Source organism: Hoeflea sp. EC-HK425 (assembly GCF_902498795.1).
In the GTDB taxonomy this organism is placed as follows: domain Bacteria; phylum Pseudomonadota; class Alphaproteobacteria; order Rhizobiales; family Rhizobiaceae; genus Hoeflea; species Hoeflea alexandrii.
This window is the reverse complement of the sequence record NZ_LR701572.1, coordinates 1-114,704: the sequence shown is the minus strand read 5'-3', so window position 1 is coordinate 114,704 and position 114,704 is coordinate 1. Positions and strand designations below refer to the sequence as shown.

Below are 114,704 nucleotides of genomic sequence, written 5' to 3'. Positions count from 1 at the left end.
ACCGCCGTGTCCACCTGCGGCGCCAATCCCGGAATGGTTTCCTGGTTCGTCAAGCAGGCGCTCGTCAACCTCGCCAATGATCTCGGCATCAAGTTCGACGAGCCCGGCCAGCATGATCGTGAGGCCTGGGCCAGGCTGATGAAGAAGGTCGGCGTCAAGGGCGTCCATATCGCCGAGCGCGACACCCAGCTGACCAAGCTGCCCAAGCCGCTCAACGTGTTCTGGAACACCTGGTCGGTGGAAGGCTTCATCTCGGAAGGACTTCAGCCGGCTGAACTCGGCTGGGGCACCCACGAGAACTGGATGCCGAAGAACGCCAAGAAGCACAAGAAGGGCTGCAAGGCGGCGATCTATCTCGAGCAGCCCGGCGCCAACACGAGGGTGAGAACCTGGTGCCCGACCCCCGGCCCGCAATATGGTTTTCTCGTCACCCACAACGAGTCGATCTCGATTGCTGACTATTTCACCGTCAGGAACAAGGACGGCGATGTCACCTACCGCCCGACCTGCCATTATGCCTACCATCCGGCCAATGATGCGGTGCTGTCGCTGCACGAGATGTTCGGCAACGGCGGCAACGCCCAGCCGGTCCTGCACGTGCTCGACGAGAACGAACTTGTCGAGGGCCTGGATGAACTGGGCGTGCTGCTCTACGGCCACGGCAAGAACGCCTACTGGTATGGCTCGCGCCTCTCGCTGGAAGAAACCCGCCGCCTCGCCCCCTACCAGAATGCCACCGGTTTGCAGGTAACATCCGCGGTGCTGGCCGGCATGGTCTGGGCACTCGAAAACCCGCAGGCCGGCATCGTCGAGGCGGATGAGGTCGACTACAAGCGCTGCCTTGAGGTTCAGTCGCCCTACCTGGGACCGGTGGAAGGCCACTACACCGACTGGACGCCGCTTGACGGTCGCCCGGGCCTGTTCCCGGAAGACATCGACAAGAACGATCCCTGGCAGTTCCGCAATGTGCTGGTGCACTGACACCACTCTAATCCCAGCTGTTCCGGCCGGCCGCAAGTCCGGCCGGCAAGTTGCTGCCTTGCTTTCAACACGCCGGCGCTGCATTCTTTCATAGATGGAATCATATTGATGACGGCTCGAGGGGAACACCGGATCATGAACCTGCATCGCATCATCGTCGTGGGCGCCCTTGCCGGGTTGCTCGCCGCCTGCCAGTCGGCCACCTATTCGCCGCGTCCCGTGGCGGTTCAGCCCCAGGGTATCGACGGCCAGTGGACCGATCCCAACGGCATCATCTCGAGCTTCTACAATGGCCGCTTCGAGACCCGCACGACCGACACCAATTCGCTGCTCGCGGAAGGTTCCTACCGCTACGTGTCGGACCAGATTGTCGAGATCGAATTGACCTCGCTCCTGCGTCAGACAACGTCGCGGGTCAATTGCGCGCTCGCCTCGCAGTCGCAGCTCAACTGCACCTCTTCGACAGGAGCCCAGTTCACACTGGTACGACGCGTCTAAGCAAGCACAGGCCTTTTTCATGACCAGCCATTTCGATGATCGCGAAACGCGCGCGCCGGACGTCCGTGAACAGGAAACCTTCGATGGGCTGAGGAAGCTGCTGACCGGCAGTCTCAAGCGGCTTCCGGCTCTTGCCTCATGGCTCGGCAACCCCGATCCCGCGAGCCTGGTCGATCGCGCCGCACTGGCAAGGCTTCCGGTCCTGCGCAAGCCCGACCTGATGCAGATGCAGGAAGCCAATCCCCCCTTTGGCGGTCTTGCCGATCCCGATGCGCTCAAGGGCAACCGCGTGTTCATGTCTCCCGGCCCGGTCTGGGAACCACAGGGCCTTGGTGTCGACCCGTGGGCCTCTGCCCGCGCCCTGTTTGCAGCCGGGTTTCGTTCGGGTGACCTGGTTCACAACAGCCTCGCCTATCACATGACCCCCGGCGGCTTCATTCTTGACGAAGGTGCACGGGCTTTGGGCTGCCTCGTGTTTCCCGCGGGCATCGGCAACACCGAAGCCCAACTTGACGCCGCTGTCCGGCTCAAGCCGTCGGGCTTCACCGGAACCCCTGATTATCTCAAGACCATTCTCGAGAAAGCCGACGAACTCGGCAGCGATCTGTCTTCAATCCGGCGCGCACTGGTGTCCGGCGGGGCATTGTTTCCGTCGCTGCGCCAGTATTACAGCGACCGAGGCGTTTCAGTGCTGCAGAGCTATGCGACCGCCGACCTCGGCGTGATCGCCTATGAGAGCGCGGACGCCAATGGCGCGCCGCATCCCGGCATGATCGTCAATGAGGACATGATCGTGGAAATCGTCCGGCCTGGTACCGGTGATCCCGTGCCCGAGGGCGAGGTCGGCGAACTCGTCGTCACCACCCTCAACCCAGGTTATCCGCTGGTCCGCTTCGGCACCGGTGACCTCTCGGCAATCTTGCCCGGAACATCGCCCTGCGGCCGCACCGGCCAGCGCATTCAGGGCTGGATGGGCCGCGCCGACCAGCGCACCAAGGTCAAGGGCATGTTCGTCGATCCCAAGCAGGTGGCCGAAATCCTCAAGGCACATCCCGAAATCTCCCGCGCCCGCCTCGTGGTCAGCCGCGCGGACGATACTGACGTGATGACCCTGCTGGTGGAGCCCGCAACTGGCGCCGCTCCTGCTGCGGACAAGATCGCGAAGACCCTGGCAGCCATCGCCAAGCTGCGCGGCACAGTGGAAATCGTGGCCCCGTCAAGTCTGCCAAACGACGGCAAGGTGATTGCCGACGAACGCGACTACTCGGCCTGAATCCAGCCAAATCTTCCGCACGGCAGCATCGGGCACTTGAAGTTCCAAGCCGATAGTGAAACCATCACTTCAAGCCTGCCGTGGGTAACCGCGAAGACGGTATTCTGGCACGCCTTGAGCTGCGAAACAGGGAGTTCTCAATGAACAGATTCATCAAGCACGCGTTGTTGTCGGTCTCGGCCCTCGGGTTGAGTTCAGGCGTGGCATTTGCCGATTACACGCTCAACATCCTGCACATCAACGATCTGCACTCACGCATCGAGTCGATCAACAGGTTCGATTCGACCTGCTCCTCCGAGGACGAGACGGAAGGCAAGTGCTTTGGCGGCATCGCCCGCGTCAAGACCAAGATCGACGAACGCCGCGACGCATTGACCGGCGAGGGCGCCAATGTGCTGGTGCTTGATGCCGGTGACCAGTTCCAGGGCTCGCTGTTCTACTCGACCTACAAGGGCAAGGCCGCGGCAGAATTCATGAACGGCATCGGCTTTGACGCCATGGCCGTCGGCAACCATGAGTTCGACGATGGCCCCGAAGGCCTGCGCGATTTCATCGACATGGTCGAGTTCCCGGTCATCTCCGGCAACACCATCAGCGGCGCCAATTCGGTGCTCGGTGACCGGATCAAGCCCTACATCATCAAGGAAATCGGCGGCGAGAAGATCGCGCTGCTCTCCGTGCTTGCTGCGGACACCGTTGAAACTTCCTCTCCCGGCCCCTCGGTTCTCATCCTCGATGAAATCGACTACCTGAAGGGCGCCGTTGCTCAGATCGAGGAAGAGGGCATCAACAAGATCGTGCTGGTGTCCCATGTGGGCCTCCCCAAGGATCAGCAGATTGCGGCGCAGGTCGACGGGATCGACGTCATCGTCGGCGGTCACAGCCACACGCTTCTGTCGAACACCGACGACGGCGCTGCCGGCCCCTACCCGACAATGGTCAACAATCCCTCGGGCGTCGCCGTACCGATCGTCCAGGCCTACGCCTATTCCAAGTATCTCGGCGAAGTGAAAGTGACCTTCGATGATACCGGCAAGGTCGTCACCGCCGAAGGCGATCCGCACCTGCTCGATGCCAGCGTCACTCCCGACGAGGCTTTCGCGGCACGCGTCAGCGAGCTCGGCGCCCCGATCGAAGAACTCAAGACCAAGGTGGTTTCCGCGTCCACTGCGGATATCGACGGAAGCCGCGATACCTGCCGCGCCGGCGAATGCGAAATGGGCAACCTCGTCACCGACGCCATGCTCGACCGCGTTGGCGATCAGGGCGTGACCATTGCCATCCAGAACGGCGGCGGCCTGCGTGCATCGATCGACACCGGCGAGATCACCATGGGTGAAGTGCTCACCGTGCTGCCCTTCCAGAACACCCTGGCGACCTTCGAGCTCAAGGGCTCCGACGTGGTCGCGGCACTCGAAAACGGCGTCGGCCAGGTCGAGGAAGGCGCCGGCCGCTTTCCCCAGGTCGCAGGCCTTCGCTATAGCTTCGACAAGACCGCCGAACCCGGTTCGCGCATCACCTCGGTCGAGGTCAAGCAGGGCGATGGTTTCGCGCCGATCGACCCGGAAGCCGTCTACATGGTGGCAACCAACAACTACATGCGTGGTGGTGGTGATGGTTACGCAGTGTTCAAGTCCGGCGGCATGAATGCCTATGACTACGGCCCGGGCCTTGAGCAGGTGGTTGCCGATTATCTGGCCAAGAACAATCCTTACACGCCATTCACCGAAGGCCGTGTGATGGCTGCTGCGGAAAAGCCGATGGAAGAAGCCGCGCCCGCAGCCGCGGAAGCTGCTCCTGCGGCTGAAGCAGTTACGATGCCCGAGCCCCTGCCCGGTTTCAAGGATCTGACCACTTCGGCGCCGATGATTTCCGAAGAAGCCGCGCCGAGCGAGGAAACGGCCGCTGAAACCGCCGCGATGCCCGGCAAGCAGCATGTCATCGCCGCCGGCGACACACTGTGGGATCTCGCGAGAACCTATTACGGCGACGCCACCATGTGGACCAAGATCGCCGAAGCCAATCCTTCGGCCACGGCCAAGGATCTGGTGGTTGGCGAGACCCTGTCGATCCCGGCCGAGTAGGCTTTTGTCCCGACCAAACAACAAGGGCCCGGATCTCCGGGCCCTTTTTATATGCTCAAAGATCAATATACGCCTGCCCGATGATTGATTTGTCGGCTTCCATCGCTATGTTCCGTCCCAACGATTGTGCACTGCCGAGAAAACAGAGAATTGGACGCGACCTTGAACACTCATGCGATTATGTCCGACGAGACCAGCCGGGCCATTGGCGAGCTTCCGGCGCAACACCCGCCGGTAAAAATCCAGAAGATTGGCGTTCTCATCGTCAACCTCGGCACGCCCGATGGCACCGACTTCACCTCGATGCGCCGTTATCTCAAGGAATTCCTCACCGACAGGCGCGTGATCGAATGGTCGCGCTTCCTCTGGTACCCGATCCTGTTCGGCATTGTTCTCAACACCCGCCCGGGCCGCGTCGGCAAGGCCTACGAGGAGATCTGGAACAAGGATCTCGATGAGAGCTATCTGAGAACCTACACGCGCAACCAGTCCGACAAGCTCGGCGCCGTCCTTGCCTCCCATCCTTCGGTCATGGTCGACTGGGCGATGCGTTACGGCCAGCCTTCCATCCCGGACAAGCTCAACGCGCTCAAGGATGCCGGCTGCGACCGCATCGTTTTGTTCCCGCTCTATCCGCAATATGCAGCGGCGACCACGGCGACGGTCAACGACAAGGCGTTCCAGGCCATGATGGACATGCGCTGGCAGCCGGCGCTCAGGACCGTGCCGCCCTATCACGACGATCCCGCCTATATCGAGGCGATCGCAAAGTCGATCGAGACCCATCTCGCGGGGCTCGATTGGGAACCGGAAATCGTGCTCGCCTCGTTCCACGGAATTCCGCAGTCCTACTTCCTCAAGGGTGACCCCTATCACTGCCAGTGCCTGAAGACGGCGCGGCTGGTGCGTGAACGGCTGGGCTGGTCCAAGGAGAAGCTGATGCCCACCTTCCAGTCCCGCTTCGGACCGGAAGAATGGCTGCAGCCCTACACCGACAAGACCGTCGAGAAGCTTGCCAAGGACGGTGTCAAGCGCATTGCCGTGATCAACCCTGGCTTCGTTTCCGATTGCCTTGAAACGCTCGAGGAAATCGCCGGCGAAGCAGGCGAGATCTTCCACGAGAACGGCGGCGAGCAGTTCACCCACATCCCATGTCTCAACGACAGCGATGGCGGCATGCAGGTGCTCGAAACCATCGTCCGCCGGGAGCTTCAGGGCTGGGTCTGAAGCCGGGTGCCTGTCGGCTGCCACGGTTCCGACGCGCAAACCGGCAGGCAAGATAATCGCCCTGGAAGATTGCAAGCCTTGACAAGACCCACTACCTGTTTTGGCGTGGCTGCAGCAACCGCCACGCCGGATCAGGGCAGAGGAGGTCTACGGGCATGTTGGGACTGGACATCACGGTCATCGTCGTCGTTGTCATTGCGATCCTGGTTCTGTTTTCAGGAATCAAGACCGTACCGCAGGGCTTTGCCTTCACCGTCGAGCGTTTCGGGCGTTACACAAGGACGCTGACGCCGGGCCTGAACATCATCGTTCCCTTCGTCGACCGCATCGGCCGCAAGATCAACATCATGGAGCAGGTGCTCGACATTCCCACCCAGGAAGTCATCACCCGCGACAACGCCTCCGTGTCCGCCGATGCCGTGTCCTTCTACCAGGTGCTCAACGCGGCGGAAGCGGCCTACCAGGTATCGGATCTCGAACAGGCGCTGCTCAACCTGACCATGACCAACATCCGCTCGGTGATGGGCTCCATGGATCTTGACGAGCTGTTGTCCAACCGCGACGCCATCAATGACCGCTTGCTGCGCGTCGTCGACCAGGCCGCCGCGCCCTGGGGCATCAAGATCACCCGCGTCGAGATCAAGGATATTGCGCCTCCGCTCGATCTGGTCGAGGCCATGGGCCGTCAGATGAAGGCCGAGCGTGAGAAACGCGCCGATGTGCTTGAAGCCGAAGGCTCGCGAAACGCGCAGATCCTGCGTGCCGAAGGCGCCAAGCAATCCGCCATTCTCGAGGCGGAAGGCCGGCGCGACGCAGCATTCCGGGATGCCGAAGCCCGTGAACGCCTGGCGGAAGCCGAAGCCAAGGCGACGCAGATGCTGTCGACCGCCATTGCCGAGGGCGATATCACCGCAATCAACTATTTCGTCGCGCAGAAATACACCGAAGCGCTGGGCCAGATTGCATCGGCACCCAACCAGAAGGTGATCCTGATGCCGCTGGAAGCCTCCTCGCTGATCGGCTCTCTGGGCGGGATCGGCGCGATCGCGCAGGAAGTGTTCGGCAAGGATGGCGGCGATGGCGCCACGCCGGTTGCAAGGCGCACGCCCGGCCAGCCGCCACGCCAGCCGCGCTCGACGACAACACCGGGATATCCTGCCGCTCCGCAGGGAGACCAGGAAACATGATCGCCAGCATCGTCGCCGAGCTCGGTCCGTGGAGCTGGTGGATCATCGGACTGGTCTTTCTCGGCCTCGAGATCCTGATCCCCGGTGTCTTCCTGCTCTGGGTCGGACTGGCGGCCATGGTGGTCGGCGTCCTGTCGTTCCCGCTCTGGGGCACCGCTTTCTGGGGGTGGCAGGTCCAGCTGGTCGTCTTTGCCGCCCTCGCCCTCGCTTTCGCCATGATCGGCCGCCGCATCTCCGCTTCCAGCGCGGAAAGCGATCAGCCCATGCTCAACCGCCGCGTCGAAGGACTGGTAGGCCGCACCGCAACACTGGAAGACCCGATTTCCGAAGGCAAGGGCCGGATCCGGCTCGATGACACGACCTGGATCGTTCAGGGCCCCGACTTGCCGGCCGGCACGCGGGTCCGCATCACCACGGCTCAGGCCGGCGGGCTTACTGTCGAACGGGCCTGATCAGGCGACGCCGATCCTCAACAGATCGTGGAAATGGACGATGCCGATCGGTGACAGGTTCTGGTCGGTCACCATCAACGCGCCAATCGAATTCTTGTTCAGAATCGCCATCGCGGTGCTGGCCAGCGCGGTCGGCGCGATCGTCTTGGGCTGGCTCGTCATGATCGCATCAATCGGCTGATCGACCAGGTTGCGGCCCAGATTGCGGGCCACATCGCCATCCGTGACGATGCCGATAAGGCGTCCGTCCGGCCCCGTTACCCCGACACAGCCGAACTTGCGCTGTGACAGCGTCATGATCGCCTCTGGCGCCGGTGTTCCCGACGGAACCAGCGGAACCGAATCGCCGATGTGCATGACATCGGCCACATGCGCCAGCGTCGCACCGAGTTTCCCGCCCGGATGGAACGTGTGAAAATCGCCCGCGGTAAATCCCTTGGCTTCGAGCAGGGCAACCGCAAGCGCATCGCCAAGCGCCAGTTGCATGAGTGTCGAGGTTGTGGGCGCAAGCCCGTGCGGACAGGCCTCCTGCTCGCGCGGCAGCAGCAGCACGATGTCCGCCTCCCGCCCGAGCGCGGAATCCGCGCCTGCCGTAAAGGCGATGAGCGGAATTCCGAAGCGGCGCGAATAGGCCAGAATGCCCTTCAACTCGGCACTTTCACCTGACCACGACAGCACGATGATTGCATCGTCCTTGGCAATCATGCCCAGGTCGCCGTGATTGGCTTCCGCGGGGTGGACGAAATGCGCCGGCGTCCCGGTGGAAGCCATTGTCGCCGCGATCTTCGCACCGATATGGCCGCTCTTGCCGACGCCGGTCACGATGACCCGTCCGGAGATCACTCCAAGGGTTTCGACCGCCCTGGCGAAAGCTTCAGCCAATCCGTTATCGAGCGAAACAGCAAGCGCCTCGAGCCCGGCTTTCTCGGTCTGGATGGTGCGAACGGCCGAGGCCAGGATCTCGGTGTTCGTAAAGTCTGGCAGGATCTTCTTCATCTGGCCCGAATACCCCTTAGCCGCTTGCGTGTCCATCAACCACATCAGTGATCAGCAAAGCTGCCGATCGAAACCTTGCGTTAACCACAAGTGTTTACGCTTTGACAAGATTTGGACAAGTCCGGAACCCGACACGCATGCGCAACCGCATCAAGACGGCACAAACTCGACTGGCGGTTGGTCGCAACGGCTTTCGGGTCAGCGTGTCGGCAATCTGTGTCCTGTCGGCACTCTCTCCGGCCGCATCGCAGACATTTGGAAATCAAGGTGCCTCGGAATCACCCTATCAGTTGCGCGGCACCACCGGCAGCAGCGTCACAGGTACGGCCAATGCGGCCTCGACGCTTTACGGGGCCCTCCCTGCGGCCCGCCCGACGGGCGCCATATCATCATCCGGGGTCGGCGATGCGGGGAGCCTGGGCGCAACCAGCGCACGGCCGACCGGCGCGGGCGGGTTTGACGCAAATGCATCGTCGGAAGATCTGACCGGATCCATCGGCTCTCCGACAGGTCTCAGCCAGGCCGATCAGGATTATGCTGCCAGCCTTGCCCGCCAGAACGAACGTGTGGGCACCATCGACGGCCTGCCACTGGATTCCTCGTCGGGTGCAGCCGAATTGCCGGGATTTGCCATCGGAACTCTGACCCTGCGCCCGACGCTCGACCAGCGCATCATCCGCGAAGCCGTGCGTTTCGGAACCTCGAAAACAAGCCGCACCTACAGCCAGACCAGCCTGTCCGGAACCCTTCAATCCGACTGGTCGCGTCATCAATTGAGCATCGACGGAACCGGAACCTGGCAGGAAAACATTTCCGGGACCGGCACCGAATCCCCGAGCGCCGACATCAACGCGCGGCTCGATCTCGATCTGGTCAACGACATCACGGCACGCCTCGGCGCAGGATACAGCTATTCTCAGGAAAGCCGCACAGACCCCAACGCCATATCAGGCGCGTCCACACAGTCCGGCATTCACGAATTGCGGGCCAGCATTGGCCTTCAGAAGAACCTTGGGCTTCTGCGCGGAACCACGGGGCTCGAAGTCACCCGCAGGATGTACGGAAACGCCACGCTGCCAGACGGCACCAGCATTTCCGCCGACGACCGCGACACGCTCGGGGCAAATCTGACCGGCCGCATCGGCTATGAACTGTCGCCAGCACTGGTGCCATTTCTGGAAGCATCGATCGGCCGGGAGAAGTACGACCAGCGAGTCGATTCAACCGGCGCCGAACGCTCTTCCAACACCTATGCCGTCCGCGCCGGGGCAGAAGTCGACCTAGGCGAAAAGCTTTCGGGCGAATTTGCCGCCGGCTATGTCTTCCGCACCCTGGACGATAACAATCTGGCGGATATCTCCGGCTTGAGTGCGAACGGGGAGCTCAACTGGTCCCCGGCACGTGGAACCGACGTCAATTTCGGGCTGGCCACCACCCTCGAATCGGCCACCATTGCCGGACAATCGGGCGCCATCGTCTATGAGCTTGATTCGACCCTGACCCAGCAGATCCGCAGCGACGTGGTCGCCCGGCTGGGCGCAACCGCGAGCTATCGCGACTACGACAGCGGAAGCGGCCGCTCCAACCAGCGCAGCTACGGCGCATCGGTCGGCCTGACCTGGAGCGTCAACCGCTATCTCGATCTGGAAGCCGACGCCAGCTACGAGCGGACCGAGGAACCTGGCGCGACCGATGAGGAAACCACCCGCATCGGGCTTGGTCTCAAGCTTCGGCGGTAGCAACTGGCGGGATCAATGAACCCCGCCTGCTCCCGACACCTCTTCCATGCTGCATTCAGACCCTTGAGATCAGGGCCTTCAACTCTGCGGCCACATCCGGCTTGATGTCTTCCCGGTCTAGCGCAAAGGCGACATTGGCCAGAATGAAGCCGGCCTTGGAGCCGCAGTCATAGGTTTCACCGCCAAATGTATAGGCCGAGAACGGCTGCTGGTCCGCCAGTTTCAGCATCGCATCCGTCACCTGGATTTCATTGCCGGCACCACGTTCCTGTTTCGACAGGATATCGAAGATCTCCGGCTGCAGGATGTAGCGCCCGTTGATGTAGAAGTTTGACGGCGCGGTGCCTTCAGCCGGCTTTTCCACCATCTCGGTGATGCGGAAGCCGCCGTCCAGCGTCTCGCCCTTGCCGACGATGCCGTACTTGTGCGCCAGCGCCGGATCGCATTCCGCGACCGCGACAATGTTGCCTCCGACCTTCTCGTAAAGGTCCACCATGCCGGACAGGCAGCCGACGCTGTCGCGCATCACCATGTCCGGGAGCAACAGGGCAAACGGTTCGTCCCCGACGATATCGCGGGCACACCAGACCGCGTGCCCCAGACCCAGCGGGGCCTGCTGCCGGGTAAAACTGGTGGCCCCCGCTGTCGGCAGCATGTCTTCCAAGGATTTCAACTCCACCGTCTTGCCGCGCGCCCGCAAGGTCTCTTCGAGCTCGGGCTGGATATCGAAATGGTCCTCGATGACGGATTTGTTGCGGCCGGTGACGAACACGAAGTGTTCGATGCCGGCAGCCATGGCCTCTTCGACAACATACTGAACCACTGGCTTGTCGACGACGGTCAGCATCTCCTTCGGCACGGCCTTGGTTGCGGGAAGAAACCGGGTCCCGAGGCCTGCAACTGGCAAGACGGCTTTTCTGACTTTACGTATTTTCGTCATCTATTTTCCTCATTCTTCATAAATGATCTTCCCGGTGCATCCCGGCGCTTGCTGGCCAATACGCACCATTTGTTAGGAAGAGGCAAACGCCGAGACCGGGGCATGCAACATGGTAAACGATTTGTTGACGGCTGGGGTGATAGGATCGTCAATCAGTCACCCGCAATTGCCCTAAACCACAGGATGCTTGGAATATGATCCGATCACCCAGGAAATTTGTTCGCGCCGCCAGCCTTTTCCTCCTTGCCGGTGTTTTTGCCCCGATGTCCGCAAAGGCCGATGCCGGCTTCCAGAAATGGGTCTCGGGCTTCTACAGCACCGCCGCCAAGGAAGGCATTTCGCGCTCGACCTACGAGACAGCATTTAGGGGCGTGACCGCTCCAGATCCAGTGGTGCTCGAAAAAGCTCGTTATCAGCCCGAATTCACCACCAAGGTCTGGGACTATCTCGATTCCCGTGTAAACCCCTATACCATTGCCAAGGGACGCGAGATGGGCGCCAAGCACGCCAGGACACTGTCTGCCCTTGAGCGCCATTTCGGGGTGGAGGCATCGGTTCTGCTGGCGATATGGTCGATGGAATCCAATTACGGGGAAATCCTTACCAAGACCGATCGTCTGCATTACGTGCCCCAGGCGCTTGCAACCCTCGCCTATGCCGATCGGAAGCGGGCAAAGTTCGCACGCCAACAGCTTGTTGCGGCCCTGAAGATCCTCCAGTCGGGGGACGTCACCACCAGGGAAATGACCGGGTCCTGGGCAGGCGCCATGGGTCACACCCAGTTCATTCCGACCAGCTATCTTGCCTACGCAATCGATGCAGACGGCAATGGACATCGCGACATCTGGAACTCGATCCCCGATGCGCTGGCCACGGCGGCAAACCTTCTCAAGAAGAACGGCTGGCGCACCGGCGAAACCTGGGGTTATGAGGCCATAGCTCCGCGTGGCGGCGCCAAGTACGATGGCCAGACCAAGACCCTGTCGCAATGGGCGGCCCTTGGTTTCGCGCGGCCCGGCGGCAAGGGTTTTCCGGTAGGCGACCGCCGTGCCGAACTCAAGATGCCAGGCGGTGCCAATGGCCCTGCCTTCCTGATGACGAAGAACTTCTTTGTCATCAAGCGCTACAACAATTCCGATTCTTACGCTCTCGGCGTGGGTGTTCTGGCTGACGAGATTGCCGGATTTGGCGGTGTTGACCAGCGCTGGCCACGGCCCGCGGGCACCCTCGATGTGAAGGAAAAGTTCGAGTTGCAGACCCGGCTCAAGCAACTGGGATATTATGACGGCGAAATCGACGGCAATTTCGGTTCCGGATCCCGCGCTGCCATAGCGGCGTTCCAGTCGAGGGCCGGGTTGACCGGCGAGGCGATTCCATCGCAGAAGATACTCGACGCGATCCGCCGCTACTGACGACCGGCGCGCGGCTTGAACCAACGGGGCAAACTGCCCAGCAGGAGATGATTTCCGCGTGTTCCACCGCCTGAACTTGTTGCGCAAGACAGTTGTTGTACTCGCTGCTGCGGTAACGGGTATGGCTGCGCTGCATCTGGTGGAACCTGCGGCAGCGCAGGAACGCGTTGAACGGAAATCCATTCTGCAGCTGCTGTTTGGCGGCGGAAACTCGAGCAAGTCCGAGGCTCCGCAGCCCGAGCGGACCAGCCGTGTCAAGAGATCCGAACCTCGCAGCGCGGCCCCTGCGCCAGAACCGGTCGTTGAAAAGCTCGAGAACGCCCGCAAGATCCTCCTCGTCGGGGACTTCCTCGCCGGCGGCACGGCGGACGGGCTGAGCGCGGCCTTTGCCCAGGCTCCGGGGGTGGTCGTGGTCGACCGCTCCAACGGCTCCTCCGGCCTGGTCCGCGACGACTATTATGATTGGCCCGGAGAGGCGCGCGGTATCGTGGAAGAGGTCCAGCCCTCGATCATCGTGGTGCAGCTCGGCTCCAACGACCGCCAGCAGATGCTGGTCAATGGCGAACGGGAAGCAGTCCGCTCCCCCAACTGGCTCGCCGAGTACGAACGGCGCACCCGCTCACTCATCGATGCATTGGGAGGCCGCAACACCCCGCTTTTGTGGATTGGTCTGCCGGCCTTCAAGTCACCTTCGATGAGCACAGACATGGTTGCGCTCAACAGCGTCTTCCGTGCCCAGATTGAAAAGGCAGGCGGCGAATTCATCGATATCTGGGACGGATTTGTCGATGAAGATGGCAAGTTCATCTTCACTGGATCCGACATCAACGGACAACAGGTCAGGCTTCGCGGATCAGATGGCATCAACGTGACTGCAGCCGGCCGCCGCAAGATCGCGTTTTATGCAGAGAAGTCGATCAGAAGACTGTTGGGCGATGCCGCAGCTGAAGGTGTCTCCTCGATCGATTCAGCCAGTTTTCCGGAGATCTTCATGCCTCCGGCACCCGGGGAGAACGCCGCGGCGGTGATGCGGACAATGCCGGTAGCCATGACCGATCCGGCACTCGACGGCGGTTCGGCACTGCTCGGTGAAATGCCCTCGACCACGGGGCTTGTACGTTCGCCCCGCGATCAACTGGTGCTCGACGGCACCCTGCCCGAACCGCCACAGGGGCGCGTCGACAACTTCGCCTGGCCGCGAACCGACCCCTGAGCGTTTCTCCGCAATCGCCTGCCCAGCTGCGGACCCCGCATGACGCCCGAATTCACAAAAGAACAGCGCCTGACGCTCTCACGCAAAGCGCCCGGACCGTCTCCGGCCGGGCGCTTCGTGGTATTCAGTGTTTGCGGGGTCAGCGCGGCAGGTCGGTGGCGCCCATCAGACTCAGATCGATTTCCCGCGCGGCCTGACGTCCCTCGCGGATAGCCCAGACCACCAGGCTCTGACCCCGGCGCACATCGCCTGCAGCCCAGAGCTTGTCGACGGAAGTCCGGTAGTCTTTCTCGTTGGCGGCAACGTTGGTCGAGCCGCGCCTGTCGGTGTCCATCGACAGGCGGTCGCCCAGATCGCTGACCACACCCGTGTCGAGAACTCCGCGGAAGCCAATCGCCACGAACACCAGGTCCGCCTTGATGACGAATTCGGTGCCCGCCACAGGCTTGCGCTTTTCATCCACCTGGCAGCATTTGACGCCGGCCAGGATGCCGTTCTCACCCACCAGCTCCAGCGTCCCGACCTGGAATTCGCGAACGGCGCCTTCTGCCTGTGAGGACGATGTGCGCATCTTCGTTGCCCAGTAGGGCCAGACAGCGAGCTTGTCTTCCTTCTCCGGCGGCTGAGGCCGGATGTCGAGCTGTGTAACCTTGACCGCGCCCTGGCGGAAGGCAGTGCCGACACAGTCGGACGCGGTATCGCCGCCGCCGATTACGACCACATGCTTGCCCCCGGCAAGCACCGGATCCGACGGCCAGCCGATATTGTCGATGCTCTCGCGCGCAACGCGCTTGTTCTGCTGCACCAGGTAAGGCATCGCATCATGCACGCCGACCAGGTCGGCACCCGGAATGCCCACATCACGCGGCTTCTCCGAACCGCCGGTGTATAGCACCGCGTCGTAGGTTCCGAGCAGCTCTTCCATGCTCTTGTCGACGCCGACATTGACGTTGCAGAAGAAGGTGACGCCCTCGCCTTCCATCTGCTCGATCCTGCGGTCGATGAAGTGCTTTTCCATCTTGAAGTCAGGAATGCCGTAGCGCAGCAGGCCGCCGGGGCGGCTTTCGCGCTCATAAACATGCACTTCGTGCCCGACGCGACCGAGCTGCTGCGCGGCAGCCATACCTGCAGGTCCAGATCCGATGATTGCCACCTTTTTGCCGGTCTTGGCCGTCACCGGCTGCGGCACGATGAAGCCCATCTCGTAGGCCTTGTCGGCAATCGCCTGTTCCACCGTCTTGATCGTGACCGGCGCGTCCTCGAGGTTGAGTGTGCAGGCTTCCTCGCAAGGCGCCGGGCAAATGCGGCCGGTGAATTCGGGGAAGTTGTTGGTCGAATGCAGGTTGCGGATCGCCTCTTCCCAGTTGTTGTTGTAGACCAGATCGTTCCAGTCGGGGATCTGGTTGTGCACCGGACACCCGGTCGGACCATGGCAATAGGGGATGCCGCAATCCATACAGCGCGCCGCCTGCTTCTGGACCTCCTGGTCGCTCATCCGGATGGTGAACTCGCGGAAATGGCGAATCCGGTCAGACGCCGGCTGATACTTCGCCGTCTGCCGGTCGATTTCGAGAAAACCCGTTACCTTACCCATAGTCTACTCCCTCACCGGATGACGACCGCAGTCCCCGATGCTGATACCATCAGCATCGAACCACTGGATCCGGTTGAAATATTTTCGTAGTCGAGATCGATGCCAATGACGGCATTCGCACCCAGTTTCCGCGCTTCGTCCTGCATCTCGTCAAGCGCGATTTCCCGTGCTTCGCGCAGTGCCTTCTCGTAGGCGCCCGAGCGTCCGCCTACAATGTCGCGAATGCCGGCGAAGATATCGCGGAAGATATTGGTGCCAAGAATGGCCTCGCCTGTGACGATGCCTCTGTACTCGGTGATCTCCCGGCCTTCGATCGTGTTTGTGGTTGATGTGATCATCGAACTCACTCCGCCGCCACGCCCATGCGCATCCGTTCCATGTCCTCAAGCGCGCGGCGATACTCGACCGGCATCACCTTGCGGAACTTGGGACGATAGTCCGCCCAGTTGTCGAGGATCTCCTTGGCGCGGGTCGACCCGGTGTAGTGCATGTGGTTGGAGATCAGCTGGAACAGCCGCTCCTCGTCATGCCGGGTCATGTCGCCCGAAACGTCCACCCGGCCCTTGTGTGCCAGATCGCCACCATGGTGATGCAGCTTCTCGAGGATATCGTCCTCCTCGGGAACCGGCTCGAGCTCGACCATCGCCATGTTGCAGCGGCTGGCAAAATCGCCGGCCTCGTCAAGCACATAGGCAACGCCGCCCGACATGCCGGCTGCAAAGTTGCGGCCGGTCTCACCGATCACGACCACCAGACCGCCGGTCATGTATTCGCAGCCATGGTCGCCCACGCCTTCGACCACCGCGATGGCGCCCGAGTTGCGCACGGCAAAGCGCTCGCCGGCAACGCCGCGGAAGTAGCACTCGCCCTCGATCGCACCGTAGAGCACGGTGTTGCCGACGATGATCGAGTTTTCCGCGGTGATCGATGAGTTCTCCGGCGGGCGTACGATGATGCAGCCGCCCGAAAGCCCCTTGCCGACATAGTCGTTGGCGTCGCCGGACAGATCGAAGGTCACACCATGAGCGAGGAAAGCACCGAAAGACTGTCCCGCGGTTCCCGAGAGCTTGACCGAGATGGTGTCCTCCGGAAGGCCCTTGTGGCCGTACCGCTTGGCAACTTCACCCGAGAGCATCGCACCGGCCGAACGGTCGACATTCTTGATATCAACGTCGAACTCGACCTTTTCCTTGTTTTCAAGCGCAGGCATTGCCTTCTCGATCAGTCTCCTGTCGAGAATATCCGCGATCGGGTGGTTCTGCCGTTCGGTCCAGTAGATCTTTTCCTTCGGCGCATCGGGCTTGTAGAAGATCCTGCTGAAATCGAGACCCTTGGCCTTCCAGTGTTCGATCATGCCATCCTTGGCCAGCAGTTCCGACTGGCCGATGATCTCGTCGAGATTGCGATAGCCCATCGCAGCCAGCCATTCGCGCACTTCTTCCGCGATGAAGAAGAAGTAGTTGACCACATGCTCGGGCGTGCCCTTGAAGCGCTTGCGCAGAACCGGATCCTGCGTCGCCACGCCCACCGGACAGGTGTTGAGATGGCACTTGCGCATCATGATGCAGCCCGCGGCAATCAGCGGAGCGGTGGAGAAGCCGAATTCATCGGCTCCGAGCAACGCGCCGACAATCACGTCGCGGCCGGTCTTGAGCCCGCCATCGACCTGCAGCGCGATGCGCGACCGCAGGCCGTTGAGCACCAGCGTCTGGTGGGTTTCGGCCAGGCCGATTTCCCAAGGGCTGCCGGCATGCTTGAGCGAGGTCAGCGGTGATGCGCCGGTGCCGCCGTCATAGCCGGAGATCGTGATGTGGTCGGCACGCGCCTTGGCCACACCGGCCGCAACCGTTCCGACGCCGACTTCCGATACCAGCTTGACCGAGATATCGGCCTCCGGGTTGACGTTCTTCAGATCGAAGATCAGCTGCGCCAGGTCCTCGATCGAATAGATGTCATGGTGCGGCGGCGGCGAAATCAGGCCGACGCCAGGTGTGGAATGCCGGGTCTTGGCAATCGTCGCATCGACCTTGTGGCCGGGCAACTGGCCGCCCTCGCCGGGCTTGGCGCCCTGTGCGACCTTGATCTGAATCATGTCGGCATTGACCAGGTATTCCGTGGTCACGCCGAACCGGCCCGAGGCCACCTGCTTGATCGCCGAGCGCTCCGGATTGCGGCCGCCGCCGTAAAGAGGCAGGTAGCGGTCCGGCTCCTCGCCGCCCTCGCCGGTGTTCGACTTGCCGCCGATCTGGTTCATCGCGATCGCCAGCGTCGTATGCGCTTCCCGGCTGATCGATCCGAACGACATGGCGCCGGTTGAAAACCGCTTGACGATATCCGCAGCGGGCTCGACTTCATCAAGAGGTACCGGATTGCGCCCTGCGGCCTCCGCCGTGCGGATATCGAACAGGCCGCGAATGGCGTTCATCCTGAGCGTCGAGCGGTTGACCATCTCGGCGAATTCCCGGTAGCGGTCCTGGGCATTGCCGCGCACGGCATGCTGCAGCGTGGCCACCGCATCGGGTGTCCATGCATGTTCCTCGCCACGTATCCGGTAGGCGTATTCTCCGCCCACTTCCAGCGAAGTGGCAAGCACCGGATCGTTGGAAAATGCCAGGCGGTGACGTTCGGCGGTCTCGGATGCGACTTCATCGAGCCCGACGCCTTCGATCGTGGTCGCGGTGCCGGTGAAATAGGTGTTGACGAAATCACTCGACAGCCCGATCGCGTCAAAGATCTGCGCGCCGCAATAGGACTGGTAGGTCGAAATCCCCATCTTCGACATCACCTTGAGGATGCCCTTGCCAATCGCCTTGATGTAGCGCGAGACAACCTCGTACTGGTCGACTTCCGGCGGAAACTCGCCGCGCTTGTGCATGTCGAGCAGAGTGTCGAACGCCAGATAGGGGTTGATCGCCTCGGCGCCATAGCCCGCCAGGCACGCAAAGTGATGCACTTCGCGCGGCTCGCCGGATTCCACCACCAGGCCCACGGACGTGCGCAGACCCTTGCGGATCAGGTGATGATGCACGGCTGCGGTCGCCAGCAGCGCCGGAATTGCGATCCGGTCCGGGCCGATCTGCCGATCCGACAGGATGATGATGTTGTAACCGCCGGTGACGGCTTCTTCTGCCCGGTCGCAAAGACGCTCCAGCGCCGCCTTCATGCCGTCCGAGCCCTTGTCGCTCGAATAGGTGAAGTCCAGCGTCTTGGTGTCGAAGCGGTCCTCGGTATGACCGATCGAGCGGATCTTCTCGAGATCGCCATTGGTCAGGATCGGCTGTCGCACCTCGAGCCGCTTCTTCTTTGCCGCACCCTTGTGGTCAAGGATGTTTGGCCGCGGCCCGATGAAGGAGACCAGGCTCATCACCAGCTCTTCGCGGATCGGGTCGATCGGCGGGTTGGTCACCTGGGCAAAGTTCTGCTTGAAATAGGTGTAGAGCAGCTTCGACTTCTGCGACATGGCGGAAATCGGCGTATCGGTGCCCATCGAGCCGATGGCTTCCTGCCCGGTGGTCGCCATCGGCGCCATCAGGATCTTGGTATCTTCCTGCGAATAACCGAAGGCCTGCTGACGGTCGAGCAGCGAAACATCCTTGCGCAGCGCCCGCGGTTCGACCGGCTTGAGGTCTTCCAGGATGAGCTGGGTGCGTTCCAGCCATTCCCGGTAGGGATCCTTGGCGGCCAGCCGCGACTTGACTTCCTCGTCGGAAATGATCCGGCCTTCTTCCATGTCGATCAGCAGCATCTTGCCGGGCTGCAACCGCCACTTCGCGACAATCGTGCTTTCATCAACCGGCAGCACCCCGGCCTCGGACGCCATGATCACCCGGTCATCGCTGGTGACGATATAGCGTGCGGGCCTGAGCCCGTTGCGGTCAAGCGTGGCGCCGATCTGGCGGCCATCAGTGAACGCGACGGCGGCAGGACCATCCCACGGCTCCATCAGCGCCGCGTGGTACTCGTAGAATGCCTTTCGCTCGGCGCTCATCAGCGAGTTGCCGGCCCACGCTTCCGGGATCAGCATCATTACCGCGTGGGCCATCGAATAGCCGCCGCGGATCAGGAATTCGAGCGCGTTGTCGAAGCAGGCCGTATCCGACTGCCCCTCGTAGGAGATCGGCCAGAGCTTGGAGATATCGTCGCCGAACAGCGGCGAGGACACCGACGCCTGCCGTGCCGCCATCCAGTTGACGTTGCCGCGCAGCGTGTTGATCTCGCCATTGTGCGCGACCATCCGGTAGGGATGGGCAAGTCTCCAGGACGGGAATGTGTTGGTTGAGAACCGCTGGTGCACCAGGGCAACCGCGGATTCAAAACGCGGGTCGCTCAGATCCTTGTAATAGGCACCGACCTGGTAGGCCAGAAACATGCCCTTGTAGACGATCGTCTGGGTCGAAAGCGAGACAAAGTAGAAGTCCTTGTCACCGTTTTCGGCTTCGTGGTGAACCCGGTTGGAAATCACCTTGCGGAGCACGAACAGCTGGCGTTCGAAGGACTGCTGATCCTCGACGCCCTCGCCGCGGCCGATGAAGACCTGGACATGCCGGGGTTCCGTCGCGGCGATTTCCGGTGCCTTCGACAAGGATGAATTGTCCACCGGCACCTCGCGGAAACCGATCAGGACCTGGCCTTCGGCGGCAACGACATCAGCGATGATCTTTTTGAAGTGATCGCGCTGGGTTTCGTCCTGTGGCATGAAGACGAAGCCGACCGCGTAGTCGCCGGGCGCGGGCAGGGTGAGGCCCTGCGCGGCGAGCTCCTCGCGAAACAGCCGGTCGGGAATCTGCACAAGCAGCCCCGCGCCGTCGCCCATCAGGGGATCGGCGCCGACAGCGCCGCGATGCGTCAGGTTTTCGAGCATGAACAGGCCATCACGCACGATCTGGTGCGACTTCTGACCCTTCATGTGCGCAACAAACCCGACGCCGCAGGCATCATGCTCGTTGCGCGGATCGTAAAGACCCTGTTTGGGCGGCAATCCAAAGGTATGCGCGGTGGCCGGCTTGGTTTCGGCACGAGCCTCACAAGCGGTAACGTCCGTCACAGATGGTAAAAGGTCTGCCATCTTCATTCCTCCTTCAAAGCCGCCGTGGCGGTTGATCCCGGCTCATCGTTCGCCCCCGCCGGGTGCGGCGACGCTTCACGTTCCGGATACTTTTATCGTCTGGCCTTGCGCGCCTGTAAGGCTTCACCCGGTGTGCGCGGGCGCGCGGCGTGGTTTTGTATCATGAAGGGGCAGTACGGTCACGTTCCACCGATGGATCGCAAATAGCGACTGCCACCGCCAGCCCCTTGCATCCGCCCTGGTCAATATCGGCCCTGACAGACACAAATAGGACAGCAAGGCTGTCCTATTTCGGATGTTCTATGACAGAATGCGGACCTCAGCGCAAGATAGAGACCTTAAAAAACCTTTGACAGACGACCGTAAATGACCTCTGCGACAAAATGCGCGCAACAATATTGCGCATCGAGGCCTTTTGCCGCCTTTTTGCTGTTGTCAGCACGGAATCAGTGGTGATCGACCTTCCCGGTGCCGGGAAGCCTGGCTGGCGCCGATCAACCGACTTCGGCTTACACGCCCTTTGAAAGCCGAAAAAATCATGCGATAGCCGCATCAATGAAAGCTACCGGAGTCCCCATCTCATGATCTTCACCTCGGACAACTGGGCTGGCGCCCACCCGGCCGTCGCAGCCTCGCTGACAGCCCATTCCAGCGGCTTTGCCCCCGCTTACGGTGCGAGCGATCTGGACCGCAAGGTCGAGAAGACATTCAACGAGGTGTTCGGGCAGGAAGTTGCGGTTTTCTTCGTGGGCACCGGAACCGCCGCCAATTCGCTGGCGCTGTCGGCGATCAACCTTCCCGGCGGCGTGTCGTTCTGCCACCGGGAAGCGCATGTCATCGCCGATGAGTGCGGCGCACCGGAATTCTTCAGCCATGGCTCGAGGCTCGTTCCCGTGGATGGGCCGGAGGGCAAGATGGATCCGGCAACGCTGGAAACGGAAATCGCCCGTTTCCCGGCCGGTTTCGTCCATGCCGGCCAGCCCATGGCCATCACCCTGACCCAGGCAACAGAAGCCGGAACCGTCTATACGCCGGACGAGATCCGCGCGATTTCAAGGATTGCCAAGGCCCACGGCCTGCCGCTGCACATGGATGGCGCCCGTTTTGCCAACGCGCTGGTGGCGCTCGACCTCACACCTGCACAGATGACATCTGAACTTGGCGTGGATATCGTTTCCTTTGGCGGCACCAAGAACGGTTGCTGGTGTGCCGAGGCGCTTGTCTTCCTCAATACTGATATGGCCAGACAGGCTCCCTTCATTCGCAAGCGGGCAGCCCACCTGTTTTCCAAGAGCCGGTTCATAGCCGCCCAGTTCGATGCCTATTTCGAAAATGGCCTCTGGCTCGAGACCGCCCGCCACGCCAATGCCATGTCTGCGCGTCTGCAGGCCGGGATTGGAAACTCCGACAATGCGCGACTAGCCTGGCAAAGCCCGGCCAATGAAACCTTTCCGATCGTCTCCAAGGCGCTCGCCGCCGACCTCGCCAAGAAAGGCGCGATGTTCTACGAATGGTCGGCGCCACGCTCCGCCGCCCACCTGGTCGGGCCCGGAGAAACCATGCTGCGCCTGGTGACCAGCTTCGCCACCACTCAGGATCACGTCGACCAGTTTGTCGACCTCTTGGGCTAAGCCCGGTCAAAGCCACGCAAAACCGCAAGTCGAAAGAATAGACAGCATCACGCCTGGCTCACGGCCAAGTGATGCCGGATAACGTGCGCTTGATTTCCAAGTGATGCGACAATTCGTCATGGTTCTCCTGCCGGACACGAAAAGTCCGGGAATGGTTTTGAAACATCCAAGGAGAACACCATGTCGCACAAAGCACTTATCGGCGCTTCCACTCTGGCCGGCGCAGTAGCGATGGCCATTTCGGGCGCAACTTTCCTCGCATCGACCCAGGGCGCAGCAGCCGCAACTGAGAAGTGCTATGGCGTTGCCATGGCCGGCAAGAATGACTGCGCAGCCGGCCCCGGCACCACTTGTGCAGGCACCTCGAAGGTCGACTTCCAGGGCAACGCCTGGAAAACCGTCGATGCAGGCACCTGCACCACGATGAGCGTTGAAGGCGGCCGCATGGGCTCGCTCGAGCCGCTCGACCGCGATCTTCCGGCCTGATCCGAAATCATCTGGAAAACGGGAAACACGAAATGACACAGTCCGCCCCCAAACCGCCGATTGTTGAAAACTCGCGTTTTCCGTCCGGCCCTCTCCCGCCTCGTGCGGGAGCGGGTCTGAAGACCGACCACGTCGATTCCATTCTCGCCGACGACTACAGGATAGGGTTTCTTGAAGTTCACGCGGAGAACTACATGGGCGAAGGCGGTCCCGCCCATCGCGCGCTTGCCGCGATCCGTAGCGAATTCCCGCTCTCCATTCACGGAGTAGGCCTCTCGATCGGGTCCGAAGAGGGCATCGACACGGCACATCTGGAACGCCTTGCCCGCGTCGTCGACCGCTACCAGCCCAGCATGGTCTCCGAACACTTGGCCTGGTCGAGCCATGATGCAGGCTATTTCAATGATCTCCTGCCGGTTCCCTACGACCGGCAGACGCTTGATCGTGTCGTCGCCCATATCAGCCAGATCCAGGACCGGCTCAGGCGCCCGATCCTGCTCGAAAACCCGTCCACCTACGTGGCCTTCGAGCAGTCGACGATGAGCGAGACCGATTTCATCCGCGAGATCGCCCAGAAATCCGGCTGCGGGCTGCTGCTCGACATCAACAATGTCTTTGTCTCCGCCACCAACCACGGCTGGAAGCCGATGAACTACCTGCGCGACTTCCCGCTGGAACTGGTGGAAGAAATCCACCTCGCCGGTCATGCCGAGGATGTCGACGACGAGGGTGATCTCATCCTGATCGACGCCCATGACCGCCCCGTTGCCGATGCAGTCTGGAAACTCTACGAGACTGTCATCTGTCAGGCCGGCGCCCTGCCGACGCTGATTGAATGGGACAATGATGTTCCCGAATGGCCGGTGCTGCGCCGCGAAGCCCGTCTCGCCGATGCCATTCTCGACCGGCTCGGACCGGCCTCGCTGCTCGGATCCCGTCATGCCGCGGAATGAACCAATGGTCGGCTCCGGCCAGCACGATTTCGGTGCGGCGCTTCTCGACCCTGACCTGCCGTTGCCCGAAGGCATTACCGGTCCGGACGGCAAGAAGGCCGCCAGACGTTTTGCCATTTACAGAAACAATGTCACCGTCAGCCTGATTGACGCCCTTGCAGGCATATTCCCCGCGCTCCAGCGTCTGGTCGGCGAGACGTTCTTTCGTGACATGGCCCGGCTGTACCTTGTCCAGGAGCCGCCGCGGTCTCCGGTCATTTTCGAGTATGGCGGCGGCTTTGCGGATTTTCTAAGCCAATTCGAGCCGCTCGCCGCGTATCCCTACCTGCCGGATGTGGCCCGGTTGGAACGGGCATGGCTTGATGCCTTTCATGCAGCCGACGCCGATCCACTGCACCCCGGCAGCCTCGGTGCCATTCCGCCCGAACGCCTGGCTGACACGACCTTCACCCCCCACCCGGCAACCCGGATCGTGCAGAGCCGGTTTGCAGCGGTCTCGATCTTCTCGGCAAGTCGCGAGGAGCGAACACTTGATGGGATCCGGCCAGCCAACGCCGAAGACGGGTTGATCACGCGACCGGCCTATTCCGTCGAGGTCCGCCAGCTGCCCGCAGGTGCCGCCGATTTCTTCCTGGCGCTGATTTCGGGCGCCACCCTCGGGGAGGCAGCTGATTCAACTATCGCGCGATATCCGGAGTTCGACCTTCCATCAGCCATTTCAGCCATGCTCGAGGCCGGCGTATTTTCCGCCTGTTGGTTCGGCGAGCCAAATTCGGAGGACCCTTCATGACATCGACAATCGACTTCCTTACCGGTCTCCATGCCCGTGTTTTTGCCGGGATTGAGCGTCTCGGCGACAGCTGGCTGCTTGGCCTGATCGCACGGTTCGCCTTCGCCGCGGTGTTGTGGAACTACTTCCTCCACTCGGCAAACACTAAGGTCGGAGACGGACTGCTGGGATTTTTCTCGATCTCGCCGGGTGCCTACTACCAGATCGCCCTGCCGGCGGTGGAAGCTGCCGGAGGCGATGTCAGCGCCGTTCCGTTCTTTCCCTGGGGCCTGCTAGTGGTCATGGGCACCTATGCGGAGTTCATCCTGCCGCTTCTCGTTGTCATCGGTCTGTTTTCACGCCTGGCCGCACTTGGCATGGTTGGCTTCATTGCGGTGCAGACATTCGTCGACATCACCGTGCATCAGATTGGCGCCGAAAGTATCGGAACCTTGTTTGACCGTTTTCCCGATGCCATCATTGCCGATCAGCGGCTTTTGTGGCTGGTGCCGCTTGCCGTCATCATCATCAAGGGCCCGGGACTGCTCTCCGTAGACGCATGGCTCAGCCGCGCACGCGGCGGCAAGCCACATTACGCTCCCGCGTAAACTCCAGCAGCCTGAATTGCTGCAGGCTGCAGACCGAAAAAATGGCGCTCAGTCTCCTGAGCGCCACGAAACCTGTTCCATCTGGGGGAATGGATCAGGCCTGTTTGGCTTCGATCTGCTTCGGGTTTCCGCCAGCATCCTTGCTGATTGCAATCCGCCTCGGCTTCATTGCCTCGGGGATTTCCCGCACCAGATCCACATGCAGCAGACCGTTGCGCAGCGATGCGCCGGTGACCTCGACATGATCGGCGAGCTGGAAGCGGCGCTCGAATGCGCGCTTGGCGATCCCGCGATACAGGAACTCCGTACCTTCGGACGAAGTGTCTTCGGCCTTCTCGCCCTTGACCGTCAGCACGTGTTCGCGTGCCTCGATCGAGATCTCGGTTTCATCGAAACCTGCAACCGCCATGGTGATGCGGTAGGTGGTTTCGCCGGTCCGCTCGATATTGTAGGGCGGATAGGATTGTGACTGGTCGGCGGGAGCAAGGCTGTCGAGCATCGTCAACAGCTTGTCGAAACCGACCGTCGAACGGTAGAGTGGTGAAAAATCAACGTGACGCATGGGTGTCCTCCTTCAGAGCGACTTGAGTTTGCGTTGTGGCCACTGGTCTGCCCCGCATTGGGCGGCATTCCGGCCAGCAGACCCGGTATCCGGCGCCTGCAGGACCAATGTGGGAACTCCGTTGAACCGGTTCAAGACCTTCCACCGAGCCCAATCCGCCACGACCCAGGCCGTGAACGCACAATGAACAGCCCGTTCGGCCCGCATTCAGTAGCGGATCGCTATCCTCGCCCCATCAGACACGCAAGGTCTGAACCGCCGGGAACATCCCGTCCCCTCTGTTCCGGGCATCTGGCCGGGGTTGTCCGCAGGGCCGCCCCGGCCTTTTTGCGTCTCGTGACCTTTTCCTTTTGACCAAACAGGGGCGAAGCACTAATCGAAAGCACCATGAGTGACGATACTCCCCTGCTGATTGAGACCGAAGGCAACCCGTTGCCCGGCAATCATGTCGCCGGCTGGTTCGAAGGATCCGGCGGCAAGAGGCTGCGCTATGCCATCTTCAAGTCCGACGTGCCTGTCGCGCGCGGCACGGTCGTTCTGCTGCAGGGACGCAATGAATGCATCGAAAAATACTATGAAACCATCCGGCATTTCACCGGCCGCGGTCTCTGGGTCGCAACCTTTGACTGGCGGGGCCAGGGACGGTCCGACCGACTGGTGAAAAATCCGCTGCGCGGGCATGTGCGCCGTTTCCGAGACTTTGAAGCGGACCTGTCGGGGTTTCTGGAATCCATCGTGCTGCCCGAAACACGGCTGCCTTTCTGCCTCGTCGCCCATTCCATGGGCGCGCTGGTCGCACTTTCCATGGCGCCGCAACTGTCGAACCGGATAGAGCGCATGGTCCTGACAGCTCCCTTCATTGAGCTGTCAAATCAGCCTCTGCCGACCTGGAGCCTGCGCATGATGACCAGGCTGATGCGCATGATCGGGTTGGGCTGGGTTGGTTCGGGCAGAGACAGCTTTCCAAGACCATTCGACGGCAATCCTCTCACGACCGATATCGAACGGTTTGCACGCAACCGGGCGCTCTACACCAGCCATCCCGAACTCAGGCTCGGTCCACCAAGCCTTGGCTGGATCAGCGAGATGCTCAACGCGATCGATCGCGTCACCAGGTTCGAGCATCTTGACCGGATCAAGGTCCCGACCTTGCTGATCGGTGCCGGCAATGACCGCATCGTTGCACCGCAGGCCATAGAAAACCTTGGCAACCGCTTCCGTGCCGGTCGGGCAATCGTGATCGATGGCGCCCGCCATGAGCTGCTGCAGGAAGCTGATCGCTACCGCATCCCGACCCTGGCTGCCATCGATGCCTTCATCCCGCCGGACCAGGCATCGGACGCACCGGCCGCCGTCAGTTCCGGTTGAGCAGGTCCAGAACCGTTTCATGCAGGGCGGCGGAACCGCTGGCCACGATCGTGCCGCCCATTTCCGGACGACCACCGCTCCAGGTCGTCATCACGCCGCCCGCCTCCTCGACCAGCGGGATCAGCCCGCCAACGTCATAGGCCTTGAGATCGGCTTCGACGACGAGATCGATGTAGCCGGACGCCACCATCGCATAGGCGTAGCAATCGCATCCGTACCGGGCCAATCGGACGCTGTCCTCGACCCGCTTGTAGCGCGGTTCATGCGCCTCGGAGAAGATCTTCGGCGAAGTCGTCATCATGATCGCCTGATCGAGGGGCACACCCTGCCGGGTGCTCAGCCGGGACGTCGTCCCGTTTCGCCTGACCATCGCCTCGCCCGGCCTGGCGATGAAGCGTTCCCCGGTGAAAGGCTGGTCCATCATCCCCATCACCGCCTTGCCCTTGTGATAAAGACCCACCAGTGTGCCCCAGACCGGCAGTCCGGAAATGAAGGCCCTTGTTCCATCGATCGGATCGATCACCCAGACATAGTCCCGGTCCAGTCCGACATCGCCATGCTCTTCGCCGAGTATCCCGTGATCGGGAAACCTCTCGGCGATGATCTGCCGGATCGCCTTTTCGGCGGCCCTGTCGGCTTCGGTGACCGGGTCGAACCCGGCCGCATGCTTGTTGTCGATCGCGACCGGCATCCGAAACCGGGGCAGCGTTTCCGCAGCAGCCGCTTCGGCAATGGCGTCAAGAACAGTGATGTCGGGAAGCATTGGATATTCCATGAAACGCAGAGGGTGTCTGGGCCCAAGGGCCCGCTTTGAAGGCACTCCTGGCCGGGCTTGACCGGAAATGCAAGTTCAGGCCGGAGTTCGGATGAGTTGTTTCGCACGCGCACAAAGAACAAGGCGCCAGCCATTGACATTTGTGCGTTGCAGCATTAGGCTTTTCTATACAGTCTCTGACTGTAAATGCCCTCCTTGGGCGTTTCCTCCCTAGATTTCACCGCGCCCACAAGCGCGGTTTTTTTTGACCCGTCTCGCCGGTCCGGGCAAGAGCCGAGGATGTCCCGGACCGCAACATGTGTTACTCCGCAGCCAACCGGTCTTCCGACAAGCCTTCTCGGACATGGTCCATCATCTGGCCGGCGAATTCTGTCAAATCGGCCTTGAGCACATCAAAGCCGGAGGTTTTCTCGAGCCTTGCCTCGTCAACATAAAGCCCCCGGTTCACTTCAATCTGCAGCGCATGCAACCCGCGTGAAGGCCGCCCGTAGTGCTCGGTGATGAAACCACCGGCATAGGGCTTGTTGCGCACCACGTGGTAGCCGAGCCCCGACAGGAACGACACCGCGGCGCGCGACAGGTCATGTGCCGCGCTCGCCCCGTAACGGTCGCCGATGATGATGTCGGGTCTGCGGCTGCCACCTGCCACACGGACACTGGCCGGCATCGAATGGCAGTCGATCAGGATCGCCTTGCCGAACTGGACATGAGTCTGCGCGATCATCCGGCGCAGGCTGGCGTGATAGGGGCGGTAGACCCGCTCGATGCGCGAAAGCCCCTCTTCCACGCTCAGCCGTCCCCGGTAGATATCCATGTTTTCCGCCACCAGGCGCGGAATTGTTCCCAGACCGCCGGCAACCCGCATCGACCCGATATTGGCAAACGGCGGCAGCGGGCCGTCGAACATCCGCGGATCGAGTTCATAGGGTTCGCGATTGACATCAAGCCAGGCGCGCGGGAATTGCGCCGCCAGCAAAGGCGCGCCCAGTTGAACTACCCCGGCAAACAACTCATCGACGAAATGATCTTCCGACCTCCGTATCGACAAGCGGTCAAGCCGCGATGACTGGACGAATGGTTCGGGGTAGATCCGGCCTGAATGCGGAGAATTGAACACGAAGGGTTCTGTCTGCTGCACGGGGCGATGTATCTCGAAGGGAGCGACCATTGTTGAACCCGCATCCGGCGTGCCGCCCGTGGCGGGCCTGTCGGCTTCCTGCATATCTGTCCCTTTGCCCCTGCAACTGCCCCGTTCACATTGCCAGTTGCCCCGACGGCTGTCCAGTCCGCCACAAACGCATCGCAAAATCGTCACGATTCACCTGATGTTTACTGGACTGCTCCATAGATGGACGAGATAGAGCTCGAAGAGCACGCTGACAGGTTTGGAAAAAGAATGACCCCGAAAATTCTCCTTGCGGAAGACGACAATGATATGCGCCGGTTCCTGGTCAAGGCTCTGGAAAAAGCCGGTTACGAGGTTCGTTCCTTTGACAATGGCGCCAGCGCCTATGACCGCCTGCGCGAAGAGCCCTTCTCGCTGCTCCTGACCGATATCGTCATGCCGGAAATGGACGGGATCGAACTGGCCCGCCGCGCCACCGAGCTCGATCCGGATCTCAAGGTCATGTTCATCACCGGCTTTGCCGCCGTTGCGCTGAACCCCGACTCGAAGGCGCCCAAGGACGCCAAGGTCCTGTCCAAGCCCTTCCACCTCCGCGACCTGGTCGACGAGGTCAACAAGATGATTCTCGCGGCCTGATCAAACAGCCCCGCCTGTCACACCCCTGCTGGCGAACCGGTCTTGAAACCCGGGCATGTCTGTCCGGGTTTTGCCGTTCCGGGCGGGATTGTCCGCCCCTCCGGCGGGCCTCTGCGCCGGTTCGGCAGACAGCCCGAAAAAACGCAATAATTGCGTATTGACGCCGCAGGGGTTTCTGTGGTGTATGCGGCCCATCGGATGGGCGTATAGCTCAGCGGGAGAGCACTACATTGACATTGTAGGGGTCACAGGTTCAATCCCTGTTACGCCCACCATTCGATCTCCACAAAATCATAGTGTTTCTGATTTCCGGAAATGCAAGGCCTGCTTCTCCTGCAGCCGCTCGCAATCAGCCTCGCGGGAACATGTTTCGTCCGTTTCCACCCGTTGGTTTGCCCCATCCACCGCCATTGGCGGTCGAAATCGTGATTTCATCGCCGGACTCGATCACAAGACCGCTGACAAAGGCGTAGTTTTCGCTTGATCCATCACTGCGTGTGACCGCAATCGCATTGGTGCCACCGTTTTCGCCGCCGTTCAGGCCCCAGACGGGAACCCGGTTGCGGCTGTAGCCGCCCGCAAGCACGGTGCGTCCGCGCGGCTTGTAGGAAACCGACAGGCCCTTGCCGCCGGCATGTTGACCATGTCCGTCAGCGCTTTCGTTGAGCCGCTTGTAGCCGACATCGATGCCGTAGCGGGTCTCGCAGATCTCGACCGGGCAGTTGAAGGTCTCGCCATGGCTGGCCGAATACATCGCGTCCAGCCCGTCACGCTCGGCTGTCGCGCCCCAGCCACCCATTTGCGGCTCGACCATGGTGAAACGGCGGCCGGTGTCGGGGTGGTCGCCCGCCAGAAGCGTTCCGCAGATCGAGGCGAAATGGCCGGCCGGCATCCGCTCGGGCAGCGCCCGCGCCATGCATTGCCATAGCATGTCGTAGAGCCGGATGCGGGTTTCGAAATAATAGCCATGCGGCGCGGTGCCGGTGGCATGGAAGATGGTGCCCTCCCGGGTGATCACCTTCAACGGCCTGAACGAACCCGCATTGGCCGCGAGCGTCGGATCCGACAGGGCCCGGAAGATCATCTGCGAGGAGATCACCGCCCCGTCGCGGCTGGTGTTGTAGGGTGCCGCCCGCTGGTCCGGATTGCCCGAAAGGTCCACCGTGAACGTGTCGTCGGTGATCCGGATCTCGGCCTGCCAGTGCGCGCCATCATCCTGTTCCTCCTCGATCCGAAAGGTGCCCTTCGGCAACAGCGCCAGGCCGGCGCGGGCGCGCCGCTCGCCCTCCTCGAACAGGTTTTCGAGCGCTGTCTTGAAAGTGTCGAGGCCATAGGTCTCCACCAGTTGCGCTACACGGGATGAAGCCCTGCGGCTGGCAGCCACCTGCGCCCAGAGATCGCCGCGCACGAAATCCGGCAAGCGCGAATTGGCCATGATGATGTCGAACACCGGCTGCAACAATTCGCCCCCGTCGAACAGGCGCACCGCCGGCAGCCGCAGGCCTTCCTGGAAGATCTCGCTCGCCGTGGTCGACATCGATCCCGGTGTCATGCCGCCGATATCGTTCCAGTGCGCGATCGAGGCCGTCCATGCGACGAGTTCACTTTTTGCAAACACCGGCATGGCGATCACCACGTCGTTGAGATGCGTCACCCCGCCATAGGACGGATCATTGGTGACGAAGAGATCGCCCTCGCGCACATTGCTTGCACCTTCGATTTCGAGGATGCGCTTGACCGCCTTGTCGAGCACGCCGACAAAGGTGGGAATGCCCGCGCCCGATGACACCAGTTCGCCCCGGGCGTCGGTGATGCCGGTGCCGACATCGAGCACCTCGTAGATGATCGGGCTCATCGCCGTCTTCTTCAGCACGGCAAACATCTCGTCCGCCGCCGCCGTCAGCCCGGCCTGGATCACGCTGAAGGTGATCGGATCATGCACGGGCCCTGTCATGCGGGAGCCACATGAAGATCGCGTGGAAGCGACGACAGGATCTCGGGGCCGTCGGCGCGCAGGATGACGATGTCCTCGAGCCGGAGGCCGAAGCGGCCGGGAAGATAGATCCCGGGCTCAATGGAGAACACCATCCCCTCGTCGAGCACGGACTGTGACGTCGATGTCAGATAAGGCGGCTCGTGCACCTCGATGCCCAACCCGTGGCCGAGCCTATGAACGAAATACTCGCCATAGCCGGCCCCGGCGATGACATTGCGCGCCGCCGCATCCACATCCATGGCCTTGACGCCCGGGCGTGCCGCAGCCAGTGCGGCTGAGACCGCGCGTTCGACAATGGCATGCACCTCGTCATAACCTTCCGGCGCGTGCCCGATGACCGCCATGCGGGTCATGTCGCTCGGGAACCCGTCCTTGCGGCCACCGATGTCGATGACCACGGCATCGCCGGCCTGGAGCTTGCGGTTGCCGGTGGCATGGTGCGGAAAAGCGCCGTTCGGGCCTGAACCGACGATGGTGAATTCCGGCTTTGCGCCATGCTTGCCGAACTCGGCACGGATGACGTCGGCAATCTCCAGCTCGCTGACACCCGGTTTCAGAGCTGCAAGGCCGGCCTGCATGGCGCGATCGTCGATAAGCGCGTTTTCCTTGAGCTTCGCATACTCGCCGGCATCCTTGCGCATGCGCAGCGCACCGACCGTATCGAGGGTAAAATCGTGACGGGCTCCGGGCAGTGCGCCCAACACCAGAAGCGCGAAGTCGGCGCGCATGGTTTCGTCAAGAACCACCTTGACGGCTCCCTTTGCTCCGATGCGGTTGAGCGCCTGCTTCAGCGCCGCATCCGGCCCGTTCTCGTCGGCCCATTCACAAAACGCGATGTCGGTCTCGGCCCGCGTGCCCTGCGCATTCAGCGCGGGCATCAGGAACACCTCATGCTCTCGGCCGATCATCAGCAGGCAGGGCCGTTCGTCGCCATGGGGGTGAAATCCCAGGAGCCAGTGCATATGCGCGCCGGGGCCCAGCACCACCAGATCAGTGCCGGTCTCGGCCATGGCTGCGCGCAGGTTTTTCAGTCGTATCGCTGTTTGGGTCATGCTCTTTTGTGCTCCCTTGTCAAGCTTCGACGCCGTAGACGGCTTTTGCCCGTTCGGGCGTGATCAGGCCATTGCGGATATCGGCCCGCACCTTTTCGGGGTCACGCCGCTTCGGATCACCCGAGCCGCCGCCATTGCCGGTGACGACGCGGATCACGTCATCCTTTTTTGTCTGCAGGCCGGAGACGAAGGCGTAGCGCTGCGGCTCGCCGTCGCTGGGCCGGTACTCGACATAGTTCGAGGAGCCCTCGTGGCCTCCGTCGACCGCCCAGGCCGGGAACTTCGAGCGCGTGTAGCCCGCCGTCAGGAAGCCATTGTCGGCACGGACGCGGTAGTCCATGACGATGCCGCGGCCGCCGGTGAACTCGCCCTCGCCGCCGGGTTCCATGTTGAGCTCCATCCGGTCGACATAGAGCCCGTTGCGCGCCTCGTTGATCTCAGCCGGGCAATTGTAGGTCTCTCCGTGGAACCCACAGAAGATGGCGCTGTTGCCGTCATGGCCCTGGCTTGCACCCCAGCCGCCGATCTGCGGCTCGATGATCGTGTACTGCCTGCCGGTGTCGGGATGGATGCCGCCGATGAAGGTGCCGCAGACCGAAGCGAAATGACCCGCGGCCAGCTTGCCGTCCATGTGCGGCGCAAGGCAGCGCCACATCAGGTCGTAAACCCTCAATTCGATCTCGTAATAGAAGCCGATCGGAGCAGGTTCCTTGGCATGAAAGACCGAGCCCTCACGGGTGAGAAGGGTGATGGGCCGGAACGAGCCACCATTGGCCGGCGAATAGGGGTCTGTCAGCGACTTGAAGATCATCTGCGCCGCCACCATCACGCCGTCGCGGCTGGTGTTGACCGGATTGGGCATCTGGTCCGGGTTGTCGCGAAGATCGACCTTGAACTCATCGTCCGAGATGGTGATCTTCACGTTGAAGATACGCCCGTCATCCTGCTCTTCGGAGAGTTCGAACGTGCCCCTGGGCAGATGCGCCAGTTCCGCCCGCGAAACCTTTTCGCCGTAATCCTGGAAATGCGTCATGGCGGCCTGAAAGGTGTCGCTGCTGTACTTCTCGGCGATCTCCTGCAGGCGCCTTGTGCCGATGCGCACGGAGGCTATCGCCGCCCAGACGTCGCCTTCGAGAACATCCGGCATGCGCGAATTGACCTTGATGATGTCGAACACCGGCTGGATCGGCTTGCCCTTCGAGATGATCTTGATCGCCGGAAGCCTGAGCCCCTCCTGGAAGATCTCCGTTGCATCACCGGTCAGCGACCCGGGGGCCATGCCGCCGACATCGGAATTGTGGGCAATGTTGGCAGTCCAGGCGATGATCTTGCCCTCGAAGAACACCGGCATGGCGACGACGATGTCGTTGAGGTGAGTGACCCCTCCATAATAGGGATCGTTGGTGGCAAAGACGTCGCCGGGCTCGATGTCACCGGGCTTGTCATACTTGGCGACCACCACCTTGACGGCCTTGTCGAGCACGCCGATGAAGGCCGGGATGCCCGCACCGGAACAGGCGATCTCGCCCTCGGCATCAAGGATGCCGGTGCCCATGTCGAGCACTTCGTAGATGATCGAGCTCATCGCGGTCTTCTTCATCGCCGCGAACATCTCGTCTGCTGCCGATTGCAGCGAATTCTGGATGATTTCCAGGGTGATCGGGTCATTCGTCGTCATGGCGTTTTCCCTTTTCAGTTCGCAAGCGTGATGATGACATTGCCGTAGCCGTCGATTGCCACCCGGTTGCCCGGATGCACGACAATCGTGGTTCCGGGATCCTCGATGATCGCAGGACCGGCGAATTCCATGCCGGGCTCGAGCTTCTCGCCGTCATAGATCTGCGCCAGATGGCGGCCCTCGGTGGCGTAGTCCACCTCACGCTCGCCCTTCCTTGCAGCACCCGCCTCAGTGGAACCGAGAGGCTTCTTCTCCATGGTCAGCTTGCCGACCTCCGCGGAGGCCACAAGGTGAATGCCGACCAGTTCGACGGGCGCGTCGAGACGGTAGGTGTATTCACGCTCATAGGTATCGTGGAACGAGGCCGCGATCTCCGCGATGCGTTCGGCGGTGACGTCGCCATCGCCCAGCAGCACCTCGGTCGTGTGTTCCTGATTCTGGTAGCGGAACTTGCCGAAACGCAGGAACTTGACCTTGGACGGGTCAACCCCTTCTGCCTCGAACTGGCTCTTCGCCAGCGCCTCGGTCTCTGTAAACAGCGCCTCGATGGAGGCTGCGCTGTCGGGCTTGAGGTCGGCGAGGCTGGTGACGAAGAAGTCGCGGCGCAGATCCGACATCATCATGCCCCAGGCCGAGAACACCGCGGCACCGGCGGGCACGACGACCTTCTTCACGCCCAGTTCCTGGGCCAGCGCCACGGCATGCATCGCACCGCCGCCGCCAAAGGCAACAAGGGTGAAATCGCGCGGATCGAACCCACGATTGAGCGAGACCAGCTTGAGCGCATTGACCATGTTGTTGTTGGCGATGCGGACGATGCCGCGCGCCGCCTCGTCGGTATCGACTCCGAGCTTCTCGCCGACGGCCCGGATCGATGCCTGGGCGGCCTCCATGTCGGCATCGACAGACCCGCCGCAGAAATAGTCCTTGTTGATGCGGCCGAGCCAGAGATTGGCATCGGTTGTGGTGGCCTCGGTACCGCCGCGGCCATAGGCCGCCGGCCCCGGGGCGGCGCCCGCCGATTGCGGGCCGACATGCAGCTTGGCGTAGTCATCGACCCAGGCGATGGAGCCGCCGCCATTGCCGATCTCGACCAGGTCGACCACCGGCACCATGATCGGATAGCCCGCCGAGGTACGGTCGCGCTCGATCCAGTAATCGGTCATGATCTTGACCTGGCCGTTCTCGATCAGCGAGCATTTCGCCGTGGTGCCGCCGATATCAAGCGCCAGCACATTGTCCTCGCCGATCATCTTGCCGAGTTCGGCCGCTCCCCAGAAGCCCGATGCCGGGCCGGATTCGACCATGGTGATCGGCACCCGCGCCACCGCGTCGAGCGAATCCACGCCGCAGTTGGACTGCATGATGTAGGGGCTGCCCTTGAAGCCGCGCGAGGTGAGACCCTCATCGAGCCGCTTGAGATACCGCGCCGCGACCGGCTGCACATAGGCTGACAGTACCGCCGTGTTGGTGCGCTCATACTCGCGCCATTCCCGGGTGATCTGGTGCGACGAGACGGTCGCGACTTCCGGCCACAACCGCTCGACTTCGGCCTGAACCGTCTTTTCATGCGCCGGATTGGCATAGGAATGCAGGAAGCAGATCGCTACCGCCTGAACGCCGTCAGCCTTGAAATCATTCAGGATCGCCGGAAGTCCGCTCATATCCAGCTTTTCGCGCTCGACACCCTTGTAGGTCATGCGTCCGGGCAGTTCGCGGCGCAGGTAACGTGGCACGAACGGCTGTGGCTTGCGGTAATGCAGGTTGAAGAAATCCGGGCGGTTGCCGCGGGCAATCTCCAACGTATCGCGGAAGCCCTCTGTGGTGATCAGTCCGACCTTGACGCCCTTGCGCTCGGTCAGCGCATTGATGACGACCGTCGTGCCATGGGCGAGGAAGTCGACGGTCGCAGGATCGACTCCGCCTTTCTCCAGCACATTGAGCACGCCCTTCTCGAAGTCCGGCGGCGTGGTGTCGGACTTTGCCGTGCGTATGGTGGACTTGCCGGTGGTCAGGTCGGTTTCAAAACAGACCAGGTCGGTGAAGGTGCCGCCGACATCGGTTGCAACGCGGATGGTCTTGTTTCCCATTAGAGCACACTCCTGGATGATATGGATTGGTTGAGCAGGAAGGCCGCCGCGCCGGGCAGCTTGAGAGCGTCGGAAGCTGCCACGCGCTCCGGCGTGTAATGGCCGGCCGCGTCGAGACAGTTGATCGTGCCAAACACCGCTCCGTTGACAATGATCGGCACATTGATCACCGATTGGCAGCCGAGCGATGAAATCAGTTCGTGGTCGGGAAAGACTTCGGCGATGGCGTCAATGTCATTGGCGACGAAGGTCTTGTGGCCATCGAGGACATGGTTTGTCCACCAGGTCTCGTTGACCGGCTTGGTGCCCAGTTCGGGATAGGCATCGGGCATGTTTGAAAAGATCCGCTGCGCACCACGCGTGCGGGCGTCGAATGTCATCAGGGTAAACAGCTTCACGCCAACGGTCTGCTGTGCAAACGCGCACAAGGCCTCGAATGTGGTCCGCGGCTGGTTGTCGGAAGACGCAAAGGCGTCGGCAAGATCATGCAATTGGTTCATTCCGTCGTTTCCTCCAGGCCCGCTGCCAGCGAACTGCGCAGCGCGGCTTCTTCAAGTGTCACCACAGGTACCGCGCTGATCAGACGGCGCGTGTAAGGGTGGGCAGGGTTTGCAAACAGGGTTTCGGTGTCTCCCAGTTCGACCATCCGCCCCTTTTCGAAGACGGCGATGCGCGTGGCGATGTTGCGCACCACGGACAGGTCATGGGTGATGAACACAAAGGTGAGATCGCGCGTTTCTCGCAACTGGTTGAGCAGCTTGAGGACCCGTGCCTGCACCAGGACGTCGAGCGCCGAAGTCGGTTCGTCCAGCACCACGATTTCGGACTGGCAGGCAAGCGCTCGTGCGATTGCCACACGCTGACGCTGACCGCCAGACAAGGCCGTCGGCGAACGTTTGGCAAAATCGGCGGGAAGCCCGACTTCTTCGAGAAGCGCGCCAACCAGGTCTGCCCGTTCGCTTTTTGCGCCTATATTGTGCACATCGAGCGCCAGACGCAGCGAAGCGCCGATCGAACGCTTCGGATTGAGCGAAGACAGCGGGTTCTGCTGCACCAGCTGGATGGCGCGGCGATGTTCGAGCTGGCGGCCTGCAGGCAGAACTGAACCATTCAGGCGGATCTCGCCGGATGTCGGCGGGTAAATGCCAAGGATCATGTTGGCGACAGTGCTCTTGCCGGAGCCGGATTCTCCGACGATTGCAAGACACTCGCCCCTGTTGACGGAAAACGAGATCGATTGCGCCGCATGGACCGCATCGGCTCCGGTTCCGAAGGTCTTGGAGACTGCATCGAGTTCGAGGATCGGACTGCTCATGCGCTGCCCTCCGCGTCATGGATTTCGAGCGGCGCGCCGAAATCGGGGGAATTCTCCTCGATATCGGGAATGCCGCCACCGGTCAGCCGAGGTACCGCCGCCATCAGCGCCCTTGTGTAGGGATGACGCGGGCCTTCGAAAACCGCGCGCGTCGGACCCTGCTCGACGATCCGGCCCTTGTAGATGACGTAGACCCGGTCGGCGAATTCACGGACCACGCCGAGATTGTGCGAGATGAACAGCACCGCGGTGTGGTGCTCTTCCACGAGCTTGCGCATCAGCTGAAGGGTCTGCGCCTGCACGGTCACGTCAAGCGCCGTTCCGGGTTCGTCGGCAATCAAGAGCGCCGGTTCGTTTGCAAGCGCCATGGCGATCATGACCCGCTGATTGAGCCCTCCGGACAACTGGAACGGAAACGCGTTGAGCACGCGTTCGGCGTCGCGGACCGAGACTTCCGCCAGAATGGCCGCGGCGCGTTCGAGCGCAGCATCCCGGGTTATGCTTGGATCGGCACGGCGCAGCACATCGTGGAACTGGTCGCCGATCCGGAACACTGGATTGAGCGAGGATGTCGGATCCTGGAAAATCATCGACATGGCCTTGCCGCGCAAAGCGTGCCGCTCGCGCTTGCTCAACTCGTCAAGCTCCCTGCCTTCGAAGAGGACGCTGCCGCTGATCCGCGCCGAACGCAGTTCCTGAAGCAACCCCAGCACGATGCGGGCGGTGACCGATTTGCCGGACCCGGATTCGCCGACCAGCGCCACGCGTTCGCCCGGTTCAACGGAAAGCGATATCCCGTGAAGCACCTCGGTGAAGCCGGTATAGCCCTTGAAGCCAAGCGTCAGGTTCCGGATATCGAGCGTCGGCGTACTCATTGCTCGGCTCCCAGAATGTCACGCAGCGCATCGCCGATCAGGTTGAAGCCGAAAACGGCAATCAGAATGGCGAGACCTGGGAAAATGGTTAGCCACCAGCTGTCGGGCAGATACTTGGCACCATCGGCCACCATCGAGCCCAGATCCGGCGTCGGCGGCTGGACGCCCAGCCCGAGGAAGGACAGTGACGAGGCGATCAGGATGACAAAGCCCATGTCCAGCGTCATCTTGGTGATAATCGCGGGCACGCAATTGGGCAGGATCTCGCGAAAGATGATGTGGGCCCTGGACGCACCTATCACTTCGGCGGCGAGCACATAGCCCTCTTCCTTCTCCCCGCGGGTGATGTTGTAGACAAGACGCGTGTACCAGGGCCACCACATGGCGGTCACGGCCAGCATGCCGTTGGCCAGCGTCGGCTGCAGCACGCCCATGATCGACATCGCCAGCACCAGCGGCGGCACGGACAGGAACACGTCGGTGAGCCGCATCAGCAGATACTCGGTCCAGCCGCCGAGATATCCGGCCACCAGGCCGATGGTGACGCCGATCGGAACGGCAATGGCCAGCACCACAATGCCCAGAATCAGGGAGATCCGGTAGGCGTAGAGGATACGGCTGAACATGTCGCGTCCGACAAGGTCGGTCCCGAAGATGTAGGGCCATTCGGGCGGCTTGTTGAAGTTGGCGAAATCCACCACCGCGCCACTGTGCTCGGGAAACGGCGCGATGAAATCGGCAAACACTGCGGAGAGGATCACCACCGAGACCAGGACAACGCCCAGCAGCGAGAGCGGATTGGCCAGAAGGATGGCAAGGGTGCGTTTCATGCCGGCCTCTGAGAGTAGCGAATGCGGGGATTGAGAAGTGCGATCAGCAGATCGACGATGATGTTGACCAGCAGGAAGGTGGCCGAGATGATCAGCACCGTGCCGACAATGGCGTTGAGATCCTTACGCAGGATCACCGCCACGCCGTAGCGCGACAGGCCCGGCCAGGCAAAGATCGCCTCGACCAGAAACGCGTTGCCGAGCATGGCCGCGAAATCGAGGCCGATGATTGTCAGCGACGGGATCAGCGACGGGCGGAACGCGTAGTGATTGGCAATTCGGCGCGCAGGAAAGCCGAAGGACTGCGCCATTTCGATATAGGGCTTGTCGTAGGTTTCCACCATGTTGGCGCGGGTCAGCCGCGCCGCCTGGCCGATACCCGACAGGGCCAGCGCGAATGCCGGCAGCACGATGTGCCAGGCGGCGTTGCCAAAGGCGCGAACGTCTCCCTGGAGCAACGTATCGATCAGAAGGAAACCGGTTACGGAGGAAATCGCATAGCTGTCGGAGATACGGCCGGCGATCGGAAACAGCGGCAGATAAAAGGCAAACAGCAGCATCAGGATCACCGCCCAGACAAAGCTTGGCGCCGACACCCCGAGCAGCGAGACCAGCCGGATCATGTTGTCCGCCGCCCGCCCGCGCCAGCGCGCCGACCAGATGCCGAGCGGCAAACCGATACCGACCATCATCAGACCGGCAACCAGCACAAGCTCCAGCGTCGCCGGCAGATAAAGCGCGATATCGGCTGTCACCGGCCGGTTGGTGTAGAGAGAAACACCGAGATCGCCCCGGGCAACGTCGGCGACGAAATGACCGTACTGGACGACGATATGATCGTTGAGATGCAGGGCAGCCCGCAAATCGGCGATCTGTTCGGCAGTTGCATTCGGTCCCAGCGCAATACGCGCAGGGTCGCCGGGAATGATCCGGGCTATGGCGAATATCAGCATGGACACGCCGATGAGGACAATCAGCGACGTTGCCAGCCGCTTCGCAAGAAGGCGGGCCAGGGGTATCATGGTCTTGTGCTCCATCAGGCCGGGAAAGCTTGCCGCCCAAGGTCACCTAGGGGCGAGCGCTCCCGGCCGTCCCGGGAGGGTCCTTAGTCAGCGACTTCCATCAGCCGGAAGGTGAAACCCATTCCGTCCAGACCGAAGGCTTTCGAGGGGTCGGACAAGGCCGGAACCTTGACACGGGCACTGGCTGCGAACACCGACTGGCGGTCATAACCATAAATGGTGGGCGCGATCTCCATCAGCCGGGCATTCAGCGCGGCATAGGCTTCCTCGCGTCCCTCCGGCGTGGCGGCGGTCCGGCCTGCCTCGAGTTGCTTGTCCACTTCGGCGTCGTTGAGATATTCGGGCGACTGCCAGGTGCCGGCTGCTGACGAGTGGTACATGCCGTAAAGCAGCGTGTCGGGATCGCCGGTTACTGCGTTGACGAAGAGCTGCGACAGATGCGGCGTGTTCTCGGGCTTTGACACCTGTTCGGCAAACAATGCCCAGGGCAGCTTCTTGATTTCGGATTTGACCCCAAGTTCCGCATAGTTTGCCTGCATAAGCAGTGCAAACCGCTCTTCCACCGGCACTTCCGCGATCCAGGAGATTTCAAGCGTGAAATCCTCGGGCTTGTACTTGCACTCGGCCAGATGCAGCTTTGCAGCCTCCAGGTCACGGGTGAGCACCTGATCGGCCGGGTTGGCTCCGAACATGCCGACCGGGATCGCGCCAGTGGACGCTGCACCCTGGGAGACCGTATCGGTGACCGCAATCATCTTGATCGCCGCGCCGTAGTCGAACGCTTTGGCAAAGGCCATGCGGCAGTTCACGTCATCCAGCGGCGGCTTGGTGGTGTTCATCTTGACGTAGAAAGCCCCGGTACCGCTTTCCGTCAGCACCTGCGCCCCGTTTGCGGCCAGCGCCTTGATAACTTCGGGCGGCAGCCACTGCGAGGCAATGTCATGCTCGCCCTGTGCGATCAGGGTGCGCACGGTCGCCGCTTCCAGGCCGTAGCGAAGACGCGCGGTATCGGGAGCGGGAGCCGGAACGCCGAGGAAATAGTCGGGGTTCTTCTCCATCACGGTTTCTTCCTGCGGATTGTGCGAGACAATCCTGTAGGCCCCGGTCCCAGCGCTGGTGGATGTGAGGTAGGCAGCACCCCAATCCTTCATTTCGCCTTCGCCCTCGCCGAGGTTGGCCATCACCGTCTGCTTGTCGACGATCGGCAGGCGCAGGAGTGAAGCAACAAAGGGTGCATAGGGCTTGGTAAGTGTGAATGTGACGGTGGAAGCATCGACGGCCTCGGCCTTCTCGACATTGGCAAACAGGTAGGAAAGCCCCTTGCCCATCGCCTTCATCCGGTCCAGCGAGAACACCACGTCCTCGGCTGTCATCGCATTGCCGGAAACGAATTTCACATCGTCGCGCAGCTTGAATGTGTAGCTGGTGCCGTCGCCTTCCCAGCTTTCTGCCAGGTGTGGAACATGGCCGGGAGCCCCCTGGGCCGGCAGCACCAGCGTGTCATAGACATTGAACATCAGGATCGAGTCGGCATAGTCCGAAGCAATCGCCGGATCGAGTTCGCCGACGGCGACTTCATCAAGCCGCAAAACGCCGCCTGCCTGCGCACTTAGAGGCGCTGTTGCCAGCATGGTCGACGCCATGGCGGCAATCGAAAGCAATTTGAGTGGTTTGGTCATCTGTTGAGCCCTCTCTGAGTTCAGACCTTCAAGGATCATTTGTGGTGATTCAGGTGTCCTGCCCGGTTCCCGGGTTCTTGGTTTTGCTGCGGATTGTCGCCAAACACGTCCATCGTGCAGACGTGCAGGATGGTGGCCGGCTCGGCGGTATGGTTCCACGACGAGTGCCGCCGCATCGATGCGAAGTGAATCGAGTCCCCGGCCTGCAGCACGGTCGTTTCGTCTTCGACCTCGAGCGTGATGGCACCCTGCAGGACAAAGAACATCTCTTCGCCCACATGCTGAATCGGCTCGGAACGATAGCCCGGAGGCTCGTGAACGATAACGGAATTGAGAACACTGCCCGGAAACGTGGTCGAAAGACGCTCGTAGCTCAATGCAGCCTTGTCCACCGCGTAGATCGGGCGCTCATTGTGTCGCGTAAGTTGTGACTTACCTTCGGGTTGAGCGAGGAAGGTGGTTACATGGGAATCGAGAACGCCGGCGATCGATGCCAGTGACGACAGTGACGGAACGGTAAGCCCGCGCTCGACCTGTGAAATGAAGCCGACGGACAATCCGGCGCCGTCGGCAACTTCCTTGAGTGTGAGCGACAATTCGCGGCGTCGAGCCCGCAAGCGCTTGCCCAGGGGGTCCTCAGTCTTGCCGGTATCGATGATCGCTTCCGCTGCAGTCTGATTGGTCAACTCATGCCCCCAATTTTAGTATTGGTAAAATTTAGGAGCATTTGCTTTTGCGTGTCAAGCAGATTTTACCAATACTAAAACTTCGGTCGCGTCCGTCAATGGCCTTCGATCACCCAGTCGACCACCAGAATTGCGTGGAATCCTCCCCTCTGCGATGCATTCTCAGGCCTCCTGCTTGGCATGGTCAGGAATCCAGGGAACATCATTCTGACCAAAGGCGGCTAGCGGCGAACGGCAGCATCAAGGCGTCCCCGCATTGCGAACACCGCCTTGTGCGCTTCCAACGCACCAATTGACCGCTTTGAAGTGCGCCTTTGCCACTCCCCGCAGCCTGATGGGGAAAGCCCCAGATCTTGATCTGGCCCTGTCACATCGCCAAACGCGCAACAATCGATTTTGCTTGTTTACTCTGGGCAAACAGGGATGAGAGGGTTCTGCCACATCATCGGTCGCAGTATGGCGGCCATGGATTTAATCCCCGGCACGCCCACCGTCCCCTCAAGGTCTTGTCAACACCGGACCAGACAAAATTTCAGCCGGGAAGCCCCAGCTTTCCCGGCCAACACTCGGAAGAGTGCTTGAACCGCGTGAAGACATGCTGATCTCGCATTTCTCACCACGCAATTCGTGCACGAACATCCCGGTCAACGCACCGCGGCCGGGATTGTCCGGCCGTGCGCAAACGAAGCATCATATGACCACGGTCACATCGGCAGGATCGTCATCAACCAGGATTCTGAGCCCGTTTGTCGCTGGCACATCGATGAATTCAGCGATCCGGACAAAGCCCGCGCCACCCGCGGTTCCGTCCACGTCAACTTCCAGGAAAACCCCGTTCATCTTCACGTAGTCCGCCGCATGGCCGACAACAGTTTCCCCTCCGAGCAGCGACGACAGATCCACCACATCGCCCTCGGCAAAATCGTAATCTGCGATCAGGTCGCGGATGTTCGCGCCGGCATCGGCGAGAGCGTCCGCATCAAAGACGAAGGTATCGGCCTGGCCGCCGCCAAACAGAATGTCGCTGCCCAGGCCACCATTGAGCAGTTCCGCCCCGCCCTCTCCAAGAAGCACATCGTCCCCGTCAGTACCCAGGATCGGCGCTTCGTCCACCCCGGTCAGCACCACGTCGATATCCTCGCTCACCGTCCCGCCATTGCCGTCGTCTATGGTCACCGTGTAGGTCTGGGTAATCGTTTCCCCTCCCGCCAGGTGCTGGATGTCGGCATCGGAAACGTTGAAGGTCCAGTTGACGGTGCCGTTGCTGCCACCGCTCAATTGGGTAGTGACGGCAGCGGAGAAGCTGCCCAGATAACCGGCCGCCGACGGAGAGACTGAAACAGTGTGCGTCTCTCCGACATCGTCATCGGTGTAACTGATCGTGCCTGCGGTGGTCTCGGTACCCGGCAGCTGCACCACCGAGATTTCATCCACGAACATCAGGTTCACTCTGTTCTCAAGCGCCAGCGTCAGCGTCGACGTGTCGGATGTAGCCGTGAACGTGTAGGTGAATTCCGTGTAGTTCGGCAGCGGCCCCCTGTAGGCGAGGTCGACTATGGATGCGACGGTCGCGCCGTTCCAGGTCACATGCAACGAATTGTCCGGCGCGGCATTGCCGTTGTTCTGAGCCCAGAAACTGATCGTGTAGGTCACGCCGGCAACCGTGCTGAATGTCTGGCTCATGGTCGCCGGGGTATGAGGAGCGTATACCGTCCACCCGCCAGCGGCATAGCCGCCCGCATGGACATATTGGTGGTAGCCGGACACATACGGCCCGCTGAAGGACCAGCCGCTCGAATTGCCCGTTTCAAAGCCGCCATTGGTGATCAGGTTCGTACCGCCTGCATAGGAGGCGTCCTCGGTCACCCCGCCGTCGGTGTGCGCAGTGATGACAGGCGCGACCGGCGCACTGTCGATCGCCAGTTCGAACGTGTCGGAGACCGACAGGCCGCCGCTGTCCGTCGCCGTGACAATGACATCCAGGGTCTCTCCCGCAACGCCTACCGAAGGTGGCGTGCCGGTCAGCCGCCCGGTCACCTCGTCGATTGAAAGCCAGGCCGGAAGTGGCGCGCCGCCGTTCAATGTCGCCGAAAAGCTGAGAACATCGCCCGGATCGATATCGGCGAACGACCCCGAGACATCAATGTCCACGACGATGTTGGAGAACACCGCCGCATCGGCAATGTTGGTGACCAGCACCGGTGCATCATTGAGATTCTCGATCGTGAGGCTGACCGTATCGGTGTCGGCGGAATAGGCAGTCCCGCCACCAACAGTTCCCGGAGCAGAGATCTTGCCCCGTGGACTCGCTACACCATCCCACGCACGGAAGGTGATTGCCTGATCGACTGTGCCCACGTAACCTGCATTGGGTGCGAAATAGAGCTGGTCCTGGGACCTCAGGTTCAGCACCTGGCCGGGCGCCAGATTGGCATTGAACCAGTACGGCCTGCCATCCGGCGCGTTGTACCCATCCAAATGATAGTACCAGACGCCATGGCTGGTATCGAAGGCAGTGATCGACATGCCGGGCGCAGACGTCTTGCCATCCACATCGCTGACATTTCCCACGCTGCCGCCCGGAGCGTTGACCAGTGTCGAGACCTGCGTGCCGACATCGCCGATCGGCAGCCCGGCATCCTCGGCCTGCGTCATCGCCGGAGAGGCGGCAACATCAAGCACCGGCGTATCGTTGCTGCCGGTTACCTCAACCTGAAGCGCACCGGTCGAGCCATCCGAACCATTTCCATGGAGCCGGTAGATGATGTCGATCTTCGCCGTTTCGCCGCGCCGCATGCTCTGCCAGGCGCTGTTGTTCAATTCGACCTGGATCCGGTTGCCGGCATCGACGGTGATGGTAAAGAACCCCGACGTCAGCGGGTCGAGACTTGTCCCCATGGCCAACCCCGGTGCCCCATAGACGCGGATCGTGCTGAGGCTGATGCTGTTGGCTGCCCCCGCATCCACGTCCAGCGTGTCGTTGCCGAGCACGTCGAACACCCGGGCCACGGCCTCGTCTTCGCTGATCCTGAACTCCGGAAGCGAGCCATTGGGGTTGTCGTTCCTTGCCACCGGCAGGTCGTTGGTGCCCGCGATGGTGAAGACCAGCGCCTGCGAGGCAGATGTCGCAGTGCCGTCGGAAACGATAATGTCGTAGGCCACGGTCAGCGTCTGACCGGCTGCCAGGAAGTCGAGATCGGCGGCAGACGGATCCCAGCTGTAGTCGATCCCGGCCGAACTGTCGCTGGAAACAGGGCCGCCAAGCGTGAGCGCGCCGCTTGCAAGCGCTGCCGTCAGTGCTGCCTGCTGCGCCGCTGACAAGGCGCCGCCGCTCCAGGTGATCACCGGCGTCCCGGCTTGCGCCGTCAATGTGTCGCCGGCGTCCGCATCGGTGACCGACAGCGTCCCGGTGACCGGCGCAATATCCTGCATCGAGGCATCCGCGATCTCGGCAACAGCCGAGGTCTGCACGATTGGCGCGATCTCCGGCGCGTCGTTGACCGGGTCGATCGTCACCGTGAAGGTTTCGGTCGTGGTGGCTGCATCTCCGTTGGAGGTCTCGGTGGACGTCACCGAAACCCTCAAGTCGAACGAGCCGTTCCAGTCCTGCGGCGCTCTGAGGGTGAGGCCGTTCAGATCAGCCTGGGTCAGCGTCCAGGTGCCGTCATTGTTGTTGGTTCCGGCAGACAGGATGACGCCGGCGGGCACATCGGAGATGGTCACGTCAGACAGTGTTTCCGAACCATCCGTATCGCTCAGTGCGACCGAGAGATTGATGGCGATATCGGTGTCCTCATTCCCGCCTGCTCCCGGGGGAAGCTCGAAAAGGCGATGCTCGATCTCGCCCGCACCGGAATCCTGATCCCAGACAACGACGAGTGTTCCGTCATCCGTAACCGCGACCCCCGAGCCACTGAAGGCGCCATGCCTGTATTGATCTCCCTCGATGTTGTCGTTGATCCTGAATTCCCCGCCCTCGGGCGCGCCGTCGCTGGCAAAGCGCTGCGCATAGACGCCCCAGACGCTGCCATCCTGATTGTACGACGACCAGGTCACGACATAGCCGCCGTCGATCGCAGACACGGAAGAATTGACCTGATCGCCCTGGGTCTCGGTGTTGACCCGCGTCTCCACACCCTGGGGCGTGCCGTCGCTGGCATAACGCTGCGCATAGACGCCCAAGCCGTCGCCATCCTGACCCGAAGACGACCAGGTCACGACATAGCCGCCGTCGATCGCAGACACGGAAGAATAATCCTGGGTGTTCGCCGTGGTGGCATTGACCCGCGTCTCCCCGCCCTGGGGCGTGCCGTCGCTGGCATAACGCTGCGCATAGACGCCATTGCCGTCGCCATCCTGATTGGACGACGACCAGGTCACGACATAACCGCCGCCGTCGATCGCCGACACGGAAGAATAGATCTGGTGGTTCGCCGTCGTGGTGTTGACCCGCGTCTCCCCGCCCTGGGGCGTGCCGTCGCTGGCATAACGCTGCGCATAGACGCCATAGCCGTCGCCATCCTGATTGGACGACGACCAGGTCACGACATAACCGCCGCCGTCGATCGCCGACACGGAAGAATAAATCTGGTGGTTCGCCGTCGCGGTGTTGACCCGCGTCTCCCCGCCCTGGGGCGTGCCGTCGCTGGCATAACGCTGCGCATAGACGCCCCAGCGGTCGCCATCCTGACTGTAAGACGACCAGGTCACGACATAGCCGCCCTCGATCGCAGACACGGAAGAATATTCCTGGTGGTTCGCCGTCGTGGTGTTGACCCGCGTTTCGACGCCCTTGGGCGTGCCGTCGCTGGCATAGCTCTGCGCATAGACGCCCCAGCCATTGCCATCCTGATTGTAAGACGACCAGGTCACGACATAGCCGCCGTCGATCGCCGACACGGAAGCATATTGCTGGGTGTTCGCCGTGGTGGCATTGACAACGACATCACCCGAGAGCGGAACCGGGTCGCCAATGCCGGGTACGCTGATCACCGGCGCGTCCGCCACCGGCGCGACGTCGATGCTGACGGTGCCCTCGTCCGTGCCGGCTCCATTGTCGAGCGTGTAGGTGAACGACGCCTGGCCCGAGAAGTTCGCGTCCGGTGTGAAGGTGATGACGCCGGCATTGAGCGACACCGCACCGTTGACCGCATCCGAGACGCTGGTGATCGACAGCGGCTGCTCTCCTGGCGGATTGCTGTCATTGCTGATGAGATCCGCCACCGCGAAACTGATCGCGGTGTCTTCGTCGGTCTTTGCGGTATCGTCCACCGCTGTCGGCCCTTCCGGCACGTCTGTGACCGTGACCGCGATATCCTGCGTATCGATACCTCCGGCACCATCGGACACTTGCACTTGCACATCGTACACGTTGTTTCCGCCCGTATCGGCGGCGAGTTCGAAATTGGGCGCGTCGGCAAAGCTGAGCGCGCCGGTGGTGCTGTCGATCCGGAACAGTGCGGCATCCGCCCCCCCGGAGATGGAATAACTTGCCGCACCGCCGTCAACATCCGTCGAGGTTACGGTTGTAATCGCCGTGCTGTTCTCTGCAATGGACACCGTAGCCGTCGATGCGCCGCCATCCGACGTGATCACCGGCGCGTCGTTGGTGCCGGTAACGGTGACGGTGATGGTCTTGGTAACCGTATCGCCGTCGCTGTCCTCCACGGTGAAGGGGATCTCCATCAGCAGGGATTCGCCTTCGGCCAGGGCATCGAATGCTGTCCCCGGCGTGATGCTGACATCATAGCCGGTTGCCGTCTGGACCAGGGCAATGCCGGGTGTGCCCGGCACCACGCCCGCAGGCAGGTTGGAATAGGTCGGCGTTCCAAGAGTAACGGTCACATCGTCGGCGCCGGAAATGTAGGCCTCGCCGGCTTCGACAGTGGCACCGTCTCCTTCAACAAGAGAGATCAGGGTGGCCGTGTTCTCTTCCACTGTCGCGGTGACGTTTACCGCATCGGGCGCATCGTCATTGATGGTGACGGTGAAGGTGTTCTCAGCGGTTTCGCCGGCGCTGTTCTTGGCTGTTACCGTGAAGTCGAGCGGCATGCTGTTGCCGTCGCCGGGACCTACATGATCGAGATTGCCGCGAAGTTCGAAAGTGTACGCCACCTTGAAGCCTCCGGATCCGTCGGCAACAATCTTGACCTCAAGAACGAATATGGTCTCACTGGTCCGGAAGTTGATGGCTTCGAGCCTCTGTAAGCCTGGGCCTGGATTGATTAACAACGAGTAGCCCAGCGCCTGACCATCTGAGCTCAGGAGTATGAGGTTCCCCGACGGATCGAGCGGAGTGGCGCCGGACGTTTTAATCCGCGCAGACAGGCCGACCGAACTGTAGTCATTGAAACTGAGACCGACATCTCCACTGAAGGTCAGCGCGCCGGAATTGCCATTGGTCAGATCTTCCTCGTTGACGACGAAGTTGTCAGCCGCGCTGACCGTCGGCGCATCGCTGGTGCCTGTGACCGTGATCACCACATTCTGGGTTACGGTGCCGCCGTTAAAGTCATAGATCGTTACCATATAGGTCAGTTCGACACTGTCGCCGTCGCCGAGGAAATCCACGACGGAGTTGGCGACATGGTAGGTCCAGCCGGTCGAGCCGACGCCTGTCGTGTTGGAGAAGTTCGACAATGCCGCATCGTCCAGCGAGAACCCCGCCTTCAATGCGGCGATCTGCTCATCCGTCGGCGTGTAACCGTGGGCAAACGACATGTTCGTCACCGTGCCGCCGTTATGGCTGGCCTCGGGATCGTCCGACAGGTCGACATCCAGAAAGCTGATGGTCCCGGTCGCAGCGGCCGGATCAGGGTCAATGCCGCCCACCACATCGGCCGTCTCTTCGACCGCCCCCGTCTGTGCGCCCGAAGTGATCACCGGGCGGTCATTGCGCCCGGTGATGGTGACCGAAACGGTAGAGGTGGTGGTGCTGTTGGCCTCGCCTTCATTGTCATCAAGAGTGACGGTGTACGTGAGCGTGACCTGCTGGCCAGCGGACAGGTAGTCGAAGGCGCGGTCGACCGCGGCAAAGTTCCACCTCAGCGATCCGAATTGAGTGTTGATTGCCTTGGAAACAGAGTTGATGGAAACAGCGTTGTCGATCAGCGAGATATCGAGCCCTGCTGTCACTCCGGTCGCGCCTGCAAACGATGCATCGGCGTTGTGACCGACATCGTCCCGGTCCGCGTCGTAAAACAGCATGGTGCCGTTGTGTGTTTCCAGCGCATCCGATCCGGTCTGGTTGCGGTTCTCGCGCCCGGACGCAGTGGATGGAAACAGGATTTCCGGGCGATCATTCGTGCCGGTGATCGTGATTGGCACCTGCTGGGTTGTCACGCCGCCATCGCCATCCGAGAGTTCGACGGTGTAGGTCAGCGTCACCGACTGCCCCTTGGCCAGGTAGTCAAATGTCAGGTCGGGTACGGAGAAGGAATAGTCTATCGAGCCATCGCCGGACCCGGCGGGCTTTGCAACAGCGTCGATTGTCAGGAAAGCGCGCAGAACGCTGTCCGGCAAGGGGATTCCCAGAATGGACAATCCATCGGACTCCCCCGAGCGGATGACCGCGCCGACGACGCTGGCGCTGTGCCCGGTGTCGGACAGATCGACATCGGTGAATGTCAGTTGACCGAACGCAGTGACAGCCGCAAGCGAGAGCGTCGAATCGACGAGTTCGGAGCTCGAGGCGCCAGCCGTGACGTCGATCACCGGCGCATCATTGGTGCCGGTAATGGTCACCACGATCTGGCTCACGGCCGAGGCAGCGGTGCCGGTTCCGCTGTCATCCTGAACAATCACGTCGTAGGTGATGGTCAGCGTCTCGCCGGCGGAGAGGAAGTCCAGTGCGCTATCAGCGACCGCGTAAGTCCAGTCAGCGGTGTCAGCGCTCTGATTGAGAGCATTCACAACCAGTGCTCCCGGATCAGCCGTCGGGTTGGCGCCGGCCGACCATACTGCCGAGACGAAGCTCTGGCTGGCCGTGTGCGTGTCGGTCACATCGACATCGGACAGAACGATCCGCCCCGTTGCCGTCAGCGACGTTGCCGCACCCGTCATGTCGGTCTGCTCGGTGATCGTGCCGGCGAGAACCGAAGTCCCCTCGATCACCGGCTGATCATTCGTGCCTGTCACGGTGATGGTCACCGTTTGCGTCACGGTAAAGATGCCGTCATTGATCTGCACATCAAAGGACAGGGTAATGACTTCGCCGCTGGCCAGGATATCAACCGCTTCATTGCCGACCTGATAGGTCCAGTCGATAGAGCCGCCTGCAGCCGTGGTCGATTCGACGGTGATCCCGCCGGGCGTGTCGAGGCTGAAGCCGGCGAGCAACGCATCAAGCTGTGCGGCGGTGAGCGAGCCACCGCTCTTGAGCACCTGGGAGACCACGTTGCTGGCTGAGATTTCGGCGGTGCGGGTCTCGCCGAAATCCGGATCGAAGAAGGTGATCGAGCCGGTGGCGGCAACCGGGTCGGCATCGACGCCGCCAGGGTTGTCGGCCGATTCGACGATCTCGCCGGCGGAAACGCCACCGCCAAGCACCGAGGCGACATTGCCAGGTTCGATGATCTCGTCACCGGCACCATCGCCAGTCCCACTGGCTGCGTCGTCCCCCAGCAGGCCCAGCGTTTGCAACTTGCCATCGATGATCGTGGCATCGCTGGAATCCCCGAACTCTCCGCCCGAGCCAGTCGGCGCTTGCGGCGTCACCGACAGCGTGTTGTTCGGACCGGCGGCGACGTTGAAGCCGCTGGTTTCCAGCGCCGCAACCAGCACCTCCTGCGGCACCTCGATGTCGCCGATGACGAAGGTCGGCACGCTCAGAGCGCCGCCAATGATCCGGATCTGGGAACCGTCCGGCTGAACCAGCAGCAGGTCGTTGCCGTCCAGCTGGATGTCCTCGATGCTGGTATCTGCCGCAAGCGTCACGCGATTGCTCGCGTCAGGAACGATCACGCTGATCCCCGGCGCTCCGCCGGATGCGGAAGGATCGGATGGAGGAGTGCCCGCCGGGTCGGTACCGGTGTCGGCCTGGGCCAGCAAAACCGCATCCATGCCGCTGTCGGATGAGCCGCCGTCGATTGTGGTTTCAGAAGCATCAACAAAATCAATTTTCAACATAAACGTGTTCCTGGCTAAAATTACCCTTTTTTAACCAGTTAGTATTTCACAAACAATTTCTTTCACATCTTTACTACATATAAATATATGCAATAATCTCTCTGTTAAAGATTTGGTTAATTTGGAGCATAATTTAATATGCTTTTAGCAACCATTACTTTAGCATATTCGCAAAATATGCCGTCTTACACGCAACTCACCCACGCCTGAACAAAAATGGTTTCGATCAATTTTTATCGAAACAACACCGGTTTCGTTAGTTCTGTTTGTTTCTAAGATCTTATGTTTATTTGAGTAGTCTTCTCCCAACAAACGGGGAAGGCCAAAAAGATGTATAGCTTTGCAAAAGAGACAGTAACTCTCAGAAATACTGCAATTGCATTCTCTTTGTTCTGCGCCACCGCAGCACAGGCCAATGTCTTCGCCGAACCCGAGGCACAACTCCAGGTCTCATCCCCCGCCGCCACGCCGGTCCTTCTGGCCGAGACCAGGGTCCCCGCTCCGCAATGGCCCGTTCCCGCCCTGCGCGCATCCACTCTTCACCTGACCGCGGCCGGGCTCGCGCCGCTTGCCTTCGTCGACACAACCCGTTCAGCCTATGCCCTACCCGCTCTTACCCTGTCGGCAGGTCTTGCAGCTCTCGCACCCCGCGACCGGATCACCACCGCCTCGATCCCCGTCCCCGCGCCCCGCCCCGCAACCCGGGCCGCCAGGCAGGACACCAGTTATCAGGCCACCAGTTATCAGGCCACAAGCCAGGCCGTCAGCCGCACCATCCGCCAGGACCGGCCGCTGTTCGGCGCCCACCGCATCCGCTTCGGCAAGATCGGCAGCGGCGCCCNTCGGCGACCGCAATCAGTCGACCTGGAAGCGGCTCGGGGTTTGCATCGGCGATGATGACGGGCTTGGTTTGGCCGAGCACTTTTTTCGAGACGATATCGCGCAGCTCCTCGTCATCAAGCCGCCGTGCGAGAGAGCCTTTCAGGCACTCAAAGGATTTCCGGCGCCGGGTGTCTGCAAGCGCCTTGTGCCGACCGGACAGAGTCTGGCTGTGACCGATCCCGCCAAGTGACGTGAAGAATGGCAAGACCAGGCCGTTCTCCAGCATCAGGCCAAATTCGCGGACAAAATCATAAACGGGAACCCGGACGGCGAAGATCGCGGTTCTGCTCTTGATCACTGACAGCAGCTGATTGAGCACCCGATCATCGCGGCCGGCGGCGTTCGCAAGCAGAAGAGCAGTCGCAACTTCCGCTGGCTTGAGGCTAGGCGCCAGGCCTTGAACAATCGAGAGGACCTGTTCCCGGCGCGCCGCCAGATCTTTCTGAAACAGCGAAATGCGACCAGGTGCGCCTTGTGGCCGTCCCTTTGACGCAACGCCCGCACTCGAGTTTCCATTGGCGAAGTCGGCGGGCGGTTCGACCTTGCTACCAGGACCCAGCGCGGATTTGTACGCTTCGATACGACCTTCAGCATGGGCTTCTCCGGCCGCGTTGAATTCATCCAGATCTACAGATCCAGCGAACTCGCTGAACTCATCAGCCTCGGCCTTGGACCCGGCATGTTTGCTGCTCTTCATTGACGCCTCAAGGGTTTTCCGGATGAGTTCCCGGTCACAATCCTGGTCGCCTGAGAACTGCACCGCTTGATCGGCGGTCAGCTGCCAAACTGTGCCGCTGTGGTCATGCTCTCCAAGCGGTTTGCAATCGAGAACCCCTGCGTGGACAGCCTGTTCAAGGACGGCCAGCCGGGCAGCACGGCGCTGGCGGGCGATGAGATAGCGAGAGACGCGGTTGGTGATGCTGTGCTTGCTCATCATTTCGACTCCTCAACACATGAGGAGTACTCGACAAGCGTCGGGAAATTGGCAGGCAGAAACCGCCGATTTCCATCGAGCCAATCGCGCAAGATCAAGCCGACGGGATGTTTGAAGCGGCACATGAGATCCAAATTCTCTTTGACCAACCGCCGCAGCTTCACTCGCGGAGCTTTGCCAGATGTGGCCTGCCGCAAGACTTGGCGGGCAGTCCAGACAGCGACCGCATCCGCCAGTTCCGGGCTGTCTGGCGGGCGTTTGAGTCCCATGATCCGGACCTTTTCTTGATCGCGCGCCCGTTCTTCAGCCGTCAGCACGCGGGTCGTTTGACGGCGACGCCGATCGGATGTCGTCCGATCCATAGTCCCGCTCGGCCGCCGGCTCCGCGGAGGACGTGCAGAAGCAGCATCACCAGGGTCGACTGGCGAGACCGATGGCTGAGCCGAAGCTGGTGAGGGAGGTTTTGCGCCTTGCTTTGGAAATTGGATGATATTTCCAGCGGGGGAATGGGTGGCGGGTGGCTTTGGAGAACGCATGACAAATCTTTCCTTTGAGCCGGTCGCAAAGATCGGCCTGTGAGTTGAACAACAATGGTCTTGGGGTGACGCGTGCCAGCCGCAAAGCGGGGTGCGCCTTCAGAACGAGCTAGGAACCGAACAGTCCATACCGCCGGCGCACGGTCCGTCGATCCGCCCGGAATGGGACGGCCATTGCTCCGGAATGGTCAGCATAAGGCGGATTAATGCCGAGCTGATCCCGCATGGGCTCAGGATCATCCGGGACCTCACGGAGGTTGGAAACCGCGACCCGGTTGAGAGCAAGGTCCGGAACCCGAGTCACAGGTATCGGGTCTTGAGCCACCCGTTCGGTCGACATCAGGCGCTCTCGGGCAACCGCGGCTTCGACCATTGCCTCCGCCGTCTGCAGCGGAATGAGGTTTCCGCTTTCCCGCATCAATTCCGCTTCGCCGCGCCGGAATTCTTCCGCCATAGACTCCCGAGCCAGACGGTAGGCTTGAGCGACATTGTCAACGCCGCAGATCGCATCAAGACAGTCGAGTCCGAAGACCCCGGCATCGCGGAACCGGGCTGGCAGTTCTTGATCGGAGCAGTCGATGATCGCCCAGCTGATGGCTTCAGGTTCAATCTTCATTCGACGGTGTTTGCGGTAGAGCAGATCGGAGACCTGAGCCCGGGCGATTGTCAGATTGTCGGCGATCTGATTGAGCCTCGTCGTTTCGATCGTCGACGCCTGACGCTTGAACTCGAGCAGGCAGGCTTTGCCCGTGCCGTGATTGATCACGAGTCCATCGGCACGGTATGTGGGCCCTCGCGGCTCGGGATCATGATCAGATTGAAGCTGGGCGAGAACAGCCGCTGAGTTGGAATGAACGAGTCCTAGTTGGCTCGGATCGATGGCGAACTTCAACCCGGTCCTGATGACCGTCAGGATGTCCACACGACGCGCAACAATGTCGAGGATCTGCTCCTTGGCTCTGCCATCGTTGCGCGGCATCATCATGTAGTACGTCGCCAATGCGCTTGATGCGCCGAGGACTGGATCAGTGCTTGTATCGCGCGCCTGTTGCAGCGTCTTGTCGACAGTCATTTTGGCAAGAGCCTCAAGCTCTGGTCGGATTAGGGCAAGATCGAGGGCAGGGCGGTTGGCCGCAGCGACGGCGTCATTCTGGTTTGTCTCTTTCATTGGGAAAATCCCTGGTCTTGGGCAATCCGTGCACAGCTTTGCCGCTCCCTTGTTTCGCAACGCTGCCAGGATTGGCTGACATCATGGTTCAAGGATCGGTCGGCGCCGCTCACGCTCTGGGATTGCAGCTGACAGGGCTCACGCGTCTTCAACGTGTCAGCTCATCAGCAGCCAGCCCCAAAAGGTTGCCTGATTCAACGGATGAATGTGGAAATGATTTCCGCGGTCGGGCGCCGGGGCAGGGAGCAGCAAGCATGTCTCATCCGGCTTTACAACCAGACCTGACAAGTCGCTGTCACATCACCGCGACGGCATTGATGCGGAAATTTGGGATGTTCCCTAACCGGGATTTAGCGTAAGAATTCGCATAGCCGTGCTCCTATTACGGTAGGGGTGTCGGTCAGGCCTTCGTGGAGTGTTGACGCACTCGCGAAGGCCGCTTAGTCCGGCAAGGTGTTACCTCAAGCCGATGCATAGACTGATAATCCGGATTTCCTGTTCCGGCAACACCAAAAGAACACTTCCGGAACAAACGAATCGATTATGGTTAACAAGACAATTTTATTCATTTTTCTTCATCGGTTTCGCAAACCGAATATTTCTAGATCGTGTCCCGCAGCGTGGTGTAGCTGACAGGGTGGTCACCAGTGTTTTCCGGTAGGGTCGGGTTGTTGAAGCTCAACCTGAAGGACACCACTGATGACCGACGACATGATGAACCTGCGCTCACTCGTTGAGAAGAGCGCCGACGCCGATTTGCTCCGCGAGATGATCGGCTTTGCCGCCGAGAAGCTGATGGCGCTGGAGGTCGGCACGAAGACCGGCGCTGGCTATGGCGAGAAGAATGACTTTCGGCTTGCCCAGCGCAACGGCTATCGCGACGGGGACTGGGAAACACGGGCGGGAACAGTCGAGCTGCGCATTCCGAAGCTTCGCACCGGCAGCTACTTCCCGAGCTTTCTCGAACCGCGCCGCATGGCGGAGAAGGCCCTGACGGCGGTGATCCAGGAAGCCTATATCCAGGGCGTTTCGACCCGCTCGGTCGATGATCTGGTCAAGGCCATGGGTATGAGCGGCATTTCCAAGAGTCAGGTGTCCCGGCTCTGCGAAGAGATCGACGACAAGGTAAAAGCCTTTCTCGACAGGTCCATAGAAGGTGAGTGGCCCTACCTGTGGATTGATGCCACCTACCTGAAGGTCCGGCGCGGCGGGCGCATTGTCTCTGTTGCGGTCATCATCGCGGTGGGTGTCAACACCGACGGCCGACGCGAGGTGCTCGGCATGGAAATCGGCACATCCGAGGCCGAGGCGATCTGGACGGAATTCCTGCGCAAGCTGACCAGGCGCGGTCTCGGCGGCGTGAAGCTGGTGATCTCCGATGCGCATGAAGGCATCAAGGCCGCCGCCTCCAAGGTGCTCAACGCCACCTGGCAGCGCTGCAGGGTTCACTTCATGCGCAATGCGCTTGCCCATGCCGGAAAAAGCGGACGGCGTGTCGTCTCCGCCTTCATTGCCACCGCCTTCGCCCAGGATACGCCCGAGGCTGCAAGCACCCAATGGCGCAATGTCGCCGACCAGATCAGACCGAAGGTGCCGAAACTCGCCACACTCATGGACAGCGCCGAGCAGGACGTGCTCGCTTACATGACCTTTCCAAAGGCGCACTGGACCAAGTTGCACTCGACCAACCCCATCGAACGATTGAACGGCGAAATCAAGCGACGAACCGAGGTCGTCGGCATCTTCCCGAACGACGACGCCATCGTCAGACTGGTCGGTGCGCTGCTGCTCGAACAGAACGACGAGTGGGCCGTCCAGCGCTCCCGTTACATGACGCTAGAAACAATCGGACAAATGAGCGATGATCCGCTCATCAGCCTGCCAGCCGCAAGCTGATCCATTCCCGGCTCTGTCCGGAAGGCACGGCGAGCGCCGAAGCTACACCACGTCCTGGGACACGATCTATTTCTATAGTCGATCGTTTGTATTTTCTACTTTGAAACGTTCCTTCAGCGAGGCGAGGACCGCCGTACCTGGCTGCTTGGACAGCCTACCTGCGCGAATAATCCATCAACCGCATGAATCTATTTGGATCAACTGATTCAACGTTATCATTGGACGCCGGGGCCTGAAGTTCCGAAGCTGGCATCATGATCGCGCAACCTTATCACATCTATATCGAACGCACTGACCCCACCAAAAACATGGCCCGGTATTATGCCTTGGAGATTTCGGGCACGTTGTTCGGCGAAACGTGTTTGACCCGGACCTGGGGCCGAATTGGCAGGCGAGGGCAGAGCAAGATGCACATGTTCGAGAACGAACAGAAAGCCGTCGACCTGTTTCTGGATCTCATGCGCCAGAAACGAAGCCGCGGTTATAGGCCGAGGTCGCCGCTGCGCAAACCCGCATGAATCGAGAGGGCCCATCACGAAGGCGGCAGGTTGAGTGAGCTCCGCCGATCGCAGCGCCTCGTTCGGTAATAATCTGCAAGTTGGCCGGCAATTCACCCACTTGGGCGCCGCAAGAAACTTTACTCGGACCAATGCTGTCCCGCCGTAACTTTGCGGTGTGAGAAAAAAAACATGTTACATAAGCTTTATTATGGAACTTTTAGGACAGATGATAACCCTGTTTCGTTGACTTTTCAGCACCAGAGAAAGAAGCACGATACAGTCAGAACCCAACCAGCAGCATATCCAATGCGGCCATAATCTCATTGTCATGCCCCCTCAGGCTGGTGACCGGGCTGCGCAACAGCGAACGCGGAACCGCCGCCATGAACTGCGTGACCATAACATGCGGCTCGTCGCCAATCTCGAAAACCGGATTGAGGCGCTGGGCCGGAACCGGAGCTTGCGCCAGAGGCAGCAGCGGAACCACGATCCGTGTGTTGAGTTCGTTCAGCACATCTGCCTGAACATCGAGAACATAGCCGGCGCCACCGGGATTTGCGAAAACCTCGAAACGCGCCATCAGAACTGCCTGTACTTCTCCAAAGGCAAGCCGTGTGCTTCTGCCCACGCGTTCGAGCTTGCGAGCGCGGCGGCATTCTCGCGCTGCCAGGCTTGCGTTTTCGCCTCGGCTACGGCACGCCGCAGACCTGCCTCCGCCGCCTGAGACAGATTCACTCCAAACGATCTGGCCTCCGTCAGCAGTGACGAGTCCAGCGTGAGGTTTGTGGGTTTTCTAGGGGCAGCCTGTGATTGCATGGTCTCTCCTCACTTCATGCGCATAATATATGCACATTGAGTGTGTGGCAAGGCACTGATGTTGCTGTTACTCTGCGATCCAAGAGGAGGTGTCGCCTTAACTGGTTGGTGGGGATCGGAGCATAGGCTAACCGCATGACTGAAGATGCTTCCGCCCAATATAAACGACACCGCTTTCCAGCCGAGGTCATCGCACATGCAGTATGGCTTTATTATCGATTTCCGCTGAGCCTGCGCGACGTTGAAGACCTGCTTGCCGAGCGTGGGATCGAGGTGTCTTTTCAGACTGTCGCCGAATGGGCGAGGAAATTTGGCCTGAAGTTCGCCCGTCAACTTCGTCGACGGTCCTGCGGCAATTTTGCTGACAAATGGCATCTTGATGAGATGGTCGTGTCCATAAAGGGAAAGAAATACTGGCTGTGGCGCGCTGTCGATGCCAACGGTTACGTTCTCGATGCCCTGCTGCAAAGCCGTAGAAACAAGGGAGCGGCTCTCCGGCTAATGCGCAAACTTCTGAAAAGCCAGGGCGTCACGCCACGCGTGATGGTGACAGACAAGCTGCGCTCTTACTCCGCTGCAAAGCGACAGCTCATGCCGGGCATCGAGCACCGTTCGCACAAAGGGCTCAACAACCGCGTCGAGAATTCTCACCTTCCCGTGCAACGACGAGAGAGACGCATGATGCGGTTCAATTCGGCACGGCAATGCCAGCGTTTCGTCTCAACCCACGGCCAAATTGCCAATCTTTTCCATCTTCATAGAAAACACCTGACTGCCACCGATCACCGCCAACTTCACGCCCACGCCAGCACCATCTGGCGTGAGATCGCCTTGTCGTTCAAAGCCTGAAATTCATGCCCAGGCAATGATCGCGCGCTGTGGTCGGTTAAGGCGACGCCCCCATCGACGGTGCTATCGATACCGAACTAACCGCAATCATGCGTTTCGCCAGCGTTCTGCGGCGGGATATTGATGCCGTCAAGAATGCAATCGAACTCCCCTGGAGCAACGGGCAGGCAGAAGGACAGATCAACCGCCTGAAGACGTTGAAGCGAGCAATGTACGGCCGCGCCGGCCCAGAATTGATGAGGGCGAGAATGCTACCGTTGAATCACAGACTTTGAGGAAGAACCCAATTAACTGCAAAACGACATCACATCTCCTGATCTCCGCACCAACGCTGTTTACACCGCCAAGTAGCGTGTCTTGAGGCCGGCATCGGCATCGAATTCGTCCCAACTGCCAGAGAACACGATGCGCCCGCTGTCAAGGAGGTAGACCCTGTCAGTGCAGCTTCGTGCAAACCAGACATTCTGCTCGGTCAGAAGCAAGGTGGTTCCATTGTTCTTGCGCATTAAGGATAGCTGGCGAGCGATATCCTGAACGATGACCGGTGCAACACCCTCCGTCGGCTCATCGAGAAGCAGGCAATCCGGACGGGAAAAAATGGTGCGGGCGATCGCCAGCACCTGCTGCTGGCCGCCGCTGAGTTCAAAACCCTGCCGGTCCTTGAGATCGCGCAACATGGGGAAAAACTCGAGCACTTCCTCAAGCGCGTATGGCTGCGTGCCTGGGCGAACAGCGTGGCGTCCCATCTGGATGTTTTCCGACACGGTCAGGTGTCTGTAGATCCGCCGATCTTCCGGAACAAGGCCCAACCCGAGCCGGGCGCGCGCGAATGCAGGAAGCCCGACGATGTCCGAACCGCGATGAGAGATCGGACCCCTAGCAAGCGGCCCGCCGTTCATGATGCCCTTGAACAGGGTCGTCTTGCCGGCGCCATTGCGCCCGAGAATGGCGACACCCTCTCCGTCGGCCACGGAGATCGAGACATCCTGGATGATGTGGCTGTCGCCGTAAAAGAGATTGAGAGGTCCCACTTCAAGCATAATTGACCTCGGTTCCAAGATAGACTTCGCGGACGAGCGGATTCTGGCGCACCTCTTCGGGTGTGCCGGCCGCAACCAGTTCGCCGTGGTGCAGCACCACCACCCGCGAGGCGAGACCGAAGACCACATCCATGTCGTGTTCGGTGAGAACAACGGTCATGCCGTGACGCGCCTTGACGGCCGCGATCAGTTCAATGGACGCCTGACGGTCAGCAGGCGCCATGCCGGCGGTCGGCTCGTCAAGCAGCAGGATGCGCGGCCTGAGCGCCAGGCTCATGGCCAGTTCAAGCCGCTTCTTGTCGCCATGAGAGAGGAACCGCGCCTGATCGAAACCTTTACTGGCGAGTCCCACCTCCTCCAGCGTCTCGTCGACCAGGTCCCGGACATCAGGGGCCGGCCGGCAGCCCAACCGGAACCGCGCGCCTTGCGTTTTCTGAGCCAGGTAGGCTTCGACAGCTATCAGCACGTTTTCAGCCGCGGTCAGATCGAGAAACACACTGGCCACCTGAAAGGACCGGCCAAATCCCGAACGGACCCGGCGCCATGCCGGCATTCTCGTGATATCCGCGCCATTGTAGGAAACGGTGCCGCTGTCGGCGAACACCTCGCCGCTGAGCACCTTGAACAGCGTGGTTTTCCCGGCGCCATTCGGACCGATGACAGCCAGCGTGTCCCCATCGGAGACGGACAGATCTATCAGCTTGAGGACCTTCACCGACGGGTAATCCTTGACGATGGCGCGGGCCGTCAGGATCTCGTTGGCGGGTATTGTGGCGGATGCGTTGCTCATTTCGTCGCTTCCTCCGCAGATTTGGCCGACCGTTTGGCCTGATATCTGGACCTGAACCGCGATAGTCCGCCGAGGATGCCGCCGGGCAACAGGAGCACAACCACGAGCAAGGTGAAACCTATGATGATCTCCGAAAGCCCATGCATGGTTCGCGTCCCGTATTCGAGTAGCGAAAACCCCACCGCGCCCACCACCGGACCCCAGAAGCTCTGAACACCGCCCAGAAGGGTGTAGAGAATTGGGCGGGCGGAAAATGTCCAATGGGCCAATTCGGGGGTCAGCAGTTGGAGCCAGGGGCCATACAAAGCACCGACAAGAGCCGTCAGACCTGAAGCGATGACAAAGCAGGTTAATCTGTTGACCATGACATTAATGCCCAGGAATTCCGCACGCACTGGATCCTGCTCAATGCTCTTGAAGCGACGGCCGATGGGGCCATGCGTGACCCACCAGATGACTCCCGCGAGAATGCCGCAGATCAGCACCATGAAATAGTAGTAGTTGTCTCCCGTGGCGAGATCGACCGCGAACACGCCCAGATCCAGCACCGGCCGCCGGATTCCGGTAAATCCGTCCTCCCTCCCCAACTCGGGGATATAGGACAGGAAGAGGTAGACGATCTGGGCCAGCGCCAGGCTGAGAATTGCGAAATAGACGCCGAGCGATCGGCGCAATGCGATCAGGCCGACGAGCAGCGCCACCGAAGCGCCGAACAGTCCGGCCGCAGAGAAGGTCATCAACGGATGCAGATCGGGCCAGGTTCTGGCCATCAGGGCGTAACAGTAGCCGCCGAGAGCGAAGAAGGAGGCATGCCCGAAACTGACAAGCCCGGTCCGTCCGAACATCAGATTCCAGCTGAGCCCGAAGACAATATGCAAGGCAAGAGTTCCGCCGACGAAGACAATGCCCTTGTCCGCCACCGATGGCAGGATCAGAAGAACCGCCAGAAAGCCGACGCCGATGCCGAGATCCCTGACGAGACTGGATTGGAAATGCTGTTTCATAGCTGCGTTCCCTTCACCAGACCCTCGGGGCGCAGGAGCAACATGATCACCATGGCGATGTAGAAGAACATTCCGGGGATTTCAGAGAAATAGACCGATCCAAAGGAATCAATCACGCAAAGCAGGATCGCGGCCAGGAAGGTTCCGCGGATATTGCCCATGCCGCCGACGATGAGAACACCGAAAGCCTGCACCACGAACGTACTGGCAAGGTTTGGCGAAATCGTCTGGTTGGGGAGCAGAAGCCCTCCTGCTATTCCGGCCAGGAAGAAGCCGAAAACAACGATCCACATGTAGAACTGCGGGACGTTGACGCCAAGCATTTGCGCCATCCAGGGGTCGCTGGCGATGGACTGGGTCAGCTTCCCGGTTTCAGTGCGCTGCAAGGCCCACTCCAGAAACAGATAACAGACGACGCCCAGAACAATGATGAAGATGGCATAGGTCGGCATGAACAGATCACCGACAATATGGATACCGGCCAGCGCCGAGGGAGCAGCGACACTGTAGAACGACACACCCCAGATCGCCTTCACCGCGCCTTCGGTTATGAGCAGCAGCGCGTAGGTGGCGATCAGCGAGTAGGCCTCGTCAACTTTGAGCAATGGCCGGAAGACGAAGCGCTCGACCACAAGCCCGATTGCCCCCAGAGCCAGACCGGAGGCCACGCTTATCAACACGTAGGAGAGCATCGATTCGGCGGAGCCGAACAGGGAGACCAGCGAAAACGCGATATACGCGCCGATCATGAAGAAGCCGCCATGGGCAAAGTTCAAAACCCGCAGGATCCCGAATATCAACGTCAGCCCGGTGGCGAACAGAAACACCACCATAGCCGAGAACAGGCCATTGAAAACCGGACTGAGAACATAGGTCAGCAATTGAGATCACCCGATAATGGACCCGCGAACTAGAAACTTCGCGGGTCGTCTGCCAGATCAGCTGCGATAGGGAAAGGCAGGCCTCAGCCCTTCTTGAAGTTGAACTTGATCGGCTCGCCCGGCGTTGCCGGCTCGCTCAACCCATCATCCTTGATCACACGGTAGTCGGTGACCGTCCAGCCCTGCTCGCTGTCATCGGGACCGAACTGGACCAGATTCAAGTCGCAGATGGCCTGGTGATCTTCCTTGCGGATCTTGCGCATGCCCTTGCAACTATCGAATTCGAGATCCTCCAGACCTGCGATCACCTTGTCCGTATCGGCGCTACCGGCCCTCTGGATTGCGGCGGCATAGGCCAGCACCGAGGCATGCGCCTCACCCATATAGCCCGCCGGATGCGGATCGCCGGTCATCTTGACATAGGCGTCGTAAAGATCGTCATTGATCTTGTGGCCGCGATAGGCTCCGTAATACCAATGGAAGCCGGACCACAGGCCTTCCGGCGTGTTCTTGCCCATCGCCTGCGCAATGATGAATTCGCTGCCCGGATCGACCATCACTTCGAACTTCTTGGTCAGTCCGTAAGCCGCCGCCTGGCTGAACATGGTCACGGCGTCGCCGCCATAGACGCCGCAATACAGGCCCTTGGCAGAACTGCGCATGAGCTGCACGATCTCGTTCTTGTAGTCGGTCGCCCCATATTTGGTCCATATCGGGTCACTGATCTCGAGCGGCTTGTTGTTGGCCTCATAGAACTCGGTCATGCCGTCCACGAAGGAGTCCCAGTTGGACTGGCTGATTGCCGTCTGCGGGCTGATCATCATCCACTCGGCGACGTCAGACGAATCCTCGGCCACCAGCTTGGCTAGCGCGCGCTGACGCGCGTAGGCGTGGTCCGAGGTGCGAAAGAAGTTCGGCGAGAACTGCTCGTGGGTAAGCTCGTTGGCGGACGCCGCCGAAACGACGAGCACAGAATTGTCGGCCTGCAAAGTGGGTGAGATCGCCAGTGCAACACCGCTCGACAAGACGCCGAACATCAAGTTGACGCCGCTTCCTGCGAGATCCTTCGCTGCCGCAACGCCTGCTGCGGGAGCAGCCTTTGAATCGCGGGTCACCAGTTCGAGGGGGCGTCCAAGGACGCCGCCGGCCTGATTGATCTGATTGACGGCGATGGTGGCGCCCGCGAGCTGATAGCGGCCGATCACCTCCTGCGATCCGCTCAGCGGCGAAATAAGACCGAGCCGGATCGGGTTGCCGTCGGCGCGCGATGGACGCGCCAGACTGCCGAGCGCGCCGGCGGCGCCGAAGACCGCAAGCGATTTGATGATATTGCGTCGTGAAAGATTGTTGATCATTGATGTCTCCTCCTCAGGTATTTTCGAACGATAGTTAGATTTTGAAACAGTGTCAACGTGAAGCCGAGGCGAAATCGATCAGCATCTTATTCTGTGTAAACGCCCTCGCGCAGCAGGGCCGACGAAGCCAGATCCGCGCCCTGCCGGTGGGTGTAAAAGCCCGAACAAAGTCCGCCATCCACCCTGATCATGCTTCCGGTGACGTATGATGCCGCATCGGAAAGCAGAAACAGTATCACCGAGGCAACCTCGCCGGGAAGCGCCATGCGGCCCATCGGGGTCCGGTCGTCGAGCACGTCCGCCACAAAGCCCTGCGGTATTCCTTGGCGCACCAGAGGGGTATCGACGCCGTTGGGAGCAATCGCGTTGACGCGGATGCCGCGCCGGCTCCACTCGATCGCCAGCACGTCGGTCAGTCCGGCCACGCCGAACTTGGATGAACAGTAATTCGAGCGGCCGGCAAACCCGCCAATCGAATTGACCGAACCGATATTGACGATGGCGCCTGCCCCATGGTCGAGCATGCGCCGCCCGGCGGACTGGCAGGAGAGAAACATGCCTTTGAGATTGGTGTCGACCACCAGATCCCAACTGGCTTCGCTCATGCTTTCAGCCGGCGCCGGCCGCGACAGTCCGGCGGCGGTGACGAGACCGAAGATCGGACCGAGTTCTTTCTCAAGGGTCTCCACCGCACGCTCGGTCGCCGCGCTGTCGCGCACGTCGAGCGGCAGGCCAATAGCCTTGCCCCCCTGCCCGCGAATGGTCTCCGCGAAGGCAAGAGCCTCATCAGCCTGGTTGTCGGCGATGCCCACCGCAGCACCCGCAGTCACCAGCGCCTCGACCGTCGCCCGGCCGATCCCTGATGCTCCTCCGGTGACCATCACGGCTTTTCCACCAAAATCAAAAGACACGTTCATGCTGCACTCCCGAGCTTTATCGTCACTTGCATCGCCGCCGGCTCGACTGCGCAAAAAGTGCCGCCTGCACCGTTGTGCGCAGTTTCACAAAGCCGGCCGCACCTGCGTTACATCCGCGGCTAGCCCGCTTTCGCCAGCGTCTTGCGGGCGATATCGAGATGCAGCCGCTCGACCATTTTGCCGTCAATCGTGATAACACCCTTATTGGCGTTTTCGGGCTGGCCATAGGCGAGCACGATTCGCTCAGCCTCCGCGATCGCAAAGGGCGATGGCGCAAACGCCTGATTGGCAACTGCAATCTGGGCAGGGTGGATGAGGGTCTTGCCATCGAATCCCATAACAGCGCCTTCGGCACACTCCGCTTCAAATCCGTCCTGGTCACCAAAATCATTGAAGACACCGTCGAGAACCTGCAGTCCGAAGGCGCGAGCATGGATCACGACCTGCAGCAACCAGTGCTTGAGCGTCGAGCGCCCAAGCGGCAGCGGCACCCCGGTTTCCTTGGCGAGATCGTTTGTTCCAATCACGAAACATTCAAGCCGCGATCCGGCCATTTTTCCCAGCCGTGCAATATCGCGGATATTGACGATGGCAAGGGGCGTTTCGATCATTGCCCAGATTTGCACGTCGTCCAGTCCCAGACGATCGAGTTCCGCAGCCGCATCGAGGATCGTTTGCGGATGCTCGACCTTTGGCAGTAGGATCGCCTCAGGCCGGCATGCGACGGCCGCCCTGAAATCCTCGGCGCCCCATTCCGTTCCGCCGCTATTGATCCGGATGATCCGCTGCTTTCCAGAGGTCGGATTGGCGTCAAAGTAGGCCTTCAGCGCCTCGCGGGCCTGCGCTTTCGCGCCCGGCGCCACCGCGTCCTCGAGATCATAGACAACGCCGTCGCAGTCGAGAGCGCCGGATTTCGCCATCGCTTTCTCATTGGCGGCAGGAACATAGAGGACGGATCTGAGGGGGCGGATCGATGACTGCATGATGGGTCCCGACTGGTTTGTTGAAAAGGCAAGCATGTTCAGGCAAAGCTCTCGTAGATGATGTGGCCGCGGTCGTCGCTTGCAGCGCCAACAACGCCATCGTGGATCAGGTAATTGATATGAGCCAGGACCTCGCCGAGCGCAAAGCCGATATTCTCCGGCCCATCGATATGCGGGAACATGGTTTTCGAAAGCGAGAGCGCATGTTGCGGCGTGCGCAGATGGCTGATGGTTGCGTCAAGCCGGTCGGTGTGATGGTCCTGCAATTGCCGGATTCGCGTGTGCATCCCGTAATAGGGGCGGCCGTGCGATGGCAGTACCAGGACGTCGTCGGGAATGCTGGCGAACTGTGCGAAGGAATTGAGATAATCGCCGAGCGGGTCAGCATGGGGCAGCATCTCGTAGACAGCTATCACCGGCGTGATCCTGGGGAGGAGATGATCGCCCGCGATCAGCACATTGTCCTTCTCGCAGTAGAACGACGCATGTTCAAACGCATGGCCCCGGGTGACGATCACCCGCCAGTCGCGTTGGCCAAAGCGGACAATCTCTCCGTCCCGAATCTCGGTGATCGCGCCGGGAATTGTCGATGACATGTCCATGAAGCGGTGGCGGCTGGTCAACATCAGATCGGCGCCGGCTTCATCAAATCCGTGACCAAGCAGGAACCTGTGGTGCTCGTCATTCGAGCCCGGCACGTCGCGGGAATGGCTGAGCCGCGCCCAGACCCATTCGCCGAAGGTGCCGACAAACTCTGCGCCGAAGCGATCCACCATCCAGCCGGCCAGACCGATATGGTCGACGTGGCCGTGGGTTGTGATCAGGGTCTTGACCGGTTCGCCTCGCATGGGGGCCGCAAACAGCTTCTCCCAGCATTCCTTGATGCTCTTCGTGACACATCCAGTGTCGATGACTGTCCAGCCATCCTCGTTCTTCAACAACCAGACATTGACATGGTTGAGGCGGAAGGGCAGCGGCAGACAGGCCCAGTAAAGCCCTTCGACCACCTCTTTCACCTCGCCCGGGCCAGGAGCCTTGTCGTAAGGAAACCGCAACTCGTCAGACAGGGCGCTCATTGACCGTCCCCGCGCGCTTCATCGCCGAACCTTGGCACAAGCACCCAGTAATCGAGTTCGAGCAACGCCTCCGCTGACGAAGGGTCGGGAAACCCTGAGCATGGCGCGTCTTTGGTCGCAATCATGCGCACACGAACGGCACCAATATCCGAACGCCCGGAAACCGGATGCTTGTCCAACACTTCCGACCAGCAATAGACGGTATCGCCGGCAGCCGCCGGATTGAGGTGACGGCCGCCATTGATCCCGGCAACGAACGCGGCATTTGCCAGTCCGTTGAAGGAAAGCGAGCGCGCCAGGCTCATCACATGCCCGCCATAGACAATCCGGCGGCCAAAGCGGCTCGACCGCTGCAGCACCGCATCAAAATGCCCTTTGGCGGTATTCTGGTAGAGCCGCGTGGCAATCTGATGCTCGGCCTCTTCGATCGTCATTCCATCGATATGGTTGATTTTTTCACCGATTTCGTAGGCCTCAAAGCCATGAAGGCTGCCGGCGAGCACCGGATCGTAGCGGGCAAAATCAAGGTCTTGGGGAATGACGAGTTCGCTGCCGGGGATGTGGGCGGGCAGGTCGGGGACAATGCCGTGGGGAGCAGGTGAGGCCGTGTCGCGCTTGTTGACCATGACCCACCGGACGAAGCTCACAACGGCCTGTCCGTGCTGATTGTAGCCCGTCGACCGCACATAGACGATGCCGGTGCGGCCATTGGAGTTTTCGCGCACGCCGATCACTTCGCTGCGTGCGTGAAAACTGTCTCCCGGCCAGGCCGGAACCAGAAACCGGCAATCCGCGTAGCCGAGATTGGCCACCGCATTGAGCGACACATCCGGCACCGTCTTGCCGAAGACCACATGGAAAACCAGAAGATTGTCGAGCGGCGCCTGCCGAAGTCCACAATCCTGCGAAAACGCATCGGATGACTGGACGGGGAAACGCATGCCATACAGGGCACTGTACAAGGCGACATCCCCGGTCGTCACAGTGCGCGGAACGGCATGGGAGATTTCCATCCCCGGCCTGAAATCCTCAAAATAATTGCCTTCGGATGATTTTTGCATTGCTCTTTACACCTGTCTCCAGCCCGATCTTTTCCAAAGGGTATTTGCCGGATGATGCGCGAAACCTCGCCGTCCGACCGCAACCTCCTTCGCCCGCGGTAAGATCATGTGTCCCCGGTCGGCTTCATGCCGATGGCTTCGGCCTGGTCGATGATCCCCTGAACCAGGCGAACGGTGGCGACATCCACCATCTGGCCGTCCACCTGGATGGCCCCCAGTCCCTGGGCTTGCGCCTCCCGATAAGCGGCCACCGCCTTGTGCGCCTTGTCGAGTTCGTCCTGGGCAGGACTGAAAACCTCCTGCGCAATGGCGACCTGGCTTGGGTGGATCGCCCATTTGCCAACCATGCCAAGCTGCTTGGCGCGACGGCACTCAGTCCGGAAATACTCGCCGTCACGGAAATTGACGAAGGGGCCGTCGACCGCGTCTATGCCGAAGCTGCGTGCGGCGACGATCACCTTGTAGCGCGCGTAGTGCCAGATATCGCCTGGATATCCGGTGTCACCGGATACTGCCCGCGGATCAATCCCCTGCGAGGCGGAGTAATCGCCCATCCCGAAAACCAGCGCCTCGAGCCGCTCAGACGCACTGGCAATCTCCTCGACATTCATGATTGCCTCGGCTTCCTCGATCAAGACCTCAATGCCGATCTTCCGAGTCAATCCAAGCTTGAGTTCGATTTGTGACAGCAGCCGGTCAACGAAGCGTACATCACAGGCAGATCTCACCTTCGGCACCAGGATCGTATCGAGATTGGCGCTCGCCCCCTCGACGACTTCGATGATGTCCTCGTAGGCATACTGGGTATCTAGATCATTGATGCGGACGCACCGAACACTCTTGCCCCAGTCGAGCGTGTTCAGCGCCGTGACGATCTGGGCTCTCGCGGGGATCTTTGCCGCCGGGGCGACGGCATCCTCAAGATCGAGAAAGATGTGGTCCACATCTAGCGACGCAGCCTTTGTCATCATCTTGTCGCTGCTGCCGGGAACCGCCAGCTGGCAGCGCCTAAGTCGTTTCGGTTTCTGTGCCATCGAGCAAACTCCTGCGAATTGGAAGACGAACTTGGATCATAAGGACGGTTGCCCTGGAGCGACACACCCGAAATTCCTGTTTGACGGCTCGCTCATCTCCATGTAATCTAACTAGCGTTAGAATTTGCATTCGTAAAGCCCTTTCAAGGACCATTTCGAGGATCTGATGACTCTTGTGATTGCAGACTATCCTCGCGAGCACGTTGCACTGCTGCGGCTCAACCGGCCGGATGTGCGCAACGCGCTCAATCCCGAATTGCGGGCAGAGCTTCGCGACGAGTTCGACCGGCTTTCGGATGACAAGACAATTCGCGCCATCATCATCACCGGCAACAGCAAGGCGTTTGCCGCCGGTGCGGATATCAAGGGCATGGTCGATATCGGCGCGGGAGAAATGATGGCCCGCGACGATGAACGGAACTGGGCGGCCATCCGGAACTGCCGCAAGCCGGTGATAGCGGCCATCGACGGATATGCGCTTGGCGGCGGCTGTGAACTGGCGATGCATGCCGACATCATCGTCGCCGGTGAGTCTGCAATCTTCGGGCAGCCCGAAGTGCGTCTGGGCATCATGCCCGGCGCCGGCGGGACACAGAGACTGGTCCGCGCCGTGGGGAAACATCGCGCCATGCTGATGCTGATGACCGGCGAGACCATGACGGCTGCTGAAGCTTTCGACGCGGGCCTGGTCAGCAAGGTGGTTGAGAGGGACCGTGCGGTTGCGGAAGCGATAAAGATTGCAACGTCGATCGCGGCAATGCCGCCTCTGGCGGTTGCGGAGATCAAGCAGGTCTTGCTCGCGGGAATGGAAGTCAACCTCGACACCGCTCTCATGCTTGAACGCCGTGCAGCCTATTTGCTGTTCGAAACCGAGGACAAGCGGACCGCAATGGAAGGCTTCATAAACAAGAATAAGCCAACATTTTCCGGCAGTTAAAATAACTGCTGTTGGAATCCATAAATCGTGGTGACATTTTTTCGAACAACTGTTAGACTTTTGATGTTCCCCGATCTTGGGACGGGAACGGTGGAGGAGCCAATGAAAATAATCCTGAACAGGAGCCGTGGGACCGCGCGCTCAAACCGGCGGGTTGCTGATCATGTTGCATGTTGACAACATCGAGCTCTCCTTTGGTGGAGTGCGCGCGCTCAGTGACGTAAGCGTTTATGCGAAAGCGCAGGAAATCACGGCCGTCATTGGGCCCAACGGCGCCGGCAAAACAAGTTTCTTCAATGTCATTTCCGGGTTCTACAAGCCCCAGAAAGGCAAAGTTGTCCTCGACAACCAGGACATATCCGCCCTGAAGCCCTCTGCCCGCGCCTATTGCGGCATGTCCCGCACCTTCCAGAACATCGCGCTGTTTCGTGGGATGAACGTGCTCGACAACGTCAAGCTCGGCGCCCACACGAAGCTCAAGAGCGGCGTTCTGGCCGCCGGCTTCCGTCTGCCGGTCACCCGGCGCGAAGAGCGCGAACTCGCAGCCGAGATCGAAAGAGACGTCATCGGAATGCTGGAACTGGACCACGTGGCCCATACCCCGGTTGAAGACCTGTCCTACGGCCTGCAGAAGCGTGTTGAGCTGGCTCGCGCCCTCGTCATGAAACCCAAGATCCTGCTTTTGGACGAGCCGGTTGCCGGCATGAACCGCGAAGAAAAGCGCGAAATGAGCCGTTTCGTGCTGGACGTGCGCCGCAATTGGCAAACCACGGTACTGCTGATCGAACATGACATGAGCATGGTCATGGAGATTTCCGACAAGGTCGTGGTGCTTTCCTTCGGCAAGCAGATCGCCTCGGGCACCCCGCAGGAAGTCCGGACCAACCCGGAAGTCATAAACGCCTATCTCGGCGTGGGAGATGAGGATTCAGCCTCATCGGAAGCGGCGGAATAGGACACAATCATGGCATTTTTCCTCGAGTATTCAGCAGTCGGCATCGCAGCGGGCGGCGTTTATGCCCTGATCGCGCTTGGCATCGTGGTGATCTTCAAATCATCCCAGACCTTCAATTTCGCCGCGGGTGAAATGATGGCGATGTCGGCCTACATGTTCTACACCGCCGCCGTCACTTTCTCCTTCGGCATCTATTTCGGTCTGGCTGCTGCGCTCGCCGGATCGATCCTTGTGGCGCTTATCATCGAGCGTTTCGCTCTGCGGCCGATGGCCGGACGGCCTTACATAGCAATTGTCATGGTGACCTTCGGCATCGGTTCGATCATGCGGGGCATCATGGCCATGATCTGGGGCGCCAACGAGTTGCAGATCCCGGCCATCCTGGCCCGTGATCCCGTGTGGATAGGCGAGTTGTTCATTCCGGGAAAAACCGCCCGCGCCTTTGCCATCGCGGTTATGATTGTCGTCAGCCTCATCCTGTTCCTGCGCTACTCCCGCGCCGGCGTCGCCCTGCGGGCCGCCGCCGCCGACCAGATCACCGCCTATTCGATGGGGATCGATGTGCGCAAGGTGGTGGCGTTCGCCTGGGCGATCGCGGCGATCACCGGCGGCATCAGCGGCATCCTCATGGCCAATGTGAATTCCCTTACCCCGCATCTCGGCGTCGTGGCCCTCAATGTGCTGTCGGTGGTTATTCTGGGCGGCATGAATTCGATTGGCGGCGTGCTGGTTGCAGGCCTGATCATTGGCTGGCTGGAAGCGGTCACCGGCTTGTTCCTGGGAACCGAGTTCCGCGAAATCACTCCCTACATCCTGGTCCTGCTGGTGTTGCTGTTCCGTCCCACCGGCTTGTTTGGCAGCAAAGAAGTCGAGCGTATCTGATGGCACATTCAACCACCACAACGGCGCAGGCGCCTCTCCGTTCATCAGCCCGGGGACTGTACTGGAACTCGACGCTGCTGGCGCTGCTTCTGGTGCTGCCCTTCATTGCGCCGCGGTATTGGATCTATTTCGCCTGCATATTCGGCATCAACGTCATTGCCACTCATGGTCTCAACATCATGATGGGCTACACCGGTCTGCTCTCGCTCGGCCATGCCGCGTTCCTGGGTGTGGGCGCCTATACCACCGCACTGCTGCAGAACCATCTCGGCGTGCCGTTCTATATCGCCCTGCCCTTGGCCGGACTGATGGCGGCGGTGATCGGCATCGGCTTTGGCCTGCCTTCGCTGCGTATCCGGGGCCTCTATCTGGTGATCGCCACCCTCGCCGCGCAGTTCATCCTGCAATTTGTCTTCATTCACTGGGAAAGCGTCACCAATGGCGATGTCGGCCTCACCGTCACACCGCCGGAAGTTTTCGGGATGTCTCTCAACACGGAAATCCGGATCTACTACCTTATCCTGTTCGTGGCGGTCTTGGCGACACTGTTTGCAGTCAACGTCATCAGGTCGCGTGTGGGCCGTGCGTTCATCGCCATCCGGGAGCGCGACCTCACGGCTGAAGTGCTCGGTGTCGAGATCGTCTGGTACAAGCTGGTCGCGTTCGCCCTGGGTTCATTCTATGCAGGGGTTGCCGGCGGGTTGCTCGTCTACTTCAACCACACCGTCAATCCCGAGCAATTTGGCCTGATGCAATCGGTCTTCTTTCTCTCGGCCGTCATCATCGGCGGAATGGGATCGACGCTGGGGGCGATTCTCGGTGCCTTGTTCATGACCCTGATGCCCGAAGCGCTAAGCCAGATGGTCCTGGCCACCGGCGATCTCCTGTCCATCGATACCGCGAGTTTCCTGGTGCCGCTGCGCGAGACGATCTTCGGCTTCCTGATGGTTGCCTTTCTTATTTTCGAACCACGCGGCCTTGCCCACATCTGGGAACGGGTCCGCCAGAACTACCTGCGCCGGCGTGCCGCGCAGTAACGACTTTCGGCTGTCAACGGACAGGCGGAACGGGAGCAATCCGCGATCACACAATCGCAACAAGTGGAGGAAAACATGCAGAAAAGACGCAATTTTCTAATCACGGCAGCAGCCGCCATTTCGATAGCCAGCGCAGCCGGCGGCATTGGTCAGGCCGCGGCCCAGGAGGACACGATCAACTGGAGCGTTCATGTCGACCTGACCGGTCCGGCCTCCTATGGCGGCATTCCGCAGGCTGAGGGTTTCAAATCCTATGTTGAGTGGAAGAATGCCGATGGCGGCATCCGCGGACGTCAGATCAAGCTCGAAATTCACGACACGACCTTCAAGACGGATGTGGCGGTCGCGACCTACAAGAAGGCGCTGGCGTCCGGACGGGTTGATTACGTCTTCGGGGATTCGACGGCGATGATTCAGGCGATCTCGCCCGAAAACAACACGACCCAGAAAGTTCTCACCGGAGGCGGTTCATTCGCCTCCGAACTCGCCGACAAGGAGAACTATCCCTTCTACTTCGTTGCAGGCGCAACCTACGGCAACCAGCTCGAGCTGCTCGTCGACTATGTTGCACAGTCAGCCGGCAAGGACGCGAAGCTCGCGATCATGCATTCGAGCATCTCGCTTGGCCGCGATGGCATCGAGCAGGCAAAGGCTCGCGCCGAGATGCACGGCATTGAAGTGGTGCTGGTGCAGCAGACCAAGTTTGTGGAAACGGATGTCAGCGCCTTCGCGCTCGCCATCCGGCAGGCCCAACCCACCCACGTCCTCGTCCACGGCTACTCCTTCGCTGTGTGGCCGGAAGTGATCCGGCTGGTTCGCGACTATGGCATGGACGATACTGTGTTCATGGGGTCGATGTGGCAAAATGAGCATGAGAAAGTGCTCGAACTCAGCGACATTGCGGACGGTCTTGTCGGCATCAACGTCTTCAACGTCAATTCGCGTGAGACCGAAGGCGAGATGATGAAGGTCATCAACGATATCCACGAGGCCCGGGATCCGAACTTCAACGGTTACGTTCGTCTCGGCTTCCTTGATGGATGGATCAACGCGATGATGGCCACTAAGGCCTTCGAAATGGTGATCGACGAGGGCAAGGAAATCACCGGCGTGAACCTTGCTGCGGCCATGGCAAGCATCAAGGACTGGGACACCGGCGGCATTGTCGGCGCACCGGTCACCATGTCCGGCCAGCAGATCGGCCTGGGCCAGGTCATCAGATGGGAGAAGGTGGACGGGGACTGGGCTCCGGTTCCGGTCTCCGACTGGATGAAGGTCAACTGAACCATGACGGCTGCTCTCGAAATCCAGAATCTCGAAGTTGTCTATCAGGGCGTCATTCAGGCGCTTGCGGGCATCAGCCTGCAGGTGCCTGAGGGCAGCATCGTTGCATTGCTTGGCGCCAACGGCGCCGGCAAGACAACGACCCTCAAGGCGATCTCGGGCTTCCTTCCCCTTGAGAACGGCCGTGTGACCGCCGGCTCGATCCGGATCGGAGGCGAAGACATCGCCAAGCTTGCGCCGCACATGATCGTGCGGCGCGGGACCTTTCATGTTCGCGAAGGCCGCCATGTCTTCACCGACATGACCGTGGAGGAAAACCTCATCGCATCCACCTTCGCCCAGCGAAGTGCGCGATCGAGGATTGAGGCGTTCGACGAAGTCTACGCCTTCTTCCCGATCCTCTCCGAGAGGCGGCACCAGCCGGCTGGGCTGTTGTCGGGCGGCGAGCAGCAGATGCTGGCGATCGGGCGCGCCCTTGTCGCCGATCCCCAGATCATCCTGCTCGACGAGCCGTCGCTCGGCCTGGCGCCTTTGATCGTCAAGGATATTTTCGAGATCATCGCCCGCATCAACCGGGAGAAGAAGGTCTCCATGCTTCTGGTGGAACAGAACGCGAGCATTGCGCTGAAATATGCCAGCTACGGCTACGTGATGGAAACTGGCCGGGTGGCGCTTGAAGGCACTACTGACGATCTGTCGCAGAACAACGACATCCAGAAACTCTATCTCGGGATCGATACCGAGGAAACGGCCTGAGAAATCGACCGTTCAGAATCGCGCCTCCCAAGCGCAACGTCAATGGACCTCCGGCCTTCCGGTCCGGAGGTCCATTGACCTGATCCACTCTTGAGCATCTGGACCCATGCTTTAAGGTGCCGCATGCGTCGCCTCACAGAGTTGAAACAATGCCTGAAACCTGCAGCGGCGCGTATCCATCCAGATGCGCGCCGCTGCAGGTTTCGACATGTATAGAGGCGAAAGCTCGCTCAGTAGAGCGAGATGCCCATGGACCGCCCGCCATCCAGCGTCATGATCTGCCCGGTCACATTGCGGGTGCGGGGGTTGGCGAAAAAGGCGATGCCGTTGGCGATGTCCTCCGGCTGGCCGAGCGCCTTGGTGGGCTGCTTGGCGATCAGCTCCTGCTGACGGTCAGGCGTTAGCGACCGGAACATATCGGTTTCGACCAGGCCCGGGGCAACCGCGTTTACAAGGATCCCGCGCTCGGCAAGGTCAATGGCCGAACTCCGCGTCAGCCCGATCACGCCGGCCTTGGATGTCCCGTAGGCCGCATGGGCGTAGCCGGCGAGATAGGCCCGCGACGCCACATTGATGATCCTGCCGCCGCGGTTCATCCGCTTGACGGCCTCCTGCATGACGATGAACGTGCCGATGACATTGACCTCGTACATCTTGCGAAAGTCATCTTCGCCTGTCTCGTTGAACTTTCCGTCCCAGAACACAGCCGCATTGTTGACCACAACATCGACGCGGGGCAATCCGGCCATCAGGGCGGCGACAGCGGCGCGATCGGTGATCGACAGTGCATGGTGCTCGACCGAAGCGCCCTCCGCCTCTAGCGCGGCAGCGGCCGCAGTCAACGGCTCGCTCTTTCGGTCGATCATCACGACGTGGAATCCATCCTCCAGCAGACGCCGGACGGTCGCAAGGCCGATGCCTTGTCCGGCGCCGGTGACGAGAGCAACTTCGGTGTTCATATCCATCTGCGTTCCCTATGCATCGACTGGCATCACAAAAGTTTCGGTCAGGCCGCCATCGACCATGAGGACGTGACCGTTCATGTAACTCGATGCCTTCGAGACCATGAACGCCACCACGCCGCCGGCTTCGTACGCGTCTCCCCAGCGCCCGAGCGGGATACGGCTGGAGACGCCTTTCTCGTAGCCCGGCCGGGCCAGAATGGTGTCATTGATTTCCGTGAGGAAGTAGCCCGGCGCCATCATGTTGCAGGTAACGCCCCTGGCGCCCAGTTCGGCAGCCAGCGCCCGTGTCATGCCTGCCAGGCCATGCTTGCTGGCCACGTAGGAGGTCACGTTCTCGCGCCCGACCACGGCGAGCGCGGAACCCACATTGACGATGCGGCCATAGCCCTGCGGCACCATCAGGCGGGCTGCCTCGCGGCAGAGCACGTAGGTGGCGCGCACATTGGTTCCCATCACCCGGTCCCAGGTGGCGGTCGTGGCCTCTGCGAGAGGCTCCCAGGCATTGATCCCGGCATTGTTGACTAGAATGTCGAGACGGCCTTCGGCTTTCGAGATATCACGTATGGCCGCGATGCAGGCGTCCGTATCGGCAAGATCGAAAGCCCGGATCTCGACATCGAGCCCCTCTGCGCTGAGGATCGCGGCCGACTTTTCCAGTTGTTTTCTCCCTCGCGCGGTCATGTAGACCTTGGCGCCGGATTCAGCGACCGCCCTGGCCATTTCAAAACCGAGCCCGCGCGACGATCCCGTGACCACCGCGACCTGGCCTTCCAGTGAAAATCTGTTGGTCATGACCGTGTCTCCTCAGGCGGCAAGCTGGAATTTGAAGGTCGATGAAATGCCGCCGTCGACATGAATGACCTGGCCGGTAACAAAGCTCGAAGCACCGGAGGCGAGATAGATCAAGGTTCCCACGAGTTCCTGCGGCTCGCCCCAGCGCTCCATCGGCGTGACCCCGGACACGGCTTCGACATAGCCTTCGCGACCGGTCACCGAAGCGTTGATGTCGGTGACGAAATATCCGGGCGCAATCACGTTGGCGGTGATGTTCTCACGCCCCAGTTCGGCCGCCAGCGACCGCGTCAGGCCGACAATGGCCGATTTGCTGGCGCAGTAGGCATGAAGCTTCGCACGGCCGACCGTAGAGAGCACAGAGCCTATATTGATGATGCGTCCGCCCTCGCCGCCCTTGCGCATGACCGCGGCGCATTCCTGCGCCATGATGAAGGTGGCCTTCACATTGGTGTCCATCGTGCGATCGAACTCTTCCAGGTCGCTCTCGAGCACAGGCTGCCAGTTGATGATGCCGGCATTGTTGACGCAGATGTCGATCCGGCCAAGCGAGGCAGCAATGGACTGGACGCCGGTGCGGATGGCTCTTTCGTCCGAGAGATCGATCGGCAGCACCGTGGAGGCGCCGCCATCGGCGGCTATTTCCGAACTGACCGCATCCAGCTTCGCCTTGTCGCGGGCGATGAGCACGACATGGGCGCCGGCCGCCGCCAGGCCCTTCGCCATGGTCCGCCCCAAACCGCGGCTGGCACCGGTGATGACCGCCACCTTGCCCTTGAGCGAGAACATTTCCAGCATTCAAATCCTCCTCCACCGCCAAGCGGCGCATCTTCTGACCTTAAATCTGTCCGTAGACCTGCCGCAGCCGGACCTTATCGACCTTGCCGCTTGGCAGCTTGACGATTTCATCGACAAAGGTGATGTGACGCGGCTTCTTGTAGCTTGCGATCCGGGTCTTGCAGTGCTCGATCAACTCCTCGGCGCTTACAAGAGCGCCCGGCTTGAGCACCACGATGGCCATGACCGCCTCGCCCCATTTCTCGTCGCGAACACCGATCACGGCGGCTTCCGACACCATGTCGTGATGAACCACTGCCTCCTCGACCTCCCGGGAATAGATGTTCTCTCCCCCCGAGATGATCATGTCCTTCTTGCGATCCACCAGATAAAGAAACCCCTCGTGGTCTAGCTTGCCCACGTCACCGGTATGGACCCAACCTTCCCGCAGCGTCTCGATCGTCGCTGCGGTATTGTTCCAGTACCCCTTCATAACCCCCGGACTGGTCAAGAGGATCTCGCCAACTTCACCGGGCGGAAGATCATTACCAGCATCATCGACGATGCGGAGGCCGACCCGTGGAGACGCCTGTCCGACAGATGTCAGGATTTCAAGATCGCGCGCGGTGCCATCGGGCTTGTGTTGATGAGCAAGCAAGGTCGTTCCAACGCCCTCGGTCTGGCCGAACTGCTGCTGGAACACCGGGCCGAACATTTTCAAACCACGCTTGAGCACCGGCAGCGGCATGGGGGCCGCAGCATAGACGATCATACGCAGGCTCGAAATGTCGGTTTCCCCGGCCTTTGGCGAATCAAGCAGGCTCTGGATCATGGTCGGCGCCATATGGGTGACCGTGATCTTCTCCTCCGCAATGGACTTCAGGATCGCTTCGGGATCAAATCCGGACAACAGCACCACCGTTCCCGCCCGCCAATGCTGCGACAACTGGATAATCTTGGCGCCGATGTGAAACAGCGGCATCATGATCAGCATCCGGTCATCCGGACACATGCGCTGATCGGAGCCCAGTATTTCCGCGGCCGCACATTGGCCGGCATGGGTGAGCATCACGCCCTTTGGCCGCCCGGTCGTTCCACTCGTGTAGATCAGATAGGCGATGTCATCGGGTTTCGGACGGAAGGACGCTCCCGCAGGATCGCCGCTGGCGAGGACGTCTTCATAGGCCAAGGCGCCATCGGCTTCAGCGCCAATACAGACATAATGCTCGACCGAGGTTAGCTGATGCTTCATCGCCGCGATGGTTTCGGCATAGGCAGCCTCGAACACCAGCACCTTTGGTGCGCCATCATTGATGATATAGACCATCTCCGGGATCGCCAGCCGCCAGTTGACCGTGGCTGTGATGAAGCCCGCCATTTCGCAGGAGCCATAGACCTCCTGGAACTCCATACAGTTCTGACTTAGAATTCCGACTCGGTCCTGGCGCCTGAGGCCGAGCTTTTGCCAGGCGCTGGCAAGCCGCGCGGCGCGGGCACGGAATTCCGCATGGGTCACACGTTGCTCCCCGAAGACGAAGGCCGTGTGGCCGGGAAACTTCAGCGCGTTGTTGTCGAGCATGTCGGCAAGGGTTTGGGCGACGGTCATTGATCCGGTATCCAACTGCTATTCTATTTCGGGATCGAACAGTGGTTTGCGCTTGTCCCGGAAAGCGGAAAGACCTTCCCGAAAATCATCTGTGGCAAAACACAGCGGCTGCGCCATCGCCTCGAATTCGAGCACCGCCATCGGGTCATCGGCGTATTCCAGCATCCGCTTGGTCAAGGCCAGTGCGTGGGAGGGGAATGCGGCAAGCTGGCGCGCCCGCTCCATCGCTTTTGCCTCCACCTCGTCATCGGCCACCACATCGTCGGCGATGCCTTCGCGCATGGCCTCGGCGCTTCCGAAACTGCGTGCATACAGCAAAGCCTGCCGCGCCCGGGAAAAGCCCATCCGCTTGGGCAGCGTGTAGGCAATGGCGAAATCGGGAACCAGCCCGACCCGGAAGAACGGGAATCCGATGCTGGCTGATTCTCCCATCACGATGGTGTCGCAGATCAAGGCCAGCCCCGCACCTGCGCCGACCGCATGACCCTTGACTTCAGCGATGACCGGCTTGTCATTGGCCAGGAGCAGCCGGGCAAGCCGATGTGCCGACACAATACGCTCGCGACCGGCTTTCGGGTCAGACAACGTGTCCATCCGGGACAGGTCGCCGCCGACCGAAAAATCCTTCAGCGCCGAAGCGATCAGCAGAACGCGCGTCCTCGGGTCGGGCAGCAGTTCCTCAAGCGCACTCAGCAGCTCGCCGCGCAGCGCCTCCCCCATCGCATTGCGGGCTGTAGCGTGATTCATCACGAGCCGGACAATTCCGCGCTCATGACGCTCCACCTCGATATAGTTCATTCCGCCCTCCCCGAACGCTGATCTGACAGCCATGAGGCTACACCAAAGAAAAACCTAACACCAGTTAGAAAATTTGATTTATCGATCATGCGTTAGAATATACGCTCGCTCTGATTGTCATGTTTCAATGCGAAAGATATAAGCGGGTCAAAGGACATTCCTCATGACAAGAAAACCAACCAAGTCAGAAGTGTCACAAAAACGGGTGCTCGATGCGGCGGCAAAGATCTTCCGGGACAATGGTTATGCGGGAACGACCATGCGCGCCATTGCCGACGAGGCCGATTTAAAGGCTGGCAGCATCTATTATCACTACAAATCCAAAGATGAACTTATCAGTGCAGTGCTTGATCTGGGCATTCATGCCGTATCCGATTCGGTGAAAAGCGCGCTCGATGCCCTGCCGGATACGGCTACCGGACGCGAACGAATCGAAACGGCGGTCTATGCCCACTTGTCAGCCATCATCGAATATGGCGACTACACGCTCGCCACGCGGCGGGTGTTTGGCCAGGTGCCCGAAAGCATCAGGCTCAAGAACATGCGGCTGCGCGATCTCTACGGCACGATGTGGCAGGAGATCCTGATGAATGCCAAGGAGCGGGGCGAGTTCCGGCCAAACGCCAACATTACCCTCGCACGACTTTTCATTCTCGGCGCACTGAACTGGACCGTCGAATGGTTCAAGCCAGGCGGCCGCACCATCGACGAAGTCGCCCGGGAATTCAGCTCCGTCGTCGTCGACGGGTTGATGCGGCATGAGCCGAGCATGACCGACGCCTGAGCCTGCCCTCGGAGCAGGGTTTCTCGCAGGCGGCCGCGCTCAATCGCGGCCGAGAATATGATCCGAAATGATCCGCATCTGGATTTCCGAGGTTCCCTCGAAAATCTTTGTCAGCCTGGCGTCGCGCCAGTGCCGCTCGACGGCGTTGAGGGTGGTGTAGCCGCCTCCGCCCAAGATCTGCAAGGCTTCGCTGGTTACCCGCTCGGACATCTCGCTGGCAAACAACTTGACCATGGACGCCTCCTTGTCGCAGCGGACGCCTTGATCGATCTTCTCGCAGACCGAATACATCAGTGATCGTGCCGCCTCGATCTCGGTCGCCATGCCGGCAATCTTGAAGCGAATGGCCTGAAACGAGGAAATCGCGTTGCCGAACTGGCGGCGCTGCTTGGCATATTCGATCGCATCGTTGAGGCCCGCCTGCGCCAGGCCGATCGACCGCGCTGCGGTGTGCGCTCGCGCTGTCTCCAGTCCCGCCGTGGCGAGATAGAAAGCCTTGCCTTCCTCGCCGATCATCTTGTCAGCTCCAACCCGGCATTTGTCGAATGCAAGCTCCCAAGTGGTCCAGCCGTGGTAACCGATCTTGGGGATGGTGTTGCCCGACACGCCTTGCGGCAATTCTCCGCGGGGCTTTTCGACCATGAAAGCCGATATGCCCCGATGCCGCGCCTTTGGGTCGACGGTCTCACCGGTGCGCGCAAAGACCAGAATGAAATCGGCGCCGTCCGCGAAGGTGCACCAGTATTTGTTGCCGGTAATTTCCCACTCGTCACCGACCCGTTTGGCCCGGCATGAAATATTGGCGACATCTGATCCGGCGTCCGGCTCGGACAGAGAGAAGGCACCTAGGAACTTGCCTTCGGCCATCAATGGCAGATAGTGCGATTTCTGCTCCGGCGTCATCGATTTGAGCGATCCGATCAGCGCGTTGCCGCGGGCGATCAGGCTTGCCACACTCATCCAGCCGCGCGCCAGTTCTTCAGCCACCAGGCAATACTCGAATGCTCCGAGACCAAGCCCACCATATTCTTCCGGGATCAGGATTCCGAAATAGCCCAGTTCCGCCATCTGGTCGATGATTTCGCGCGGGATGTCACCCTTGACCGGATCGAGCCTGTTGGCGGCGGGAAGCACCACGTTGCGGGTGAATTCGCGCGCCGATTCCTGAATCATGCGGTGTTCATCGGAAAGTTCAGGCATAGGCGGACTCCTCCGGGGGCAACTGACCCTGGCCGAGCGAACGCCCGCCATCGACAATCATGACCTGCCCCGTGATGTAGATGTTCTCAGGCGAAGCCAGGAAAGACACCGCGCGGGCGATATCTTCCGGCTGGCCGATCCGACCGAGCAATTGCAGGCCGAGCATCGCCTGCTGACGTTCTTCGCTCATATAGTGCAGCATGTCGGTATCGACGACGCCCGGAGCGATGGCGTTGACGCGGATGTCGCGTGGCGAAAGGTCGATCGCCATTGATCGGGTCAGTCCCACGACAGCTGTTTTGGAGGCCGCGTAATGCGCCATTTGCGGTGCGCCGGCGAAAGAGCGGGACGCGATGTTGATGATCCGGCCACCATTTCGCATCCGTCGCGCGCCTTCCTGGGCGACAACAAATGTGCCCACCACATTGATGTCGAACGCTTCGCGGAAATGATCCTCGGTAAGGTCTTCAAACTTGTGCGTGCTGGTGATGGCGGCATTGTTGACGATGACATCCAGTGGCGCTGCGCGATCCATCAGCGCGCCAATGGCCGCGCGATCGCGGATATCAACGACTTCGGTGATGATTTCAGCGCCTTTTGCGCACAGGCTCTCGCCAAGTCCTTGAACGCTTTCCAGCCTGTCTACCGCAACGATCTTGTAGCCGTCGGCTGCAAGACGCTCGACGATACCACGACCGATGCCTTTGGCGGCGCCCGTCACAAAGGCCGTTCCCAAGTGCTTGTCTGTCATTTAGCTTCTCCGCGTCATGGCGAGTATTTCCTCGAGCGAGGTGCCGTCATCGAGCAGAACAAGGATATCCATAAGCCGTCGTGTCTCGGCGGCACCAAGAACCGGTTCGACCAGGGCGATGAACTTGTTTTCGAGTTTTGTCTGCTGCCGCATGAGATCCGTATCGGCGACACCGGCATCATGACTGGCTGAATGAGACGATCCATCATTGGTCGTCACTGTCACCTCGGCCTTGGCCTCTGGAAAGGATTCGTCAAAGATGATTGTTGCCATATCTCGCAGGCGAACAAGCTCGGGCTCCTGGGTCATCACATCCGTGTAGCTGCCGATGGCCGAGGTGTTGCGTCCGGCCAATGCCATCGCCACGGTCAGCCGAAGACTGAATTTCGCCTCAAGTCCAGTCGCCGGTCTTGGCAGATTACAGACCCGGTCCGTGACCGGCGCAACGCGGATGGTGATGCCGGAAATGGCATTTGTCGATGTGCGGCTCCTGTCGCGCAGATGAATGCCGGCCTCGATCGCCCCATGAGTGAGATAGCACGATGCATGGTACTTGAAGAGATTGCGGCGAATGTGGAAATCCAGCGGCTCGGGCCGCATTGCCTCATCGGGATGGAAATCCACGCTCTGGGTTGCGGCCAGGCCCTGCGCGCATTCGAGCGCATCGGGGCGGCTGGTGAAACCCCTTCTGGCAAGCCGTGCGGCCGACAAGCCGTTCTGCGCGGCTCGTCCGGCATGCAACGGCTTGCACATGGTCCCGAACATCGACTTGAGGCCCGACGCCAGCGTGGTGGAAATGCCGTAGGCTGTCGCCGTTGCATCCGGAGCAAGACCCAGAAGCCGTGCACAGGCCGCCGCGGAACCGACACTTCCCACCGTCGCGGTCGCATGAAAGCCGTGTCCGTAATGGCTCGGGCTGATCAATGCCCCGGTGCGGCAGGCCACGTCGTAGCCGGCGACAAAGGCCTCGATCAGCAAGCGCGGCGAGGCATTCTGTGCCTCGGCCATCGCCAGAACGCCCGGCAATATCGCCACCGTGGGGTGACCGAGGATCGCCATGTTGACGTCGTCAAAATCCAGCGCATGCGAGGCAGTGCCGTTGATCAGAGCCGCGTTGACCGTCGACGTCTTCTCGCCCGATCCGACGAGAGTTGCGACCGGCGTTGCCCCGTCATCGAGAACCTCTTCTCTCAGGATCGAAACTGCAGGTTCGGACGCGCCGGAGATCGTGACTGCGAACCAGTCAAGAATGCACTGCCGCGCAACCGTGACGGCGTCATCTGGCAGGTCATCAAAGCTGATTGCCGCAGCCCTCTCAGCCAGCCAACGGGTGACTTCAGGAGGCGTGGTTGGTTCAGGCATTTCCATCACCATCTGATGCCGGGGCGCCATGGACCTGGCGCAGCACGGTCTTGTTGATCTTGCCGCTTGGAAGCCGCGGCAACTCTTCGACGAAAATGATGCTCTTCGGCTTCTTGTAGCTGGCGATCTGCGTCTTGCAGTGAGCGATCAAGTCGTCTTCGGACACTGCTTGCGATGTCACCACGACGGCCCTGACGGTTTCACCCCAATAGTCATCCTTTACGCCGATCACTGCCGCATCGAGAACCGCCGCATGGGAAGCCAGAGCCTCCTCGACCTCGCGCGAATAGATGTTTTCGCCGCCTGAAATGATCATATCCTTCTTGCGGTCAACCAGATAGAGGAACCCCTCCTCGTCGAGATAGCCAAGATCCCCGGTGCGGTACCAGCCATCGCGCAGTGCTGCGAGGGTGGCTGCACTGTTGTTCCAGTAACCCGCCATATGGGTTTGTGTTCTGGTCAGGATCTCGCCTGGCTGATTGACTGGTAACTCGTTGCCCTCGTCATCGGCGATGCGAATATCCACGTTGGGCGCGGCCTGACCGATCGATGTCAGGCGTTTGAGATCCTGCGCCGTGCCATCAGGTTTGTGCTGGCGCTTGTGCAGGGTGGTGCCTCCGCCTTCGGTCATACCGTAAAGCTGCAGGAAAACCGGCCCGAGAATTTCAAGACCGCGACGCAGCAACGGGCCAGGCATAGGGGCTGCGGAATAACACAGCGTATGCAGGGAGGACAGGTCGGCAGCCTCCACACCGGGAACCGATAGCATCGCCTGTACCATTGTCGGCGCCATATGCGTCATCGTTATCCGTTCCCGCACGATCGTTGCGACGACTTCGTCGGGCTTGAAATCATAGTGGAAAACGACGGTTGCCCCGCGCAGATGGGCGGCAAGCTGCAGAAACCGCGATCCGACATGGAATACGGGCATCATCAACTGCATCCGGTCGCTGACAATCACGCCGAGTTCCGTCGCCATCAGTTGCGCCACATTGATTTCGGCACGGTGCGTGCGCATCACGCCCTTTGGGCGACCGGTGGTGCCGCTGGTGTAGATAAGATGCATGATGTCTTCAGGCACGGGCCGGGAGGGCGCGCCTGAGGGATCGCCCGATGCAACAAATTCTTCGTAGGACAAAGCCCAGTTAGGCGCCTCCGCTCCGAAGCAGACATAGGCTTCAATGTGCGGCTGATCGTGCCTCAACTGTTCCACGGTCGCCAGGTAACGCGCCTCGAAAAACAGAACGCGCGGTGTGGAATCGTTGAGAATGTAGGCCATCTCTGGCGGGGCCAGGCGGAAGTTCACCGTTGTGGCGATGAATCCGGCAAGCTCGCAGGCGCTGTAGATCTCCATGAACTCCCGGGTGTTCTGGGAAAGGATCGATATGCGGTCCTGCCTGCGGACACCGAGGACGAAGATGGCAGAGGCCAGCTTCTGGGCTCGGTCGTGGTGCTCTCGGAATGTGATCCGGTCGTCCCCGAGCACCCAGGCCAGTTCGTCAGGGAACTTGTACGCATTGTTGCGCAGAATATCGCCAAGAGTGTCGATCATGCAGTTTCCTCCCCGATGGTGACCGCCGGCGTCAGGACTTCGGGAGCCCCATGCGGTTGGCGATGTTGTTCTTCTGAATGGCCGTCGATCCTCCGATGATCGGCATCAGCAGCATGTCACGGACATAGCGCTCCATGTCAAAGCCCTTGGCGTATCCGTAAGCGCCCATGACCTTCTGGCAGGTGAGCACGATGTCGAGACCGAGTTCGCACACATACATCTTGGCCATCGACGTCTCGGCGCTGCAGGGCAGATTGTTGTCGGCCAGCCAGCAGCCGCGATAGAGCATCAGCCGCGCGGCCGCGAGCTTGGTCTGAACATCAGCCAGCATGTGTCGTATCGACTGGACCGAGCAGATCCGGCTGCCGAACTGTTTGCGCTGTTGGGAATATTCCCAGGCATCATCGACAGCCTGCGCCGCAATCCCGAGCGCCATTGCGGCAACTTCGAGCTTCTCGACTTCAAGCGCCGGACCGGCGAGGCGGGTCCAGCCATTGTTCCAGCCGTCCTCACCGCCGATCACGTCATCGATGGAGATCTCGACATCGACGAGCGAGACATCATTGGTGTTGAGGCCGCGTGCACCCATTGCCGGAATGTGAGTAAGTTCGACGCCTTTTGCCGTTGGAGGAATGAGCACCAGCGACAGATTCTTGTATCGCGCATCTGGCTCGCCGCTGCGCACCAACGCATAGATGTAATCGGCAATCTCGGCGCCGGAACACCAGCGCTTGGTTCCGTTAATGATCACCTTGTCGCCGCGGCGCTCTGCGCGGGTGCGAACACTTGCCAGATCCGAGCCGACATCGGGTTCGGAGAGTCCATAGGCAAACAGCAATTGGCCATCGGCGAGCTGCGGCAGCAAACGCTGCTTCTGCTCTTCGCTGCCTGACGCCAGAATGTTCATGCTGCCATAGCAGGAGTTCATCAGATAAAGCGTGGCAATCACCATCGAACGGCGGGACAGTTCCTCAACTGCCACCATGGTGCCCAAAACATCACGGCCGGTTCCGCCAAAGGATTCCGGAACGGTCATACCGCAGATGCCCAGATCGCGGATATGCTCCATCAGGGCACGGGGGACCTTGTCCTCCTCATCCCATTTCGCCATCTGCTCACGGCTTGCATGTTTGTCGAGCATCCGCCGGATGCTCTCGCGCAACATGCCGATATGTTCGGGTTCACCGAAATCCATAGTTTCCTCCAAACCGACCGGGTCAGGCTTCTACATTGCGCTTACGCCTGGCTCACAAGCCGTTGAATTTCGGCTTGCGTTTTTCGCTGAAGGCATTGATCGCTTCCAGGTGATCCTGGCTGCGGTTTGTCAGCGCTTCGTATGCCATGCAGGTGTCCATCATGGTGTGGGCCAACTGTTTCAGACCGATATTGATGGCGGTCTTGGTGTATTTGATCGACTTCATCGCACCGCCGCCAAGCTTCTTGGCCATGGCGTCAACCTTGGCATCCAGTTCACCAGCAGGCACCGAATAATTGATCAGGCCCATGGCCTGTGCATCGGGTGCCGTGATCAGGTCACCGGTCATCAGGTATTCCTTGGCCTTGGCGTAGCCGATCGCCTGTGGCCAGATCACTGCCCCGCCATCGCCTGCGGCCAGGCCGACACGGACATGCGGGTCACCGATGCGGGCATGGTCAGCAGCAATGATGATGTCGCAGAACAGGGCCATGGTTGCGCCAAGACCGACAGCGTCGCCGTTCATCTTGCAGATGATCACCTTGTCACAATCGAGAATGCCGAAGACGACGCGCTTGGCTTCGTTGATCGAACGGTCGAACATTTCGGTGTCTTCATACATTTCCCGCATGCCGACAATATCGCCGCCAGCCGAAAACGCCTTGCCGGCGCCTGTGAAGATCACGACGTCGATGGAATGATCGAGACCCAGATCGTAAAAGACGCGCGATGATTCCTCATGCATTTCCGCAGTCATCGCATTGAGCTGGTCTGGACGGTTCATCGTCACGGTCATGGTGCGGCCATCCTGCTCGAACAGGAAATATTTGTAGCCCGAATAATCTACGATCATGTGTAATCCTCCCGGATGCTGATAACAGGCCACAAAAGAGCAGCCTGGCATTTTTCTAACGATAGTTCGAAAACAGGCCCAGTTCAAGCGCCAAATCGTGTCGACGGGACAAGAAGTGCGTCCAGCGCGACCACGCCCTTTCCGACCGATAGGGCGATAACTGGGTTGAGGTCGATGGTTTCGATATTGTCACGATGCACCGAAGCAAATTCCGAAATTCTGACCAGGACATCCGCCAGCGCATCGACGTCGGATGGCGGCGCGCCGCGAACGCCCGAGAGCAGCGCACGGCCGCGAATCTGGTCAATCATAGCGATTGCTTCGGTCTTGTGGAATGGAACATGGCGGAAGGCAACATCCTTGAGCACCTCCACATGCACTCCGCCCAGACCGAACATCACCACCGGACCAAATACAGGATCACGACTGACCCCGATGATTGTCTCGACACCCTTTTGAGCCATCGGAGCAACCAGAACACCTTCGATCCGGGCATTCGGGCAATGCTCGGCAGAGCGCGCCATCAGCGTGTCGTAGCCCGCCATCACATCCGCACGGCTTGCCGGCCCGACCAGAACGCCGCCGATTTCGGTCTTGTGCTCGATGTCGGGCGAAACGATCTTCATCACCACCGGATAACCGATGGCGTCGGCGGCGTCACCGGCAGAGGCGGCGCTGCTGACGAGCTTCTCATCAAGAAACGGTATTCCGGCCCTGCCCAAAATCTGTTTGGCCTCGTATTCGGACACCGCTCCGGTTGCAAGCGGTGCAGCATCGGCACGTATTGGCTCCTCAACTGCGGCACCCGCCCTGTCGAAGGCATTGCCGAAGCGGGTCAGGGCTGACAGCGCCAGCACGGCGCGATCGGCGTCCTCAAATACCAGAAATCCGCTTTGCTCATAGGAGCGCACAGTCTCTTCATCCGCCACCATTTCCATCGCCACAAGCCGGTCTGGGAACGCTGCGCAGCCTTCCGTGATGGCCTGACGCAAGGGGGCCGAAAGCGTGCGTGTCTTGGGAACCGTCGAGAAAAAGCCGATCAGTGCGTCATAGCCGCCCTGTTCGAGCATGATGTGAATGTTCTTTGCCAGCAGGCTCATATCGTTCAAGGCCTGGGCCGTGGTATCGACCGGATTTTCGACCGACGCAAAGGGAAGCAGCGCCTTCAGTTGCTTTTGTGCAGCCTCCGGCATGGGTGACACGTCGAGACCATAGCGCTCGGCTGAATCGGAAATCAGAACCCCGGCGCCGCCTGACAGCGTCACGACACCTAACTTGTTGCCGGTCGGAAACAGCCCGCGGGTGCAAGCATAAGCGACATCGAGCTGTTCCTCGGTCGTTGCAGCGCGATGCACGCCATACTGACGAAACAGCGCATCATAGACGGCGTCGGACCCGGCAAGCGAAGCCGTGTGCGAGCTTGCCGCCTTGGCGCCGACCTCGGACCGGCCGACTTTCATCATCACCACGGGCTTGCGGTTCTGCCGCGCCAACGCCAGCGCTGCGCGGAAGCGCGGTCCATCGCGAACACCTTCGACATAGGCCATGATGACCTTGATGTCGGGTTGCGCTGCCATCCAGTGCAGGCACTCGGACACATCGACATCGGCTTCATTTCCGGTGGTGATCCAGTAACTCACGCCGATGCCACGCTTGCGGGCCAGGTAAGCAATATGGGAACCGTAAGCGCCACTCTGGCTGACGATCCCGACAGGACCGGGCGACGGAATTTCGCGGTCAAGGGACTGGGTGAAGGTGCCGAAATAGCCGATCTGCGAATTGAACATGCCGAGACAGTTTGGCCCAAGAAGGCGAAGCCCACCGGCTCTTGCGATTGCCGCGATCCGGTCCTGCACCGCCAGGCCGTCCTCTCCGCTCTCGGCATAGCCGGCAGAGAATATAAGAGCGGCGCGAACGCCTTTCTCGATGCACTCGGCGACCGCCTGCTCGGTCAACGCGGCTGGAACGGCAAGAAGGGCTACGTCGGGAACTTCGGGCACATCGGCGAGCGACGCATAGGCTTTCACGCCCTGAACAGTCTCGCGATTGGGATTGACCGGGTAGATCCCACCCTTGAAACCGCCCTCCAGCAGGTAGCGCAGCGGCCTGCCGGAAATGCGGTTCGGGTCATTGGACGCCCCAAGTATGGCAATCGAACGGGGCCGGAACAGATGATCGAGACCAGTGGCGGGTGAGACGTGATTCATTGTGTGTTCCTGTTCCGCCAAGTCAGAAATTGACGCCGGAAGCGAGCAACTCCCGGGCAATGGTGCGGCGTTGTATTTCGCTGGTTCCGTCGGGAATGCGCATCGAGCGGGTAAACCTGTAGCCTTCCTCAAGCCGCAGCTCATTGGTCAGCCCCATGCCGCCGTGAACCTGGATGCAGCGATCAAAAACCCTGTTGGCCGCTTCCGTGCAATGCAGCTTGACCATCGAGGTTTCCGCGATGGAGCGCACCCCTTTTTCGAGCTTGGAGGCGCAATCCATCAGCATGGTTTCGGCCGAATAGATATCCAGCGCACTTTCGGCCAGCAAGATCTGCACCGCCTGGTGTTCGCCAATCGGCTTTCCAAAAGTCTTGCGGACCTTGGCATAATCAAGTGCCTGATTGAGCGCCCAGCGCGCCAGCCCGATGCAGGTGGCCGACAGGCCGAGCCTTCCGGTGTTGACGCCCTTCATGGCCACCTTGAGGCCCTGCCCGGCTTCGCCAAGCCGCTGAACATCGGGAACCCGCACGCCATCAAATGACAGGATGCCGATCTCTGCGCCCAGATGGCCCATGACCGGAATGGTCGACGCAACGGAGAACCCGGCAGACGCCGTCTCGACGAAAAAGCCTGTAATCCCGCCCTTCCGCTGGCTTGCCAGTTCCGGATCGGTGACGGCGAACACCATGACATAATCCGCATAGGGACCATTGGTGATCCATTGCTTGGTCCCGGTGATAATCCAATCATCACCATCGCGCACCGCACGCGATTTCATGCCGAAGACATCCGATCCGGCGTCGGGCTCGCTCAAGGCAAAGCAGAGCGTCTTCTCGCCACTGGCAAGGCCTGGAAGAAAGCGCGCGCGCTGGTCTTCGCCAAGCGCCGTGAGCACCGGCGACAATCCGTTGGTGAAGGGTGAAGGCACCACAACCGGGTGAACCAGCACCCGTCCCGGCCCGCTCGCCTCCGCCAGCAGCGCATTGAGATAGACAGCCGCGACAGGTCCGAGCCCGCCGCCACCTATCTCCTCGGGTCCGAACATGGTGTAGAACCCCTGCTCGGCGGAACGCATGCGCACGGTGCGGCGCAGTGCCGCGACCTCTTCAACAAAGTAGCCTCTTTCGTCATAGATCGTTCGATCGGTTGCGAGCAGTTCCCGATTGGCATCTTCCAGCGGGGCAACTTCACGCTCAAGAAAGCGGAGCAGGCTGTCGCCGATTGCGATAATTTCGTCATCAACCTGGGTTCTGTTCATATCAAGCCTCGACCACCTTGAACTTCGGCAAGGTGATCTCCTCGGTGACGTCGTCAAACTCGACCATCACCAAGTCGCCGATCGAGACAGTTTCGACGTCGGAAACGACCAGATTGGTCAGCATGCGCGGACCTTCATCAAGCTCGATCATGGCGATGATGTATGGCACATCCGCGGCGAAAACCTGCCCTGCCGGCTTGCGGGCGATTGTGAAGGAGTAAACCTCACCCTTGCCGCTCACATCGGTCCATTCCAGCTTGTCGGAATGGCAATGCGGGCAAAGCTCGCGCGGATAGAAGTGATGCTTGCCGCAATTCAGGCAGTGAGGGATGGACAGACGGTGCTCTTTGGCTGCATCCCAGAACGGCTTTGTGCCCGGATCAATGATGGGAAGCGGCTTCTCATAGGTCGTGCTGATCATCATCTCATCCTCAATGATTGGCAAGAATGACGGTGCCGCCACTCGAAAGCGTTCCGCCGGTGCCATGAACCAGCGCGGTGCGGACATTGTCGACTTGCCGTTCTCCGGCCTCGCCGCGCAATTGCCGGACCGCTTCCACGAGCAGGAAGATGCCGTACATTCCGGGGTGACAGTAGGACAGCCCGCCGCCATTGGTGTTGAGCGGGAAGGCACCTCCTGGCGCAGTCCTTTGACCCGAGACAAAGGCCCCGCCTTCGCCCGGCTTGCAGAAGCCGAGCGCCTCGAGCGTCATCAGCACCGTGATGGTAAAGCTGTCGTAACATTCGACGAGATCAATCGCCTCATGGCTGACGCCGGCCATCTCGAAGGCCGTCCTGCTTGACATTTCCGCAGCGGTGAGCCTTGCCAGATCCGGCATCGCGCCGATACTCCAGTGGGTGTGAGCCTCGCCGAAGCCGCGCACATGAATTGCCTTTGCGCCGTGCGCCTTGGCGTTTTCAGCGCTGGTCATGACAACTGCGCCTGCCCCATCGGTCACGAGGCAACAATCGAGCAACTTCAGCGGATCTGAAATCGGCATCGAGTCCATCACATCGTCAATGCTGATGAGGTCGCGTTTGGTGGCCGCCGGATTGAGGCTTGCCCATTTCCGCGTTGCCACCGCGATCTCGGCCAGCTGTTCCTGGGTGGTGCCGAATTCGTGCATGTGGCGCTTGGCAGCCAACGCGTATCCGCCGACCGGTTGAGGAATACCCCAGACATTTTCAAACTGCATGGTCAGGATGCTCGGGCGGCCTCCAAGCGTACGGCTGCGCTCGCTCCTCTGGGTGCTGCCGTAGACGATCAGCGCCACATCACAATATCCTCGCTCGATTGCCATGGCCGCATGCGCCACATGTGCTTCGAAAGCAGAGCCGCCAATATTGGTAGTGTCAGCAAAACGCGGATGAATTCCGAGATATTCGCCCAATGTGACACTGGGAAGCATACCCGGCCCGGGAACGCCCCAGAGGCCTGCAACCAGCAGCCCATCGACATCGGCCATGCTGATGCCCGCATCCTTGAGCGCTGCGTTGGCGGCTCGCGCCTGAACCTGCAGCACCGAGCCGCCGCCGACAACCTTGCCATCCGAGAGGGGCACGTCGCCGACGCCCACGATTACCGCTTCTCTTGCCATTGCTCAGCCTACCTCTTTGTTTTCGACTGGCTGGTAAACCGTGCCAGCCAGGATTTTGCGCTCGCCACAGCGGCAAACGAGATTGCAACGGGCATTTGTTCTCCCGCCGCGCATGACGAGTTCATCGACAACCGCGCTCACTTCAATGGTGTCGCCGGCGAAGACCGGGCCCACAAAGGCAACTTCGATTTCGCCTGTTTCATCAAAGCCGCCATCGCTCCAGTCGTTGAGCATCCGGGCGGCGTAGGCCAGGGTCATCAGGCCATGGGCAATGGTCTGCCCGAACGGGCCATTGGCCGCATAGTCCGGATCGACATGGATCGGATTGAAGTCACCCGATGCCTCGGCATAGGCGTCAATTACCTGCTGGGTGACGAGCTTTGCAAAAACCGGCAGTTCAAAGCCTGGCTGGTAACGAGCAGCCACTTCGGCTTGCATGGAATCCTGTATGGTCATTCGTCCTGCCCCCAGATTGAGGTGATCAGGCCGCTGGCGACGAGATCACCGCCAGTGCCCCGCGCCTCGAATTCGGAGACCACGTAGTTGCGGTCCTTGCGGACATATTTTTCGACAATGCTCGCCTGCAACTTCAATGTTTCGCCAACATTCACCGCACGATGAAACCGGATCGACTGCTTGGCGTGGATACCGCCGGGCGGGCTGGCGCGCGCCTTGAGCAGATCGATCAGGTAGACCGAGGCGATCATCGATGGCGCGTGCCGGGTGCCAGCTTCAGCTGGTGATCGATAGCGCTCGCCGGAATCTCCTGTTGCAGCCAGAAAGGCGTCGACCGTTTCCCCGGCTACGGTGAAGGACAACGGCTCTGCGGGGAACTGATCCCCGACCCCGATCTCGTCGTAACGGCGATAGGCACTCATGATCAGACCGGCGTCCACGAAAACACATCGCGCGACATGTCGAGCGGAATGAACGAGGGCTTGAGTGTCGGCATCATGTGGTCGCGCAGCGTTTCGGGCGTCCAGCCTTCCGAGCGGTGAACCGAGCGCAGCGGCCGCGGCTGGCTCATCAGGAAGACCTCATTGCCGCGCACGGCAAAGATCTGGCCATTCACATCCTTGGCATCGTCGCTCGCCAGGAACACTGCAACCGGGGCGATCTTGTCAGGGGTCAGCATCTTCAGGCCCTTGAGACGCTCTTCCTGATCCGGCGTGTTCGGTATTGATCCGACCATGCGGCTCCAGGCGAATGGCGAGATGCAGTTCGAGCGCACATTGAAGCGCGCCATATCAAGAGCAATCGACTTCGACAGCCCAATAATACCCATCTTGGCTGCGGAATAGTTGGCTTGCCCGGGATTGCCGACCAGACCGGAGGTCGAGGTCATGTGCACGAAGGTGCCGCTTTCCTGCTTGCGGAAATGTTCGGCAGCAGCGCGACTGACATTGTAGCTGCCGTAAAGGTGCACCTGCAGCACCGAATTCCAGTCGTCATCGCTCATCTTGTGAAAGATGACATCGCGCAGAATGCCCGCATTGTTGACGACGATATCGATCTTGCCGAACGTATCAACGGCGCGCTCGACCATGGCACGCGCGGCGTCACCATCGGAAACACTTCCGAGATCGGCGACGGCTTCACCGCCCGCCGCCCTGATCTCGCTGACAACTTCGATTGCCGGATCTTCCGCCTCGTCTTCCCCCTTCAGGGAAACGCCCGGATCATTGACGACGACCTTGGCGCCATGCGCGGCCATCATCAATGCCATTTCGCGACCGATGCCGCGTCCGGCGCCGGTAATCAGGGCAACCTTGTTTTCCAACATCAGTGTCATGGATGTTCGCACCTTTTGCCTATTGTATAATTCTAACGTTTGTTTGGTTTTCTTGATAGCGGGCAGCCATCCGGCCGTCAATCACAACGACCGAGCAATGCTTCGCGTCCTCAGACCATCCAGCGACCGCCGTCGACGACCACGGATTGCCCGGTCATGTAGCGGGAATCGTCCGTCGCCAGGAAAGCGGCGGCGGCGGCGATATCCTCGGGCTCCGCGAAAAAGCCGAGCGGGATCGAACTGCGGATCTTGGCCAGGAATTCTTCCGAAATCTGATCCAGCACACGCGTCTTGGTAACGCCTGGGCAGACAGCATTTACGTTGACCTTGAAGGGGGCGAGCTCGCGGGCAAGCGACCGGGTAAACCCGATCACGCCCATTTTCGCAGCCGCATATTCGCTGATGCCGACTTCGCCGGCCAGACCGGCGTTCGAAGCCACATTGACGATCTTGCCCTTGCCTGCCTCGCGCATGAAAGGGGTCACCTGCCGCGACGCAAGCAGAGTAGATACCAGCGACACATTGAGCACGAAGCGCCAAACCTCGGAGTTGGACTGGTAGAATTCGGAAGCCCGCTCGCGGGCGCTCTGGCCCACATTGTTCATCAGCACATCGACAAAACCGGCTTCGTCATAGATGCGTTTGAATGCGTCGACGATCACCTCTTCATCGGTGCAATCGGCTGTGATGGTAAGGACTTGTACACCCATGGCGCGCGCCTTCTCAGCGGTCTCGGAAAGACCCGCCTCTTCGCGGTCCAGAATTGCCAGGTTGGCGCCTTCGCTTGCGAACCGCAAGGCGCTCGCACGACCAATACCGTTGGCAGCACCCGTCACCACTGCCAGTTTACCTTCCATACGACGCATGGCCGCCTCCTCCCGTTTCAAGTGATGGCGCGTTTCAACCGGCGCCGGAATTGTGGCCGTGCAGTCCCGCAGTTCCATCGAGTGCCGCCGCCGTTGACCCGGCCCCTCATCTAAAAACTAACACTTGTTCGAAAATATCACAAGCGCTGAATCGTGTCCGACAGGCATTTTCATCCAGGCGGTGGAATCTGCTGCTCGGCAGCAACCGGACGCCGACGGAAAGTCGAGACGGCAACACCCGCCAGCACCACCACGACACCGCAGATCTTTTGCACCGATAGCGATTCACCCAGAAAGATCGCCCCGCATATCAAAGCGATCACCGGCACCAGATAATTGTTGATGGAGGTAAATGAGGCCCCTGCCCGCGGTACCAGCGCAAATAGCAGCAAATTGGCGCAACCGCTGTTGAATACCGCAAGCACGATGACCGCCATGATCACCGCATGGCTAGGCAATGCAGTGGGAACACCTTCAATCAGCAAAGCCATGGGAACCGACCAGATTGCCGCCGCCAGAAGCGAAAAAGCCGCGACGCGCATCGCCCCGTGGTGCCGGACCAGACCCATGGCAATCAGCGACCCGGAAAAGACGATGGATGCGCCCAGCGCGCACAACGCACCCTTTGCACTATCGCCGAAACTCAGGAATGCCGAGGGGCCGAACAGGATGGCGATCCCTGCAAGGCCGATGACGATGCCCAGGACGGCACGCGGGGTCGGATATTCGCCGTTGAGCATGGTGAGGCACATGGTGATAAGCGGAACGAGGGCCATGCTGGTGGCGACAACCGAACTGTCGACATAGGACGCCGACATCGAGATCAGCGACAAAGGCAGCGCATTGCTGACCAGTCCAACAAGCGCGAATGCCGCACAATCGCGCCCCGTGAGCGAAAGCGGGCTGCGCTGCTGCAGGCCAACCAAGCCCATGAGCAACGAGGCGGCGATCACAGTCCTGACTGCAACAAGGGTTAAAGGAGCCACCTCGTCAACCGCAATCTTAGTGAACAGGTAGGACGTTCCCCAGGTGATCCCGAGCGCAAACAGCAAGGCATATTCCGTGAGACCAAGGGTCGGACGGGAGGCGGATGAGTCATTGATGGACGTGGGCATGGACAGGGTACGCCAGTTTCGATTATGTTTTGAACATCTGTTAGATTTTGATGCAATGTCAAGCCGGCAGTCTCCGGCAGACATCGGGAGACCTTTTCATGGCACGTCGTATATTCATTACCGGCGCCACCGGAACCGTTGGTGGCGCGGTGATGCGCTACCTTTCACAGGACCCAAAAACAGGCAGCATTGAATTGCTCGGTGCTGCACGCAGCGAACCGGCCGCATCCAAACTCCGCGACGCCGGACATCAGCCGATCCATTTCGACTATGACGATCCCGCAAGCCATGCACCCGCCCTCGAAGGGGTTGATGCCGTGTTCCTGTCGACCGGTTACAGTGTCGATATGATCGTCCATTCCAAGCGTCTGCTCAATGCTGCTCGGGCTGCAGGTGTGCGCCATATCGTTCACCTCGGCGCGCTAGCACCCGATGACACGCCGCATGCCCATTTTGCCTGGCATCAGGTGATTGAACACAGCATCGAAGCCATGGGCTTTGATTGGACCCATCTGCGCCCGAATTTTTTCATGGACACGGTCTGGAAAGGCTTCGCACATCGGCCTGACCGGCTGGTGCATTTCATTGGCGACCGGAAAGTCTCCTGGATCTCATCAGACGACATGGCAGCAGTTGCCGGCGAAGCCCTGAAGTCTTCGTCAGGTCACACCGGCCAGACCTACCGGCTCGCAGTCGAGGCCTTGAGTTTTGCCGACGTCGCCGCGATACTCACGGATATTACCGGTACTGAGGTGTATTATCGTCCTCGGCCCGCCGCCGATCTTCTGCCGATCCTGCTCAAGCAGGGAATGGACCCCGCCTATGCCGCAGGGCTTGCCGAAGGGGTCGCCGCGCTGGAAGCGGGGTCGCAGCCGCTGGCTGACGCGGTATATGACACGGTCGCCCAGGTTACTGGGCGTGAGCCGGTAAGCTGGCGCGAATTTGCCGCCCAACGGCTGACGTCTCTTTCGCCTCGCGAATAGACGCCAGCACTTTTGGCTACAAGGTGCGGCCGATCAGTTCTTTCATGATCTCGTTGGTGCCGGCATAGATCCGCTGAACGCGCGCATCGGCATAGGCACGTGTGATCGGATATTCCCACATGAAGCCGTAGCCTCCGTGCAGTTGCAGCAACTCGTCGAGAACTTTGCCCTGCATCTCGCTGGTCCAGAGCTTGACCATTGCCGCCGTTGTGGTGTCGAGCTTGTTTTCAAGCACCAGTTCGAGACAGCGATCAAGGAATATGCGGCCCACCTGGACCTCGGTTTTCATTTCGGCCAGCTTGAAGCGCGAGTTCTGGAAATCGATGATCGCCTTGCCGAAGGCTTTGCGGTCCTTGGTGTATTCGATAGTCCAGTCGAGCGCTGCCTCGCAGCATGAAATCGCCTGGATCCCGACATGCATCCGCTCCCAGGCGAGTTCCTGCATCATGTAGGCAAATCCCCTGCCCTCTTCGCCGATCAGGTTGGTCACCGGCACGCGAACCTGATTGAAGAAAAGCTCCGACGTATCCTGTGCCTTGGTGCCGAGTTTTTCGAGCCGCCTGCCTCGTTCAAAACCGGGACGATTTGCCTCCACTGCAATCAGGCTGATGCCCCGCGCACCTTCTGACCGGTCGGTCTTGCAGGCCACCAGAAACATGTCGGCGGTCTGGCCGTTGGTGATGAAGGTCTTCTGACCGGTGATCACATATTCGTCGCCATCGCGCACAGCCATGGTCTGAATGGCTTGCAGGTCCGAGCCGCCGCCGGGCTCAGTCATGGCAATGCCGGTGATGCATTCGCCGGATGTCATTTTCGGTAACCAGCCGAGTTTCTGCTCCGACGTTCCGTAGTGGTGGATATAGGGGGCAACAATGTCGGAATGGAGCGCAAAGCCGAGACCAGACAGGTTGAGACGGTACTGTTCCTCCATCAGGATGATCGAGTAGCGCCGATCTGCGCCCACCCCGCCCCACTCCTCGGGAATGGCGGCGCAGAGAAATCCGAGCTCTCCAGCCTTGGTCCAGGCCCAGCGCGGCACCTGGCCGTCCTTTTCCCATTGGGCATGATGGGGGGCAAGTTCGCGCTCGAAAAAGCGCCGAACCGATTCCCGGAACATCTCATGCTCTTCTGAAAATAATGTCCGCTCGACCATTGTGATCCTCCATCCGCATCATCTTTTTGGTCAATCCTGTAGTGCCGAGCCTACACCAAGCTCAGACGCGGCGTAAGTTTTTTCTAACGATCGTTTGATTTTTATTCGACGCGCTGCCGGATCGGCATTATGCTCCCGAAACAGAACCACTCGCGTTCACACAACCAAGGGAGAGAGAACATGATTGTCGAAAAGCGCACCTACACCTTTCATCCGGGCAAGATCCCGGAATTCCTCGCGCTTTATGAAGCCGAGGGACTGGCGCTACACACAAAATATCTCAACATGCTGGGGTATTTCGTTTCCGATATCGGCCCGCTCAACCAGGTAATCACAATGTGGGGCTACAAGGACATGGTCGAGCGCGAGGAACTGCGCGCAAAGCTTTATGCCGATCCGGCCTGGATCGCGTTCGGCCCCAAGACCACCGGCTATATCCAGACCATGGAGTCCATGATCATGAAGCCGACAGGCTTCTCGCCCATTCGCTGAGACCGATCGCCCGGGCCAGATCTGCCATTCGCAGCTGAAACTCTGGACCGGGTGACCTGATGTCGGATCAAGCGATGATATTGCGGCTTTTCAGGTCGGCAATCTCGACTGCGGACAGGCCGGCTGCTTCAAGTACTCCGGACGTATCCTCTCCGGTCAGCGGCGCGCGATGGGTCACGCCACCGGGTGTCTTGGTCATCCTCACCGGGGTCGAGGCGATGGTCACCGGCCTCGATGATCCGGGATGCTCGACCTCGACCAGCATGTGACGCGCTTCGATGTGCGGATCGGCAAAGATGTCGGCAGCAGTGTTGACCGGTCCGAACGGCACTTTTCCGTCGAGCGCCAGCGCGATTTCGGACTTGGTTCTGGCGCTGGTCCAGCCTTCCACAATTGCAATCGTTTCGGCGGAATGGGCGAGGCGTGCGTTGTTACTGGCAAATTTCGGATCTTGCCCAAGCTCGGGACGTCCCATGATCGCGGTCAGCTCCTTCCAGAACGAATCGCGTGGACAACCGACCGTCACCTGGCCGTCAATCGCCGAGAAGGTGCCAAACGGACAGAGGATCGGGTGCTGGTTGCCTTCGGGCACCGGCGAGCGGCCGGTGTAGGATTGCTGGTAGATGATGCGTTCGCACATGGCAACAATACCGTCATACATGGCGACATCGACAAACTGCCCTTCGCCGGTCTTCTCGGCATGGCGCAAGGCGGCCATGATGCCGAAAGCCGCAAGGGCTGCAGGAAAGATGTCGCCAACCCCTGGACCGATCTTCATCGGCGTCATCGCGTCAGGTCCGGTCACGCCCATTGCACCACCCATGGCCTGGGCTACCACGTCAAAAGCCGGCCTATCGACATAAGGGCTGGCGCCTGTGCGCGGATCACCAAACCCGCGGATGGCCGCATAGACCAGTTTCGGATTTTCGGCGGCCAGGGTCTCGTAACCGACGCCTAGCCGATCCATAACGCCTGCGCGAAAATTCTCCGCCACCACATCGGCATCACGGCAAAGCCGACGGAACAGGCGCTTGCCCTCCTCGCTCTTAAGGTCGATGGCAAGGCTCTTCTTGTTGCGATTTGTACTCTGGAAATAGCCGCCGAAATGATGATCGACATCGTCTGCGGGGAACGGACCGAAAGCGCGGGTGGGATCGCCATTGATCGGTTCGATCTTGATCACATCCGCCCCCTGATCGGCGAGCAGCATGGTGCAGTAGGGACCAGCCAACATTTGGGTGAGGTCGATGACCTTCAGTCCTGCGAGGGCCCCGGCGTTGGTTTTCATGTCACAGCGCCTTTTCGAGTTCGGGGATCGCCTCGAACAGGTCAGCGACAAGCCCGTAGTCGGCGACCTGGAAGATTGGTGCTTCCTCGTCCTTGTTGATGGCGACGATGATCTTGGAGTCCTTCATGCCGGCAAGGTGCTGGATGGCGCCGGAAATGCCGCAGGCGATGTAGAGATCGGGCGCGACCACCTTGCCGGTCTGACCGACCTGCCAGTCGTTGGGCGCGTAGCCCGCGTCGACGGCGGCGCGGGATGCACCGACGGCCGCACCGAGCTTGTCGGCCACCGGCAGGATGACTTCCTGGAACTTCTCGGAGGAGCCGAGCGCGCGGCCACCCGAGATGATGATCTTTGCCGAGGTCAGTTCGGGACGGTCGCTCTCGGCGATGGCGTCCTTGACGAAGGACGACAGGCCAGGATCGCCGGCGGAGGAGACGCTCTCGACTGAGGCCGATCCGCCTTCACCGGCTGCCGAGAAGGATGCGGTGCGCACCGTGATAACGCGCTTGGCGTCGCTCGACTTGACCGTCTGCAGGGCGTTGCCGGCATAGATCGGGCGCTTGAAGGTATCGGCGGCGATGACTTCGATGATGTCCGAGATCTGCATAACATCAAGAAGTGCAGCCACCCGCGGCATGACGTTCTTGCCCGAGGTGGTGGCAGGCGCCATCAGCGTGTCGTATCCGTCCGCAAGCGAAACCACCAGGGCGGCAAGCGGTTCGGCGAGCCGGTTGGCGTATTCGTCGCCTTCGGCATGAAGAACCTTGGAGACGCCGTCAAGCTTGGCTGCCGCGTCGGCGGCTGCCTTGGCATCCTTGCCTGCGACCAGAACGTGGACGTCGCCACCAATCTGGGTTGCGGCACTGACGGCCTTTGCGGTCTGGTCGGACAGCGAAGCGTGGTCATGTTCGGCTATGATGAGAATGGCCATGTTTGTATCTTCCTTTCCCGCGCTTACAGCACGCCTGCTTCATTCTTGAGCTTGTCGACCAGTTCGGCGACGGAACCGACCTTGACGCCGGCCTTGCGGCCACCCGGCTCTTCGGTCTTGAGCACCTCGAGACGCGGCGCAATGTCGACGCCGTAGTCAGCGGCGCTCTTCTTGTCGAGCGGCTTCTTCTTGGCCTTCATGATGTTGGGCAGCGACGCGTAGCGCGGCTCGTTGAGGCGCAGGTCGGTGGTGACGATGGCCGGCAGCTTGACCGAGATGGTCTGCAGGCCGCCGTCGACCTCGCGGGTGACGTCGGCCGAGCCGTCGCCGATCTCGACCTTCGAGGCGAACGTCGCCTGGCTCCAGCCAAGCAGTGCGGACAGCATCTGGCCGGTCTGGTTGGAATCGTCGTCGATGGCCTGCTTGCCGAGGATGACGAGGTCAGGGTTTTCCTCGCCCACAACACCCTTGAGGATCTTGGCGACGGCAAGCGGCTCGACCAGCGTGTCGGCCTCGACCAGGATTGCGCGGTCAGCGCCCATGGCGAGTGCGGTGCGCAGTGTTTCTTCTGCCTTGGCAGGTCCGATGGAAACGGCGATCACTTCCGTGGCCTTGCCGGCTTCCTTGAGCCGCAGAGCCTCTTCGACGGCGATTTCGTCAAACGGATTCATCGACATCTTCACATTGGCGAGATCGACGCCGCTGCCATCTGGCTTGACCCGGATCTTGACGTTGTAGTCAACAACCCGCTTGACCGGCACGAGAATTTTCATCGGTTTGCCCTTCCGCATAAGTGGTTCGCGTCACCGCTCACCGGCGCGACGTTTTTCTGAGAAATGTGGGTGACGTCCGTTAAGACGCCGGCCGTACGACCCGCCCGGTGATGGGCTTGTAGATCCATACCATTCGCTGGTCCGAAAGCGCTGGCGACAGCTTCATGGCATCGGTACCGCTGGCGGCCGCAAGCGCACCCAGGGTCTCGGAAATGTCGTCTATCTCGATTTCATAGATCGCCATATATTTCCATTCGAGAAGACCCTTGCGATGCTGCACATCGTTCAGGCAGAACCGCTGCGCCGCCACCATGCCCGGCAGCTTGAGCACATCATCAAGATGTTCGTTGGTATACCAATCGTTGAATTCGTCATCGCGTCCATCAACCGGATTGGTGAGCGCGATCAGATTGTATTTTCCCATTTTCATCCTCCCCTGAACCGGTTTCAACACCGGCAAAATAGCATTCTTTTTTCTAACAACTGTTCGATTTGAGAGCAAGCTAAATTCGCATCCACTATTTCGTTCATAGCCAGAGAGCACCTTGTTGCATGGGTCAGAATGTGAGCGCAGTCGCCCCTTTCCCCAAGTGACTATGCGGCTCGCTTGAAGACCGCACGACCAAGGCGGGTCATGCGGTTGAGAGATTTTGTGGCGATTTGGTTTTCGGTAATTTGGCGGTTCATTTCCCTGGCGTTCAGCTCTGGGCCGATGACGAACTTGCGGTGCCCGATCTGGGCTTCGACGAGGGCGCGATCATCGTAGCCCGTCGCTGCCTGCCACGCCATTCGGCCATGCTCGGCGATATGCTTTATGTGAGCGTCGCGCCCATCGCTCAGGCCGAGGACGGCGGTTCTCGGCGGCGGGATGGTGATCTCGACGTCTGTCCCGAAGGCTTCGGTCAAACAGTTGGAAACTCCAGCGCCGTCATAGGCTCCGTCTGCAAGGACGCGGGCCACCGGGTTTTCGATCACGGCGATGAGTTCGGGCAATGCGGTTTCATCCCCGACATGGTCGGTGGTCAGCAGCGAGGCAACGATCTCGCCGCTGTTGGGATCGTACCCGATGTGCAGTTTGCGCCAGGACTTGCGTGTCTTCCCGTCCCATGCTTGGTTTCCTGCCAGCCTGAACCGCGATGGATCTTCAGGCCCGTGCTATCCACGATCAGCGTGATGGGGCCACTGGATTGCGGCCTGTCGTCCACGACCGAGAGGCCAATCGCCCGCCGCGACAAGGTCGAGAAGTCTGGAACCGGCAACTCCACGCGCATCAGTCCAAGTAGCGACCGAACGAACCCTTGGGTCTGACGCAACGGCTGGTGAAAGATCAGCCCCAGCGTCAGACAGGTCTCAATCGCGAAGTCCGAATATTTCGGCTGACCACCGCGACCCTTTCGCTTCGGCGCAAACCATTTCCCGGCAGCCCCATCCTCAAGCCAGATCGTCACGTCACCGCGACGGCGCAGAGCCTCGTTGTAATCCGACCAATTGGTCACCGCGTATTTCGCCTTGGGAAACTTATCGCGCCGACCAGCGTTGAATTTATGCGGCATCGCACGCTCCCATGAAAATCACAGGGCGCACGTTCTCGCCGAAATCGGCGACCCATGCAACAAGGTGCATGGGTATGACAAGGCCCATCCTTCCATTTCAGGCTACCATCCCGCGCAGACGCGCGAGCAGTTGGAGCGCGAGAAATTTGGAGAAGGTTCGGGCCTGGGGGATGCCGCCCAACTGCAACCACAACCCCTCTTGGCCTGTGGGGCGCCAAGCGCGTCGCATTTCACCGTCCTCGCCCCACCCCCAAACCGGGCCGACCTTATCGGCAACGTTGTCCCCGAAGTACTCGCGAATGTCAGCCTCCTGATTCAGGTAGCCAGTAGCAAGGACGATCACATCAGCGGGCATCACGCCACCGTCTTTGAGAAGGGCACCGTCCGGCCCGTACCGATCGATATCCGCCGCCTGTCGTACTTTGATCGAGCCATCGATGATCCTCTTGGATGCCCCCACGTCGATATAATAGCCGCCGCCTCGGTGCAGATAATTGGCGAAATGCCCGCCGCCGAGGTAGCCTGGATCAGTGCGAAAGCCAGCCTTTTCGAGCCCCTCGGTCAGTTCCGCCTCATCTTCACGGATCCGCATGTTGAAATCCTGAAAACCACGAATCGTTGCATCGTAATCATTGGCCACGCTTATGATGTCGACTTCGTCGATAGACCGGTTCTCCTTGTAAAGCGCATAGATCAGATTGGCCTGTTTGATGCTGACCACATTGGTCGGACTGCGCTGAATCATCGTCACGTCCGACCCGTTGTTGAGCAGTTCCAGCGCAATGTCGTGGCCTGATGTCGAAGTGCCTATGACCAGCACCTTCTTGCCCACAAACTCCAGAGTCGGGCGCACATCGGCGGAATGAGCTACGATTCCTTCAAATTCATTCAGGCCCGGAAGGTCTGGATATTTCTTGCGCCCTGAAACACCGCCGGTTGCCAACACGATGTGCTGCGGACGCAGGGTGCAGGCATTACCATTTCTTGTCAGCGAGGCGGTCCAACGGCCGGTTGATTCATCGAACTCGGCACGGTCCAGGTTCGTTTCGGTCCACACCGGGATAGACATCGCCTCAGCATAAAACTCCATCCAGGCCGCATACATATCCTTGGGCAGGAAGCTCGGCCAGTTGCGCGGAAACGAGGTATAGGGAAAATCAATGGTGCAGAGTTCGTTGTGCAGTTGCAGCGTATGGTATCGGTTGCGCCATACGTCGCCGACCCGTGCCGTGCGATCGACCATGAGAATTCTGACGCCCATGGCCTTGAGCCGGGCTGCGATCATCAATCCACACTGCCCTGCACCAACAATCAGCACTTCAAGGTCTGTATCGGAAGGGTTGAGTTCCTTGCTGCGAATGTCGAGCCAATTTTCGTTCATGGTGTCACCATGGATACGTTCGGCGCGATCATCGTCGATCGCCTCGGGATAACCTTTCAACTCCTGCAGCGAGGTCATGAAACCCGAGGCCCGCACAACGCCGTCTTTGTCTCGCTCGAGCCTGGCGACGCCGTTGCCTTTGCCAACGGCGGTATCGAAAGCAAAGATCGCCTCAATGACCGTGTGCCCCGCTCGCGATTGCTGTGATGGAGCTGAATAGCGCGGGTCAAGCCGGATATTCGAGACCCCTGCGTCCACTGCATCAGTGACCAGCCAGTCCACCACCTGATCCGCGCCTTTGGCGGTGCGAAAGTCCCATTGCGCGGCCAGAATATCCCGCCAGTAAGCGTTTTTTGTAAACAACGCCCGAAGCGCATCCCGGTCCCGGGTCACGAGAGCGGTCTCGAGCCTGGCAAGCCAGCCCTCGGCGTCTGCATTCATTTCCTCAGCTGATTCTTTATCCGCTCGAAAGCTCTGATTCACCGGGTGTTCTCCCCTCGAGGCTTCAATTCTGGCTTGGTCGGGTCTCATCCCGACCTCAATGGTATGTCCGTCCACCGTCGACCGACATCGTGATTCCTGTTACGAAAGAGCCTGTTGCGCTACACAAAAAAAGCGCCGCTTGTGCAATCTCATCCGGCAAGCCAAGACGTCGCAGTGCATATTTCTGCAATGTCGGGGTCAGATCATTGTGTTGGCTCATCGCAGCGACCATGGGTGTGTCGATCAGGCCGGGACAAATGGTGTTGACGCGTATTTTCGGTGCCAATTCCATTGCCAGTACCTTGCCAAGCGTGATCAGGCCGCCCTTGGAGGTGGCATAGCAGGCTCGCTCGGCGTAAGGCGACAGGCCCACACCGGATGAGATGTTCAAAATCGTTGCTGAGGGACCGGGTGCGGCGCGCATATGCGGAATTGCTGCGCGGCAAAGAAGGAATGGCGCGGTCAGATTGACCTGCAAGACACGCCGCCACTCGGCTGGATCGATATCGGTGACAGCTCCCTTGGAATAGACACCTGCAGCATTCACAAGCCCGTCAAGGTGGCCAACCCTAGCCACCGCGACGTTGACAGCTTCATCGATCCCATCGGACAAAGCCAGGTCGCACGGTATGGAAAAGCCGCCGATCTCGCGTGCCAGCGCTTCAATGCCCTCAGTGTCACTGTCAAGCAGAGCGACCTGTGCGCCCTCTGCCGCGAAGGTGCGTGCGATAGCCGCTCCGATCCCACGGGCTGCGCCCGTAACGAGGATCGCGCGTCCCTTCATTCGGGAGGCCGGCGCTGGCAAGTCTTCAGGCGTCGGTGTCCAGGACATTCCGCTCATCCCCTGCCACCTCCGGACAGATTCTGACCGCGGGCGCGGACATGGACACGGAAAACCTCGGTCGCGCCGCACATGTAGAGGATATTGCGCTTGGGGCCGCCGAAGGTGAGGTTGATCACAATGCCACCGAGATCGATCTTGCCCAGCAGGTCTCCCTGGTCCGAATAACAACTTACACCGGACGCGGTCCCGGCCCAGATGTGGTCTTCGTCATCGACCCGGAACCCATCGAACAAGCCTGTCGTCGCTTCGATCAGGACGCCACGATCCACGGGCAGGCCGTTCTCACCAATATCGAAACAGCGAATGTGGGCGGGATTTTCGGGCGCGTCGGTGCGGGCGCTGTCGACCACATAAAGCCTGGATTCATCGGCAGAGAACGCAAGCCCGTTCGGTTGCATCATGGTGGTGATCACCGCCTCAAGCGTCCCGGTGGCCGGATCGAGCCGATAGACGTAGTTGCCGGGTTGCTCGGACGATGCGCGGTTGCCAAAGTAGTCGCCGTCGATGCCGTAGGTCGGGTCAGAAAACCAGATCGTGCCGTCAGATTTGACCACCACATCGTTGGGCGAATTCAGTTTCCGGCCATCAAAGCTGTCGGTCAGGACCGTGACCGATCCGTCAAACTCGGTTCGCGTCACCCGGCGGGCGCCGTGTTCGCAGGTCACCAGCCTGCCCTGGCGGTCAATGGTGTTTCCATTGGCGTAATCCGAGGGGTCACGCAGGATACCTACAGTGCCGGTCAACTCATCATATCGCATCAGACGACCGTTGGGGATATCCGACCAGATCAGTGACCGGTGCGCCGGAAAATAGGCCGGACCTTCATTCCACTTGGCGCCGGAATAGATTGTTTCGGGCACCTCATGGCCGAGGAAAAGCCGAATCTTGGGACTTGCGGTTTCGTAAAGTGTGGTCATGCGGTCCTCGTCTGACTTTGTGGCCAATCAGGTGCGGCGTTCGCAGCAATCACGCTGCCCAACAGGGCACACCGGTGCGTAGCGGCGCTGCCCAAGGGCTGAGCGATGCGCAGTATGCGGCGGAGATAGCGATTCAGCGGATACTCCCATGTCACGCCTATGCCGCCATGGAACTGGATCGCGTTTTCCGCGATGCGGCGAGCGGATTCCGGAACAGTGCAAAGGGCCACCGCAACGGCAGCGGCGGCTTCAGCACGCGCGGCGGCAGAGGGGGCGTCGAAAGCTCGATCAATGGCCGCGGCGGCATAATCGATGGCGACGTGGATATTTTCGAGCGTGACATAATCGTCAGCAGCCATGTGCTTGAGCGCCTGGTTGGCGCCGATCGGCTGGCCGAATTGTCTGCGGTCCTTGAGATACTCGATTCCGATATCAAAACAATACGCCGCCGCGCCGGCCAGGTCGGCGCAGCGCAAGAGCGCCAGCCGTTCAGCCATCATCGGCATATCGTTCAGCACCACCGAGCCTTCCGGCAGATCAACCTTGAGCGTGCCAGTGACTGCCGAGGGATCGACTTCCACGCCAGGCGTTGCATGAAGGTCTGACATGGCGAGAACCGCAACCCGGTCGTCCTCCATGGGAGCAACGACCCAATCAGCCATGTCGAGATGGGCGACACCAAGGATACCTGTCACCCGACCGCCTCTGTTGACGAGCGTGCCTGACGAAGCGGCGATGACCACTCCTCGACCTTCCAGAAGTGCTGGCGCTGTCTCTGGACGAGTTTTGATCGCAGCGCCCATCATCACCATCATATCGGCGAGAGGATAGTCGAGGCAGCGGCGCCCGGCTTCAACGCAGGCAACAGTCGCTTCCACCATTCCAAGACCAAAGCCTCCCTGCGCTTCAGGCAAAAGCAGCTTTGACACACCCTGATCGGCGAGCACCGGTCCCCAATCCGCACCAGTGCACTTGCCGCGATCCAGAGCCGCGGAAATACTGTCGCGCAAAAGCGTTTGCTCCGAACTGTGCTGCAAGTTCATCGGACAGGCCTCCTTTCCTGACGCGGCAGACCGAGAACGCGCTCGGCAATGATATTGCGCTGGATCTGCGAACTTCCCGCATAGATCGTTTCGCCACGCGCGGTGAGGTAGATCTTGCGGAACCGGCTTGCCAGGGGAGTATCTGCGTCGAAATCCGGGCCCAGCACTTCGAGGCCAAGGCGCGCGATTTTTTGATGAATCTGACTCCAGAGCAGTTTCAACAAACTTGCTTCATCACCAATCTTCGAACCGGCATCAATTCGACCGAGGAACTTGAGGTTGTGATAGCGGAGAAGCTGAAGCTCGGCAGCAATCTCCCCCATTTTATCCTCCATCGCATCGGTGAGCCGACCAGATTTGCTCGCGGCATTGTGTAACGCGGACAGTTCCTGCATGAACCGGCCCTGGCGATATAGCCGCGTCGTCGCTCGTTCAAAGCCAAGCACGCCGACGGCTACCTGCCATCCAGCATTGACTTCGCCGATCCGCATGTCGTCACTCACCGCGACGTCGGTAAAGAAGACCTCGTTGAAATGCCGCTGACCATTGAGGTGGCGGATGCCGCGCACTTCGATCCCCGGCGTAGCCATGGGAACGATGAGAAGCGTCATCCCCTGGTATGCCTTTGCATCCAGATCGGTGCGGGCAAGCAGGATACAATGGCTAGCCATGTGGGCATAAGAGGTCCAGATCTTCTGGCCGTTCACCACCCAACCTTCGTTAGCTGGCTTCGCAAGTGTCCTGATTGAAGCGAGATCCGACCCGGCATTTGGCTCGGAAAAACCCTGACACCAGACGTCGCTCATCTGCAATATCCGGGGAATGTAGTGATGTTTTTGTTCTTCTGTACCGACACTCAGCAGGATAGGCGCAACCAGTTCCCGTCCAATGGTGTTTAGGCTTTCAGGCGCGGAGGCACGGCCGATTTCCTCGTTCACGATGTAATCTTCCACCGGGCCAAGGCCTTGCCCGCCGTAAGCTTTCGGCCATGCAATGCCGGAATAGCCCCCGGCGTAAAGCCGGCGTTCCCAATCGATCAGGAAATCACGTTCCTCATCTCCCGACAATCGTGGCCAATGGTCAGCCTCGACCCAATTTTCTGGCAGGTTTTCGTAAAGCCATGCCTGGATGCTAGCGCGATAGTGCTCATGAGACTTAGTAAAAGTGATGTCCATTTATCTGCCTGCTCTCATCCTGCCCGGACCTGGTGCGATCTATCGTCCGGTAAAAACCGGTGCGCGTTTTTCAGCAAAGGCAGCCATCGCTTCCTTCGAGTCCTCAGACTTTCCAAGCTGCATTGTCATCTCCTGTTCGTATCGGTAGCCATCGCGCAGGCTCATGTGTTCGATGGTATTCATCGACTGCTTGGCCAGCGTGGTGGCGAGCGGACTGTAGCCCGCGATCTTGGCGGCCATGGTGCGAGCCAGAGGCAGCAATTCGTCATGAGGGACGCAGGCCTGCACCACGCCACGGCGGTACAACTCTGCGCCGTCGACGCGCTCGCCCGACATCATCATCCAACGAACTTGGGAGCGACCGAAAAGCTGCATCGCATGGCGGCAACCGCCCATCAGCCCGATCGTCACTTCAGGCAGACCGATCTGGGCTCGTTCCGAAGCGATCAGCACATCGCAAGACGCCACGATCGCAAGTCCCGCTCCAAGAGCGTAGCCGTTGATGGCGCCGATCACCGGTTTTGTGCATTCGCGGATCGAATGGTAGCTTTCGCGTGCCGAACGCTGATTGCGGCGGCGAGCCCCTTCGGCCCAGACCTTGCCGGCGCGAGACTTGATGTCGACCCCGGCGCAAAACGCCTTGCCATCCCCGGTCAGGACGATGGCGCGGACGTCATCGCGGTCAGACAGAGCGTCCATTGCAAAGGTCAGTTCTTCTTGCGTTTGGTCAGACTGGGCATTGACCGGAGGATTGTCCATGGTGACGACCGCCACGAAATCCGTGATGACGACGTGAACTGTGTCGAGCGTGAAAAGCTCCATCAGCCTTCTCCCATTTCCACTTGTCCGGCTGCGCCGGAATAGGTTTTCCGAAGATCGACCTTGCGTATCTTGCCCGCCGCATTCATCGGTAGAACCTCTACAAGTTCGAGGCGCTCCGGAAACTTCTGTTTCGCAAAACCCGCCGAAGTGAGGTGCGAAGTGATGTCCCCAAGACCTGGACGGGCATCACCACGCGGAACGCAGACGGCCACCATCATCTCTCCGCGTTCGGCATCGGGAACGCCAATCACCGCACAGGAGGAAATCATCGGCAGTTCGAGGATTGCATCTTCGATCTCCTTGGACGAAATGTTTTCGCCCTTGCGAATGATGATGTCCTTCTTGCGGCCAGTGATCGTCACGTAGCCTTGGGCATCCAGCGTTCCAAGGTCGCCTGTGCGCAACCAGCCATCGGAAGTGAAGGCCTTCTGATCGAGCGTCGCGTCGACATATCCCAAAAAGACTTCCGGGCCAGATGATTGAATTTCCCCGACCATGCCGATGGCCATGATCTGGCTTTCGTCGTCAATATCGACAATGCGAACCCGGTTTGAACGATGCACCCGGCCGTCGGTTACCGCAGCCTTGGCTGGATCGTCAGCGACATTCCCGCTGATCGTGGGATGTTCACTGCAGCCGTAGGTGCGCATCGCACGGATGCCACGCGCCTGCGCCTTGCGGATCAGACTGGGTGGCACATCGGCTCCTCCACACCGGAACACGCGGAGCGAGTTGAGCCGCTCGGGTTCAGGGTGTTCCAGAAGCCCCTGCAGAAAAGGTGTGGCGCCGACGGTCCACGCGCAGCCTTCGCTCTCGATGAGATCGATTGCCGCGGGGACATTCCAGATATCCTGCAGGCAGACCTTGGCTCCAAGAACGACGCCTGCAATGGAGGCGTACATGAAGCCGGTGATATGGCTGAGCGGAGACCCCATGAAGAGCGGATCGGTGGCGATGAGTTCCGTCGCCTCGATCACTGATCGCGCCTCGTTCAGCAGAGTGCGTTGTGAATGACGTACGCCTTTGGGCCTTCCTTCCGTTCCGGACGTGTAAAGATAAAGCGTGTCGACATCCGGGTTGGCGTCCGGCAATGACACGCTGGAGGCACGGCCAAGCTCGAGCAGATTGTCATAGCTGCGTGCACCGGATTTAGGACCACGACAGGTGACAAGCTCGGCGCCAAGCTCCCGGGCAATGGGATCGACCAGCCCCACATAGTCGAAGCGGCGATATGTGTGCGGTACAAAGACCACCCGTGCGCGTGCCTGCGTCAAGATGAACCGGACTTCGCGCTCCCGGTAGATCGGGATGATCGGGTTGCAAATCGCACCGATCCGCATCGCAGCCAGCACGATGACCGCGGTTTCGGCCCAGTTGGGCAACTGATAACTGACTGTATCTCCCGGCTTCACACCCAGTGCAACAAGGCCCGCAGCCAGATCCAGCCCTTGCTGCCGCAGGGTGCCATAATCAAGCCGCCCTTCCGAATGAACCAGCGCAATGCGGCCCGGGTCCTGATCCGCAACGCGGTTCAGATAATCCCAGAGCAAGCCGGGGGCATCCATCTTTGAGTGGGGCATCATGCTAGCCATGGGAAATCGTGTCCTGTCCGAGCAATTTTCCAGAAGACACAGCAGTCAAGGCTGCCCTGTCCGGCATGAACAGCTGTGTCGTTGCGCCGCTCAAAGATATCGGGTGTTGAGCTGTTCATGGCTGCCCCGCGATCTGTCTTCCTGACGGCTCACGCATCGCCCTGATCGGTGCCAGCAAGCCGCCATCGGCAACCAGCACCTGACCAGTGATGAAGCTCGAAACATCCTGCGACAGGAACACAACCGGGGCGGCAATGTCAGAGGTCTCACCACAGCGTTGAAGCGGGGTGTTGGATGCGATCTCATTCCAGAAATCTGAGTCAAATCGATCAATCATGCGCTCGGTTCGCACGTAGCCCGACGCGACAGCGTTGAGCCTCACACCAAGATGCCCCAGTTCAGCTGCAGCACAGCGCACAAAGTGGTGCAGCGCGGCCTTTGATGTTCCGTAGATAACTTGGTTCGGCAAAGCCGCTATCGCCGAGATGGACCCGACAAGAACTATGGTGCCGCCACCTGTCTTCGCCATGGCTTCGGCCCCGGCACGGGTGACAGCCATGGCCTGGTACAGATTGAGTTCAAAATTGCGCCGGATAAGATCGGCATCGGCCTTGATAAAGCCTGCCCCGAAGGAGGCGCCGACAATGTCGACAATCCCGTCAAGGCGGCCATGGTCACGGATGATTTGTTCGATAACCGAATCTGGCGCGCCCTCCGTCGTCAGGTCAGCGACGATGGCGCTGCCACGCACTTCATCGGCGACTTTTCTGCAGCGCTCTTCATCTTGATCAATGCAGACAATTAGCGCACCGGCCTGATGAATTGCATGGGCGCATTGACGTCCGATTCCTCGCCCGGCGCCAAAGATTGCGAATATTCGACCATCCAGACGAGTCCGGGCGAAATAGTCTGGCACATCTTCGTCGCCTGCCGAGTTTTTCGCTTCCATCCTCTCCCCCAGACCGATGATGCCTGTTTCGAATCTCACATTATCTACCGACCGTTCGGTTGGCAACCCTCCAAGCTCCGGCTGCGGCTGCGGCTGCGGCTGCGGCTGCGGAGCATTCAGTCGGACCGAAATCCGGCAATGAGAAGATGAACATAGTCGGATGCCAATTGCTGGGCAGACTGGGGCCCTTCCGGGCGCCACCAGCGAGCCATCCAGTTCAGGCAGGAAATCAATGCCCTTGCCGCCAGCTTCACATCCAGCTCGCGGAACTCGCCATTGTCGACGCCCTCGCGAATGAACATACGCAGTTTTTCCTCATAGCCGTCCCTCATGCGCTGCACCCGGAGCTTCATGCCTGGTTCGACAAGGTCGTGATACCCTTCAGCTGAGGCAAAGTAGAAAGCTTTGCTTTCAGATAGATGCGTGGCATGTGCGCGTGAGAACGCCTCTATCTTTTCAGCGGCGGTAGCGCAGTCAGCAGTGCTCTCTTCCACCAGATCGAGCAGTCGTCGGACAGACATCGCCACCACAGTGGAATGGATTTCGTCCTTGTTTTTGAAAAAGTGATAGAGAGAAGCCTTGGTGATGCCGACCGCGCCCGCGATTTCCTGCATCGAGGCCCCGCCATATCCGCGCTCTGAAAACAGCTTTGCCGCCTCCCGCAAGATGACTGACGCACGATCCGAGCCGTTCCACTGGCCCGGCGCACTGTTCGAATCTGAAGAAATCGAGACATCGTTGAGACTGGGCATTCCACCAACCGATCGTTCGTTTTATCACCTTGGTAACGCGAGGCGCCGCGACAAGTCAAACGGTGGTGTCAGACGGCATTGTCAGCACAAAATTATTGAGCAGGGCGGATAGCCAGTCGGTGAAGACCGGCCCGGACGCCCGCCGTGATATCGGTTATGATGCGGGCAAGAAGATCAAGGGCCGCAAGCGCCACATTCTGGTCGACATGTTGCGCATGCTTCTCAAGGCGGAGGTCTACTCGGCGGGCATTCAGATCCTATGAGGAGGTGGCTAAGCGACATTCGCCAGCTGCTTGTCATGGGCGCAATGTCGCGATTGAACTGGATGGGCCGAAAATCGATCCCAGAAACATCGTGGCTAGCCCGCATGCTGGCGCGCAAGCCACGGATGCTGGTGGCAATCGCATTGGCCAACAAGATGGCCCGGATGATCTGGGCGATGTTGACGAAACAGGAAGTGTGACTTGGCACTTAATGAGGTTCTTCCTCAAAGTCTGTGATTCAACGGTAGCATTCTCGCCCTCATCAATTCTGGGCCGGCGCGGCCGTACATTGCTCGCTTCAACGTCTTCAAGCGGTTGATCTGTCCTTCTGCCTGCCCGTTG

The 114,704-nt window shown here is 60.3% G+C and carries 99 protein-coding genes, 1 tRNA gene and 3 pseudogenes (1 of these 103 running past the window's edge); 33 read left to right on the top strand and 70 right to left on the bottom strand.

Going from position 1 to position 114,704, the window contains the following annotated elements; all coding sequences use genetic code 11:
- The 7 genes from SPHINGO391_RS03375 to SPHINGO391_RS03345 all read left to right on the top strand — a co-directional run.
- On the top strand, positions 1-981 hold the 3' portion of the coding sequence (locus tag SPHINGO391_RS03375) for a homospermidine synthase (RefSeq protein ID WP_152007503.1). Its footprint begins 471 nt before the window's first position; the window shows 981 of its 1,452 coding nt (coding positions 472-1,452); its start codon lies beyond the left edge, outside the window; it ends in the stop codon at positions 979-981.
- Positions 982-1,116: 135 nt separating this feature from the next.
- Complete coding sequence (gene omp10, locus SPHINGO391_RS03370) at positions 1,117-1,479, top strand: outer membrane lipoprotein Omp10 (RefSeq protein WP_152007502.1); 363 nt, start codon at positions 1,117-1,119, stop codon at positions 1,477-1,479.
- Positions 1,480-1,498: 19 nt separating this feature from the next.
- Positions 1,499-2,752 (top strand): AMP-binding protein, encoded by a 1,254-nt coding sequence (locus SPHINGO391_RS03365; RefSeq protein WP_152007501.1) that lies wholly within the window; start codon positions 1,499-1,501, stop codon positions 2,750-2,752.
- A gap of 140 nt (positions 2,753-2,892) precedes the next feature.
- Positions 2,893-4,836: a 5'-nucleotidase C-terminal domain-containing protein gene (locus tag SPHINGO391_RS03360; protein ID WP_152007500.1), complete on the top strand. Its 1,944-nt coding sequence runs from the start codon at positions 2,893-2,895 to the stop codon at positions 4,834-4,836.
- 180 nt (positions 4,837-5,016) lie between these two features.
- Entirely contained in the window at positions 5,017-6,063 is a 1,047-nt protein-coding gene (hemH, locus tag SPHINGO391_RS03355) for a ferrochelatase (protein WP_152011407.1), read from the top strand.
- A gap of 155 nt (positions 6,064-6,218) precedes the next feature.
- The gene (locus tag SPHINGO391_RS03350) at positions 6,219-7,250 is read left to right on the top strand and encodes an SPFH domain-containing protein (RefSeq protein ID WP_244615101.1); all 1,032 of its coding nucleotides are present in this window, start codon (positions 6,219-6,221) and stop codon (positions 7,248-7,250) included.
- Positions 7,247-7,702: an NfeD family protein gene (locus tag SPHINGO391_RS03345; protein WP_152007499.1), complete on the top strand. Its 456-nt coding sequence runs from the start codon at positions 7,247-7,249 to the stop codon at positions 7,700-7,702. Before SPHINGO391_RS03350 ends, SPHINGO391_RS03345 begins: the two co-directional genes overlap by 4 nt.
- Here the strand turns inward: SPHINGO391_RS03345 and SPHINGO391_RS03340 are convergent, their stop codons facing one another.
- A complete protein-coding gene (locus tag SPHINGO391_RS03340) occupies positions 7,703-8,698 on the bottom strand; it encodes a KpsF/GutQ family sugar-phosphate isomerase (RefSeq protein WP_152011406.1) in 996 nt (331 codons plus the stop codon).
- 137 nt (positions 8,699-8,835) lie between these two features.
- Between SPHINGO391_RS03340 and SPHINGO391_RS03335 the strand changes: the two genes are divergently transcribed.
- The gene (locus SPHINGO391_RS03335) at positions 8,836-10,437 is read left to right on the top strand and encodes an outer membrane beta-barrel protein (RefSeq protein ID WP_152007498.1); all 1,602 of its coding nucleotides are present in this window, start codon (positions 8,836-8,838) and stop codon (positions 10,435-10,437) included.
- Between the two features lie 55 nt (positions 10,438-10,492).
- Here the strand turns inward: SPHINGO391_RS03335 and galU are convergent, their stop codons facing one another.
- A complete protein-coding gene (galU, locus tag SPHINGO391_RS03330; RefSeq protein ID WP_152007497.1) occupies positions 10,493-11,377 on the bottom strand; it encodes a UTP--glucose-1-phosphate uridylyltransferase GalU in 885 nt (294 codons plus the stop codon).
- A 194-nt stretch (positions 11,378-11,571) separates the two neighbouring features.
- Here galU and SPHINGO391_RS03325 point away from each other — a divergent pair, with 194 nt between their 5' ends.
- Together SPHINGO391_RS03325 and SPHINGO391_RS03320 are read left to right on the top strand one after the other, a co-directional pair.
- Entirely contained in the window at positions 11,572-12,789 is a 1,218-nt protein-coding gene (locus SPHINGO391_RS03325) for a lytic murein transglycosylase (protein ID WP_152007496.1), read from the top strand.
- Between the two features lie 121 nt (positions 12,790-12,910).
- Positions 12,911-14,002 carry a DUF459 domain-containing protein gene (locus tag SPHINGO391_RS03320; RefSeq protein ID WP_152007495.1) on the top strand — a complete coding sequence of 364 codons (1,092 nt, stop codon included), beginning with the start codon at positions 12,911-12,913 and terminating at the stop codon, positions 14,000-14,002.
- A 139-nt stretch (positions 14,003-14,141) separates the two neighbouring features.
- Here SPHINGO391_RS03320 and SPHINGO391_RS03315 read toward each other — a convergent pair whose 3' ends face one another.
- The 3 genes from SPHINGO391_RS03315 to gltB are packed head-to-tail and all read right to left on the bottom strand — an operon-like array spanning position 14,142 to position 20,661.
- Entirely contained in the window at positions 14,142-15,596 is a 1,455-nt protein-coding gene (locus SPHINGO391_RS03315; RefSeq protein ID WP_152007494.1) for a glutamate synthase subunit beta, read from the bottom strand.
- 11 nt (positions 15,597-15,607) lie between these two features.
- Positions 15,608-15,934, bottom strand: coding sequence for a heavy metal-binding domain-containing protein (locus SPHINGO391_RS03310; RefSeq protein WP_152007493.1), 327 nt, complete (start codon positions 15,932-15,934; stop codon positions 15,608-15,610).
- Between the two features lie 5 nt (positions 15,935-15,939).
- Complete coding sequence (gltB, locus tag SPHINGO391_RS03305; protein WP_152007492.1) at positions 15,940-20,661, bottom strand: glutamate synthase large subunit; 4,722 nt, start codon at positions 20,659-20,661, stop codon at positions 15,940-15,942.
- A gap of 581 nt (positions 20,662-21,242) precedes the next feature.
- On the opposite strand from gltB, the gene SPHINGO391_RS03300 reads away from it, so the two are divergent.
- From SPHINGO391_RS03300 to SPHINGO391_RS03280, 5 genes are all read left to right on the top strand, one after another.
- Positions 21,243-22,292 carry a low specificity L-threonine aldolase gene (locus SPHINGO391_RS03300; RefSeq protein ID WP_152007491.1) on the top strand — a complete coding sequence of 350 codons (1,050 nt, stop codon included), beginning with the start codon at positions 21,243-21,245 and terminating at the stop codon, positions 22,290-22,292.
- Positions 22,293-22,472: 180 nt separating this feature from the next.
- Positions 22,473-22,778, top strand: coding sequence for a DUF2282 domain-containing protein (locus SPHINGO391_RS03295; RefSeq protein ID WP_152007490.1), 306 nt, complete (start codon positions 22,473-22,475; stop codon positions 22,776-22,778).
- A 32-nt stretch (positions 22,779-22,810) separates the two neighbouring features.
- Positions 22,811-23,731, top strand: coding sequence for a DUF692 domain-containing protein (locus SPHINGO391_RS03290; RefSeq protein WP_152007489.1), 921 nt, complete (start codon positions 22,811-22,813; stop codon positions 23,729-23,731).
- Entirely contained in the window at positions 23,718-24,521 is an 804-nt protein-coding gene (locus tag SPHINGO391_RS03285; protein WP_152007488.1) for a DNA-binding domain-containing protein, read from the top strand. The genes SPHINGO391_RS03290 and SPHINGO391_RS03285 overlap by 14 nt, the downstream gene beginning before the upstream one ends.
- Positions 24,518-25,108 carry a DoxX family protein gene (locus tag SPHINGO391_RS03280; protein WP_152007487.1) on the top strand — a complete coding sequence of 197 codons (591 nt, stop codon included), beginning with the start codon at positions 24,518-24,520 and terminating at the stop codon, positions 25,106-25,108. Before SPHINGO391_RS03285 ends, SPHINGO391_RS03280 begins: the two co-directional genes overlap by 4 nt.
- 94 nt (positions 25,109-25,202) lie before the next feature.
- Here SPHINGO391_RS03280 and SPHINGO391_RS03275 read toward each other — a convergent pair whose 3' ends face one another.
- Positions 25,203-25,670: an Hsp20 family protein gene (locus SPHINGO391_RS03275; protein ID WP_152007486.1), complete on the bottom strand. Its 468-nt coding sequence runs from the start codon at positions 25,668-25,670 to the stop codon at positions 25,203-25,205.
- 387 nt (positions 25,671-26,057) lie between these two features.
- Between SPHINGO391_RS03275 and SPHINGO391_RS03270 the strand changes: the two genes are divergently transcribed.
- A complete protein-coding gene (locus tag SPHINGO391_RS03270; RefSeq protein ID WP_152007485.1) occupies positions 26,058-27,038 on the top strand; it encodes an alpha/beta hydrolase in 981 nt (326 codons plus the stop codon).
- On the opposite strand, the gene hisN is transcribed toward SPHINGO391_RS03270, so the two are convergent.
- Positions 27,025-27,801 (bottom strand): histidinol-phosphatase, encoded by a 777-nt coding sequence (gene hisN / locus SPHINGO391_RS03265; RefSeq protein WP_152007484.1) that lies wholly within the window; start codon positions 27,799-27,801, stop codon positions 27,025-27,027. The genes SPHINGO391_RS03270 and hisN overlap by 14 nt on opposite strands.
- 313 nt (positions 27,802-28,114) lie before the next feature.
- Complete coding sequence (locus tag SPHINGO391_RS03260; protein ID WP_193217403.1) at positions 28,115-28,981, bottom strand: N-formylglutamate amidohydrolase; 867 nt, start codon at positions 28,979-28,981, stop codon at positions 28,115-28,117.
- 228 nt (positions 28,982-29,209) lie between these two features.
- Here SPHINGO391_RS03260 and cpdR1 point away from each other — a divergent pair, with 228 nt between their 5' ends.
- Both cpdR1 and SPHINGO391_RS03250 read left to right on the top strand, forming a co-directional pair.
- Positions 29,210-29,575 carry a response regulator CpdR1 gene (gene cpdR1 / locus SPHINGO391_RS03255; RefSeq protein WP_152007482.1) on the top strand — a complete coding sequence of 122 codons (366 nt, stop codon included), beginning with the start codon at positions 29,210-29,212 and terminating at the stop codon, positions 29,573-29,575.
- A gap of 200 nt (positions 29,576-29,775) precedes the next feature.
- A tRNA-Val gene (locus SPHINGO391_RS03250) sits at positions 29,776-29,850 on the top strand.
- A 74-nt stretch (positions 29,851-29,924) separates the two neighbouring features.
- Here SPHINGO391_RS03250 and SPHINGO391_RS03245 read toward each other — a convergent pair.
- From SPHINGO391_RS03245 to SPHINGO391_RS03175, 14 genes are all read right to left on the bottom strand, one after another.
- Positions 29,925-31,529, bottom strand: coding sequence for a hydantoinase B/oxoprolinase family protein (locus SPHINGO391_RS03245; protein WP_210385760.1), 1,605 nt, complete (start codon positions 31,527-31,529; stop codon positions 29,925-29,927).
- Positions 31,526-32,623: a Xaa-Pro peptidase family protein gene (locus SPHINGO391_RS03240; protein WP_152007481.1), complete on the bottom strand. Its 1,098-nt coding sequence runs from the start codon at positions 32,621-32,623 to the stop codon at positions 31,526-31,528. The genes SPHINGO391_RS03245 and SPHINGO391_RS03240 overlap by 4 nt, the downstream gene beginning before the upstream one ends.
- Before the next feature lie 19 nt (positions 32,624-32,642).
- Entirely contained in the window at positions 32,643-34,301 is a 1,659-nt protein-coding gene (locus SPHINGO391_RS03235) for a hydantoinase B/oxoprolinase family protein (RefSeq protein ID WP_152007480.1), read from the bottom strand.
- Positions 34,302-34,315: 14 nt separating this feature from the next.
- A complete protein-coding gene (locus SPHINGO391_RS03230) occupies positions 34,316-36,391 on the bottom strand; it encodes a hydantoinase/oxoprolinase family protein (protein WP_152007479.1) in 2,076 nt (691 codons plus the stop codon).
- Positions 36,391-36,891, bottom strand: a complete 501-nt coding sequence (locus SPHINGO391_RS03225) for a GAF domain-containing protein (protein WP_152007478.1) — start codon at positions 36,889-36,891, stop codon at positions 36,391-36,393. The genes SPHINGO391_RS03230 and SPHINGO391_RS03225 overlap by 1 nt, the downstream gene beginning before the upstream one ends.
- Positions 36,888-37,706 (bottom strand): ATP-binding cassette domain-containing protein, encoded by an 819-nt coding sequence (locus tag SPHINGO391_RS03220; protein WP_152007477.1) that lies wholly within the window; start codon positions 37,704-37,706, stop codon positions 36,888-36,890. Before SPHINGO391_RS03220 ends, SPHINGO391_RS03225 begins: the two co-directional genes overlap by 4 nt.
- On the bottom strand, positions 37,703-38,581 hold the full coding sequence (locus SPHINGO391_RS03215) for an ABC transporter ATP-binding protein (protein ID WP_152007476.1): 879 nt from the start codon (positions 38,579-38,581) through the stop codon (positions 37,703-37,705). Before SPHINGO391_RS03215 ends, SPHINGO391_RS03220 begins: the two co-directional genes overlap by 4 nt.
- On the bottom strand, positions 38,578-39,411 hold the full coding sequence (locus SPHINGO391_RS03210; RefSeq protein ID WP_152007475.1) for an ABC transporter permease: 834 nt from the start codon (positions 39,409-39,411) through the stop codon (positions 38,578-38,580). The genes SPHINGO391_RS03215 and SPHINGO391_RS03210 overlap by 4 nt, the downstream gene beginning before the upstream one ends.
- Positions 39,408-40,433, bottom strand: a complete 1,026-nt coding sequence (locus SPHINGO391_RS03205; protein WP_210385759.1) for an ABC transporter permease — start codon at positions 40,431-40,433, stop codon at positions 39,408-39,410. The genes SPHINGO391_RS03210 and SPHINGO391_RS03205 overlap by 4 nt, the downstream gene beginning before the upstream one ends.
- Before the next feature lie 83 nt (positions 40,434-40,516).
- Positions 40,517-42,112 carry an ABC transporter substrate-binding protein gene (locus SPHINGO391_RS03200; RefSeq protein WP_152007474.1) on the bottom strand — a complete coding sequence of 532 codons (1,596 nt, stop codon included), beginning with the start codon at positions 42,110-42,112 and terminating at the stop codon, positions 40,517-40,519.
- Between the two features lie 35 nt (positions 42,113-42,147).
- Positions 42,148-42,798 carry a cupin domain-containing protein gene (locus SPHINGO391_RS03195; RefSeq protein WP_210385758.1) on the bottom strand — a complete coding sequence of 217 codons (651 nt, stop codon included), beginning with the start codon at positions 42,796-42,798 and terminating at the stop codon, positions 42,148-42,150.
- Positions 42,799-43,488: 690 nt separating this feature from the next.
- The gene (locus SPHINGO391_RS03190) at positions 43,489-51,924 is read right to left on the bottom strand and encodes a VCBS domain-containing protein (protein WP_152007473.1); all 8,436 of its coding nucleotides are present in this window, start codon (positions 51,922-51,924) and stop codon (positions 43,489-43,491) included.
- A 1,815-nt stretch (positions 51,925-53,739) separates the two neighbouring features.
- Positions 53,740-54,102 (bottom strand): hypothetical protein, encoded by a 363-nt coding sequence (locus SPHINGO391_RS03180; RefSeq protein ID WP_152007471.1) that lies wholly within the window; start codon positions 54,100-54,102, stop codon positions 53,740-53,742.
- A 283-nt stretch (positions 54,103-54,385) separates the two neighbouring features.
- Complete coding sequence (locus SPHINGO391_RS03175) at positions 54,386-55,444, bottom strand: hypothetical protein (protein ID WP_152007470.1); 1,059 nt, start codon at positions 55,442-55,444, stop codon at positions 54,386-54,388.
- Positions 55,445-56,143: 699 nt separating this feature from the next.
- Between SPHINGO391_RS03175 and SPHINGO391_RS03170 the strand changes: the two genes are divergently transcribed.
- Together SPHINGO391_RS03170 and SPHINGO391_RS03165 are read left to right on the top strand one after the other, a co-directional pair.
- Positions 56,144-57,340: an IS256 family transposase gene (locus SPHINGO391_RS03170; protein ID WP_152007469.1), complete on the top strand. Its 1,197-nt coding sequence runs from the start codon at positions 56,144-56,146 to the stop codon at positions 57,338-57,340.
- 254 nt (positions 57,341-57,594) lie between these two features.
- Entirely contained in the window at positions 57,595-57,858 is a 264-nt protein-coding gene (locus SPHINGO391_RS03165; protein ID WP_152007468.1) for a WGR domain-containing protein, read from the top strand.
- A gap of 262 nt (positions 57,859-58,120) precedes the next feature.
- On the opposite strand, the gene SPHINGO391_RS03160 is transcribed toward SPHINGO391_RS03165, so the two are convergent.
- Both SPHINGO391_RS03160 and SPHINGO391_RS03155 read right to left on the bottom strand, forming a co-directional pair.
- Complete coding sequence (locus SPHINGO391_RS03160; RefSeq protein WP_152007467.1) at positions 58,121-58,420, bottom strand: CcdB family protein; 300 nt, start codon at positions 58,418-58,420, stop codon at positions 58,121-58,123.
- Positions 58,420-58,656 (bottom strand): type II toxin-antitoxin system CcdA family antitoxin, encoded by a 237-nt coding sequence (locus tag SPHINGO391_RS03155; protein ID WP_152007466.1) that lies wholly within the window; start codon positions 58,654-58,656, stop codon positions 58,420-58,422. Before SPHINGO391_RS03155 ends, SPHINGO391_RS03160 begins: the two co-directional genes overlap by 1 nt.
- A 135-nt stretch (positions 58,657-58,791) precedes the next feature.
- On the opposite strand from SPHINGO391_RS03155, the gene SPHINGO391_RS03150 reads away from it, so the two are divergent.
- The gene (locus SPHINGO391_RS03150; protein WP_152007465.1) at positions 58,792-59,505 is read left to right on the top strand and encodes an IS6 family transposase; all 714 of its coding nucleotides are present in this window, start codon (positions 58,792-58,794) and stop codon (positions 59,503-59,505) included.
- A gap of 44 nt (positions 59,506-59,549) precedes the next feature.
- Positions 59,550-59,780, top strand: a pseudogene (locus SPHINGO391_RS03145) (transposase); the annotation flags it as partial.
- A gap of 60 nt (positions 59,781-59,840) precedes the next feature.
- Here the strand turns inward: SPHINGO391_RS03145 and SPHINGO391_RS03140 are convergent.
- From SPHINGO391_RS03140 to SPHINGO391_RS03095, 10 genes are all read right to left on the bottom strand, one after another.
- A complete protein-coding gene (locus SPHINGO391_RS03140; protein WP_152007464.1) occupies positions 59,841-60,545 on the bottom strand; it encodes an ABC transporter ATP-binding protein in 705 nt (234 codons plus the stop codon).
- Positions 60,538-61,335: an ABC transporter ATP-binding protein gene (locus SPHINGO391_RS03135; protein WP_152007463.1), complete on the bottom strand. Its 798-nt coding sequence runs from the start codon at positions 61,333-61,335 to the stop codon at positions 60,538-60,540. The genes SPHINGO391_RS03140 and SPHINGO391_RS03135 overlap by 8 nt, the downstream gene beginning before the upstream one ends.
- Positions 61,332-62,339, bottom strand: a complete 1,008-nt coding sequence (locus SPHINGO391_RS03130) for a branched-chain amino acid ABC transporter permease (protein WP_152007462.1) — start codon at positions 62,337-62,339, stop codon at positions 61,332-61,334. Before SPHINGO391_RS03130 ends, SPHINGO391_RS03135 begins: the two co-directional genes overlap by 4 nt.
- Positions 62,336-63,220, bottom strand: coding sequence for a branched-chain amino acid ABC transporter permease (locus SPHINGO391_RS03125; RefSeq protein ID WP_210385757.1), 885 nt, complete (start codon positions 63,218-63,220; stop codon positions 62,336-62,338). Before SPHINGO391_RS03125 ends, SPHINGO391_RS03130 begins: the two co-directional genes overlap by 4 nt.
- A gap of 83 nt (positions 63,221-63,303) precedes the next feature.
- Positions 63,304-64,575: an ABC transporter substrate-binding protein gene (locus SPHINGO391_RS03120; RefSeq protein ID WP_152007461.1), complete on the bottom strand. Its 1,272-nt coding sequence runs from the start codon at positions 64,573-64,575 to the stop codon at positions 63,304-63,306.
- An 86-nt stretch (positions 64,576-64,661) separates the two neighbouring features.
- Positions 64,662-65,492 carry an SDR family NAD(P)-dependent oxidoreductase gene (locus SPHINGO391_RS03115; RefSeq protein ID WP_152007460.1) on the bottom strand — a complete coding sequence of 277 codons (831 nt, stop codon included), beginning with the start codon at positions 65,490-65,492 and terminating at the stop codon, positions 64,662-64,664.
- Positions 65,493-65,611: 119 nt separating this feature from the next.
- Positions 65,612-66,475: a CoA ester lyase gene (locus SPHINGO391_RS03110; RefSeq protein ID WP_152007459.1), complete on the bottom strand. Its 864-nt coding sequence runs from the start codon at positions 66,473-66,475 to the stop codon at positions 65,612-65,614.
- A 38-nt stretch (positions 66,476-66,513) separates the two neighbouring features.
- Positions 66,514-67,551 (bottom strand): MBL fold metallo-hydrolase, encoded by a 1,038-nt coding sequence (locus SPHINGO391_RS03105; RefSeq protein WP_152007458.1) that lies wholly within the window; start codon positions 67,549-67,551, stop codon positions 66,514-66,516.
- A complete protein-coding gene (locus SPHINGO391_RS03100; RefSeq protein WP_152007457.1) occupies positions 67,548-68,612 on the bottom strand; it encodes a MaoC family dehydratase in 1,065 nt (354 codons plus the stop codon). Before SPHINGO391_RS03100 ends, SPHINGO391_RS03105 begins: the two co-directional genes overlap by 4 nt.
- A 104-nt stretch (positions 68,613-68,716) precedes the next feature.
- Positions 68,717-69,646, bottom strand: coding sequence for a CoA ester lyase (locus tag SPHINGO391_RS03095; RefSeq protein WP_152007456.1), 930 nt, complete (start codon positions 69,644-69,646; stop codon positions 68,717-68,719).
- Between the two features lie 166 nt (positions 69,647-69,812).
- Here SPHINGO391_RS03095 and SPHINGO391_RS03090 point away from each other — a divergent pair, with 166 nt between their 5' ends.
- The 6 genes from SPHINGO391_RS03090 to SPHINGO391_RS03065 all read left to right on the top strand — a co-directional run bounded on the left by SPHINGO391_RS03090 (position 69,813) and on the right by SPHINGO391_RS03065 (position 75,497).
- Positions 69,813-70,583 carry an enoyl-CoA hydratase-related protein gene (locus SPHINGO391_RS03090; RefSeq protein ID WP_152007455.1) on the top strand — a complete coding sequence of 257 codons (771 nt, stop codon included), beginning with the start codon at positions 69,813-69,815 and terminating at the stop codon, positions 70,581-70,583.
- Between the two features lie 163 nt (positions 70,584-70,746).
- Positions 70,747-71,538 carry an ABC transporter ATP-binding protein gene (locus SPHINGO391_RS03085; RefSeq protein WP_152007454.1) on the top strand — a complete coding sequence of 264 codons (792 nt, stop codon included), beginning with the start codon at positions 70,747-70,749 and terminating at the stop codon, positions 71,536-71,538.
- Positions 71,539-71,547: 9 nt separating this feature from the next.
- Positions 71,548-72,420, top strand: a complete 873-nt coding sequence (locus SPHINGO391_RS03080) for a branched-chain amino acid ABC transporter permease (RefSeq protein ID WP_152007453.1) — start codon at positions 71,548-71,550, stop codon at positions 72,418-72,420.
- Positions 72,420-73,457 carry a branched-chain amino acid ABC transporter permease gene (locus SPHINGO391_RS03075; RefSeq protein ID WP_152007452.1) on the top strand — a complete coding sequence of 346 codons (1,038 nt, stop codon included), beginning with the start codon at positions 72,420-72,422 and terminating at the stop codon, positions 73,455-73,457. The genes SPHINGO391_RS03080 and SPHINGO391_RS03075 overlap by 1 nt, the downstream gene beginning before the upstream one ends.
- 75 nt (positions 73,458-73,532) lie before the next feature.
- Positions 73,533-74,741 carry an ABC transporter substrate-binding protein gene (locus SPHINGO391_RS03070; RefSeq protein WP_152007451.1) on the top strand — a complete coding sequence of 403 codons (1,209 nt, stop codon included), beginning with the start codon at positions 73,533-73,535 and terminating at the stop codon, positions 74,739-74,741.
- A gap of 3 nt (positions 74,742-74,744) precedes the next feature.
- Complete coding sequence (locus SPHINGO391_RS03065) at positions 74,745-75,497, top strand: ABC transporter ATP-binding protein (protein WP_152007450.1); 753 nt, start codon at positions 74,745-74,747, stop codon at positions 75,495-75,497.
- A 230-nt stretch (positions 75,498-75,727) separates the two neighbouring features.
- Here SPHINGO391_RS03065 and SPHINGO391_RS03060 read toward each other — a convergent pair whose 3' ends face one another.
- The 5 genes from SPHINGO391_RS03060 to SPHINGO391_RS03040 are packed head-to-tail and all read right to left on the bottom strand — an operon-like array spanning position 75,728 to position 80,435.
- Complete coding sequence (locus SPHINGO391_RS03060; RefSeq protein ID WP_152007449.1) at positions 75,728-76,462, bottom strand: SDR family NAD(P)-dependent oxidoreductase; 735 nt, start codon at positions 76,460-76,462, stop codon at positions 75,728-75,730.
- Between the two features lie 9 nt (positions 76,463-76,471).
- Positions 76,472-77,254: an SDR family oxidoreductase gene (locus tag SPHINGO391_RS03055; RefSeq protein ID WP_152007448.1), complete on the bottom strand. Its 783-nt coding sequence runs from the start codon at positions 77,252-77,254 to the stop codon at positions 76,472-76,474.
- 12 nt (positions 77,255-77,266) lie between these two features.
- The gene (locus tag SPHINGO391_RS03050; RefSeq protein ID WP_210385756.1) at positions 77,267-78,052 is read right to left on the bottom strand and encodes an SDR family oxidoreductase; all 786 of its coding nucleotides are present in this window, start codon (positions 78,050-78,052) and stop codon (positions 77,267-77,269) included.
- A gap of 40 nt (positions 78,053-78,092) precedes the next feature.
- The gene (locus tag SPHINGO391_RS03045; RefSeq protein WP_152007447.1) at positions 78,093-79,637 is read right to left on the bottom strand and encodes a long-chain-fatty-acid--CoA ligase; all 1,545 of its coding nucleotides are present in this window, start codon (positions 79,635-79,637) and stop codon (positions 78,093-78,095) included.
- An 18-nt stretch (positions 79,638-79,655) separates the two neighbouring features.
- Positions 79,656-80,435 (bottom strand): enoyl-CoA hydratase-related protein, encoded by a 780-nt coding sequence (locus SPHINGO391_RS03040; RefSeq protein ID WP_193217172.1) that lies wholly within the window; start codon positions 80,433-80,435, stop codon positions 79,656-79,658.
- A gap of 163 nt (positions 80,436-80,598) precedes the next feature.
- Between SPHINGO391_RS03040 and SPHINGO391_RS03035 the strand changes: the two genes are divergently transcribed.
- Entirely contained in the window at positions 80,599-81,219 is a 621-nt protein-coding gene (locus SPHINGO391_RS03035) for a TetR/AcrR family transcriptional regulator (protein WP_152007445.1), read from the top strand.
- 39 nt (positions 81,220-81,258) lie between these two features.
- On the opposite strand, the gene SPHINGO391_RS03030 is transcribed toward SPHINGO391_RS03035, so the two are convergent.
- The 15 genes from SPHINGO391_RS03030 to SPHINGO391_RS02960 all read right to left on the bottom strand — a co-directional run bounded on the left by SPHINGO391_RS03030 (position 81,259) and on the right by SPHINGO391_RS02960 (position 97,052).
- A complete protein-coding gene (locus tag SPHINGO391_RS03030; protein ID WP_152007444.1) occupies positions 81,259-82,419 on the bottom strand; it encodes an acyl-CoA dehydrogenase family protein in 1,161 nt (386 codons plus the stop codon).
- The gene (locus SPHINGO391_RS03025; RefSeq protein WP_152007443.1) at positions 82,412-83,170 is read right to left on the bottom strand and encodes an SDR family NAD(P)-dependent oxidoreductase; all 759 of its coding nucleotides are present in this window, start codon (positions 83,168-83,170) and stop codon (positions 82,412-82,414) included. The genes SPHINGO391_RS03030 and SPHINGO391_RS03025 overlap by 8 nt, the downstream gene beginning before the upstream one ends.
- The gene (locus SPHINGO391_RS03020; RefSeq protein WP_193217171.1) at positions 83,171-84,532 is read right to left on the bottom strand and encodes an MmgE/PrpD family protein; all 1,362 of its coding nucleotides are present in this window, start codon (positions 84,530-84,532) and stop codon (positions 83,171-83,173) included.
- A complete protein-coding gene (locus tag SPHINGO391_RS03015) occupies positions 84,525-86,084 on the bottom strand; it encodes a long-chain-fatty-acid--CoA ligase (RefSeq protein ID WP_210385755.1) in 1,560 nt (519 codons plus the stop codon). Before SPHINGO391_RS03015 ends, SPHINGO391_RS03020 begins: the two co-directional genes overlap by 8 nt.
- A 31-nt stretch (positions 86,085-86,115) precedes the next feature.
- Entirely contained in the window at positions 86,116-87,279 is a 1,164-nt protein-coding gene (locus SPHINGO391_RS03010; protein WP_152007441.1) for an acyl-CoA dehydrogenase family protein, read from the bottom strand.
- A 52-nt stretch (positions 87,280-87,331) separates the two neighbouring features.
- Positions 87,332-88,132 carry an enoyl-CoA hydratase/isomerase family protein gene (locus SPHINGO391_RS03005; RefSeq protein WP_152007440.1) on the bottom strand — a complete coding sequence of 267 codons (801 nt, stop codon included), beginning with the start codon at positions 88,130-88,132 and terminating at the stop codon, positions 87,332-87,334.
- 83 nt (positions 88,133-88,215) lie between these two features.
- A complete protein-coding gene (locus SPHINGO391_RS03000) occupies positions 88,216-90,339 on the bottom strand; it encodes an acetate--CoA ligase family protein (RefSeq protein ID WP_152007439.1) in 2,124 nt (707 codons plus the stop codon).
- A 22-nt stretch (positions 90,340-90,361) separates the two neighbouring features.
- Positions 90,362-91,597 carry an acyl-CoA dehydrogenase family protein gene (locus SPHINGO391_RS02995; RefSeq protein WP_152007438.1) on the bottom strand — a complete coding sequence of 412 codons (1,236 nt, stop codon included), beginning with the start codon at positions 91,595-91,597 and terminating at the stop codon, positions 90,362-90,364.
- A 1-nt stretch (position 91,598) separates the two neighbouring features.
- Positions 91,599-92,018: a Zn-ribbon domain-containing OB-fold protein gene (locus SPHINGO391_RS02990; RefSeq protein WP_152007437.1), complete on the bottom strand. Its 420-nt coding sequence runs from the start codon at positions 92,016-92,018 to the stop codon at positions 91,599-91,601.
- 10 nt (positions 92,019-92,028) lie between these two features.
- Positions 92,029-93,195, bottom strand: a complete 1,167-nt coding sequence (locus tag SPHINGO391_RS02985) for an acetyl-CoA acetyltransferase (protein WP_152007436.1) — start codon at positions 93,193-93,195, stop codon at positions 92,029-92,031.
- 3 nt (positions 93,196-93,198) lie between these two features.
- The gene (locus SPHINGO391_RS02980; protein WP_152007435.1) at positions 93,199-93,633 is read right to left on the bottom strand and encodes a MaoC family dehydratase; all 435 of its coding nucleotides are present in this window, start codon (positions 93,631-93,633) and stop codon (positions 93,199-93,201) included.
- Between the two features lie 14 nt (positions 93,634-93,647).
- Positions 93,648-94,073 (bottom strand): MaoC family dehydratase N-terminal domain-containing protein, encoded by a 426-nt coding sequence (locus SPHINGO391_RS02975; protein WP_152007434.1) that lies wholly within the window; start codon positions 94,071-94,073, stop codon positions 93,648-93,650.
- A 2-nt stretch (positions 94,074-94,075) separates the two neighbouring features.
- Positions 94,076-94,987 carry an SDR family NAD(P)-dependent oxidoreductase gene (locus SPHINGO391_RS02970; protein ID WP_210385754.1) on the bottom strand — a complete coding sequence of 304 codons (912 nt, stop codon included), beginning with the start codon at positions 94,985-94,987 and terminating at the stop codon, positions 94,076-94,078.
- 110 nt (positions 94,988-95,097) lie between these two features.
- Positions 95,098-95,853, bottom strand: a complete 756-nt coding sequence (locus tag SPHINGO391_RS02965; protein WP_152007433.1) for an SDR family oxidoreductase — start codon at positions 95,851-95,853, stop codon at positions 95,098-95,100.
- Positions 95,854-96,023: 170 nt separating this feature from the next.
- Positions 96,024-97,052, bottom strand: coding sequence for an EamA family transporter (locus SPHINGO391_RS02960; protein WP_152007432.1), 1,029 nt, complete (start codon positions 97,050-97,052; stop codon positions 96,024-96,026).
- 14 nt (positions 97,053-97,066) lie between these two features.
- Between SPHINGO391_RS02960 and SPHINGO391_RS02955 the strand changes: the two genes are divergently transcribed.
- Positions 97,067-97,951, top strand: coding sequence for an NmrA family NAD(P)-binding protein (locus SPHINGO391_RS02955; RefSeq protein ID WP_193217170.1), 885 nt, complete (start codon positions 97,067-97,069; stop codon positions 97,949-97,951).
- Between the two features lie 16 nt (positions 97,952-97,967).
- Here the strand turns inward: SPHINGO391_RS02955 and SPHINGO391_RS02950 are convergent, their stop codons facing one another.
- Positions 97,968-99,104 carry an acyl-CoA dehydrogenase family protein gene (locus SPHINGO391_RS02950; protein WP_152007430.1) on the bottom strand — a complete coding sequence of 379 codons (1,137 nt, stop codon included), beginning with the start codon at positions 99,102-99,104 and terminating at the stop codon, positions 97,968-97,970.
- A gap of 180 nt (positions 99,105-99,284) precedes the next feature.
- Between SPHINGO391_RS02950 and SPHINGO391_RS02945 the strand changes: the two genes are divergently transcribed.
- Positions 99,285-99,596, top strand: coding sequence for an NIPSNAP family protein (locus SPHINGO391_RS02945; RefSeq protein WP_152007429.1), 312 nt, complete (start codon positions 99,285-99,287; stop codon positions 99,594-99,596).
- A gap of 67 nt (positions 99,597-99,663) precedes the next feature.
- Here the strand turns inward: SPHINGO391_RS02945 and SPHINGO391_RS02940 are convergent, their stop codons facing one another.
- The 15 genes from SPHINGO391_RS02940 to SPHINGO391_RS02875 all read right to left on the bottom strand — a co-directional run bounded on the left by SPHINGO391_RS02940 (position 99,664) and on the right by SPHINGO391_RS02875 (position 114,099).
- Positions 99,664-100,884, bottom strand: coding sequence for a CoA transferase (locus SPHINGO391_RS02940; protein ID WP_152007428.1), 1,221 nt, complete (start codon positions 100,882-100,884; stop codon positions 99,664-99,666).
- Between the two features lies 1 nt (position 100,885).
- A complete protein-coding gene (locus SPHINGO391_RS02935; RefSeq protein WP_152007427.1) occupies positions 100,886-101,815 on the bottom strand; it encodes an electron transfer flavoprotein subunit alpha/FixB family protein in 930 nt (309 codons plus the stop codon).
- Between the two features lie 23 nt (positions 101,816-101,838).
- Positions 101,839-102,588, bottom strand: a complete 750-nt coding sequence (locus SPHINGO391_RS02930) for an electron transfer flavoprotein subunit beta/FixA family protein (RefSeq protein WP_152007426.1) — start codon at positions 102,586-102,588, stop codon at positions 101,839-101,841.
- A gap of 79 nt (positions 102,589-102,667) precedes the next feature.
- Positions 102,668-103,012 (bottom strand): DUF4286 family protein, encoded by a 345-nt coding sequence (locus SPHINGO391_RS02925; protein WP_152007425.1) that lies wholly within the window; start codon positions 103,010-103,012, stop codon positions 102,668-102,670.
- Between the two features lie 170 nt (positions 103,013-103,182).
- The gene (locus SPHINGO391_RS25190; protein WP_244615362.1) at positions 103,183-103,713 is read right to left on the bottom strand and encodes a transposase; all 531 of its coding nucleotides are present in this window, start codon (positions 103,711-103,713) and stop codon (positions 103,183-103,185) included.
- On the bottom strand, positions 103,611-104,141 hold the full coding sequence (locus SPHINGO391_RS25185; RefSeq protein ID WP_244615099.1) for a transposase: 531 nt from the start codon (positions 104,139-104,141) through the stop codon (positions 103,611-103,613). Before SPHINGO391_RS25185 ends, SPHINGO391_RS25190 begins: the two co-directional genes overlap by 103 nt.
- 97 nt (positions 104,142-104,238) lie before the next feature.
- The gene (locus tag SPHINGO391_RS02915) at positions 104,239-106,005 is read right to left on the bottom strand and encodes an NAD(P)/FAD-dependent oxidoreductase (RefSeq protein WP_193217169.1); all 1,767 of its coding nucleotides are present in this window, start codon (positions 106,003-106,005) and stop codon (positions 104,239-104,241) included.
- Positions 106,006-106,060: 55 nt separating this feature from the next.
- Positions 106,061-106,846, bottom strand: a complete 786-nt coding sequence (locus SPHINGO391_RS02910) for an SDR family NAD(P)-dependent oxidoreductase (protein WP_152007423.1) — start codon at positions 106,844-106,846, stop codon at positions 106,061-106,063.
- Entirely contained in the window at positions 106,843-107,766 is a 924-nt protein-coding gene (locus SPHINGO391_RS02905; RefSeq protein ID WP_152007422.1) for an SMP-30/gluconolactonase/LRE family protein, read from the bottom strand. Before SPHINGO391_RS02905 ends, SPHINGO391_RS02910 begins: the two co-directional genes overlap by 4 nt.
- Positions 107,763-108,809: an acyl-CoA dehydrogenase family protein gene (locus SPHINGO391_RS02900; protein WP_152007421.1), complete on the bottom strand. Its 1,047-nt coding sequence runs from the start codon at positions 108,807-108,809 to the stop codon at positions 107,763-107,765. Before SPHINGO391_RS02900 ends, SPHINGO391_RS02905 begins: the two co-directional genes overlap by 4 nt.
- On the bottom strand, positions 108,806-109,984 hold the full coding sequence (locus tag SPHINGO391_RS02895; protein ID WP_152007420.1) for an acyl-CoA dehydrogenase family protein: 1,179 nt from the start codon (positions 109,982-109,984) through the stop codon (positions 108,806-108,808). The genes SPHINGO391_RS02900 and SPHINGO391_RS02895 overlap by 4 nt, the downstream gene beginning before the upstream one ends.
- Before the next feature lie 39 nt (positions 109,985-110,023).
- Entirely contained in the window at positions 110,024-110,806 is a 783-nt protein-coding gene (locus tag SPHINGO391_RS02890; protein WP_152007419.1) for an enoyl-CoA hydratase/isomerase family protein, read from the bottom strand.
- On the bottom strand, positions 110,806-112,398 hold the full coding sequence (locus SPHINGO391_RS02885) for an AMP-binding protein (protein ID WP_152007418.1): 1,593 nt from the start codon (positions 112,396-112,398) through the stop codon (positions 110,806-110,808). Before SPHINGO391_RS02885 ends, SPHINGO391_RS02890 begins: the two co-directional genes overlap by 1 nt.
- Positions 112,399-112,513: 115 nt before the next feature.
- Positions 112,514-113,347: an SDR family oxidoreductase gene (locus SPHINGO391_RS02880; protein WP_152007417.1), complete on the bottom strand. Its 834-nt coding sequence runs from the start codon at positions 113,345-113,347 to the stop codon at positions 112,514-112,516.
- A 116-nt stretch (positions 113,348-113,463) separates the two neighbouring features.
- Positions 113,464-114,099, bottom strand: coding sequence for a TetR/AcrR family transcriptional regulator (locus tag SPHINGO391_RS02875; RefSeq protein ID WP_152007416.1), 636 nt, complete (start codon positions 114,097-114,099; stop codon positions 113,464-113,466).
- 107 nt (positions 114,100-114,206) lie between these two features.
- On the opposite strand from SPHINGO391_RS02875, the pseudogene SPHINGO391_RS02870 reads away from it, so the two are divergent.
- Positions 114,207-114,353, top strand: a pseudogene (locus SPHINGO391_RS02870) (transposase); the annotation flags it as partial.
- 23 nt (positions 114,354-114,376) lie between these two features.
- Positions 114,377-114,562: pseudogene (locus tag SPHINGO391_RS02865) on the top strand (IS110 family transposase); the annotation flags it as partial.
- Positions 114,563-114,704: the final 142 nt, after the last annotated feature.

What these genes read in the sequence shown, in the direction of transcription:
- omp10 (WP_152007502.1), top strand. Translation starts at nt 1,117, where the DNA reads ATGAACCTGCATCGCATCATCGTCGTGGGCGCCCTTGCCGGGTTGCTC.
- SPHINGO391_RS03365 (WP_152007501.1), top strand. Translation starts at nt 1,499, where the DNA reads ATGACCAGCCATTTCGATGATCGCGAAACGCGCGCGCCGGACGTCCGT.
- SPHINGO391_RS03360 (WP_152007500.1), top strand. Translation starts at nt 2,893, where the DNA reads ATGAACAGATTCATCAAGCACGCGTTGTTGTCGGTCTCGGCCCTCGGG.
- hemH (WP_152011407.1), top strand. Translation starts at nt 5,017, where the DNA reads ATGTCCGACGAGACCAGCCGGGCCATTGGCGAGCTTCCGGCGCAACAC.
- SPHINGO391_RS03350 (WP_244615101.1), top strand. Translation starts at nt 6,219, where the DNA reads ATGTTGGGACTGGACATCACGGTCATCGTCGTCGTTGTCATTGCGATC.
- SPHINGO391_RS03345 (WP_152007499.1), top strand. Translation starts at nt 7,247, where the DNA reads ATGATCGCCAGCATCGTCGCCGAGCTCGGTCCGTGGAGCTGGTGGATC.
- SPHINGO391_RS03340 (WP_152011406.1), bottom strand. Translation starts at nt 8,698, where the DNA reads ATGAAGAAGATCCTGCCAGACTTTACGAACACCGAGATCCTGGCCTCG.
- SPHINGO391_RS03335 (WP_152007498.1), top strand. Translation starts at nt 8,836, where the DNA reads ATGCGCAACCGCATCAAGACGGCACAAACTCGACTGGCGGTTGGTCGC.
- galU (WP_152007497.1), bottom strand. Translation starts at nt 11,377, where the DNA reads ATGACGAAAATACGTAAAGTCAGAAAAGCCGTCTTGCCAGTTGCAGGC.
- SPHINGO391_RS03325 (WP_152007496.1), top strand. Translation starts at nt 11,572, where the DNA reads ATGATCCGATCACCCAGGAAATTTGTTCGCGCCGCCAGCCTTTTCCTC.
- SPHINGO391_RS03320 (WP_152007495.1), top strand. Translation starts at nt 12,911, where the DNA reads ATGGCTGCGCTGCATCTGGTGGAACCTGCGGCAGCGCAGGAACGCGTT.
- SPHINGO391_RS03315 (WP_152007494.1), bottom strand. Translation starts at nt 15,596, where the DNA reads ATGGGTAAGGTAACGGGTTTTCTCGAAATCGACCGGCAGACGGCGAAG.
- SPHINGO391_RS03310 (WP_152007493.1), bottom strand. Translation starts at nt 15,934, where the DNA reads ATGATCACATCAACCACAAACACGATCGAAGGCCGGGAGATCACCGAG.
- gltB (WP_152007492.1), bottom strand. Translation starts at nt 20,661, where the DNA reads ATGGCAGACCTTTTACCATCTGTGACGGACGTTACCGCTTGTGAGGCT.
- SPHINGO391_RS03300 (WP_152007491.1), top strand. Translation starts at nt 21,243, where the DNA reads ATGATCTTCACCTCGGACAACTGGGCTGGCGCCCACCCGGCCGTCGCA.
- SPHINGO391_RS03295 (WP_152007490.1), top strand. Translation starts at nt 22,473, where the DNA reads ATGTCGCACAAAGCACTTATCGGCGCTTCCACTCTGGCCGGCGCAGTA.
- SPHINGO391_RS03290 (WP_152007489.1), top strand. Translation starts at nt 22,811, where the DNA reads ATGACACAGTCCGCCCCCAAACCGCCGATTGTTGAAAACTCGCGTTTT.
- SPHINGO391_RS03285 (WP_152007488.1), top strand. Translation starts at nt 23,718, where the DNA reads ATGCCGCGGAATGAACCAATGGTCGGCTCCGGCCAGCACGATTTCGGT.
- SPHINGO391_RS03280 (WP_152007487.1), top strand. Translation starts at nt 24,518, where the DNA reads ATGACATCGACAATCGACTTCCTTACCGGTCTCCATGCCCGTGTTTTT.
- SPHINGO391_RS03275 (WP_152007486.1), bottom strand. Translation starts at nt 25,670, where the DNA reads ATGCGTCACGTTGATTTTTCACCACTCTACCGTTCGACGGTCGGTTTC.
- SPHINGO391_RS03270 (WP_152007485.1), top strand. Translation starts at nt 26,058, where the DNA reads ATGAGTGACGATACTCCCCTGCTGATTGAGACCGAAGGCAACCCGTTG.
- hisN (WP_152007484.1), bottom strand. Translation starts at nt 27,801, where the DNA reads ATGCTTCCCGACATCACTGTTCTTGACGCCATTGCCGAAGCGGCTGCT.
- SPHINGO391_RS03260 (WP_193217403.1), bottom strand. Translation starts at nt 28,981, where the DNA reads ATGGTCGCTCCCTTCGAGATACATCGCCCCGTGCAGCAGACAGAACCC.
- cpdR1 (WP_152007482.1), top strand. Translation starts at nt 29,210, where the DNA reads ATGACCCCGAAAATTCTCCTTGCGGAAGACGACAATGATATGCGCCGG.
- SPHINGO391_RS03245 (WP_210385760.1), bottom strand. Translation starts at nt 31,529, where the DNA reads ATGACAGGGCCCGTGCATGATCCGATCACCTTCAGCGTGATCCAGGCC.
- SPHINGO391_RS03240 (WP_152007481.1), bottom strand. Translation starts at nt 32,623, where the DNA reads ATGACCCAAACAGCGATACGACTGAAAAACCTGCGCGCAGCCATGGCC.
- SPHINGO391_RS03235 (WP_152007480.1), bottom strand. Translation starts at nt 34,301, where the DNA reads ATGACGACGAATGACCCGATCACCCTGGAAATCATCCAGAATTCGCTG.
- SPHINGO391_RS03230 (WP_152007479.1), bottom strand. Translation starts at nt 36,391, where the DNA reads ATGGGAAACAAGACCATCCGCGTTGCAACCGATGTCGGCGGCACCTTC.
- SPHINGO391_RS03225 (WP_152007478.1), bottom strand. Translation starts at nt 36,891, where the DNA reads ATGAACCAATTGCATGATCTTGCCGACGCCTTTGCGTCTTCCGACAAC.
- SPHINGO391_RS03220 (WP_152007477.1), bottom strand. Translation starts at nt 37,706, where the DNA reads ATGAGCAGTCCGATCCTCGAACTCGATGCAGTCTCCAAGACCTTCGGA.
- SPHINGO391_RS03215 (WP_152007476.1), bottom strand. Translation starts at nt 38,581, where the DNA reads ATGAGTACGCCGACGCTCGATATCCGGAACCTGACGCTTGGCTTCAAG.
- SPHINGO391_RS03210 (WP_152007475.1), bottom strand. Translation starts at nt 39,411, where the DNA reads ATGAAACGCACCCTTGCCATCCTTCTGGCCAATCCGCTCTCGCTGCTG.
- SPHINGO391_RS03205 (WP_210385759.1), bottom strand. Translation starts at nt 40,433, where the DNA reads ATGATACCCCTGGCCCGCCTTCTTGCGAAGCGGCTGGCAACGTCGCTG.
- SPHINGO391_RS03200 (WP_152007474.1), bottom strand. Translation starts at nt 42,112, where the DNA reads ATGACCAAACCACTCAAATTGCTTTCGATTGCCGCCATGGCGTCGACC.
- SPHINGO391_RS03190 (WP_152007473.1), bottom strand. Translation starts at nt 51,924, where the DNA reads ATGTTGAAAATTGATTTTGTTGATGCTTCTGAAACCACAATCGACGGC.
- SPHINGO391_RS03180 (WP_152007471.1), bottom strand. Translation starts at nt 54,102, where the DNA reads ATGGATCGGACGACATCCGATCGGCGTCGCCGTCAAACGACCCGCGTG.
- SPHINGO391_RS03175 (WP_152007470.1), bottom strand. Translation starts at nt 55,444, where the DNA reads ATGAAAGAGACAAACCAGAATGACGCCGTCGCTGCGGCCAACCGCCCT.
- SPHINGO391_RS03170 (WP_152007469.1), top strand. Translation starts at nt 56,144, where the DNA reads ATGACCGACGACATGATGAACCTGCGCTCACTCGTTGAGAAGAGCGCC.
- SPHINGO391_RS03165 (WP_152007468.1), top strand. Translation starts at nt 57,595, where the DNA reads ATGATCGCGCAACCTTATCACATCTATATCGAACGCACTGACCCCACC.
- SPHINGO391_RS03160 (WP_152007467.1), bottom strand. Translation starts at nt 58,420, where the DNA reads ATGGCGCGTTTCGAGGTTTTCGCAAATCCCGGTGGCGCCGGCTATGTT.
- SPHINGO391_RS03155 (WP_152007466.1), bottom strand. Translation starts at nt 58,656, where the DNA reads ATGCAATCACAGGCTGCCCCTAGAAAACCCACAAACCTCACGCTGGAC.
- SPHINGO391_RS03150 (WP_152007465.1), top strand. Translation starts at nt 58,792, where the DNA reads ATGACTGAAGATGCTTCCGCCCAATATAAACGACACCGCTTTCCAGCC.
- SPHINGO391_RS03140 (WP_152007464.1), bottom strand. Translation starts at nt 60,545, where the DNA reads ATGCTTGAAGTGGGACCTCTCAATCTCTTTTACGGCGACAGCCACATC.
- SPHINGO391_RS03135 (WP_152007463.1), bottom strand. Translation starts at nt 61,335, where the DNA reads ATGAGCAACGCATCCGCCACAATACCCGCCAACGAGATCCTGACGGCC.
- SPHINGO391_RS03130 (WP_152007462.1), bottom strand. Translation starts at nt 62,339, where the DNA reads ATGAAACAGCATTTCCAATCCAGTCTCGTCAGGGATCTCGGCATCGGC.
- SPHINGO391_RS03120 (WP_152007461.1), bottom strand. Translation starts at nt 64,575, where the DNA reads ATGATCAACAATCTTTCACGACGCAATATCATCAAATCGCTTGCGGTC.
- SPHINGO391_RS03115 (WP_152007460.1), bottom strand. Translation starts at nt 65,492, where the DNA reads ATGAACGTGTCTTTTGATTTTGGTGGAAAAGCCGTGATGGTCACCGGA.
- SPHINGO391_RS03110 (WP_152007459.1), bottom strand. Translation starts at nt 66,475, where the DNA reads ATGCAGTCATCGATCCGCCCCCTCAGATCCGTCCTCTATGTTCCTGCC.
- SPHINGO391_RS03105 (WP_152007458.1), bottom strand. Translation starts at nt 67,551, where the DNA reads ATGAGCGCCCTGTCTGACGAGTTGCGGTTTCCTTACGACAAGGCTCCT.
- SPHINGO391_RS03100 (WP_152007457.1), bottom strand. Translation starts at nt 68,612, where the DNA reads ATGCAAAAATCATCCGAAGGCAATTATTTTGAGGATTTCAGGCCGGGG.
- SPHINGO391_RS03095 (WP_152007456.1), bottom strand. Translation starts at nt 69,646, where the DNA reads ATGGCACAGAAACCGAAACGACTTAGGCGCTGCCAGCTGGCGGTTCCC.
- SPHINGO391_RS03090 (WP_152007455.1), top strand. Translation starts at nt 69,813, where the DNA reads ATGACTCTTGTGATTGCAGACTATCCTCGCGAGCACGTTGCACTGCTG.
- SPHINGO391_RS03085 (WP_152007454.1), top strand. Translation starts at nt 70,747, where the DNA reads ATGTTGCATGTTGACAACATCGAGCTCTCCTTTGGTGGAGTGCGCGCG.
- SPHINGO391_RS03080 (WP_152007453.1), top strand. Translation starts at nt 71,548, where the DNA reads ATGGCATTTTTCCTCGAGTATTCAGCAGTCGGCATCGCAGCGGGCGGC.
- SPHINGO391_RS03075 (WP_152007452.1), top strand. Translation starts at nt 72,420, where the DNA reads ATGGCACATTCAACCACCACAACGGCGCAGGCGCCTCTCCGTTCATCA.
- SPHINGO391_RS03070 (WP_152007451.1), top strand. Translation starts at nt 73,533, where the DNA reads ATGCAGAAAAGACGCAATTTTCTAATCACGGCAGCAGCCGCCATTTCG.
- SPHINGO391_RS03065 (WP_152007450.1), top strand. Translation starts at nt 74,745, where the DNA reads ATGACGGCTGCTCTCGAAATCCAGAATCTCGAAGTTGTCTATCAGGGC.
- SPHINGO391_RS03060 (WP_152007449.1), bottom strand. Translation starts at nt 76,462, where the DNA reads ATGGATATGAACACCGAAGTTGCTCTCGTCACCGGCGCCGGACAAGGC.
- SPHINGO391_RS03055 (WP_152007448.1), bottom strand. Translation starts at nt 77,254, where the DNA reads ATGACCAACAGATTTTCACTGGAAGGCCAGGTCGCGGTGGTCACGGGA.
- SPHINGO391_RS03050 (WP_210385756.1), bottom strand. Translation starts at nt 78,052, where the DNA reads ATGCTGGAAATGTTCTCGCTCAAGGGCAAGGTGGCGGTCATCACCGGT.
- SPHINGO391_RS03045 (WP_152007447.1), bottom strand. Translation starts at nt 79,637, where the DNA reads ATGACCGTCGCCCAAACCCTTGCCGACATGCTCGACAACAACGCGCTG.
- SPHINGO391_RS03040 (WP_193217172.1), bottom strand. Translation starts at nt 80,435, where the DNA reads ATGAACTATATCGAGGTGGAGCGTCATGAGCGCGGAATTGTCCGGCTC.
- SPHINGO391_RS03035 (WP_152007445.1), top strand. Translation starts at nt 80,599, where the DNA reads ATGACAAGAAAACCAACCAAGTCAGAAGTGTCACAAAAACGGGTGCTC.
- SPHINGO391_RS03030 (WP_152007444.1), bottom strand. Translation starts at nt 82,419, where the DNA reads ATGCCTGAACTTTCCGATGAACACCGCATGATTCAGGAATCGGCGCGC.
- SPHINGO391_RS03025 (WP_152007443.1), bottom strand. Translation starts at nt 83,170, where the DNA reads ATGACAGACAAGCACTTGGGAACGGCCTTTGTGACGGGCGCCGCCAAA.
- SPHINGO391_RS03020 (WP_193217171.1), bottom strand. Translation starts at nt 84,532, where the DNA reads ATGCCTGAACCAACCACGCCTCCTGAAGTCACCCGTTGGCTGGCTGAG.
- SPHINGO391_RS03015 (WP_210385755.1), bottom strand. Translation starts at nt 86,084, where the DNA reads ATGATCGACACTCTTGGCGATATTCTGCGCAACAATGCGTACAAGTTC.
- SPHINGO391_RS03010 (WP_152007441.1), bottom strand. Translation starts at nt 87,279, where the DNA reads ATGGATTTCGGTGAACCCGAACATATCGGCATGTTGCGCGAGAGCATC.
- SPHINGO391_RS03005 (WP_152007440.1), bottom strand. Translation starts at nt 88,132, where the DNA reads ATGATCGTAGATTATTCGGGCTACAAATATTTCCTGTTCGAGCAGGAT.
- SPHINGO391_RS03000 (WP_152007439.1), bottom strand. Translation starts at nt 90,339, where the DNA reads ATGAATCACGTCTCACCCGCCACTGGTCTCGATCATCTGTTCCGGCCC.
- SPHINGO391_RS02995 (WP_152007438.1), bottom strand. Translation starts at nt 91,597, where the DNA reads ATGAACAGAACCCAGGTTGATGACGAAATTATCGCAATCGGCGACAGC.
- SPHINGO391_RS02990 (WP_152007437.1), bottom strand. Translation starts at nt 92,018, where the DNA reads ATGATCAGCACGACCTATGAGAAGCCGCTTCCCATCATTGATCCGGGC.
- SPHINGO391_RS02985 (WP_152007436.1), bottom strand. Translation starts at nt 93,195, where the DNA reads ATGGCAAGAGAAGCGGTAATCGTGGGCGTCGGCGACGTGCCCCTCTCG.
- SPHINGO391_RS02980 (WP_152007435.1), bottom strand. Translation starts at nt 93,633, where the DNA reads ATGCAAGCCGAAGTGGCTGCTCGTTACCAGCCAGGCTTTGAACTGCCG.
- SPHINGO391_RS02975 (WP_152007434.1), bottom strand. Translation starts at nt 94,073, where the DNA reads ATGAGTGCCTATCGCCGTTACGACGAGATCGGGGTCGGGGATCAGTTC.
- SPHINGO391_RS02970 (WP_210385754.1), bottom strand. Translation starts at nt 94,987, where the DNA reads ATGACACTGATGTTGGAAAACAAGGTTGCCCTGATTACCGGCGCCGGA.
- SPHINGO391_RS02965 (WP_152007433.1), bottom strand. Translation starts at nt 95,853, where the DNA reads ATGCGTCGTATGGAAGGTAAACTGGCAGTGGTGACGGGTGCTGCCAAC.
- SPHINGO391_RS02960 (WP_152007432.1), bottom strand. Translation starts at nt 97,052, where the DNA reads ATGTCTGCCGGAGACTGCCGGCTTGACATTGCATCAAAATCTAACAGA.
- SPHINGO391_RS02955 (WP_193217170.1), top strand. Translation starts at nt 97,067, where the DNA reads ATGGCACGTCGTATATTCATTACCGGCGCCACCGGAACCGTTGGTGGC.
- SPHINGO391_RS02950 (WP_152007430.1), bottom strand. Translation starts at nt 99,104, where the DNA reads ATGGTCGAGCGGACATTATTTTCAGAAGAGCATGAGATGTTCCGGGAA.
- SPHINGO391_RS02945 (WP_152007429.1), top strand. Translation starts at nt 99,285, where the DNA reads ATGATTGTCGAAAAGCGCACCTACACCTTTCATCCGGGCAAGATCCCG.
- SPHINGO391_RS02940 (WP_152007428.1), bottom strand. Translation starts at nt 100,884, where the DNA reads ATGAAAACCAACGCCGGGGCCCTCGCAGGACTGAAGGTCATCGACCTC.
- SPHINGO391_RS02935 (WP_152007427.1), bottom strand. Translation starts at nt 101,815, where the DNA reads ATGGCCATTCTCATCATAGCCGAACATGACCACGCTTCGCTGTCCGAC.
- SPHINGO391_RS02930 (WP_152007426.1), bottom strand. Translation starts at nt 102,588, where the DNA reads ATGAAAATTCTCGTGCCGGTCAAGCGGGTTGTTGACTACAACGTCAAG.
- SPHINGO391_RS02925 (WP_152007425.1), bottom strand. Translation starts at nt 103,012, where the DNA reads ATGGGAAAATACAATCTGATCGCGCTCACCAATCCGGTTGATGGACGC.
- SPHINGO391_RS25185 (WP_244615099.1), bottom strand. Translation starts at nt 104,141, where the DNA reads ATGCCGCATAAATTCAACGCTGGTCGGCGCGATAAGTTTCCCAAGGCG.
- SPHINGO391_RS02910 (WP_152007423.1), bottom strand. Translation starts at nt 106,846, where the DNA reads ATGAGCGGAATGTCCTGGACACCGACGCCTGAAGACTTGCCAGCGCCG.
- SPHINGO391_RS02905 (WP_152007422.1), bottom strand. Translation starts at nt 107,766, where the DNA reads ATGACCACACTTTACGAAACCGCAAGTCCCAAGATTCGGCTTTTCCTC.
- SPHINGO391_RS02900 (WP_152007421.1), bottom strand. Translation starts at nt 108,809, where the DNA reads ATGAACTTGCAGCACAGTTCGGAGCAAACGCTTTTGCGCGACAGTATT.
- SPHINGO391_RS02895 (WP_152007420.1), bottom strand. Translation starts at nt 109,984, where the DNA reads ATGGACATCACTTTTACTAAGTCTCATGAGCACTATCGCGCTAGCATC.
- SPHINGO391_RS02890 (WP_152007419.1), bottom strand. Translation starts at nt 110,806, where the DNA reads ATGGAGCTTTTCACGCTCGACACAGTTCACGTCGTCATCACGGATTTC.
- SPHINGO391_RS02885 (WP_152007418.1), bottom strand. Translation starts at nt 112,398, where the DNA reads ATGGCTAGCATGATGCCCCACTCAAAGATGGATGCCCCCGGCTTGCTC.
- SPHINGO391_RS02880 (WP_152007417.1), bottom strand. Translation starts at nt 113,347, where the DNA reads ATGGAAGCGAAAAACTCGGCAGGCGACGAAGATGTGCCAGACTATTTC.
- SPHINGO391_RS02875 (WP_152007416.1), bottom strand. Translation starts at nt 114,099, where the DNA reads ATGCCCAGTCTCAACGATGTCTCGATTTCTTCAGATTCGAACAGTGCG.